The organism is Streptomyces sp. NPDC092045, assembly GCF_044756005.1.
Taxonomy (GTDB): domain Bacteria; phylum Actinomycetota; class Actinomycetes; order Streptomycetales; family Streptomycetaceae; genus Streptomyces.
On record NZ_JBIVSC010000010.1, the window covers coordinates 57,672 to 169,049 of the forward strand.

A 111,378-nucleotide genomic window follows, 5' to 3' on the forward strand; every position below is an offset into this window, starting at 1 on the left:
CTCACTCTTCCTCCCCCAACAAGAACTCCGCTGCCGTTACAGCGGCCATCAAAGGACCGGCCGCACTTCCTCACATGTCCTGCCGACTCGTAGAGTTCAAGCCACACATACGCCTGATCGTCCTGCCCGACTCTTCCGGAAACCCCGTATGCGAGCCGACCGCACAGCCGCCGCCCCCGTCATCGAGCACGTGCGGCACCTGATCACCCAGCGCCCGCACCTACCAGTGGCCGCGATCGCCCGCCACGCCGGCGTGGCCTCCTCCACCCTCAAATCCCTACTGGACGACACCCGTCACGACCAGCACCAAAGCCGTACCCTCCACCCGGCCATCGCCCAACGCCTGTTGTCGGTGAAGGCAGCCGACCTGCCATGCCGCGAGCGGGGATACGGCGGCCAATCCACCGACGCCGCCCCTGCCATACGCCACGTACAAGCGCTGCTGGCCACATACCCCGCTCTGTCTCAGGCCTCTGTCGCACGAGCGGCCGGCATGTCGCCCAGCACCCTGGCCGCCGCACTGCACGATGTCGCAGCCGGCCGCCCCCGACGTATCCAGCAGGCAGCCGCCCAACAGCTCCTCATTCTGGACCCGGACCTGCTCCTGAGCACCGCCCTCGCACGCCGCAGCGACACCACCGACTTGCAACAGGTCATCGACCACCTGCATGCCCTGCAACTGCGCTACGACCGTGCCAGCCGTGCTTTCATCGCCCACACCGCGGGCGTCAGACCCAGTACCCTGTCCTGTGCCCTCCTGGACCACACCCGCAACCCCCGACGCGGCATCCACACCGTCATAGCCCAGCGGATCCTCGCTCTCAAAGACCTCCCCGCGCCCGCTTGCCCACGTCGCACTCAGATCACCGACACCGGACTGCTACGACGCCTACGCGCCCTGTGCACGGCTGGCTGGACCTTGAAGAACATCGGTGCGGCAGGCGGCATCAGCACCAAGACACTCACCGCCTTCGCTGGCCGCCCGCGCAGCACACCTGCCTTGCGCGGGGCGATTCTGGCTGCCTGGGAAGAGCTCTCCCACCAGCCAGGCCCCTCCCCCACCGCCCGCCAGCGCGCTCAGGTCAAAGGCTGGGCGCCACCTTTGGCCTGGGACAACGAAACCATCGATGATCCCGCCGCCTTACCCAGCGGTATCCGCAATCCCTCCCACCAGTCTCCCTGGAACCCCGACCTCCTCCACCACGAGCTGACCTTCCTCACCCACCTCGGCCTCAGCAAGACCCAAGCCCTCAAACGTCTCGGCCTGGGTACCGGACGCGCCCGCCAGATCCTCGGCCACACCACCCTGACCGCGTGACACCTGCCCGGCTTCGTCCACAAGAACGGACGACTCCGACGCCGTGATCACACCAGCCACACCAAGATCATCCCGGCCGCTCTGTCATCCGGTCCATAAAGATGAGCACCGCTGGGGGCGAACAGGGATGACCGCGCGTATGGCAGCCGCCGTACTGGCCACATGGGCCACGCTGATCTTGCTCCTCCTCGCGCCGTCGCTCCTGCCGGAGCATTGGCGCTACTACATCTACTCCCCAGCGAGCGTGGGCCTGTGGCTGCTGGCCATGCTCGTCGCCCCTGTCGTGGTCTGCGTCGTGAAATGGCCATGGATCAAGTCGGGCGGCAGGTGAACCTCGACCTGCACACGAGCCCGCGCACGAACCATCAACTCCTGGCCATCAGGTACGGGACAGCTCTCAAGCCGTAGAAATCCGTTGTCGTGCGCATGGATGCGGTCACATGCTCAGACCATGACCACCAAAGACGACTCCACCGATGCCACCGTCTCCCTGTCTGTCACCGTGCGTGATCTACTGCCCCGTGACTTGCCGGCGTGCGCCTGGTCCGGCTCGGCCACCCACCTGCGCCACGTAGAGCGAGAGCTGGCACGAGCTGCGTCGGGAGAGGTGGACTACCTGGCGGTATGCACTCCGGCAGATCTGCCGGTGGCGATCGGCGGCATCGACTACCAGGTCTCTAACTGATCGTTTCAGAATGAGGTTCGTAGGCGTCGCAAGCAGATGATGCTGCAGGCGAGTTGAAGCAGGCCGAGGTGGAGATCTGCGCGTATCTCGTAGCGGATCCGCAGTCGTTTGAACTGGTGCAGCCAGGCGAAGGTCCGCTCCACCACCCAGCGCGTCTTGCCCAGCCCCGAGCCGTGCGGGACACCTCGGCGGGCGATCTTCGGGGTGATACCGCGAGCCCGCAGGACGCGCCGGTACTTGTCGTAGTCGTAGCCGCGGTCGGCGAACAGCCGGCCCGGCCGGTGTCTCGGTCTCCCGCGAAGTCCTCGGATGCGGGGGATCGCGTCCAGCAGTGGTGTCAGCTGGGTGACATCGTGCCGGTTTCCGCCGGTCAGCGACACGGCGAGAGATGTTCCGTGCCGGTCGACGATCAGGTGGTGCTTGCTGCCCGGCCGCGCGCGGTCGACCGGCGAAGGTCCGGTGTGAGCCCCCTTTCAAGGCCCGGACGTGCGAGCCGTCGATCGCGGCGTCGTTCATGTCCAGCAGCCCTGCCTTGCGCAGCTCGGCCAAGAGGACTTCATGCAGGCGGGGCCAGACACCGGCCTCGGTCCAGTCCCGCAGCCGCCGCCAGGCCGTCACCCCACTGCAGCCGGTTCGCTCCGCGGGAACATCCCTCCAGCTCACGTTCTTGCGCAGCACGTAAACGATGCCCCGCAGAGCCGCCCGATCGTCCACCGGCAGACGTCCGGGGTAGCGATGACGCCTCGGCGGACGGGGCGGCAGCAGTGGAGCGATGCGTTCCCACAGGTCATCAGGCACAAGATCATCCGACACCCACACCACTCTGCCGCCACCAGACCCAACCGCCAAGCCCTCACACCGAACTCATTCTGAAACGATCAGTAAGGAAGCGGGAACGCTATGGCAGCTTGCCGTGCTGCCACCCCTACAGTCCTGCGGTTTGGGAACGCTGCTCGTCCGCGCCGCGGAACAGCGGATCCGCCACCACGGGCTGCGCAGGGCCGAACTTGCGGTGGAGGAGAACAACCCCCGGGCGCGCGCCCTGTACGAGCGCTTGGGCTATGTCGCATACGGCCGTGAACCGGATGCCTGGGACGCAGAAGGGCCCGACGGGTCGATCCGCCGTTACGAGACGATGTGCGTTCTCATGCGAAAGGACCTCTGAGAAGATCGAGAAGAACTGCTGCAAGTACCCGGTGCATCTGGCGAGGGGGAAGGCCGACAAGTACGCACAGTTGGGGGGATGATCCACGTCATGCGGATCGTGATGCAGCCGGCCCGCCGGTCGGAGAAGGACGTCGAGCAGCACTACCAGGACACCATCGTCCACCCCGTGGTCCTCGACGACCACGCCGACATCCTCGACGCATCGACCATCGACCAGCTCAAGCAGCTCTTTCCCGACGGCCAGGCCCAGATGTGGGGCGTCGTGCCGGGGAAGAAGAACGTCAACCTCTCCCGGATCAAGAAGATGCGCCCAGGAGACTGGGTGTTCTTCAGCGGCGACAAGCGCGTCTACTTCGGCGGCACCATCGCCCTGATGTAGCACAACAAGGACCTGGCGACCCGACTGTGGGGCACCGATCCGGCGGCCGGCAGCACCTGGGAGTACATGTATGCCCTCTCCGGCACCCGCGGCTTCGACATCCCCATCACCGAGATCCGCTCCCTGCTCGACCGGAATTCCAACCGCAACATCATGGGCATCTCCGTTCTTGGCGAGGAGGAGAGCGACACCCTCCAGACCCTGCTGACCCTCGACGCTGCCGTAGCGGCACTCGAACCGGTCGACACAGCCGAGGAGGAGGCCGCCGTTGCGGCCTTCGACGGGGCACTGGAGCGCACGGCCCGGCGCGCCCAACGCGGGGAGCAGGCTGCGCTGAAAAGACGTCTCCTGCAGGAAGGGCAGGGCCAGTGCGCCCTGTGCGGCCGGGCGCAGTCCGGCTCCTTCCTGATCGCCGCGCACATCAAGAAGCGCCCGATGTGCAGTGACGACGAAAAACGCGACCTGGTCAACGTCGCCATGCTCGCCTGCACCCTCGGATGCGACGCCGTGTACGAGCACGGCTACGTCGGCGTCGCCATCGACGGTGCGATTCAGGTCAGCCCCCTTGCCACGGAGGTGCCCGAGGTCAAGGCCTACATCCAGGACAGGCTTGTCGGCCGGACCGTGACCTGGTGGACGCCCAGCCGCGAGCCGTACTACGCCTGGCACCGCGCCACACCTTCAAGGACGTTCCCCCGGCATGACCACTGCTCCTCTCGACGCAGTGGACGGCGCCGGCAAAAGCCCCCGAAGCCTGGGGCGCCAGAGGTACGGCCTTGAAGACAGCGAATCGAAGACCTCTACCTCGCGTGTCAGGAGGCACTGCACGGCCTGACAGCAGATGCCTCCGCACTCGCCCACTGGCAGGAACGCCGCAACCGCTTCGCCTACCAGGTCCGACGAGCCCTGCCGGCCGCTTCGTTCGCCGGAACAGGTGGTGGAGCGGGGCCCGTCATCTACGGCATCTATACGGCTGCGGGGCTTTGCTGCATCGGCCAGACGCGCGAGGCTCAACGATGGCTGGGTGATCTGCCCGCGGGTGAAAGCCACCACGCGGGCAACGCCTTGCCCCGGAACTATGGGACCGAGCAGTGATGCTGCGCTGGCCAGCTCTCCTTCCGGCTCTCCCAGGCGACGAACGTGCCACGATCGAGGAGACAGGCCCTGAGAAGTCGTGGGCCTTCTCTGCCGGGCCTCGAGCTTGTCGGCGAGTGGGATCCCCGGTCTGGCAGGGTCGGTCGCATGGATTGCATCTTCTGCGGGCTCATCCGTGAAGGAACTGCGAGTTGGGTGGATCGTGGCTCGGTTGCCTGTGCCTTCGCTCCGCTGAACCCGCTGGCACCGGGTCACACTCTGGTGGTTCCGACACTGCATTACACGGACGTGTTCGAGACCCCGCCCGAGGTCCTCGCCGCGACGACGGCGCTGGTTCAGCGCGTGGCCGAAGCTGCGCGGATCGCCTTGAACGCCTCGGGCGTGAACATCCTCAGTGCCAGTGGTCCGGGATCGGAGCAGTCGGTGCCCCATCTGCACTTCCACGTCGTTCCGCGATGGGCGGACGACGGAATCTCGACCTGGCCGGCCGGACGCTCCACACACCGCATCACCGGCGATCCGGTGGCGCAGCTCGCCGACGCCCTGGCTTCCGGCCGGCACCGCAGAAGTTGAGCCGGAACCCGCTCTCGGGCTCCGGCACAACTTCTGCGGACCTGCGGCAACGGTTGCCGGCACCCTGAAAAGGGTTCATCCGCAAAAAGCGGTGCCTCTGCGCTTGGTCGGAGCGCGAGTGCGCGCGTCTTGGCAGGTCGCGGTGGTGTGGCAGAGCGCTCTATCGCGATCGCCGTGGTCGAGGTCTCTCCTACGGCGACTGACGGGGATGGAGCAGTGGTCCATGCCCAGGTCGTCCGGGCTTCGCGAAGATCGGCTATGGCCTTGTCGTCCCATGCTTGCAGGCGCCGGCGCCACCCTCTCCATGGACGAGCGAGACGCGAGCGCAGCGAGATCGGTGAAACCGTGCCCGGAGTGGCTGTGCCGGTAGGGCTGTTGTCCGCACCGGGTTCGGTGATGTGGGGTGCGGTCACGTGAGCCTTCTCGTGCTGGGGGGCCGTGTGCGCCATGCCGCACGGGCCCCGTCGGCATCCCTGAGGGCGTTACAGAAGGGCGATAGCCGGCTGGTCTCAGGTCGGGTTGACCGGTGTGACCTGGACGTCTCGGTGGGCGCCGGGCTGTGGGCGTGGAAAGGCGCCGGCCAAAGGTGTGGCACGGGTGTAACCGGTGGTTTTACTGGTGAGATGCCAGACCCGGTCGTCGGCTTCGCAGCGGTAGTAGCGGGCCTCGGGTGCGCGGGTGCTGTCTTGCGTCGCCCGGATGGCACCCACTTCTTGCAGGACGGCCGCAGCGCGGGCTTGCGTGGGGTACCGCATCTTCTTGCAGTGACATTTACTCTCGTGCCTGCCGAGGATGTGTTCGGGTGCGCCGGTCGGCAGGCTGATGTGCTGGGCGAGATGCTCCACATCGCACGTACGCAGTCGTCTCCACGGACCGAGGCCGGGTGGGCGTAGGTAGTAGACCCGGGCTTTGCCGTTCGCGGCGCTTCGGACATCTGAGGTGATCATGACGACGGCGCCGCAGGAGTGGAAGGCCTCGAGTCTGACGCGTGCCGGGTGGGTGCTTGTCTCGATCCGCCATCCTGCTTTTGCCAGTACTGTGCCGAGCTGGGCGATGCTGTCGCGTGCGGTCTCTCGGGGCGATCTCGGAGAGGGCACGCTGTCGCGCGCGGAGCGTTCGGCAGCGGTGAGCTGATCCTCGCGGATCAGGGCGCGGGAGACGAGGAAGGCCCTGCTCGGTGGTGCGGGGCGTGGAGGTATGACGCTCATCAAGGGCTCCCGGAACTGGTTCAGATCAGTGCTGGGCTGTCTGCTTTTGTAGCATTCCCACGCGCCGGCGACGGGGGAATGGTTCTTCCTGGGCCTGGCGGAGAAGGCGTCGACGTGGAGGCAGACGCGGGCGCGACCGGCAACCTTGCTGGTCAGGAGCGGGACATGGTTGCCAGGGTCGTTTCAGTGGGGACGGGACTTCCGTCCGGTAGGTATCGACCTGGCCTAGCTGTACCGGGTGCGGCTGACCGAATCGGGAGTGGGCGAGTACCTGAAGCGGTGGGTCTGTCCTTCCAACGGCCGGAGAAGCGTGCCGTTGAGCAGGACCCGCGGGCGGTGCGTCGTCGGCATGAGGAGACCTGGCCGGCGATCCGGCGAAGGTGAGGAATGACGGCGGTGAGGTCATCTTCGCCGACCAGGTCGGCATCCGCTCCGACCAGGTGATCGGCAGCACCTGGGGCGAGAAGGGCAGGGCGCCCGTGGTGCGTAGGAGCGGAAACCAGTTCTCGGTCAACGCGATGTCGGTGATCAGCACCAAGGTCCGGATGCACTTCATGCTCTTCACCGGGCACTTCACCGCCGAGGTGATGTGCTGCCTGCTTCAGCGGCTCGCTGGCCACTTCGGCCGTAAGGTCCACCTCGTGGTCGACGGGCACCCCGCTCATCGCTCCAGGGAGGTCCACAACCGGCTCTTCGCCCGCCTCGACGACATCGAGCTGTACTTCCCTGCCCTCGTACTCGCTCGAGCTGAATCCCGACGAGTTGGCAGGCGCCGACCTCAAGCACAGCCTGCCCGGGCAGCACCGGGCCCGTGGTCAGATTGAACTCGCCACCGGGCCCCGTCGCTTCTTCCGCGAATGCCAGCGTTAGCCACATATTGTCCGCGGCTGCTTCGGCGGCCCGCACGTCCGTTGCGTCCTGGACGAGAACCTCATGAGTTTCTGATCGATACGGCTGTGGCCTACGGCCACCGGCTGATCTTCGTTTTCCAACACAACTTACGATGATCAGCGGTGGCTGTCCTCATCGGAGACCGACCTCACTCGATGCGATCAAGGCCGGCGTCAGACCGGCTGTCCGCTGTCAGAGGGTGACGGCACGCAGCACGATCATGGCGACGGAGGCCATGGTGAGGACCACTGCCGGAGACGCACCCTTGCGGTCACCGACGCGCAGGTGGAAGGCGACCGCCCCGGCGAAATAGAGCGTCAGGCCGATCGCGGCGGCGATTCCGACGGGTCCCCACCAGAGTCCGGCGATCACACCGGTCGCGCCCGCTATCTGAGCGCCGATCAGGAAAGCCATCATGCTCTGCGGCACTCCGAGGGTGGACATCTGCTCGGTGATGTGCCGCGTGCGCAGAGACTTGGCCCCGGCCGATACCAGGAGAAGCGCCGACATGAACACGGTGACGACGGCAAGGGAGACGAACATGCCTGAGAAACCTCAATCGTGTGAGATGCGAGTAAGGGGGCGTGCGCACCTCGACGACGATAGGCGGCCATCAGGTACCTCTAGGTAACCTTCGGGGTATGAGCCTGCGGCCCGGAGTTGCCTTCCTCGTCGACTGTCCCGCTCTCCTGGCCATGGAGATCATCGCCAGTAAGTGGTCCATGGTCACGCTCTTCGCGCTGACCGACGGTCCGTTGCGTCATGGCGAGCTGGTCGAGCTGAGTGGTGGCATTTCGCGCAAGGTACTGACCCAGACGTTGCGCCGGCTCCAGGCCAATGGGCTCGTCGAGCGGCACGCGTACGCCGAGGCGCCGCCGCGCGTGGAGTACGCCCTGACCGATCTCGGGCGAACCCTGGAGGAGCCCATCAGGATGCTCACCGCATGGGCGCGGGAGAACGGCGAGGCGGTCGTCACCTTCCGGGAAGCAGCCCAGGCGGCCAGGACCATCGAGGCGGATCAGGCGACCTTGGTGAAGCCCTCTCGTGTCGATGAGAACCCGAGCCGTTTCTGATCGATGGATGTTGCGGGTCATGACGTTGTTGACGCTCCTGGCCGGGCATATCCGTGCGGCCAGGGTGCGCCGGGGCTCGTCGCTGCATGGCCGGCGCACCGTACCTGAGAAGGTCGCTTCAGGTGGTTGGGTCCCACAGTCCGTCGGCTGCGCCGCGGGCGAGGTGCTCGGTGTAGACGGCGACCTTCCAGGTGATGACGGATCGGCACTCCTCCAACGCCTGGATCTGTGCGTCGACGCGCTGGCGATGGGTGTCGAGCAGGTGCAGGCGTTCCGCTTCGTTGCCCGGTCCGTGGCGTACCAGTTCGGCGAAGTGCTTGAGGTCGGCGAGCGGCATGCCGGATTCGCGGAGTTTGACACAGATCAGCAGCCATTCGACGTCAACGGAGGTGTAGCGCCGTCGGCCGCCCGATGTGCGCTGGACGGGCCCGATGAGCAGGCCCTCGCGCTCGTAGAAGCGCAGCGCGTGCACACTCAGCCCGGTGCGTTCGGCCACTTCGCCGATGCTCAATGACTGCGCGGCATCCTTGCTGGTCGCCATCTGGCTCGTCCCTCGGCTTGATCTAGACCTCGCTCTAGATCGTAGCGTCCGCAGCATGACCATCACCGATCAGCAACCGCTCGGCTCGCCCTTCTCTGCCTCCACCACCGCCGAGGACGTCATGGCCGGCCTCGATCTCTCCGGAAGAACGGCCGTGGTGACAGGGGGCTATTCCGGGCTCGGCCTGGCCACCACACTGGCGCTGACGGCCGTCAGAGCCAGGGTCATCGTTCCCGCCCGCCGCCCCGACGCTGCCCGTGCCGCTCTGCGAGGGGTGAAGAACTGCGAGGTCATCCCCATGGACCTGACCGACCTCGCCAGTGTCCGCTCAGCTGCCGCGCACCTGAGCGACCAACTCGACCGGATCGATGTCCTGATGGCCATCGCCGGCGTCATGGCCACCCCGGAGCGGCGCATCGGGCCCGGCTGGGAAGGCCAGCTCACCGCCAACCACTTCGGGCACTTCACCCTCGCCTGCGAGCTCTATCCCCTCCTGGCCGCCGCGGACGGCGCACGTGTCGTCGTCAACAGCTCCGCCGGACACACCCTGAGCGGCATCCGCTGGCACGACCCGCACTTTCGTACCGGCTACGACAAGTGGCTGGCCTACGGCCAGACCAAGACCGCCAACGCCCTGTTTGCCGTACACCTGGACGCTATGGGACAAGGCGACGGCGTCCGGGCCTTCGCCCTCCACCCCGGCAAAATCATCACCGGCCTCCAGCGCGAGATGGCCTTGAAGGAACAGATCGACCGCGGCTGGGTGGACGAGCACGGCAATGTCATCGGCGAGGGCTTCAAGACGCCCTCTCAGGGCGCCGCCACCGGCCTCCTGGCCGCCACCTCCCCACTCCTCGACAACCGCGGCGGCCTCTACCTGGAGGACTGCGACATCGCACGCGTCTCCGCCCCCGGCACCCCCATGGATGACGGCGGCGTCCGCGCCTACGCCATCGATCCCAATGAGGCCGACCGGCTCTGGTCGATGTCTCTTGCCGCCACCGGCGCCCCACCGATCATCCGATGAAGCCGTGCTCTGCATCTGCCCTGCTGCCCGCTGCTGCGGCGGGCAGCAGGGTGCAGACCGATCCGGCCCGGACCGCGGCCGCGGGCACCAGTACCTCCAGTTCCTTACGCCACGCCATCGGCCACCATCTGATCGGTCACTGTCTTGGTGGCATGAGCCGGCCGATCGGCCATCGGCCATCGGCCAGTCGGTCACGGCCCCGACGCCATCGGCCAGCCGGTCGGCCACCAGCCACTCGGCCACTCGGCCACCAGCAACTCGGGCAGCGGGGTCGGAGTACAGCGCCGACTACTCCGCATCCAGGCGGAGAAAGATCTCGCCGGCTATGTGGGCGGGGTGCTGTACATCGAGCACGGCACGTCTCCTTTCGGATCTCGTGCCGTGAACTCTCCTCACCCAGGCTTGCCGGAAGGCTTGCCCATCTGCTGGACAAGCCTTCCGTAGCCGATCAGGCAAGCCCACCTGCGTGCGGGGCGAGCCTGTCCTATCCGGGCCGTGCAACCGTGGGCAAGCCTGCCCGGGTGCCGGGCAAGCCTGCGGTAGCCAATCGGGCAAGCCTGCCCCGTCCGAACCGTGCAATTGTTGACACGCTGGCCTCCTCAGGCGGGTCGAGCGGGACTCGGCAGGGGCAGATCGGTCACTGCACCGCGTGGCCGATGACCGAGAGATCGGCCATGGCCGATGGCCGATGGCCGATGAGAAGGCGACCAGCCATCGGCCACATATCCTGCGGACCGGCCATGAAGGAGCATCGGCCACATGCCGACGAGCTCCTGCAGACCCTTGGGCATGACAGTGGCCGATGACCCCGATCGGTCATCGGCCACTGTCGGATGCGGAATTGGTCAGCTCTTCACCGACCGCAGGTGCGCACGCCCCTGCTGCCGGCGCTGCTCCGCCAGGTACTCGGCGGCCTTGTCCAGACGCCGCTGACCGGTCCGAGGAGACAGGCCAAGGCGGCGGCCGACCTCGGCGCCCGAGAGCTTCTCCCCCCTCTCCTCAGCCTCGACGAGCCACTCGCTGACCATCACAATCTGTTGCTCCACCGGCTCCAGCGCCAGCTCTGCAGTCTGCTGCTCGGGCAGCCGCGCGGTGGCCTCTCCGGTATCGGCCACCGTGGCCTCCCACAGCATCGAGTCCCCTGCCGGTTCCGCCGGCCGCGCGGAAGGGAGGTCGAGAGAGATCTGCTCCGGCACTCCCCCGCCGGCCCGACTCTCCTCGATCACAGTGGCGGTCGGCGCCCCGGCCGGCTCGCGCACGTGCGGCTCGTCGGCGTCAGGAGCTGGCTCTGTGACGACGGTCCGGGGCGCGGCCGGCTCGAAGAATGGGTGCGGGCTGCTGTCGGCTTCGTCATTCCCGGCGCTTTCGTCGACCGTCGTGGTCGGCTCGTCGACCACGACGGGAGCGACGGCGGGCTGCGACTTGGCCGGCTGGAAGAACGGGTGGCGCGCGTTGGCCTCGGCCGAGACCGAGACGTCGGTCGCCGGAGCCGGCACAGGAGCAGACGGCTCGAAGTCCTGCTCCGCGCCTCTCTGGCCGGCCGCCGTCTCCTCCTTCAGCAAGGACACCAGCACGGTCGGCAGACCTTCGGCTGTGTCCTCCTCTTTGCTCCTGGCCGTCTGGCCCGCACCGGCTTCCAGGGCCCGCTGGTGATCGTCGAATGCCGTCGGCTCATCGGCACGGACCACGGACACTGTGGTGCTCAGGTCGACGCCGGCTCCCTCCAGAACGTGCCCGGCGGTCTCGGCGAGGGGCACGCCGTAGCGGGCCAGACGCAGCGGCATGATCTCTTCAACCGGCGCCTTGCGCCGCCAGCGCCGCCCGTACTGGGACCGCAGCTGGGACTCGTAGATGAGCCGGTGCTGCTCGAGCGTCACGGCCTGCTCGTAGGAGCGGATCTCCCACAGCTTCATACGCCGCCACAGCAAGAACGTCGGCACGGGGGAGAGCAGCCAGCGAGTCAGGCGCACGCCCTCCATGTGCTTGTCGGCGGTGATGTCCGCGATACGGCCCACCGCATGCCGGGCTGCTTCGACCGTGACGACGAAGAGAACGGGGATGACACTGTGCATGCCGACGCCGAGCGGGTCGGGCCAGGAGGCCGCACCGTTGAAAGCGATCGTCGCCGCGGTCAGCAGCCACGCGGTCTGCCGCAGCAGCGGGAAGGGAATCCGCAACCAGGTCAGCAGCAGATCCAGGGCGAGGAGTACGCAGATTCCTGCATCGACACCGATAGGGAAGAAGTACGAGAAATTACCGAACCCCTTCTGCTCCGCAAGCTCGCGAACAGCGGTGTAGGACCCCGCGAATCCGATGCCGGCGATCACCACGGCGCCCGCGATGATGACCCCGATCAGGATCCTGTGCGTGCGGGTCAGCAGGATCGGTGAGGTGCGTATCGTCATGCCCGCCTCTCCTGTATCTGCAGCAAGTTCGTTCACACTCTCACGATCAGCCACCCGGGCAACCAGTCCGACGAAGTGCGCCATGGTTCGTCAGCACTCTTGATCACCGGGTGAAGCGGGCAGGAAGTTCAACAGACGCCCCGACGGCAGGGGCGGCCTTTACTGACCGGCTCGACCCCAGCTGGCAGGGATGCCCTTTGCGCTCGAAGAGACCAGGAGTTCCTGGTGCTCTGTGGAAAGGACTCATCAGCCGCAGGCCGGTTGTTGTCCGCGGACAACAACCGGCAAAGACGGTTCGACGGCTCTGCGGCGGCCCGTCCTCAGCGTCCCGTCACATCAGCAGGGAACTGAGCCAAGGCCTTCTGGATCTGCTCACGAAGAGCGGCGAGCAGCTTGTCCGCCACCTCGCGATCCGCCTCGGCAGCCTCACGGTGGAGCGCAGCAATGCTCTGCAGGCGCGCGGCAAATTCGGCTGCGTCTCGCGTGTGCCGTTTGAGCGCGGCCAGGGCCGCATTCTTGTCTTTGACCGCAGTGACGTCGCGAGGTTCGGCAATGTTCTGACCCGTAGCTTGCGAAGGCACAGAAGGCTCCGGCTGGACGCCATCTGCACGCCTGCGGCTCGCTTCTTCCGGGGCGGACAGCGCTGCTTCTTCGTTGTCCGCGGACAACAAAGCATCGTTGCTCCTCTCGTCCTCATCTGCGCCCGCAGGAGGGAGGACGGTGGGAGAGAGGTTGTTGTCCGCGGACAACGAACCTCCGGCAGCAGTTCGGCTCTCCACCGGCGCAGCGGGGAGAACCGGAGGAAGGGGAATGTTGTTGTCCGCGGACAACAACGCGTCATCGGACGTCCCGTGCGGCTTTGCACCGGCCGGGGCGGGAGCGGCGGGGGAAGGCTTGTTGTCCGCGGACAACAAGCTGTCAGCGCTGCTTTGCTGCAGGACCTGTCGGCCGGCATCGATCAGTCGCTGCTGGGTCTCGCGCTGCTGACTCGCCGCTTCCTTGACAGACGCGAGATGCTCCAGCAGAGCCGCCGTGTCCAGACCGGGGTTCTTGCTGAGATGCCGTGCCAGGAAGCGACCGTCGCGTTCGGACACTGCTCCCGAGCTGAGCTGCTCCTGGAGAGGAGCAGGCAGCGTCAGCAGAGCCAGCTGGTTGGTCACCCAGGAACGGTCCTTGCCCAGCCTCTCCGCAGCCCGGCTGCGGGCCCCTCGCTCGCCTTCGCCCTCCGCGCACACGTCGACCAGCTGCTGGACACCGCGGGCGCGCTCGATCACGTCGAAGTCCTCGCGCTCGAGGTTCTCCGCGAGCAGATGGTCGACGAACTCCTCCCTCGAGGAGGCCAGATCATCACGGACAACGAAGTCGAGCTGCTCGACACCCACATGCAGGGCGCTACGGTAACGGCGCTCCCCGTTGATCAGTACGTGTTCGCAGCCGTCGCCGATCAGGTCCTCGTGCGAGGGCCACAACTTCAGGTAGGCGGCGCGGCTCACAGCGACACAGGCGGCGAGCTGCACCTGGCGCAGCTCTTCGCCGAACCGGGTCATCTCCTCCTTCGTGCCGAAGTTCCGGCGCGGGTTCAACGGGGTGGGAGAGACCTTGGCAAGGTCGAGCCGCACCAGCTCGTAAGAGGGAATCGCACCTTCGGTGATCGCTTTGGCCCGCCCGCGGTCACTGCGCCGGGAGCGACCGAACGAAGAGCTCTGCCCGACCTTGTCGGCGATGCTCATCCCTTGATCCTCCTTGCGATCTTGCGCATGACCTGGGCCTGCTCGCAGTTGGGCTCGTAGGCGAGCAGAGGTTCCTTACGGCGCACCGCCTCGCGCTGCTCCTTCAGCTCCGGCACGACACCGAGGACGGGTTCGTCCATGTTCTGCCAGGACTCCAGGGAAGAGGTGGCAATGAACCCGTTGCGTGCGTCGTAGAGGTTGACGACGAACCCGAGGATGTTGATCTCCACCTTCAGGTCCTCGCAGAGGTCGTCCACCTGATCGGCGAGCATGTCGTAGGCATCGCCGGAGGTGTCCTCGGCCTGGACCGGGACCACAAGTCCGGAGTGGCCGGCCTCTTCGCCCTCACGGGTCCGGCCGTAGTACAAGGCCGTGTCCATGGTGTATCCGAGGCTCGGGGGGCAGTCGATGAGGATGAAGTCGAACTCCTCCTCGACTTCGGTCAGGACCCGCTCCAGCGCGATCTCCTTGATACGCACGGCGCGAGTAGTGGCCAGCTTCGCGTCCAGGAGGAAGGCGTCCTTGCAGGACGGGAGCAGCCACAGCTGCTCCTCGAAGTCGCCGCCCTTTATCGGGACGAAGAGCTCCCGCAGGTCGCCTTCGGTGTCACCGAGCATGTGCTTGGCGAGACTGGGGGCGTCGATCCCCAGCATCGGGTAGCCGAGCTGCTTGGTCAGGTGGCCCTGCGGGTCGAAGTCGACCAAGAGGACCTTCAAGCCCATCTCGGCCAGGGCCTGGGCGACACCGGCGGACACGGAAGTCTTGCCCACACCGCCCTTCTGGTTGCCGAAGACGAGCCGTCGCGCTCCTGTGGTGCTGGGCGCCGAACGACGAGAGGAGGGGTGGGTGTCCAGCCAGTGGCGGATCGACTGGGCCACGCCCTGGTTGTAGGAGATGCCTCGCGACGAACTGGCGGACTTCAGCTTCTCGTACAAACCGGCAGGGAGGTACGTCGAGAAGGAGGATCCGCCGCTGGTGTCGACGGCGGGGTGGCTCTTCAGCTTGATCCAGGAGGTCACGCCGGCGGTCACGGCGTCCTGGATGTCTTCACTCAATTCCGCGGCGCGTACCTTGAGTTCGCGTCGCAGGTCGGTCGGCAGCTTGGCAACTACCTTTTCCCGATCATCAGGGCTGTAGGGAGCGGTCATGGCGCTACCTTAGTAGCGTCCGGGGGCAGAGTCAGCCACCACACGCGGATTACATCCACAGATCCTCTGAAGAGACCCGTAGCTGAGCTGTGCAGCCCCTCAGCAACGCCAGTGCATCCTGTCGAAACAGCTACGCGAGGGAGAGGCCATCGGCATCTTGTTGTCCGCGGACAACAAGATGCTCAGCACTGCCAGCCAGGCAGGCGCCGTATGCGTCTGACGCGCGACCCCAGCCAGGCCTGACGCCAGGCGGAGGAGGTCAGCCCGTGGAAGACAACCTGTGCCACCAATGAGCGCAACCGTTCGAGCAGTACCGCTCGCGACGTCGTTCGTCGGTGATAGCAAGTACCGCAATCAGCAACCGGAACGCCTTCCGGCGCTCGTCGAGGGGCTTGAGAGAAGCGATCTTCCCCAGCTGCTCGTCGATCCGACCACGCGTGATCAGTACTGCCGGCGTGTGCGTCAGGCGCAGTCCAGCACGGCGAATGCTCTCCGGCCCGTCTTCGGCAACGGCGCGTGCCTGAACACAGTGGTGACACAGGAACAGCAGGACCCTGGACTGTTCCTCCGGGCTCAGGGTGTCGAACCATGTGATGCCCCGGGACATGGGGCGGAGCCCTTGGGCGAGTGAACCGCTCCGGGTCTGATGGAGGCTCGATTCCCTGAGAGGATCGAGTCATGGCACGTCCGTCCCCTTACCCTCCCGAGCTTCGCGAGCGCGCGGTGCGCATGGTTGCGGAGATCCGCCCGAACTACCCCACCGAGTGGGCCGCGATGAAGGCGGTCGCGGCCAAGCTGGGGATCGGTGCCGCCGAGACGGTGAGGACCTGGGTCCGCAAGACCGAGGTCGACGCAGGCCAGCGGCCCGGAGTCACGTCGGAAGAGGCCGCGGAGATCAAGCGGCTGCGGGCCGAGAACGCCGAACTGCGACGGGCGAACGAGATCCTCAAGGCGGCCTCGGCTTTCTTCGCGGCCGAGCTCGACCGGCCGTCGAAGCGCTCGTAGCGTTCATCGACGCACACCGCCAGGTGTTAGGGGTCGAGCCGATCTGCCGAGTCCTGACCAGCCACGGACTGAAGATCGCGACGAGCACCTACTACGCCGCCAGGAACCGCACCCCCAGCGACCGGTCGATCCGCGACAGGGAGCTGAAGACGCGGATCATCCGCGTCCACGCCGACAATTTCGGCGTCTACGGGGTCCGGAAGGTCTGGCGTCAGCTGCACCGCGAGGGCATACCGGTGGCCCGCTGCACCGTCGCCCGGCTGATGCGCGACCTCGGCCTCGAAGGCGCCCGGCGCGGGAAGAAGATCCGCACCACCGTCCGGGACGATGGCCATGAGCGGTCCGCTGACCTGCCGCAACGCGACTTCACCGCGTCCAGGCCGAACGAGCGGTGGGTGGCTGACTTCACCTATGTCGCCACCTGGTCGGGGATCGTCTACGTCGCGTTCGTCGTGGACGTGTTCTCCCGGGCGATCGTGGGCTGGTCCGCCGCCACCAGCAAGCGGGCCAAGCTCGTCCTCGACGCACTCGACATGGCCTTGTGGCGTCGCGATCGCGCCGGAACTCCCGTCGGTCCGGGGCTGGTTCATCATTCGGACGCGGGCAGTCAGTACACGTCTTTCGCGTTCACCGCGCACCTAATCGAGGCCGGCGTCGACGCCTCGATCGGCACCGTCGGCGACGCCTTGGACAACGCGCTCATGGAATCCCAGATCGGCCTCTACAAGACGGAGTTGATCAAGCCGCGCAGGCCCTGGCACGGCCTGGCCGACGTTGAACTCGCCACCGCGGAATGGGTCGACTGGTTCAACAACCAGCGCCTGCACACAGCGATCGGCGACATCCCGCCCCACGAGCACGAGACCAACCACTACGCTCAACACCAGCCCCAACCGGCGGCTGGAGTCAACGCATAGAGCCTCCACCGATCCCGGAGCGGTTCAAGCTTCATCTGATCCTGGACAACTACGCGACGCACAAGACGCCCGACATCAAGAAGTGGCTGCTGGCCCATCCGCGGTTCCTCCTGCACTTCACGCCGACCAGCGCGTCCTGGCTGAACCTGGTCGAGCGGTGGTTCGCCGAACTCACGCAGAAGAAGCTCAAGCGCGGCGTCCACCGCTCCGTCCAGGCCCTCGAACGCGACATCCGGGCCTGGCTCGCCAACTGGAACGAGCACCCCAGACCGTTCGTCTGGACGAAGACCGCCGACGAGATCCTCGACAAAGTCGCCGCCTACTGCCGACGAATCTCTGACTCAGATCACTAACGAGCTGGTGCGTGATTGCGGGTGAGATGCACGCTCCTGAGCTGATGGTCTTGTCAGGTGATGGTGTTGCGGTCGGAGACGAGGCCGGCGATGGCCCGGTAGGTATCGGACAGGGCATCTCGCCGGTGGGTCCAGCGGGTCGGCTGCTTCCGGCGCTTGTGATCGGCAAGAGCGTGTTCCGCCGGTATGCGTCGGGAGGAGTGGTGGTGGCGGGCCTGTTCTTGTGCTGCGTGGATCTCGGGCGGGCAGATCTTGTTCACTTTCCGCGGTGGTGTGATCGCCTGGCCGGGGTGATCACGCCGCGGTCCCGGGTAGTCCTTGTCGAGCAGGACGTGGACTTCGGGGAAGTGGCGGAACGGCTCATCGATACCTTCGCCGCGGATGGCGGTCGTATCGTGCATGCGTCCCGGGCGCGGGTTGCCGGCCCACAGGGTGTGACCGTGCCGGTCGGCGATGACGGTGGCTTTCATCGTGTTCTGTTTCTTCTTGCCCGACACCAATGCCCGCCGTCCGCCGCGGCCGGCGGTGGGCCTGCGGACCTGGACCTCGGTGGCGTCCGGGCGCAGCTCGACACCCTCGGCCTGAGCGTAGGCGAAGACATCTGCCAGGGTTCGAAGCCGGATATCAGGACGGTCGGGGACTGCGCATCCGCGTTCGGCCAGGAGTCCGTGTATCTCGCCGACGGCCCGGGTGACGGTGGAACGGTCGACACCGAACAGCAGGGCAAGGACTGAGTGCGGCAGATCGTGCCGCAGGTGGATCAGCGTGGCCGCCGGCCGGTCGACGAAGACCAACCGGTGGCGGGCGCCGGCTCCCGCGGCCCGTTTCCTGGCTCCACCTCGCGCGGCATGACGACGCCCCTCGGCTCCGGCCTGCCACGGCACCGCCAGCTCTTCGATCAGACAAGCGAGATGACGCGAAGAGAGCCCTGTGAACAGCCGATGCGACAACACTGCCCGATTGACCATGATCGCCACAGGCAGATCATGCCACCGACCAGGCACGACACCTCACCCGCTATCACGCACCAGCTCGTAAGTCACTTCTTCTGCTTCTCGGCGTTCTTGGAGTCGATCTCGGCGATGAGGCCCTCGATGAGCGTCTTGATCTCGTCGCGGATGGGTCGGACGGCGTCGACTCCCTGGCCGGCGGGGTCTTCAAGAACCCAGTCGAGGTAGGTCTTGCCGGGGAAGTAGGGGCAGGCGTCGCCGCAGCCCATGGTGATGATGTAGTCCGACGCCTGCGCGGCCTCGACAGTTAGGACCTTGGGCTGCTGGTCGGAGATGTCGATGCCGAGCTCGGCCATGGCGGCCACGGCGGCCGGGTTGACCTGGTCGCCGGGCAGGGAGCCGGCGGAGCGGACCTCCACGCGGCTGCCCGCGAGGTGGCGCAGGAATCCGGCGGCCATCTGGGAGCGCCCGGCGTTGTGGACGCAGACGAACAGCACGGAGGCCAGGGGGGACTCGGACATCGGTTCTTCTTTCGTGACAGACGGGCATCAGCCCGGACTGGCATCACCCCTCACTGATGTGACAGTATCAGTCCATGCTGACGTCAGTCGACACTGAGCTGTTGAAGGTCCTCGCCGACCCCCTGCGGCTCCAGATCGTGACCCTGCTCGCCCACGAGACCCTGTGCACCACGCACCTGGTCGAGGAGACCGGAGCCAGACAGACCAACCTCTCCAACCATCTCAAGGTGCTGCGGGAGGCCGGCGTGGTGGAGACCGAGCCGTGCGGCCGGTTCACGTACTACCGACTGAAGCCCGACGTCCTCGACGCACTCGCCGGCCAGTTCGCCGCACTCGCCGACACCGCCCGCACCCACGCCGACTCCAAGAGGTCCTGTTGAGCCCCACCGCCCCCCCGACCGCCGCCCCGGAGGCATCCGTGGTCGCGAAGCTGTCGACGCTCGACCGCTTCCTCGCCGTCTGGATCCTGCTGGCGATGGCCCTCGGCCTGGGTCTGGGCCGCCTGATCCCCGGCCTGAACGACGCGCTGGCGAAGGTCGAGATCGGCGGCATCTCCCTGCCCATCGCCGCCAGCCTGCTGATCATGATGTACCCGGTGCTGGCCAAGGTCCGCTACGACCGGCTGGAGGCGGTGACCGGCGACAAGAAACTCATGGTCTCCTCCCTGGTCATCAACTGGGTGCTGGGACCGGCGGTGATGTTCGCGCTCGCCTGGATCTTCCTGCCGGACCTGCCCGAATACCGCACCGGCCTGATCATCGTCGGCCTCGCCCGCTGCATCGCCATGGTCATCATCTGGAACGACCTGGCCTGCGGCGACCGCGAAGCCGCCGCCGTTCTGGTCGCCCTCAACAGCGTCTTCCAGGTCATCGCCTTCGGCCTGCTGGGCTGGTTCTACCTCGACCTGCTGCCCGGCTGGCTCGGCCTGGGCGAAGGCGAGACGCTGGACATCTCCATGTGGAAGATCGCCCTCAACGTCGTCATCTTCCTCGGCGTCCCCCTCCTCGCCGGCTTCCTCACCCGCCGCATCGGCGAGAAGAAGCTGGGACGCGAGACCTACGAGACCAAGTTCCTGCCGAAGATCGGCCCCTGGGCCCTCTATGGCCTGCTGTTCACGATCGTCATCCTCTTCGCCCTGCAGGGCAAGACCATCACCTCCCAGCCGCTCGACGTCGCCCGGATCGCACTGCCGCTGCTGGTTTACTTCGCCCTCATGTGGTTCGGCACCTTCGCGCTCGGCAAGGCCATCGGCCTGCACTACGACCGCACCGCCACCCTCGCGTTCACCGCGGCGGGCAACAACTTCGAGCTCGCCATCGCGGTCGCCATCGCCACCTTCGGCGTCACCTCCGGACAGGCCCTCTCCGGCGTTGTCGGCCCCCTCATCGAGGTCCCCGTCCTCGTCGCCCTGGTCTACGTCTCGCTGGCCTGGCGCAAGAAGTTCACCCCCGCCCAGCGGTAGGCACGCGTTCCGCGTCACCCGCCAGGTGCCCCGCCCCGCCGTGCGGGGCGGGGCACCGCCGTCGAGAAGGGAAAGCTGGCTATGACCCAGCACCGCACCGCCGACGTGGTCGTTATCGGCGGCGGACAGGCCGGTCTCGCCGCCGGCTACTACCTGCGCCGCGCCGGGCTCGACTTCGTCATCCTCGACGCCGACGCTGCCCCGGGCGGAGCGTGGCAGCACACCTGGGACTCCCTCCACCTCTTCTCCCCCGCCGCCTACTCCTCCCTGCCCGGCCGCCTCATGCCACCGCAGCCGGGCCAGACCTACCCCGGCGCAGCCCACGTCGTCGACTACCTCACCGACTACGAGCAGCGCTACGACCTTCCCCTCCACCGCCCCGTACGAGTGAGCGGCGTCCACCGCGACGGTGAACTCCTGCGCGTGGAGACCGACACCGGGACATGGCGGGCCCGCGCGGTCATCAGCGCCACCGGTACCTGGTCCCGCCCCTTCGTCCCCGCCGTTCCCGGACGCACAGAGTTCCAGGGCGCCCAGCTGCACACCATGGAATACCGGCGGCCCGAGGGCTTCACTGGGCAGAAGGTGATCGTGGTCGGTGGCGGGAACTCCGGCGCCCAGATCGCCGCCGACCTCGCGCACAGCACCGAACTGACCTGGGTCACCCTGCGCGAACCGCGCTACCTCGCCGACGACATCGACGGCCGCGCCCTGTTCGACCACGCCACCGCCCGCCGCCGCGCCCTGGACGAAGGCCGCACCGATACCGGCGGCGTCGCCTCGCTGGGCGACATCGTCGCCGTCCCGCCCGTCCGCGCGGCCCGCGACGCAGGCCTGCTCAAGGCCCAGCCGATGTTCACCCGCCTCACAACGACCGGCGTGCAGTGGCCCGACGGCACCACGACGGATGCCGACGCGGTCATCTGGTGCACCGGCTTCCGCCCCGCCCTCTCCCACCTCGCCCCGCTGGGCCTGCGCGGCCCCCGCGGCCACATCCCCACCACCGGCACCCAGGCCATCGGCGAACCGCGCCTGCACCTCCTTGGTTATGGCGACTGGACCGGCCCTGCCTCCGCCACCCTCATCGGCGTCGGCCGCCCCGCCCGCGACGCCGTCCGGGCCGTCACCGATCTCCTGCGCTGACCGCAGGAGTGGCCACGGCGGTCAGTGGTACCGGGCGACCTTGACGGCAGAGACGAGCAGGATCACGGCCAAGGCGGGAATCAGCACTACGTCCGGGACCACTCCGAGCAGCAGCCCGCCAGCAACGGATCTGCCGATTATGGTCACTGCGAAGCGGGCGTTGGCGCCGGGCATAAGTAAATGACACTTTCCCTGTGGGGCTGAGGAGCATAGAGGGGGCTGGCCGTGTCCTCGGGCGCGGCCGGCCCTCTTTCTCAGCTCTGGTTGTCCAGCGGCATACCGGCAGCTGTCCGGTGGATGCGGATCGCGGCTGCCTGGGCTTTGCGGGCCCGGTCGGCGGCCTCACCGCACACATGGGCAGGCACCGGCAGCGGGATGCCGCGCGCGTCCAGGAGGAAGCTGGCCTTGTGCGGCAGGGGCCGTATCTGGGCCGCGTCGTAGCAGTCCTGCCAGGACACGGTGTGACCGGCCGGCGGGCAGCAGAAGTCGGCGAAGACGGCGGCCAGGAGGTCGTGGAGGGCTTCGGGGTCCACTCCGCCGAGCAGAGTCTCGTACGGGTCGGGGAGCACGCGGGCGATGAACCGCGCGGCGGGGACAGGGGGGCAATTCATGAGGGGACTCCCTATTTGTTGTCGGCCCCGCGCCGTCCCTATAGCTTACGGCGCGGCGCCGACACCGGTCCCCCAGCCGGAAAGCTGATCACGTTACCGGCCGGAACTAGTTCTCAATTCGCCTGTGACAGTTCGGCCTTGTCCACCCAGCGGGCCAGGACACTCAACGCCGCGAGTTGTTCCAGCGCCTCGTGCTCGGGCAGCTCCGGCAGGCCGTCCTCGTGGCTGTTGGGATTGCGGATGCCCGCGTAACAACCTTCGGCGAAGGCCATGGCACCGCGATGGATGCTGCGGAAGGTGTCTCCGCCGTCATCCTTCATCAGGCGAAGACGGTGCTCGCCCTCCTTGGGCGGAGTCAGCGAGAAGGCGTTCTGGAAAAGCTTCGTCTCGCTGAGGTCTCGCCGCTGCACCTTGTTCTGCGTCTCGGCGTTGACCTTTCTCGCCGCAGCGGTGACGGCCTCGCGGAAGTGACCGCTCTGCCACAGTGCCCGCGCGCCCTGCCAGACCCACGGGTGCATGGTCGCGGCACTGAGCTGAGGAGCGTTGTCCCCCAGACGTTCACGGATCTCCGCATCCCGCTGGAGTGCCGCTTCGGCCCGCTGGGCGGCCTCCCGGTGCTGGCACCAGCGGTTGACCTCCTCGTTGCGGTCGGAGGGAACCTCGGTCTTCCAGCGCGGCAGTACCCGGTCGAGGATCTTCTCCACCACGTGGGCGCTCGCGATGATGTCGCTCTGTGATCCCCTGTTGGACAGGCTGCTGCCGAAGAGCATCACGCCGGGCGGGTCAGGCGGCCGGTACAGCTCGGTCAGTTCCAGGAAACGGGCGAGCTCACCACGTGCCCAGTCGATGTCGAGAGTCATCACGCCATCATCCACACATCCACTGACAGTGGAACCCGCCCGGCATGGTGGTCAGGAGACGGCAGGGCTGCGCCGCTCGACGAACATGACGTTCCGCCATACGCCATGGTGGCGGCCAATGCGCTCTCGAGTGCCGATGACCCGAAAGCCGGCCCGTTCATGGACGGCGAGGCTGGCGGTGTTCTCGGGAAAGATCCCGGCCTGGATCGTCCAAATTCCCGCCGCCTCTGTAGAAGCGACCAGCGCCTTCAGTAGGGCGGAGGCGACGCCCTGGCCGCGGGCACCGGGATGGACGTACACCGAGTGCTCGATGACGCCGGCGTATGCGCTTCGCTCCGATACGCGTGAGGCGGCGACCCAGCCCAGGAGGCGTCCGGCCTCGTCGACGGCGGCGAAGCGGTGCTCGGGCAGCTTGCCCGCGTCGAACTGCTCCCAGGTGGGGGCGGTGGTCTCGAAGGTGGCGTTGCCTTCGTCGATGCCGGCCTGGTAGATCGCGATGACCTGATCGGCGTGGTCGGCGGTCAGCGGGATGACGAGGGTGGACAGGGAGGCGGTCATGCGCCGGAGGCCTTGGTGAGCAGGGCGCCCATGGCGGCCAGGACGGCCGGTTCGACGCGGTAGTAGACCCAGGTGCCGCGCCGCTCGGAGGTGAGCAGCCCGGCTTCCTTGAGCTTCTTCAGGTGGTGGGAGACAGTGGGCTGGGAGACACCGACGTCAGAGATGTCGCACACGCAGGCTTCTCCGCCCTCGTGCGAGGCGACGGCGGAGAACAGGCGCAGCCGGACAGGGTCGCCCAGTGCCTTGAACATCTTCGCCGCCGGCTCGGCCTCCTCGGCGGTCAGGGGCCGCTCGTTCAGAGGCGGGCAGCACGGTTCGACGGCGGGCTCGAGGAGCGGCAACGCCTTCACATTCGACATACGTCTATGTTGACACATGTCGAAGCAAGTCCCCAGGGTTACCGGCTGCGCAGTTCCCGGGCGATCCTGCGGGCCACCCGCCGTGCATCGCGGCCGACGCCGCGCAGGGACGCCGACGATAGGCTGCGCTGCCATTCCAGCCCGACGTGCGCCAGGCGGGGATGGGCAAGGGAGGAGCCGTCCCGGTGCCGGGGCCTGCCTGTACCGTCGAGGGCTCCGAGCAGTGGGGCAAGGCAGTCGAGGTCGGGCCGATAGCCGGTGGCCAGGATGATGGCGTCCACTTCCTCCACCGTGCCGTCGGCCCACGTGACGACGAGTCCGTCGATACGGGTGAACATCGGGCGCCGCTCCGGCCGGCCGGCGGCGAGGGCGGCGCGGTAGCGGCCGTCGTCGATGACCGCCATTGTGGCCGGCCGCTGCTGGAAGCGGCCCAGCGGTGCCGTGTCCAGGCCCGTGACGCTCAGCCAGAAGTGCAGGTCCCGCCCCAGCGGGCGCTGCGGGAACCAGCGCACCGGCGCCCGGCTCGCCAGAGTTACACGCGCCACCCGGCCCAGCTCGGTGGCAACTTGCACGGCTGAGTTCCCCGCGCCGACGACTACGACCCGTTGCCCGGCGAACAGGCCCGGGGTTCGGTACTGCGAGACGTGCAGCAGCGTGCCGGTGAAGGTGTCGAGTCCGGGCAGGGCGGGCCGGTTCGGGCGACCGAAGCCCCCGGTGGCCGTGATCACTGCCCGAGCCCCCAGCCGCTGTTCGCCTTCGAGGTCCAGCGTGAAGCCGTCCCCGGCCGTACGGACAGACGTGACCCTGCTGCGGGTGCGGATGTCGGCGTCCAGGCGTTCGGCATACCGCAGCAGGTAAGCCACCACCTCGTCCCGGTGCGGGTAACGGCCCGCCTCGCCACCGAAGGGCAACCCCGGCAGCGCGCTGTAGCGAGCGGGTGAGAAGAGGGTGAGGCTGTCGTAGTACCGGGTCCAGGACCCGGCCGTCTGGTCCGAGGCCTCCAGGATCACCGGCTTGAGTCCTTCGCGCAGAAGGCTGTGCGCGGCGGCGAGGCCGGACTGACCGCCTCGGATGACGGCGACGTCGGCGTGCTTCATGAACAACCACCCAGGTTCGACGAATGTCTATGTTGACACCTATCGATACAGGTGTCATGCTGGCGGCGCAAGAGATCGACACATGTCGAAACACAAGGGGACTCGTCATGAACGCCACCACCACCGAGCAGCTGCCCGTTGTGGTCATCGGGGCCGGCCCGGCCGGCCTGGCCGCCGCCGCCCACCTCACCGGCCGCGGCATCGAACCCCTGGTCCTGGAAACCGGAGCGCAGGCGGGCGCGGCGGTACGCGAGTGGGCACACGTGCGGCTGTTCTCCACCTGGAGCGAGCTGACCGACCCGGCCGCCGAGAAGCTCCTGGCCCCCACCGGCTGGACCAAGCCCGACGCGAAGACCTACCCCACCGGTGGCGACTGGGCCGAGCAGTACCTGCGGCCGCTCGCCGACACCCTTGGTGAGCGTGTGCGGTTCGGGGCCCGGGTCACCGGCGTCTCCCGCGCCGGCCGGGACCGGATCGTCGACGCCGACCGCGCCACCCAGCCCTTCACCGTCCACGTCACCCACGCCGACGGCCGCGAGGAGCGGCTCTTCGCCCGCGCGGTGATCGACGCCTCCGGTACCTGGGCCACCCCGAGCCCGGCCGGCGCCTCCGGCCTGCCGGCCCTCGGCGAGAAGGCCGCCGCCGACCGCATCACCTACCGCGTCCCCGACCTCACCGACCCCGCCGCCCGCGCCCGCTACGCCGGCAAGCGCACCGCCGTCATCGGCTCGGGCGCCTCTGCCTTCACCGCGCTCGCCTTCCTCGCCGACCTGGCCAAGGCCGAGGGCGGTGCGGGGACGAAGGCGGTGTGGATCTTGCGCCGGGGTATCTCCGGCTCCACCTTCGGCGGCGGGAGCGCCGATCAGCTGCCCGCCCGCGGCGCCCTGGGACTTGCCGCCAAGGCCGCCGTGGATGAGGGCCACGCGGATGCCGTCACCGGCTTCCGCACCGAAGCCATCGAACGCGAAGGTAACCAGCTCGTCCTGGTGGCGGAGGACGGCCGGCGCCTCGACCCGGTCGACGAGGTCATCGTCCTCACCGGTCTCCGCCCCGACCTGACCTTCCTCGACGAGCTCCGCCTCGGCCTGGACGAGCGCCTCCAGGCACCCGTCGACCTCGCCCCGCTGATCGACCCCAACCAGCACTCCTGCGGCACGGTCTACCCGCACGGCGTCAAGGAGCTCTCCCACCCCGAGCAGGGCATCTACCTGGTCGGCATGAAGTCCTACGGCCGCGCCCCGACTTTCCTCGCCCTCACCGGATACGAGCAGGTCCGCTCGGTCGTCGCCGACATCGCCGGCGACCACGAGGCAGCCGAGCGCGTCGAACTGGTCCTGCCGGAGACCGGAGTCTGCGGCGGTGCGGGCCTGTTCGACCAGCCCCAGAGCGACGAGACCACTACCGACGGCGGCGGCTGCTGCGCCCCGGCGCCGGCCCTCATCCCGCTCGAGACCACGGCTCCGGCGCCTTCCTGCTGCTCGTGACCGAACTGAGCACCGCGACCAGCGGGGCTGTGACCGGGACGGGGGTCCGGTCGCGGCCCCGCGCCGTGCTGCCCGCCCTGTGCGCCACCCAGATCACCAGCTGGGGCATCGTCTACTACGCCTTCCCCGTCCTGAACCCCCAGATCACCGCCACCACCGGCTGGCCCGCAGCCAGCACCATGGCTGCCTTCTCCCTCGCCCTGGTCGTCTCCGGTCTCGCCGGCATCCGCGTCGGCCGGATCATCGACCAGCGCGGACCGCGCACCGTCATGACCGCAGGCTCCATCGCGGCACCGTGAGCATGGTGATCGTGGCGACGGTGCCGAACCTGCCGGTGTTCTTCGCCGGCTGGATCCTGGCCGGACTGTCCATGTCCGCCACCTTCTACCAGCCCGCGTTTGCCGCTCTGACCCGCTGGTGGGCCCCCGACCACGTCCGCGCGCTCACGATCGTCACCCTCGCCGGCGGCCTGGCCTCCACCGTCTTCGCCCCCCTCACCGCCGCCCTCGCAAGCCAGCTGACGTGGCGCGCCACCTACCTCGTCCTCGCCGTGATCCTGGCCGTGATCACGATTCCGGCCCATGCCCTGGCCCTGCGGGCCCTCTGGCCACCGGCACCACCCGCACTGGCCCACACCCACGACGCCCCGCGCGCGATCATCCGCAGCCGGCCCTTCCTGCTGCTCGCACTCGCCTTCACCTTGTCGGCGTTTGCGATGTACGCGGCCGTCGTCACCCTCGTCCCCCTCGTCACCGACCGCGGCTACACCACCAGCCAGGCCGCCTGGGTCCTGGGTCTGGGCGGCGCCGGCCAGACCCTCGGCCGCATCCTCTACGCCCCCCTCGCCCGCCACACCACCCCCGCCTCCCGCACCGTCACCCTCCTCACCCTGGGCGCCGTGACCAGTGCCGCCTTCGCCGTCGCCTCCGGCCCCTACCCTGTGCTGATCGCGGTCTCAGTCGCGGCAGGCGCGGTCCGCGGCAACCTCACCCTGCTCCAGACCACCGCCGTCACCGACCGCTGGGGAACCACCCACTACGGAAGCCTCTCCGGCATCCTCAGCGCCCCCGCCATGACCGCATCCGCCCCCTTCGCCGCCGCCCTCCTCGCACCACCCCTGGGCGGCACCCCCCACCTCTTCGCCCTCCTGGCCACCCTTGCTCTCGCAGGCGCGTTCGTGGCAGCCGGAACATCGCCCCGCAACCCGGCATAGACCCCGGCCCACGCCCACACCATCGCGACCGGCACAGCCTCGCCTACACCGATCCGCACCAACGCTCTTCATGGCAGGCGCGCCAGCAAACACACAGAACGCCGAATGGGTATGAGCGCTTCGGCAGTACTCGGCGCATCGTTGCCGAGGCCCGTCGGCGTTGCAGAGCAACACTGTGACGGCCCTCCGAGCCTCCAGGCCTCTGACCGGCCAGGACCGCGCCGTACCCGCAGCAGCCCCCTGCGCAACACGGCCCGCGTGCTGCCTCATTTCCGGATCGTGGATCGCAACACTGCTGGGGTCGTCCATTCTAGTTTCTCCCTTCGGCAAGCGGCCGAACGGGTGACAACACCTGCCCGACACAAGCGGGTTGGGAGAATGGAGAGCACGGTGGAGCGTCCTCTGCTGTCGCTGAGATCGACTCTGGTGTTTCTGCTCGCTGTGCTTGCGGGCGCGGTGGCAGGCGGGCTGACTGCCCTGGCCGGGGAGGGCACCGCGCGGAGTCTGCTCGCGGGCTTTGCTGCTGCGGGACTGGCTGTGCCCTTCTTCAACAGCTTGATCTCTTGTGAGGACAGGTCGGCTCAGCCTTCCTGCCCCGCACCGGTGAGTACGGCCCGGGAGAAGAGCAATGGGTGAGCTACGGCCTCTGGGGGAGGATCTCAACGATGCCTCGAGGGCGCTCGCCGAGGCGCTGCGTGAGCTGTTCGAGGGGCTGAAGGTGTCGGTGCGGCGGTACGCGGCCCGGCGCCGGCTGGACCCGGGGACGGTCTCGCGTTACCTGAACGGCACCCGGTTACCTCCCTGGCAGGTGATCAGTGACCTCTTCGCGGATGTTGCCGAGCACCGTGGCACCGCGGTCACCACCGAGGCCATCGAGTTCGTACGCGGCCTGTACGGCTCGGCCGTGGACGCCTCCTCCTCCCCCAAACATGCGGTGGAGATCCTGGAGCAGCAGCTGGCCGACGCCGACCGCGTCTCCCGGCGCTCTAGCGTCCGCGGGGATGTGCTGGGGGATGCGCTGCTGGACCGGACAGAACGCATCGCCGACCTAGAAACCCGGCTCAACCAGCTCGAGCTCGACCGTGTCACCGAACGCAAGCGTGCCGATGAGCTTGCGGCAGCGCACCCGGAGGTCTCCGGGCTCATTCAGGAGCGCAACGAGCTCCAAAGAGAGGTCGAGCGACTCGGCGCAGCCCTGCAGGAAGCGCAGGCTCAGCGCGCGGCGGCGGAAGGCCGCTGCGATCTCCTCGAACGGCAACTGGACGCCGTCGAACAGGCCGCAACGGCGGCGCTGCCCGCCGCTCCGCAGAGCATGCCCAAGATTCTCGTCGTCGACGATCAGCCCGATAACCTGCTCGCCATGACCGCGGTCCTGGCGACGCTTGACCAGGAACTCGTCACCGTCTCTTCCGGCCGGGAAGCCCTGAAAGCCCTGCTCGACCACGACGACTTCGCCGTCATCATCATGGACGTGCAGATGCCGGAGATGGACGGCTACGAGACCTGCGCACACATCAAACGCCGCCCGAGAACCCGTGACGTCCCCATCATCTTCCTGACCGCCATGGGCGTGGACTCCGCGCACTCCGCACGCGGCTACTCCGCCGGTGCCGTCGACTACATCAGCAAGCCCTTCGACCCCTGGGCCCTGCGCGCCAAAGTCGCCGTGTTCACCTCCATCTACCTGGAGCGGCATACCCCGTAGTCCGGGCGCTGCCACGCCGTGGGGTCGAGCGGGACGATACCGGTGGCCGCGTACCTAGCCGTGCCCGTTGACTGAGGGCTACGGGTTGTCAGAAGCAGTGCCTTATCCATCGGCCGGATGTGGTCGAGGCGCTCTTGCGGACCGGTCCTACGCTGGAGATATGGCCACCGATCCCTTGTTGAGGCAAGGCCCCGGCTCGACGGATCTGGTCCTGCGCGCGGGGCCGACCGGTCGGGTGTGGAACGCGCTGATGTCGGTGGGGCCGGCGTTGTTCGTTCCGCTCGCCCTGGGTGTGCCGACCCTGGTTGTCGCCCTCTGGATGGCGCTGGCCGGGGCACGGGCGTCGACCGTGTTCGTGGTGGTGGGGGTGATCGTCGGGTTGGAGTACCTGATCGGCTGGCCGGTGCTGGCGTTTTCCCGGGCCCGGGACATCCTGCGGGTGGAGTTCGCGCCAGCCGGGGTGCCCGCGTCCCTGCGGTTGGTCCGGGCCGCCGGGCCGGACGCCTGGCTGCCCGTTGCGACCCTGCGCGAGGTGTGGCTGACGCACAAGGTGGTGGAGCCTTACCAGGGGGACTACAAGCCGGCCGTCTCCACGTTCGCGCTGGAACTCGTCCTGGGGGGCGCCCGGGAGCGGATCGAGCTCCCGTTCGTCGGCGACCCGCGGCGGCTCGCCGACGCCTTGAAGGCTCTGCTCGGCCCGGCTGGGGTTGTGGTGTTGCTGCGCATCGAGCGCAGCACGCGCGAACGGCCGCAGTCCAGCTCCCGCTGGACATCAGGTGGTTCGGTCTCGGCCAACTCGGGTGGCGGCTGACCCCGGGCTGCCCGTGGCGCTCCCCGGCAGGGAGCGCCAGTCGATGCAACCGGCGGGTGGTGCGGGGCAGTCTGCCGTGGCCGCGCGTTGAGCCGCCGGGTCGACCATTGCGGGCTTTCGCCGGCTTCGGGGCGGCGGCTACTGGACGGCTACGTTGGCGCCCTCCTGTTTGAGGATTCATCCCCGTGGGGCGCGGCTGTGGCAGCGATCAGCCGCTGGCGTTGTAGGAGTAGAACCGCGCGTCTCATTCCGGGCTGAGTACGGCGTCCAGTATCGCGAGCCCTCGGCAATGGGTGCGCAGTTCCTCTATACCGGGCAGCGCTCGGGCCACATCATGTACGGTCACGCGGCCATTTCATCGCACCTGGCTGGCAGCCCGGAGGGCGCCCCGCTGCGGCGTCCTCCCAGCGCGAACCCGGCCCGCAGCCAGAACACTTACGGGCCGACTGCAGTGCTCAGTCACACCCGGGACGTCGTGTCTGGCCGCCTTCGTGACAACTATCGCGCCTTGGCACATTGATGTGGTTCGGCCTTTTGGGCGAGGAGCCGGACTACAGTTCGAACTCGAGGTACTCGATGTCCGTGAAGCGCACCTCGTCCAGAGAGTCGGCGCGGCGGCCGCCGTCCTGGAAGTAGACGTCCTTGAGCGCTTCGACGACGATCTGCTCGAGCTCGCGTTCGTTCTCACCGGTGTCAGTGTCGCTGAGGTTGCCGTCCTTGATGTACCGGGCGAGGTTGAGCTCCGGCACGTCGAACTGTTCGCAGCCGCCTTGCCCCCCAGTACCGGCCGGGTGTCTTCCCGTGCCTTCGGTTCACGGTGTCCGGGCGGCGCGCAGAGGGCTGCGGCGAGGTAGAGGAAGGCCAGGCAGTTACGCGGGCGGCTTTCGTAGCGTTGGTTGAGCCGGTGGTAGCCGGTGGTAGCCGGTCAGCCAGAACACAGCCTGCTCGATGACCCGCCTGCGGCGTCTACGCCATTTTGATGACCCGATGTCCTTGCGGGCGATGTGGACAGCCATGCATTTCCAGCGGCGGGGTGAGAAGCGGAAGCAGCAACATGAAGCGTATTACGGCTTAGTAGCGAAGCGTTAGTCAACCAGCAGCATAACGTTAGCTCTTGGTGTTCATACTTCAAGAGTCATGCGCTGCAGCACTGGAGGCGATCCGCCTGTTCTTCGGATCGCTCGTCTCGATCTCACGGTCGGGAGGCCTATGGTGAATCGGCGAGAAAACAAATCTTTAGTGAACTCGGGGAAGGTTTCTGTATGAGTAAGCGAGGTGTTCTTTCAGGGCTGACAGCAGCCCTGGGAGCGGGTGTCATGGTGCTGGCCGGCATGACGGGCAGCGCCGGCGCTGCCGAGGTGGGCACCATGGCCGTCGGGACCCAGATCAAGAACGTCGCCACCGGCCGCTGTCTCGACTCCAACTACTATGGCAATGTCTACACAAGCCCGTGCGCCGGCGACCACAACAATCCCTACCAGCAGTGGATAGGCGAGTGGAGCGGCGCAACGTACTACCTGAAGAACGTGCAAACCGGGCTTTACCTTGGGCACTACGGGTCGGGGAATACTGGTGTCAGAACTGTCGGATCTGACTCTGTCTATAGAGGTTGGCATGCCATAGCTGTCAGTGAGATCCAGCGGTATAACTTCCGGCCTTGGGGCAATAGCCCGCTGAACCTGGATTCGGATGCCAAAGGCAATGTGTACCTGAAGGAAATGAACAAGCCGAAGAACGACAACCCCTACCAGATGTGGTGGTACTGGTAAAAGACCGAACCAGCACGCGGTTGTAAAAAAATCGGCGAGAAAGCAAATCTTCAGTGAATTAATGAGAGGCTTCTGTATGAGTAAGCGAGGTGTTCTTTCAGGGCTGACAGCAGCCCTGGGAGCGGGTGTCATGGTGCTGGCCGGCATGACGGGCAGCGCCGGCGCTGCCGAGGTGGGCACCATGGCCGTCGGGACCCAGATCAAGAACGTCGCCACCGGGCGCTGTCTCGACTCCAACTACTCTGGCGATGTCTACACAAGCCCGTGCGCCGGCGACCACAACAATCCCTACCAGCAGTGGGTAGGCGAGACGATAGCCGGCAAGTACTACCTGCGAAACGTGCAGACCCTGCTCTTTCTCGAGCACAACGGAACCAGCGTCAGAACCGCAGGCTGGTACTCCGACAATCGCGCCTGGTCGACTGCGACCGGCTCCCAGCAGCAGTACAACTTCCGGCCCTACGGTGTCTCGTTGAACCTGGATTCGGACGCCAAAGGCAATGTGTATCTGAAGGAACTGAACCAGCCGACGAACAACAATCCCTACCAGCAGTGGTGGTTCTGGTAGACCGCCGCCCCGGGGCACGGTGAGTGGCACCCTGCCACATCCGCGTCCACTCGGCGATCACGGCATGGGCCCGGGAGCAGCATCGGCGTAGCGCCGACTCCCGGGCTTGTGGCTGCCCTCACACCACCCAGCGCGCTCCACGCCGCAGCCCTGCGTCACTACAAGCGACTCGCCCGTCTCACCACGTAGGACAAAGCCTCAGTAGATCTGCACGCCGCTCGCGGTATGGCCGCTACAGCTCGGACTCGAGGTGCTCGATGTCCGTGAAGCGCACCTTGTCCAGAGAGCAGGCGCGACGGCCGCCGTTCTGGAAGTAGACGTCCTTGAGTGCTTCGGTGGCGATCTGCTGGAGCTCGTGCTCGTTGGCGCCGGCGTCCTGGGCGTCGAAGGAGCGGGCGGCGTAGGTCGGGGCAGGGCGATGGTCAGGTGCCGGATGCAGTCCTGGCCGGTTGGCTTTTGTCCTCTGGCACTGAACATGGATCGATTGCCAGGGAGGTTGAACAGCCACTACGGTCCGGCCACTGATGCCACCCGAGACTCAGAACTGTTGTGGCTGTCACCGACCCGCACCCGAGGGTGGTGCCGCACGCGAAGCGAGCTCAGCCGGGGAGGCAGGCTCCCCCGAGCAAGACGGCCGTACAGCGCCGGAGGGATCGTGTAGGCGGCGCGGACGACCGGTCGACGAACAGATCACGGACCTCGGGTCGGTACGGGGCTGGTCAGTGCTGCGTCCTCCCGACCGTGAACGGGCCGGTCGCGGGGGCCACGCACTTGTCCACGACGGGCTCCTCGCCCCCCACCGAACCCTCCAGGCAGAGCCGTCCGCCGTTCTCGCGCAGGTCGAGGAAGAACTGCGTGGTCACACCGGACTGCTTGAGGTCGTGGATGCGCTCGTCGGGGTAGCCGAGGCCGTTCAGGGCCGCCCTGACCTTGGCCGGGGTGGGCTCCGTCAGCTCTTGGACGGCCACGTAGATGCGCTGCTCGTGGTGGTTGCTCGCGCACCAGTCGCGCGCGTTCAGCTCCACCTCCGGTCCCGACGTGGGCATCACCGGCTCGACCATGCCGGCTGGAGCCTCTTCACCGGGAGGAGCCGGCTGCGGGTTCGGCGGCCCCTCCAGGGGGGTCCCCGGAGCTGGGCAGGTCTGTGCGATGTACTCCTGTATCTCGGCGAGGGACGGAGAGGACAGGCTTTCCATGGGCTTCGCGGGCGCGGCTGCCGTGGCCACCGCGGTCGAGGCCGGCTCGTTGTTGCCGGTGGCCTTCGCTGTGCCGCAGGCGCCGAGTACCAGCACCGCAAGGACCGTGAGGGCCGGGGTGAGTCGCGGTCGGCGCGAGGAGCGGGCAAACGTGCTGGTGGAGCGGCGGGTTCGGGTCATGCGCCCAGTCTCCGATCATGCCGAGCCCGGCGCGTGAGTACACATACTCACCTGGCCAGGTGGCAGTTGCTCAAACCCGGTCCGCCTCCGTATCCCCCGTCCGCTGGCACAGGGCCGTGGGCGTGACATCGGTTGTCACGCCCCTTCCCGAGAAGTGTCACGCGGCCTCAAAATATGCCCATTTATATCCGCTTTGTGAAGTCCGTAGGTGTCCTCTCCCATCGGATCTTGCTCGTTTGCCATCGAAGCGTGATGGCTACCGGTTTCGGGACATCGAACCTTAACCGCGCAGGTCAGGAGCTTTCCCTGCCCGAGGGCCGGAGTCACGGCGGATGGGACTGACCTGCTTGGATTCCGGCATGACGGATTGGGCGCAACTCAGCCATGCCTACGGCTCGGCGGAAGACATACCGGTGCTGCTGGATCAGATCGCTTCGGAACCGATCCCCGAGTACTGGAGCAATCTGTGGTCGGCGCTCTGTCATCAAGGCAGTGTCTACTCGGCCAGCTTCGCGGCCTTGCCATGGCTGGCCGACGTAGCCGGCCGCGATGACCGGGAGCAGGCGGTGAGCGCCTTGAACCTGGTGGGTGCGATCTTGGCGGGCTCTGACCAGCCGCACGGGGCCGGCGACGTCCGCGCCCAGCACGCTGCGGAGATCGAGCCCCTGCTGGTAGTGGCGAACGAACACCTCCGGGCATCGTCCGATCGGAACGAGTACGCCTATCTCCTGGAGTCCATGCTGAGCTTCGAAGGCGTCGTGGGCTGGGGTGAAGACCTCGCCTGGGGCCTCGTGAACGAGGAGTACGAGTCTCCTGCCCTGGCTGCGAAGCCGCCCTGTTCATCGTCATCGGCGAGCGCGGATTCTTCTCCACGAGCGGTGACTACGCGCTGTCGGAGGATGACGTCGAGACCACGCCCCTGTATCCCGCCAGCCCCGCGGCCATGGATGCCTTCGGCCGCCGGCTCCGCGACATCGCCCTCGTCGACGGGCACCAAGACGTCGCCAGCGCGATGACCTACGTCTTCGGCCATGCGACGTGCCCGGACTGCGAAACCGGCTTCTCCGTAGCGGATCAGGTCAGTGCCGATTGGTCCGCAACTCACTGAGCGGGTCCAGCGAAGCGCAGGCTTCTTCGTCAAACCGGGCGCTAGTGCCTCAGTTCGCTCGGTTCTGACGGGCGAGAGCTGTCGCCGGGAGCTCACCGAGTTTCCGTGCTCGGTAGGCGGCCTGTCGGCAGGCATGCGAGCACCAGCGTCGGGCTGCTGAGGTCGGCTGCATGGGGGTGCGGCAGAAGCCGCATATCAGGCCCGTGGGGAGGCTGTGGCCAGCGAGGGGTTGAGCGGGGTTCTGCTGGCGTTGGAGGTAGTCCTGGTCTCGGCATCGCTGGCTGTAGTCGGCCGGGCAGTGGCGGCCTCGGTCGCTGTGAGTGGGCGCCGCCCAGGACGCTTGCCGCTGCTGCGGCAAGCAGCGCGGACAACCGGTAGCAGCAGTCGCAGACGCCCCCAGAGCACTATCACGCAACCCTGCGCATCCCTCCAGGACCTCCACGCTCGTACCCAGCCGAAGATCTCAACGGTCGAGCGCCTGGTCCGGATCGGTGCACGGGCGCAGTCCTGTCGTCGCCGGATCAGTTCAGTTCGGTGGTGTCCAGATCGAGGCCGAAGGGCTCTGGAAGTGTGATGGGCGTGCCAAAGGGGTGCGGACCGTCGACGCGGGTGTAGCCGAGCTTCCCGGGCTCGGAGAACAGCGTGACGCTTCGCTCCTGGCGGTCGATGACGAGGTAGAGCGGAGCGTTGTACTCGGCGTAGCGCCTGCGCTTGACGACGCGATCGGTATCTCCGTTGGACTCCGAGGTCACCTCGACGATGAGAAGAGTGTCCTCGGGCAGGAGAGCAGCAGCCCCCTTGGCCTGGGCTGCCGGGACGACCGCAATGTCGGGAACGAACCAGTTGGAGGAGCCGGGCAGATCAAGATTGCCCGATCCGGTGAGACACCCCAGCTGTCGCGCGCGGAGCCGGATCTGGTCGCGGATGGTTTCCGCTGCCGCTTCGTGGTCCCAGGTAGGAGACACGGGCTCGATGATTCCTTCGATGATCTGGGCGCGGTCACCTCTGATGTGCTGGACGGCGTACTTCAAGGCCCGTTCCGGATCGACGTTGCTGTAGTCAGCCGCTGTGCTCATCACGCTTCCCGTGTCCAAGGCCGGCAGGAAGAGTACGGGCGGTTGCCCCGGAGAAACCAGCAATCGCCACGTACGAAGCACTCACGTGAGTACCCATCCCTGAACGTTAAAGGGTGCAGCCCCCTGCTGAAAGCAGATCGCACGGAGCAACGGAGCCACGCCTCGAACACGGCAGGCGCACAAGGATCATCTTCACTCAGGTGGGGAGGGCGTTGGCGTTGTGTGGTCAGAACAGTCCCAGATCTTCGCCGCTGGTGTCTGGGATGACGGGTCGGAATTGGGTGGGGAGGTCGTCCACGCGGTCGGGGCCGGCCGCGGCGGCCACGGTAGGTGCAGTCTCCGCTAGCCAGATGCGGAATTGTTCGGCGGCTTGGCGGTAGGGGAGGTGTGCCAGGTCCCGGTGTTCGCCGGAGGGGCAGAAGTCGACGGTGACGGTGAGCCGGCAGGTGTGTGGGGTGTGGTGGCTGCCGGTCCAGGCTACGCGGAGGGTGCCGCATGGTTTGCGTCCGCGGGAGCTGTGGGTGTCGCGGTGGGTGGGGCGCAGGGGGCGGCAGGCGATATGGGCGGTCCACGCGGCGAGGTGGGGCAGGGGCAGGGTGGTGCGGGTGCGGCAGCCGGGGCAGCGGTGCCAGTGGCTCAGCCATTCGGTGGCGTGGGTGGTGAACAGGCGTGTGTAACGGTCGGTGACTCGGATGTCGTTGGGGTAGAGATGGTCGGGGCGTTCTTGGGTGTTGCAGGACTGGCACAGGGGTGCGCGGACGTAGCCGTGCTCGTGGCAGTGGTCCAGGACGGTGGCGGGTGCCGTGCGGCAGACGGCGCATGCCCATCCAGCCACTTTGCGAGGGATGTCGGGTTTCCTGCTGAGCACTGAATACAGCAGGCCCCTCAGTTCCTCGTTATAGGGGCGCAGGGAACTGACCGGTCGATCGGGCCTTCTTACTTGCCGACTACCAGTGGCGGGAGTCTGCCTGAGTGAGGAGGCCGGTTCGATGGGTTCTGTGGTCTCCTGGCCGGTTCGTGCGGTCTGCAGCCATCGTCTTTCGGCATGCTCTGCCGCATCCAGCAGCTTGACCACGGCACGTGGCAGCCACCACGTGCGCCCTGTCCGGTCGCAGTCCTGTTCTACGAGTATTCGCTGCCAGTCGATAGCCGCCAGATGAACCGCCCGGCCACTCTCGTCTCGCACCGCCGGCTCAGACCGGTCCCGTCCCTGCAGTTCACGGGCGATGCGTCGGCGCCATCCCAGCAACATCCCTGCACTGTGTTCTTGCTTCGGCACACCGCCGAAGGGACCGACACGGACCAGATCATCAAGGTCTACCTGCACCGCGCACAGCTCTGCCGCGGCCTGGCGCACGTCGCTCTCCGAAACGCTCCACCGGCCGTCACCTGCCCTCACCGTCATCACCACATGGCTGCCGAGCAGGACATAGCCCACCCGAACACTGGAGGGCGGACTGACATGCACTATGGAGGCCGGCGGTACAGCGCTGCTGGCGGTGAGGCCGGCCCACAGAGCATCCGCAGCCTGCACAGTGATCAGATCGCTCATACGACCTGCAACGACACGTCCCGACATACTCATAGGCTAATGACGCGCCCCCCGCACTTGCCGACGCGCGGACCAGGGACTGAGCTTGTTCTGCTCTGACGGACATATGTGGGGTAGTGGTCACGCCCCGAGGGCGGTCGCGTACTCGACGGCGCTACCGTTACCAAGGACAGGGAAAGGGCTCAGTGCCTCGGGATAGTGTCCACCTGCGCGTGGTTGGCTGCTCTCACTTGCCAAGCACCTGTGGGAAGGGACATAGCTCCATGGGTGCGTCCGGTTGATCGGCCCAATGCCACCAAAGCTGCCGGCCTGGGCACCGCCACGGAGCGCGGCATGTCCGCTTGCCGTCCTCCTGCCGCTGCATGAGCACAAAGCCGCCCGACTTCATCGGCTGAGCACACTCGGGACAGACAGGAGGTCCACTAGACATGCCGCGCACCATACTCAAGAGATCACGAGCTTGGGAATCATCCGGCACTCAGGCGGGCACGCGCCCTCTGACCTGCGGGAACGGTTATGGGCGGCCTCGCGGCGGTTGACTCGTCGAAGCCTCTGGTGACCGCTGTTCACCGTTCCTACTGGCAGGTTTGGCACGGTTCCGGTCAGGGTCCGGTGGAGGTGGGGCCCTCTTTCGAAGGGTGACGCCGGGCTTTCCAGCGTCGTCTGGTCCAGTCGCCGGCTTCGCCGATGGCGGTGAGGAGGGCGGAGGCTGCGGCACTCGGCGCCAGGCCGGTCGGGTGGCTCATCGCGTGTCCCAGGAGCCAGAAGGCCAGGGTGAGCACGGCCCACCAGGCGGTGAGCGAGAGGGCCTCCCGTCGCGCGCGGCCGGCCCGAGGTGATGTTGCGGGCATGGAGTCAGGAGCCTTCGCGCGGGGCCACGACCGGGCGGCGCTGACGCGTACGGGTGGTGAGACCCAGAGTCAGGCACCCGGCGACGGCCAGTACACCGCCACCTGCCGTGCAGGCGAGCGCGATGTCGGGTGAGGCGTCGGTTATGCGGGGCAGCGCGTTGAAGTGCACGGTGGCGTAGATCAGCAGGAGGGCACAGCCACGCGGTCGTACAGGAGCCAGTCGGTGGCGCAGCCGCTCGGGGACTCGGTTCGTGGCCATGGCCAGGCCCGTCGGCAGCACCGTGAGGGAGAAGAACGTGAGGCCGATCCACTGCCATGTCATGGGGGACGACTCCTGGGGTGCGGGCACAGCTCGTCCGTGTGGCCAGCTGTGTCGGGTCGGTGCCGGCACAGCGGACTCCGGCGTGAAGGCCGACTCTAGTAAGGCTGCGGAGGGCCGCATCAGGGACCGCGCTGTCTGTCTGCGTGCGTCGATGTTGCCGGAACCCGGCAATATATTCCTCGGTGTGGGATGGCAGGCTCGGTCCTGTACCGAGGCGAGGCCGCAAAGGCCCAGGACGGTCTCGTGCCTCCTCGTTCACCGACTCGCGGCATTCACGCCTGCTGCGGCTTCACCGCTGGGGGTGTCGGGTCTCTTCCCGGGGGTCGGGCAAGGCGACAAGGGGCCCGTGGCATGCGTCTCGGAGCCAGGCGCGACCAAAGGAGGGGAACGTGGACCGGCTGTGGGACGTGTTCGGCGATGTCGCTCTGCTGCTCTTCGGGCCGCTGATGGCGTGGCTTGCCGGAGAGTGGTGGCGTCGTCCCGATCGGGCTCCCGCGTGGGTGGTTCGTGGCCCGCGGTGGGCGGTGCGCTGCTGGACGGTGGGTTTCGTTCTCCTGGGGATCGGCACGGGGAGCAGCGGTGTGTACGGCTTGGCCGGACTGCCGGAGCCCTGGGTGATCGGCTTCTGCCGTGCCGCCGGCCCGATGCTCTACCTCCTCGTCTTCTGGCTCCCTTTTGTATGTGGGACGAGACGGCGTGGTGAGACGCGGTCGCCGGCTTCCGGCGCGGCCGGAGGGACGACGGAAGGGGGCCGGGACGATGTCGGTTCGCCGAAGGGTCGCGTGGCGTGAGGCGGAGTGGGTGCTCGCGGGGTGTTGGATGGTGTACGGACCGGGTGGGGCACTGCTGTCCTTCGTCGGCCGGTCGTCACCCGCGGTCGCCTTCGCGGTGATGACGGTGCTCACGCGCTGATTCTGGCGGAGCCGGGACTGGGTTGCGGGTGTGTTCGCCGGTTGCGCGGGTTCCGTCGTCGTCCTCGGCGCTGTAGAGCTCCTGCGGCCGGTGACGGGCCGGGAGGTGGCGGTCCCGCTCCCCACCGGACTCGGGGCTTCGGTGGCCGTCGTCGTCTTCACGGTGGCCGTGCAGGTACGAGCGGCTCTGGAGGGGGCACCGCATGCTTGACGGTCCACCGCGCCTCGCCCTGCCCAGGGCTTCGGTTTCCGTACGTCGGCGCACGCTCTGGCACCGGACCTGAGGTTTGTGCGCGGCTCTTTTGGGGTTCGCGACGACCCCGCTGGCGGGAGCGGTCCTCCTGGGCGTGGTGCCGGAGCTGATCGACGACGAACGGGCGTATGCGGCTGCCTCTCTGTGTCCCGCTTCCGCGGGCGTGGCCGAAGACTGTCTCCGTGATGTGACAGCGACGGTCGTGAGCACGGTGATCAAGGACGAGACCAAGTACGACGAGTTCTCGGTACGCCTCAGGGTGGCATTACTGAGGTTGTAGGCGTGATGTCGTGAGTGTGAGGCCGGTCGCGGCGAGGCAGCCGTCGATGACATCGCTTCGGTACTGGATCTGGCGGAGACCGAGTCGTAGTCGGCGGATGAGGTCGTCGGGGTCGGCGAAGGCGGTGTTGGCCTGGCTGGTCCGGCGGAGCACTGACCAGATGCCCTCAACTGGGTTGAGGGCAGGTGCGTAGGGCGGCAGGTGGTAGGCCACGACCCAGTCGTGGGTGTCGATGAACTCGCGCATTCGCCGGTCCTTATGGACGTTCAAATTGTCCCAGACGAGGACGATCGGCCCTCCGAGCTGCTGGTGGGCTGCGATGAGGAGGTCGCGGTACTCGGTCCAGGCGAAGCTTTTGCGGCCGCCGTTCTTGTGATCGGTGTGCCGTTTGGGCCGGTAGATCAGGCGGGATCGCATCCCGGATTTGTAGCAGCACAGGGCTGCGATGGAGAAGCGCCGCTGGGACCGGCCCCGGACTCGGATGACCGGGGTGGACCCGCGTTTGCCCCAGGTGCGCGAGGTCGGCGGCGTCATCGAGAATCCGGCCTCGTCTTCGAAGACGAGCCAGGCCCCGAGCGCCGCCACGGTGGTTCCAGGTGCGGCCACACCTCCTTCACCCAGCCGGCCACCGCCGCCTCGTCACGCTCGACCGCCCGACGGGCAGGAACCTGATGGCTCCAGCCGTGCCTGCGCAGCATCTGGGAGATGCCCGACAACGTCATGCTCTTGTGGAACCGTCGGCCGATCAGCGTCTTGATCCGCGCGAGCGTCCACCGCTGATCCGGCCAGCCGTGAGCGACCGGGCCTTTGGCCAACTCCTCCTCGAGCGCGGCGAACAGCACATCACTCAGCTTCGGACGCGACGCCGGGCCACGGGAACGAACCGCGTCCCAGCCGGCCTCCAGCCAGGACCGCCGCCATCGCTGGACGGACCGGACGCTGACCCGTAACTCCTTCGCGATCTCCGTGCTGCCCCGCCCCTCGGCGAACATCCCGACTGCTTCCATCCGGACCCGCTCACGGAACGCTTGTCTCTCCGCGGTCAGACCCCCACCCTGCGGATACCTCATACATCCGGCATACCGCGACGATCAGCAACCGTCAGCCCCTACGACAAGACGACTTCAAGGTCAGTAACGGTCCGAACTGGCCCCACTTTTCCGGTTCCAGATAGCCCCATGTGGTCGTGCAGAGAGTCAGTGTTCCGGCTTGAGGCGGCCCCGGGTCCCGGTTTCGAGTGGCCCCAGTCGACCCTGATCAACCGAGAATCAGGAGTCGACCTCTGAGTAGCGCGCCCATTCCTCGCGCGGCCGTAGCTCCGCCAGGATCTGTTGGGCTTCGTTGCGGGCCCCGGCGTCTGGGTCCGTTGCCAGCTCTCGGTACTGCTTGATTAGCCGGTTCGTGCCTTGGGGCGTCATCCATTCGGGGTTGCAGTCCAAGGCGGCACCGAGATGGTCCACGGTGTCGTCGGTGCCCGCCTGGCTGTAAGCCAGCAGGACATAGCGCAGGCCGATGGTGTCTTTGCGTTCGAGCAATGCCTCGGCCGTTTCCTGGATGACCCAGGTGTCCTGGGCGTCCAGGAGAAGACGGTGGATGACGTCCGCCACTTCCTCGATCTTGCCCGAACCCGCGAGCTGCCGCCCAGCCACCCCGCGAACGGACCAGACCGGCGACTCGGCATTCTGGATCGCGGTGCTCAGTTCTTGATCGTCGAGGGGTGCCATGCCCCCCAGCCTGCCAGGAACCCCGGCGATCTCCGGATGATTTTCGTCAGCCTCGCTGCTGTTTGGCCCTGGTCTGGGCGAGGCGGTAGGACTCGGTACCGGTCTCGATGATGGTGCCGTTGAAGGTGAGCCGGTCGACGATCGCCGCGCAGAGGCGGGGGTCGGTGAAGGTCTTGGTCCAGCCTCCGAACGACTCGTTCGAGGCGATCGCAACACTGTTCTTCTCCTCCCTCTCCGTCAGAACCTGAAACAGCATCTCCGCGCCGCGGCAGTCCAGTTCGAGATAGCCCAGCTCATCGATGCAGAGGAGAGGTCAGCGCGGCCGTAGCGGGCGATCGTCTTGGTGAGCTGCTTCTCGTCGGCGGCTTCGACGAGCTCGTTGATCAGGCGGGCGGCGAGCGTGTAGCGGACCCGGCGGCCTGGACGAGTACGAGGTCCGCCGCTATCCGGGCTGGTATCGGCACATCACCCTGGCCATGCTCGCCCACGCGGTTCTGACGGCACTCGCCGCCCGGGCCGGCGCCGAGGTCGCAAAAGGGGCTGCAGAAACGGATCAGTCCTCGTCCCGCTCACGGTGGCAGATATCCGGCGGCTCCTGGACGCTCTCCTGCCCCGCCCACGAGCCGACCGTGACCCCTTCACCCACGCACTGAAGTGGTCGGCCTGGAGAAGACACCACCAGGCCGTCGCCCGCCGCTGCCACTAACGAAAACGCAGCTCAGAACACGATCCGCTGCTGGAGTACTTAACCCGCGCACACCATATCGGCGGGGGCTGCCAGCGATCCCAGCGACTCACTCCCAGACTTGACACAGGACCGTGGGCCGCAGGTGGCCTGCAGGACTGTGCTGGTCAGAGCCGACCGTTACGGTGTCGGAGCGATGAGCTCGATCTCGAAGCCGTCACGCGATTCGAGGTAGGCGGCGTGCTGATGGGCGCCGCCGGCGTGGGGGTGGCGGTCGGGGAAGAGGAGCGTCCAGCCGTTCTCGCGGGCCTTGGCGGTGAGGAGGTCGACGTGATCGGCGGTGTCGATGTGGAACGCGAGATGGTTGAGGCCGGGGGCGCACCGGTCGTGGCGTTCTGCGGTAAGTGCGGGGGACTGTTCGAAGACGAGGTAGGTGGTGCCGAGTTTCCAGCTGCGGCCGTTGGCCCATTGCTGGTAGAGGGTGTAGCCGAGGTCTTCGAGGAGCCATTGCCAGTCGCTGACGGCGCGGTTGAGGTCGGGGACCCAGATCTCGACGTGGTGGAGGGTGCCGGATGCCGGTGCGCTCTGGTCGGTCACAGTGTGTTCTCTCGTTGGGCTGCGGGGGCGGCAGCCTATACCAGATGAGCCGTTTTTCCTCTACGTGGCTCATTCAGTCGCATGCCGTTGCGATTACGGACAGTTGACGGTCTTATGCATTCATCTCTGTGCTGCTGACAGTACGACAGGTGTACGGCGTTGTGGGCCGGCTCGGTCCGGTTGGCTGCGCTCGCAGGCAAGGAGGCTGGCTTGTGGCCGTGCTGCTGTGCTCGGCGGATACCGCTGCCGGGCAGGCGTCTTTCATCCTGAAAACCGGGCCGTCGGCCTACGGGCCGACGCGGGTTGTCCGCACGGGCCGGGGACCTTTGGCGGCGGTGCAGTGTGCTGACGGGCTGCTCTACCTCGCGGTGTCCGTCTCCGACAAGGTTCTCGTTCTGGGCCTGGATGGTGCAGCGGTGAGCCCGGTGCGGGTGGGGTGGGCGCCTCGGTGTTTGGCTCTGGTGCCGGGCACGCCGTACCTGCTGGTGGCGAACGCGGGTTCCGACAGTGTCTCCGTCGTCGACACCGCCGAGGCGCGGGAGGTGGCCCGGACGGCGGTGGGGCGCGAGCCGGGGGCGATTGCGGTGTCGCCTGACGGTCTTTGGGCGGTGGTGTGCGAGCGCGGTGCGGGCTCCGTGGCCGTTGTGGATCTGTCCGGTCTCGGCGTGGGCCGGTGCCCGGCGGTCGTGGCCCGGGTTGAGGTCGGCGCCGCGTACGCGCAGCCGCGGGCGGTGGCGGTGTGTGATGGCCAGGCGGTGGTCGCCTGCGCCCGGCTTGATGTTCTGCCTGTCGTGGATGTGGCAGGCGGGCGGGTGAAGAGCTGGGTTCCGATCCCGGTCAGGGATGCGGCGCCGGCCGGTGTCGCGCTGACGGGCGAGGGCGGATACGCGCTGGTGACGCTGGAACGTGCGGGTGCGCTCGCGGTAGTGGACCTGCTGGACGAGACGGTGACCCGGCTCATCACGCTGGGCTCCAGGCCTCGGGGCGTCACAGTCGACCCCGTCGATGCCACCGTGTACTGCGCACTCGCCGGCCAGCGGTCGCTGGCCGTGGTGCACCTGGACGGCGTGGACCTGTCCAACACGGACGGCACCCCTCAGTTCGAGGAGATACCCGTGGGCGCGGGCCCAAGTTCCGTCGCGCTCGCCGAAGCCGACGCGCCGCCCTTCCCGCCCCTGGCTGACCGCTCCCGTCTTCGCATCCCGGCTCCGCCAGGACGGAGCGACGGCCTGCACGACGACTCGGAAAGCAGTACTCATATGCCTTCACCGCGACATTCCCTCGGGGAGGGACGCCCGAAGCCTGCCCGGGGCGGGGCGCTGGCCGCGCTTCTGGGGGCTACGCGGGCCCGCATTCTGATGCGGATCGCTGCTGTGGAAGCGGCGACGACCAATGAGCTGGTGCGGCAGCTGTCGGTGTCCGCGGCGACGGTCTCGCATCACACAGGGGTCCTGCGGGCTTCGGCGCTGATCACTACAGAGCGGGACGGAGTGAGCGTTCATCATGCTCTGACTCCGCTCGGACAGGATCTGCTGGGGGCGCACGGAGTCCCGTGCGGGACGCGGCCTCGCAGCGGCCCGAAGTGAGTACGCGCCCCCTGACGGCAAGTGGTCTGCGCCGTCCAGAGGTGCTCGAGTCACGGGTGGGGCACGGTTTTACCTTCGCAGAGGGCAGTATCGGCGCGCTCTCGCCATTTCAGCGGGACTGCTGGTGCGGGGTGGCGCACGGAAACGACTGTGCGCCCTTTTCGAGCAGGATCGAAAAGCTTGCGGCTTCCACGGAAGCGGGCACAGACTGGTGACCGCTCAATAGCACCGCTCTCTCTTCGGGCCGGTGAAAGCCGCTGAATTTTCGCGGGGGGTTCTCTGTTTCATGCCTGTTTCCGAGAAATTCCAGAATGCGGGGCCCGGAACGGGAACTGCGACCCGGGCGACCGTCCTGCAACTGTTCGCGACGCCGGTCGCCCGCACACCCTGCCCATTCGCCGGCGAAATCGGCGACCGCCTGTCGAAGGTACTGTCCGAACGCGCCGGAGCGGGAGTGAAGGACTTCGGCTACAAGCTGGAGACCTCCGGGGAGTTCACCCGGTGGGGCGGCCCTGACGCGGTCCGACTCAGCCGCTGGGTGTGCGCGGTGGCAGGGAAGTTTACCGAGTCCCTCACCGGTATGCCGCTCGCCGAGGCGTTCGGCCGTTCGCTGGAGCGCGAGGCGGAACAGGCCGCAGGCGATGTGCGGGCAGTGTCGGTGGGTGTGACCCGCAGCTGGGCCTCTCTCTACCGGTCCGGTGACCGGCATGAGCCGCACTTCCACCCCAATACCGCTCTGTCGGCGGTCTACTACGTGGCCGCACCCGGCACGTGCGAGATCGACCTGCTCGATCCCCGGCCGAATGCCGACTACTACGACCCGGGGATCTCACTGGCCGGGGAGAGCCACCGTGTCCGCCTTGCCTGCACGCCGGGCGAGCTCCTGATATTTCCCGGCTGGCTCAAGCACGCCGTACCGCCTTTCCAGGACGCCACTCCGCGGATGTCCGTCGCCTGGAACCTGAACTACATCCTCGGCTGACCGCACATTTCCATCAGTCGGCCATCCCGGCCGGAATTAAATCCGACTCCGGCCTGCCGTCCCGCACAGAAGAAAAGGGATCACCGCCATGCGCAATATCCAGTTCTTCTCCACCGACACCGACGACGGGGTCGTCTCTGTCGTCGCCAAGACCGGGTCGGGCGAGCACCGCACCATCGCCCAGATCCCCATCGGCAACGCACCCCGCGGAGGCGTGAAGTTCACCAAGGGCGGGCGCGGATTCGTCTGCAACACCAGCCAGAACACGGTCTCCGAGATCGACGCCGTCGCGCTGACCGAGGTCCGCCGCATCGAGGTCGGTCACGGACCCCGCGGCCAAGGCCTCCTGCCCGGTGACAAGTACCTCCTGGTCTCCAACTCCGGCTCCAACACCGTCTCCGTCGTGGACCTCGACCTCAACGTGGAAGTCCATCAGATCCCCACCGGCCGCGACCCCCGCCACATGGGCATCAGCCAGGACGGCACCATCGCCTACGTCTGCGTCTGGGGCGACGGCTACATCAGCAAGCTCGACATCAGCCCGCTCGCCGACGGCCACCCGGAGCAGGTCACCGAGATCGCGCAGATCCCCGTCGACCGCGAGGCCCATCCCTACAGCCTCGGCATCGACCCCTCCGGCCGCCGCGTGTTCGTCGCCAACACCCAGGCCCCCTACGTGACCGTCATCGACGTGGCCACCGACACCGCCCAGCACATCGACGTCGCCTCCACCGGCGGCCGTGGCGTCGCGTTCACCCCCGACGGCCAGTACGCCCTGGTCACCGTCGAGAACTCCTCCACCATCGCCGTCATCGACGTCGACACCCTCCGTGTCACCCGGCACATCCCCACCGGCTCCGGTCCCCGCGGCCTGGTCATCGACCACGGCGACAAGACCGCCTACATCACCAACTTCTCCCGCGCCGGCATGATGTCCGCCGCCCACCCCCAGTTCGCACCCAACAGCCTGACCATGGTCGACCTCACCTCCGCGCCCCTGGACCGCGACGAGGGCGTCTTCTCCTACGAGGAGATCTCCGTCGGCTACGGCCCCTGCTCCGTGGTCATGTTCGACCTCGACACCCTCCCCGAGGACGAGCGCCTGCGGCGCCTGGACCGCACCGACGCCCCGGCCTGACCACAGGGGCAGGCAGGTGGGGCCGGACACCAGCCGTCCGGCCCCACCGTCCCGGCCAGCCGACCGGCAAGGCAGCCGGTCCGGGGATCTGGCCGGTGTCCGAGCAAGCAGGAAACTACCCCCTCAACGGGGTTCGAGGCGGAAGTGCCACCCCGTCCCGGGCCCCGGCCCAGCCGCCCGGAGCCACCACCGGGCCACGCGGTATCTAAAGCCCCCGGCCCCGTTCCCTTACCTGAGAACAAGGCCGGGGGCGCCGGCCCCTTCGACAGAGAGCAGAGCGCATGGCCGAGGTCGCTTTCCGCCCGCTCCAGCCCTGGGCGCTCCTGCCCGAAAAGCCGCGCATCGACCGCGCGCAGGCCCGGGCCGAGCGCGACACCTACGAGGCGTCGTTCCGCTACCTGCGTATCCCGCGTCTGCCCGCCGACTGCCCGCCCTGGCTCCTTGGCCAGGAAATCGGCTGGAACGTACGGTCCCCGCTGACGATCACGATGAGACCGCTCGACGACATCGGCTTCGCTGTCCCTGACGGTGAGGACCCCCATCACACAGGGCGGCGCCTGGGCGGCGCGGGCATGTGGCAGCGAGACAAGCACTGGATCGCCGTGAGAGACGCAGACTGGCTCCATCTCGGCGACCACCGAGGCCCCGGCGGAGGGTGGGAGGGCATGTTCGTGCCCAACGGGCAGGGCACCGTCGAGTGGCGCCTCGGTTGGGCAGCCACCATCCCCACCGGGACGTTCCTCATGGTCATGCCGCTCCCGGACCGGGCACCAGACGGGCTACGGGTGCCGCTCGGCGTGATCTCCGCCAAGGCCGTCAACGCCATGGCAGCGCGCGGCGGGATGAGCATCGCCGTCCAGCCGGAACACCCCGTCACCCTCCACCGCGGACAGAACGTCGCCCGCATTGTGCTCCTGCACCCTGACTCCCTGCGCACCGCTACCCGAACAGAGGCCGCCGAAGCCGACACAGCCGGCGCTCACAACGCTGATCCTTTCCCCGAGACCCCACCAGCGGCCGAGAAGCAGAGAATCATGGCCGAGCCGGAGGCACAGCGGTGACCACCTCCGACACATCCAGCCCCCGCAAGAGCTCCGCGGGCACGCTCCAGCTACTGGCCCGCCCTCCCATCCGGGGCCTCCTCGCGCTCGCGTTCCTCGCACGGACCACCGCCGCCGTCCTGCCGATCACCCTGCTCCTGGCCCTCGCCCAGTCCCACGGCTACGCGCGCGCCGCCCTGGTGGGCGGCGGTTACACCTTCGTCCTCGCCTTCTGCGCCCCGCTCCGCGGCCGCCTCCTCGACCGATACGGCGCCCATCGCATGCTCACGCTGATGAGCGCGACGACCGCTGTGTTCCTGGGACTGGTCGCCTGCAGCGTCGAGTTCCTCTGGCCGTGGTGGACGACACTGCCCCTGGTTATCGCCGCCACCCTGACCAGCCCACCCCTGAACGCCGCCCTGCGGTCCTCCTGGCGCCGCCTCGCCAGCGACGACGCCCAGCTGAAAGCGGTCCACAGCGCCGACTCGATGCTCGAGGAGGCCGGCTTCGTCCTGGCACCGCTGACCGCCGGCGCCACGATCGCCGTGCTGGGTCCCCGCCACGCCTACGAGATGACAGCGATCTGCTTCATCGCGGTCACCGCCCTCTACCTCACGGCAGCCCGCCGCCACCAGCTCGGCACCACCCTGCCCACCGCCACTCCCCCGCCAACAGACACAGTCCGCCCACCCGGGCGAACATGGCTCGGCCCACTCACCACACCGGGGATACCGGCGATCCTGCTACCACTGCTCGTCATGGGCTGCATCTTCGGCGGCACCGGCATCCTCATCCCCGCCTACGCCCAGCACCAGGGCACCACCGCCTGGCTCGGCCCTCTCCTCGCCGCCACCAGCACCGGAGGCGTCATCGGCGGACTCCTCTACGCCACCATCGACTGGAAGACCAGCCTGTGGCGCAAGTACCGGCTCCTCACCCTCGGCTTCACCCTCCCCTGCACCGCACTCTTCCTCGCACGCCCCCTCTGGCTCCTTGCCACCCTGCTGCTCCTGGCCGGCCTGTTCGTCACCCCGCTGTTCATCAACGCCTTCCTCCTCATCGACGCCACCGCCAGCGACGACACCCGCGTCGAGGCGAACACCTGGGTCGGCGCCTCCACCGACATCACCAACGGCATCATGGCCATCGCCATCGGCACCCTCGCCGAACACCACAGATGGGACCTGGCCCTGCTCACCCTCACCTGCTGCGCCGCCGCCGGAGCCGGAAGCACAATCCTGGCCCCCGGCCGCCGCACTCCCCCACCACCGGACCACCCCCACACGGCGACCCCGATGGACACCGGCCTGCCCCCAGCTAGAACACCCAGCCTTCCCGAGCCGCGATCCGACGAAGCCACCCAGCCCGAAACCAGCACAGCAGCCGTGTCAGAGCCACACCGATGAACGCTCCAGCGCCGCCACCCAGGCTGGAACTGTCCCTGGCCGAGGCCCGGTCCATCGCCGTTGCCGCAGCCCTGCCCGCAGGCGGCTTTCCCGACACGGCCACGGCCCTCGCCCACCTGCGCATCGTCCAAATCGACAGCATCAACGTCCTCGCCCCAGCCCACCACCTCACCCTCACCACCCGGATCCCCGGCACCACCACCAAAGCCATCGACAGCGCTCTCAACAGCAACGGCCCACCGATCGCATTCGACTACCCCGCCCACGCCCTCGCGCTCGTCCCGCTCGCCGACTGGCCCCTGTGGGCCTTCCGCCGCCGCGCGAGCCGCTGCCACCCCCACTACCCCGACCAGCGCACCCGGACCGCACTCATAGACCGCATCACCCTCGACGGACCACTCCCCCTGCGCCACTTACGCACATCCGCCGACACAACGGGCACCGGCTGGAACTGGAACCCGGTCAAAACCGCAGTAGAACTACTCGTCTGGTCCGGAGAACTGACCTCCACCCAGCGCACACACGGACAGCGCCTCTTCGACCTCCCCGACCGCTGCATCCCATCCCCCTACCTGACCGACCAGGCATCCGACGACGAATGTCTCACCCAGCTCCTCACCCACGCCGGAGCCGTACTCGGGGTAGGCACCACAAAGGACCTCGCCGACTATCTACGCATCCCCACCTCGCTCGCAGCACGCCTCCTGCCCACCACACCGCTCACCACCGTGCAGGTCGAAGACTGGGGACCTGCCTGGGCCGACCCCTGCGCACTCACCCGGCCCGCCAAGCCGCATCCGGAACCGGTCTTCCTCAACCCGTTCGACAACCTCATCTGGCACCGACCCCGCGTCCAACGCCTCTTCGACTTCACCCACGTCTTCGAGGCATACAAACCAGCCGCCCGGCGCACGCACGGCTACTACGTGTGCCCCCTCCTCGCGGACGGCCGCCTGATCGGCCGCGCCGACTTCGCACGCCACAACGGCGCACTCACCATCCAGCAGGCCAGCCTCGAACCCCACGCCGGACCAGATGCAGCCGCCACCCTGGCCCGCAGCTGCCAAAGCCTCGCAGCAGCTATCGGACATGACCGCATCGAACTCGCCGAAGGCGCCGCGAACCCCACCGTGACAGCGGCACTCCGCTCCACCTGCCTTCAGACGGAGCGCACAGTTCACCCATGAGGTATCCAAACGGTTCCCCACCCACGCGAAGGGGTGCTCCTCGTCGACCTCAGCGTGGGAGGGTGAGGCCCGGTCGGCGGCGGAGGGACGGGAACCGACCGGGACGGCCTGATCCTGCTTGCGCGAGCAGGAGATCAGCGGGCCTGTCGTTGGGCGGCCTCGCAGTCCGTACGGCTCCGGTGCATGTACAGCGTCGGTCGAGCAGCGGAGTCCGAGTCCGAGGTTACCTCGCGGGCCTCGCTGGTGATCGGACATCCGCAGGCCTGACACTTCATCGAACCTCCTTGTGGCAAGGGCAGTCACAGCGCTCTGGCGGGAAGACCTCGGTGGCGTCGGGAGCGTCGGCCGGGACACGGCCGGTGCGGTTGACGTAGACCCCGTTCGTCTTGCACCACGTGTGCTCGTCGTACTCGCAGTCCGGCCGGACCACCCGGCCCCTCGTCGTCGCGGCGGTCAATGAGCCGGCCCCGGGAGGAGCCGATACAGCCACTTCACTCCCCGGACCGCTGCGCAGACCCGGTGGGCGTAGACGTGCAAGCCGCCCTGGGGGGACGGGTGTACGCGGATGCAGCAGTCGGCCCCGGGATGCGGACACCAGTTGCAGGCGCATGAGCTGGGGATTGAAGTCACCATGGGCTGACCGTAGGTCGCAAAATTTTATGTGCGCCGGATGATTGCACCAGATTGCACAGGCCTGGCCCGGGGTTTTGCGGAGTCGCTCAGGCCCGCGCAATCGCGGCGCGGACACGGCCGATGAGGTGCTGCGCCTGGAGCCGGCGGGCGGCGTGCTCGGAGAGCTGATCCCAGACCCGGGCGTAGAGGGCGAGATCGTCCCCGCCGTTGTACTGGAGCTCGGTATTGATGGTCTCGACGACGACCCGCTGTTCGTCGAAGATCCAGAACCCGTGCTTCGGGGTGAGCGGCATGGGCGCCCGGAGGGGCACGATGCCGAGGTCGACGGTCGACATGCCGATGAGGCCGACGAGCCGGTCGAGCTGCCCGGTCATCGTGTCGACAGTGCCCACCTGGGCGTAGAGGGCGGCCTCCCAGATCAGGACGCGGAACAGGCGCTCGGGCTCATACAGCACCCCTTGGCGGCGCATGCGGGACTGCACGGCGGCCTCGGTGTCCCGGGGCGAACGCATCAGCGCGGCGTTCTGGGTGAGGAGGTGGCGAGCATAGTCCGCGGTCTGGAAGAGGCCCGGGATGACGCTGGTCTCGTAGCCGCGGGCCGTAGCCGCGCGCCGGTACTCGACGACGTACCGGTCCTGGACGGGGGCATGGCCGGCAGCGAGCTGGCGACGCCAGTGCGCGGGCTGTGACTCCACTCCTCGCAGACGAGCGAGAAGCTCGTCAAGGAGATCGGGCCGCCCGGCGGCCACGGCCCACTCGGCGAGGTCCTCCGCGCTCGGCTTCTGCTTACCGGACTGGAGCCGGGAGACCTTCGACTCCTGCCAGCCGAGCCGTGCGGCGAACCCTTTGCCGGACAGGCCGGTCTCGGCACGGAGCTCACGGAGCCGCGCGCCAAGGGCTTCCCGGCTGCTGTCGGGGTCGGTCACGCCGTGGACCGTACCGCCGCCCATGCCTCGGCTGTAGGGATGGCGGCGGCTTGGGCTGTATCGCGGACCTGGCACGCGGCGAGGACCTGCGCCTGGTCCTCGACGAGCTCGACGCCGACGGTGATGTCCGTGTCGTCGATGTGCATCCGTACGAGGACGCGGGAGTCGAAGAGCCAGAAGTCGTGAGGGAGGTCGACCCCGAGGCGCTCGGCCGTAGCCCGGTGCAGGACGCGGATGTCCTCGCCGGCCGCGGTGTTCCCGGCGGCGGTCGCCATGAGGAACCGCTGCCCGTCCGTAGGCGGCTCGTCGATGATCCGGACCCGGGAAAACCGCGCGCCCCGCCGGGCCTTCTCGCGCACATTCACGTTCCACGGATGATCCGGCTCCGTGGCCGGAAGGGTACCTCGCATGAACGCCTGGAAGCGGGCGCCGTCCCGGTCGGTGGCGTAACCGCGGCGGGTCTCCAGCCGGAACGCGCTGTGCTGGAACTCGGCGAACAGGTGGGTGATCTCCTCGAAGGGGACCAGCGGGGGCACGGTTACTCCTTGGGGGTGAAGCGGGTGAGGAGCTCGCGGGGGATGACGACGGCGGTCTCGGCAACGCCGAGGTCGCGGAGCTGGGCCCGCTGTTCGGTGTCGATCTCGTCGCCCTGGACGACGAGGTCGCCGGTCTCGATGACCTCGTACAGGGTGGGACAGTTGCCGTGCTCGCTGGTGGTGCCGATGAACCTGAGTGTCATGGTGGCTCCGTCCTCGTCGAGTGGGGTCCCAGCATGGTCGACGAGCAGACCGGGCGCAGGAAGGTTGCCCGAAATTGCGCGACTCGGGCTGGGGATCGGCAGTGACCGTTCTCAGCCCGGCTCGTTGCCCGGGTGCGTCCGATCTGCTCGTTGGCTGGCTCGACCTCCTCGGGGACATCGCCGTCCTCGAAGCCACCAGCAGCGCCGGCTGGTCGCACTCCCAGAGTCGCCCCCATGTCCGCAGTGGTTACTCGCGTTCAAGGCGTGGGCCGAAGAGATGCAGCCCGTTGTCGGGACCATCCCCGCATGCGCGGGGACGACACCAGGGCCTGGCGTTCCTTCACCCACTCTTGGGGACGACCCCCCGCAGGCGCGAGGACGACTTCTCGTCCGTCACGTAGACGAACGTAGCCAGTGGACAACCCCCGCGGGCGCGGGGACGACGGTGTCGGTCATGGGGTTCTCCTCGGCGTGTGGGGACAACCCCCGCGGGCGCGGGGACGACCACTGGCCGCACCAGGCGGGCAGGGTGGGCCGGGGACAACCCCCGCGGGCGCGGGGACGACTACTCGCGCGGCTGGAAGAGCGGCACCAGCCGGGGACAACCCCCGCGGGCGCGGGGACGACCGTGCGGCGGACGACGACCGCGTCGGGCACGGAGGACAACCCCCGCGGGCGCGGGGACGACCCCCCGGGACGCGGACGGCGCGAAGCTGTGCGCGGACAACCCCCGCGGGCGCGGGGACGACCTCCAGGGAGGACGCGCCGTCCTCATGCGGGTCGGACAACCCCCGCGGGCGCGGGGACGACATACCGCCGGCCTCGTCGACGACGATCAGGAGCGGACAACCCCCGCGGGCACGGGGACGACCTGCTCGCCCGCCACCCGGACGTGCTGGTGATCGGACAACCCCCGCGGGCGCGGGGACGACCTGTGGTGCGACCGCGACAGCAGCTCCTCCGGAGGACAACCCCCGCGGGCGCGGGGACGACTCCCGTGCGGCCTCGGCCTCGTCGAGCGCGCTGGGACAACCCCCGCGGGCGCGGGGACGACACGAGGGACGGCGCGGCGTCGTGGATGGCGTGCGGACAACCCCCGCGGGCGCGGGGACGACTGTCAGGAGAGTGGGGGTGGTGGCCGCCAGGGAGGACAACCCCCGCGGGCGCGGGGACGACTCGCCAGGCGGTTGGGTGTGGCGTCCAAGACGGGGACAACCCCCGCGGGCGCGGGGACGATGCCACCGGCGTCCTGGCCGCCATCAAGGACGTCGGACAACCCCCGCGGGCGCGGGGACGACCCCAACGTCAGTTTGAACAGCGGCGACATCGTGGGACAACCCCCGCGGGCGCGGGGACGACTCGACTTCCACTTCACAGATGAAGACACCGCACGGACAACCCCCGCGGGCGCGGGGACGACGACGCGACCTTGTCCCACGTGGCCTTGATCCCCGGACAACCCCCGCGGGCGCGGGGACGACACGCGGGCGCGCCCGAGTCCCATATTGGCGATCGGACAACCCCCGCGGGCGCGGGGACGACTCGGAGGGCGCGATCGGTCCGGAGCACACGCACGGACAACCCCCGCGGGCGCGGGGACGACGTCTGGCCGTGCCTGAGAGGCGAGTACGCCGGGGGACAACCCCCGCGGGCGCGGGGACGACACGACCACGCACATAAAGATCGCGATGGCCAGGGGACAACCCCCGCGGGCGCGGGGACGACGACAAGCCGAGGGCGATGAAGTTCGCCCGGGAGGGACAACCCCCGCGGGCGCGGGGACGACGACCTTGCCGTTCGGCATGTAAAGGCGGACCTTCGGACAACCCCCGCGGGCGCGGGGACGACGCCGGTACGCCGAGGCCGGAGAGCTCGCCGCGAGGACAACCCCCGCGGGCGCGGGGACGACGCCCTTGCCCGCATCGCACTGACGAAGATGCGGGGACAACCCCCGCGGGCGCGGGGACGACCTCTCGGGGCGGGGATGCAAACGGGCCCGCCTCGGACAACCCCCGCGGGCGCGGGGACGACCGGGAGACCGGAGTGGCCGGGGCGGGGAGCGGCGGACAACCCCCGCGGGCGCGGGGACGACTCGTAGCCGAGTTGGGTCAGGGCCCGGCCGAGCGGACAACCCCCGCGGGCGCGGGGACGACCCCACGCCTTCCTCGCAGGCCGCGAGAGTCTCCGGACAACCCCCGCGGGCGCGGGGACGACCCGCCGGACGACGTACGGAAGGAGGACTCCTTCGGACAACCCCCGCGGGCGCGGGGACGACGAGAAGTGAAACCGTGGCTAAGTGGTATGACCGAGGACAACCCCCGCGGGCGCGGGGACGACTCGACCTGTGCGAGCGCTGCTGATGCCGCGTACGGACAACCCCCGCGGGCGCGGGGACGACCTGAGCAGCAGTGCCGGGCGGCGGTTGGTGTGCGGACAACCCCCGTGGGCGCGGGGACGACGGGATGTCAGCTCGGCCGGCACGCGGGCCGCCTGGGACAACCCCCGTGGGCGCGGGGACGACCGCCACGTACGCCGCCACCTCCTCGTCCGTCGGTGGACAACCCCCGTGGGCGCGGGGACGACAACCGGCGGAACTTCGTGGTGCTGCCGGAGGTCGGACAACCCCCGTGGGCGCGGGGACGACACTTGGTGACCTGTGGTGTTGTCACGCGATCATGCTGTTTTGCTTTACGTGGTTTGGGGGCGCCACGCCTGTCCGCCTTGGCGTGGGCGGGCGATGAGGGTGAGGCCGTCGAAGTCGACGGGAGTCCAGCGGTCGCGGCCAGTGGTGCGGGTGGTCCAGCCCTGTTCGGTTGTCGCGGGTTCGATCATGACGGCTTGTCCGTCGTGGATGCGGTCGGTGAGGGTGGCCCAGAGGCAGTCACGGATGCGCGGGTTGGGGTTGCCGACGAAGATGCCGACGGCGACTTCGACGAACCACCGGGTGAGGTGGCCGCGGAGCCCGGGCGGGGCTGCGATGAGGACGATCACAGTGGTGCCGGTGCTCATGAGGCTGGCTTTCCTGAGGTGGTGTCGTCCGGGTCGGGCCGCTCCGAGGGCTCGGGGGCCTCTGGGATGATGTCAAGGTGGTCTGTGGCACTCCAGTTGCGGCCGCTGCTGACAACAGTGTCGCCGTCGTCCCAGAGAGCGCCGAGGTCCTCGTCAACGAGGTCGGTTTCTTCGGGGACGAGGAGCCGTTTGATGTCGTCGACGATGCGGGGCAGGAGTTTGCCTCGGACGATGGCGTCCCGCAGGGCGGTGCGTGCGTCGCGTTCCGTGGTCAGGCCTTGGGCTGCGAGGTCGAAGGCGAGTGGGATGGTGAACTCGGCCTTGTAGAGGTCGGCGATATCCAGTGCGAACGAGAGAGCGTTGCCGGTGTGGACGAAGCCGAGGGCGGGACTGGCGCCAAGCCCGGTAATTGCAGCGTGACAGATGCCGTAGAGGGCAGAGTTGGCGGCGGACAGGAGGCGGTTGACGTCGTCGCCGGCGGCGAAGGCGTCGCCGGGCTTGTAGTTGCGTTTCGTCCAGGGGACGCCGGTGCGCTGCGCGTGCTGGGAGTAGAGGCGGCGGATGCGGGTGCCTTCTCTGCCTCTCAGTTGTTGGAGGGTCAGGCCGGTGGTGTCCTCGCCGGGGAATCGCATGTCGTACATACGGCGAGCTACAGCGACGCGTTCCTTGGGACGGGTGACCAGCCATGCCTGCCGTAACTGAAGCTGTGACCCTCTGGCTGTGCTGGTGCCGGTGGCGTAGAGGCGCACGCCCTGCTCGCCGACCCAGCACACGGCGGTGCCGGAGTCGGCGAGCAGGGTGACGGCAGGGTGAGTGATGCGGCTACCAGGGCCGATGAGGAGGACGGCGAGCCAGGCGGCCGGGACGTGGACGGTGCGTGCCTTGTTGACCAGGACGATGGCGTTGTCATCCCGGTCGATGTGGCAGCGTTCGGCGTAGAGGCTGCTGATGCGGTCCTCGAGCCGGTGGACGTCCTGTGGCCCGGTCCGCCACCACGGATCAGCCATGGTCGGCCTTTTCCACGGGGCGCAGTGGTGCCAGCGTGAGGAGGCCCTGTCCATAGCCCTTGGCGGGTCCGATGCCACCGAGGAGGGCGGAGCGCAGCGCGTCTGGATCGGTGACGCGCAGGCGTCCTTCAAAGGTGGCGGTGGACAGGGTGATACGGGGACCGGCGTTGTGCTTGGTGAAGCGCAGGATGTCACGGCTGATGATGGCGACCGCCGGCCCTGCCGACGATGCCGAGGCTTCTGGTTGACCACCGCCTTCCTGCAGGCCGGGTGCGGGAGGCGTGCTTGTCGCGTCGGGGATGGTGAAGCCGTGGCGTTCGCTTCGACTGAGCAGCCATTTGAGCTGCTGTTCCACGGTGCGATGGGCTACGCGGAATCCGCGGTGTCGGCTGCCGTGGTCGGCTTCTTCCTTAAGGCGGGCCGCTTGTTCCTCACTCGGCCGGGTAGGTCGGGGGACGCTCTGGACGGGGTTGGCGGTGAGGCGGAAGCCGAACTCCCGGCCGCGGGCGATGCGCTCGAGCAGTGGTGTGTAGTCGGCGATGAGCGGGGTGCCTCCGTCGGCTCCGGGCCAGCCGGCGTCGTCGACAAGGTGCGCCCAGGAAGGGCGGCTCTCGGTGAGGACGAGGACTTCGGCCCGGTGGGGAGTGTTGTTCTCCAGCCGCCACAGCACCCGCTCGGTGACGGGTTGTACAGCCAGTCCGGCGAGAATGGCGGCGTGCAGACGGTGTGGGCTGGCCAGTAGAGACACGGCCGTGCAACGGCGCGGGTTCAGTGCGATCTTTGACAGGTAGGGCATGTAGGTCACCAGCCCAGGAGAGCGAACGGGTCGTGGTCGGACTGTCCGGCGGTGCCGGTGTCCGGTGAGGTGGTATCCGGCTGGGCGCGGCCGGTGGGCAGGGTTACCCAGAAGTGGCGTACGGCGCGGCGGCCGAAGCGGGTTCCGGTCTTCAGGTCGAAGGTGTCGGGGACGTCGATGGCGAGCTGGTCGCCGGCCGGGTCGTCGACGGTGGCCTCCAAGGACACGGTGGCGCCTTTGGTCTGGGCGCGCCGGTGGCTGCCTGCCTGCCATGGCACGTTCTTCAGCGCGTCCTCCAGCTCCGTGTCGGAATGCAGACCGAGGCTGACGGGGCCGACCGGCGGGCAGGAGCGGCGGCCGAGGGAGAGGGGGTACACGGGGTTTCGTACGGCCTTCTCCAGGCTCTCGAGCAACGGCTTGGGTCCGTGCAGGGCGGCGACGAAGACGGCGTCCTGGAGGTAGAAGCGCTGGGTGACGCCGGTGTACTTGGGCGGGCTGGTGCGGGTTTGCTGTCCCTTGGCGTTGGTCTTGGCCGAGAGCAGCGGGATTCCTCGGTAGTCGCTGTAGGTGTGGTAGTCGCGCAGCAAGGTGCCGGGTTGATCGACCCGGACGCCGAGTTGCAGGCCGACCAGGTCGGTGAGGGACGCCTCACGGTCGCGTCCTTCGGCGGCAGCCAGAAGGCCGAGGACCCCGGACTTTGTAGGCTGGGGGCGGGTTTCGCGCCGGTTGTAGCGGGAGGGGCCGCCCCAGGACTGCAGGGGGGCGGCCAGCCGCAGCACCAGGACGCAGTGGTCCGTGGCGGTTGTCACGCGCTGGCCTCCGAGGCTTCGGAGGGGGCGATTTCGCCGTCGAGCCACTCGCCGACCAAGGTGTTGACCGAGTCGAGGAGGGCGGGGAAAGGCAGGGAGGAGCCGAACACCTCGGTGACCTTGTCGCCTTCGGCGGCATAGGTGGCCAGGGTCCGCAGCGGCTTGTTGCCCCAGGTGTCACCGACGGCCCGAAGCTCGTCGGCGAGCCGCACCATGGATTCGCCGGCCAGGCCGGTGACACCGGTGACGGGCTCCTCGTAGGCGGAGACGAGGTTCACCGGCTGGTCGGTGCGAACCGTTAGCAGCACCAGGTGGGGCAGGGTGCGGTGGGCGAAAGAGTTTTGGTGGCCGGTCGGCATGGAGCGGGCGAACGCGTCGATGAAGCGGACCGCTGTTTCGCGGGTCTCGTCGGCGTCGGAGAGGTTGTCACGGAGCTGGTGCACGCCGAGGACGGCGTAGCGGTACAGCGTGGAGGAGTTGAATTCGACGGTGCCGATCATCCCGGCACCGTGGTCCTCGGTGTTCTCGTCATCGACCGCGGTGTAGTAGTCGAATTCGGTGCGTACGGCATGGGTGGACAGGGCGTGTGCGACTTGGACGGAGGCGTCCACGTTCAGCGTGGGCAGGTCGGCGACCATGCGGCCGAAGAGGGCGACCTCCGCGGGGTGGCCGGTGGACAGTGTCTGGACGACGGCCAGCTTCTTGACTTCGTTCTTCAGCTCTTCATCGGTCAGGGCGGACAGCTCGGCGGCGCGGCCGCCGAGGAGCTTTACCAAAGCGTCGAGTTGCTTCTTGCCGAAGAACAGCAGGTAGGCGGACTGGTCGTCCTTCTTGGCGGACTTGGTGATGCCCAGGGGCTCGAGCAGAGCGGCGGCCAAGCGATCGGCCTGCTCCTGGGTGAGGCCGGCGCCGCCCTGGTCGGCGGGCTGGACGAGCCGCTGGGCGAGCAGGGTAGCGATCCGCTTGGTGCGGGTGGCCCGGTCGGCTTCAGGTACTTGCCGGGCGTACTCGGTTCGGGTCGCCCGCTTCCATGCCTGCGAGGAAACGCGGGCCCGGCGGGCCCCGCCGTAGATGGCCTGCTTCGGGGTCCCGGAGTCGTCCCGGTTGACGTTGGACGGGGGAAGGCTCTGCAGAATGTGGACCTCGACGAACAGATGCTTGCGGCTCATGGCATGACTCCTTGGGGGCAGGGGGCGCCGCGAAGAAGGGCGCGCGAACAATGCGGATGCGGAAACGGGTGGGTGGCATGAGGCCGTGTGGCCGGCGTCCGGAGAATCCGGACGCCGGCGGCCCTGCCTCGCGCCGGCGAGGCAGGCGGAACTGCTTTTAAGCGGTGGTGTCAGGAAGTCGCGGCGCGGTGGAAGTCGTGGTCCCACCGTTGCCGAAGTCTGCCGGCGGCGTGCGGCCGACGGGGATCGTCCCAGACCCGCAGAGCGGAGCGGAGCAGGTCGTAGTCAAGCTCGATGCTCGCTCGGTTCAGCAGCGGGACGAGGGATCGCAGATGCGCGGCGAGTTCTTCGGCGTCGCCGGAGGTCAGCAGGGCCCCGAAGCGCTTTTCCAGCGATGCGGTCGCGCTCTTTCCCTCGCCGCCGCCGGCAGCTTTCCGCGCGAGCAGGCCGACAGCCGTGCCAGGGCTAGCTCCCGGAAGGTGCATCCGGTGTGCGTGCGTCTGCTGGTGCCGGGCAAACAGGGTGAGGGCCGTGTGCTCGGCTGCCAGGTCCCAGGTGAGGGAACCCCGGTCACGCCACTCTGACGCCATGCGGGTGCGATAAAACGGCCACATCGCGGCGACCGTCCCCGCCTCCCGCCCGGCACCGGAGCGCAGCGCGGCCAGCTCGGCGCCGGCATCCCGGCTGCCGGGGACGAATGTCGCCCAGTACGGCGCCGGCGCCTCTTTAGCGCGGTCGCCTTCCTCCTCGCCCGGGTCGGTGTACTGCAGGCCCCAGGCCCGCAGCACTCGGTTGCGCCCCGACCCGTCCCACTGGGCCATCTCATGGAACAGACGCGTGTAATCCACACCGATGTCCGCCTGCCGCAGAAGCGGCACAAGCCGCTGCAGGTGCTGCGCCAGTTCGTGCAGATCCTGCGCGGTGGCCGCCGCGATCAGCCGCCGTTGCACCGAGGGCCCGGTCAGTGCCTGGCTTTGCTGCAGCCGCAGGCACGTGGTCCCCAGCCCGACGCCTGCCTGGTGGACCGGGCTGGACGCGGCATGCTGGTGCAGACCGAACAGGGTGAGCGTGTAGTGCTCGGCAAGGTAGGAATCAGGAAGACGCTCCGGCTCACCGTCCGGAAGGAAGACCCGGTGGATCGTCCGCATCGACGCGACGGTGCCGGCCTCACGGCCGACGCCTTCCCGCACAGCCCTGAGTTTGCGCGTCACATACTCCGGAAACTCCGCGCTCCGCCCCTCACTCCGTGCCGCATGCCACTCCTCGGTAGCCTCTTCCCAGAAGAACGGCCGTGCACGGCCCGCCGTGCCGCGTGCTGCCCGTGACCTGTCGAGAGTCGTCATGCCGCGGCCACCTCCTGCGCCGCCGTGTCACGTTCCTCGGCGGCACGCTCCAGGATCTCTGCCAGTTTCTTCCGGAAGACGCCGATGGCCTTGCCGCTGCGGTACACGAATTCCTTGTCGCCGTTCTTGACCGTGCGGCCCACGATGGCGCGCGGCGGGGTAGCGGCGAGCAGAATGTCGACCTCCCTGCCTGCGGCGATCCACACGGTCTGCTCCCACGCCAGCTGGGCGCGCTCCAGAAGCTCGTCGTCATCCGCACGGATGGTCCGCATCCCGACGAGCAGGCGGCGCATTGTCCGGTCGAGGGAGTGCAGGAACTGCGCGGAGGGCCGGCTGCCCTTGTCCCGGGGCAGCGGATCGCCGCCCGAGGCGCGCCGCATGTCGTTGTTCAGGCCGTCGAGAGCCCGGGCGACCAGGTCGGCCTGGTCCACGCACTCCAGCAGCGCCTCGCGCAACCACTTGTCCTGGGCGAGCAGAGCGTTCACGGGAAGGGGCAGGTCGTCACCGATGGCGTTTTCCACTACAGCGGACTGGTTGCCGTACTCCAGGCCCGAGATTTCCACGCCGAACGGATACCGTCCGGCAAGTACCTGGTCGGACTGCAGGTCGCCGATCTGGCGCAGCAACTGTGACGTGTATGGGCCGTCGCCCTCCTTCGGCAGGGCCATTGCCAGCAGGCTGCTCAGTCCCTGCCAGGCCGCCCGGCCGGAAACATGCCGGCGAGGTCGCCGGTGGGGCTGGTCCTTCTTCGGCTTGGCCGTGTGATGCCAGGCGGTGTGCGGGTCGTAATCGGGCGTCCGGGCCAGCCGGTCGCCGGCGGACACGATCACCCTGTTCACCCGTAGGCCTTGCTCTGTCTCACAGGTGAACAGCCGGACCCGGCGGGCCTGGAAGGTCAGCAGGTCCAGCAGGCCACTCGCCGGGCGCTCCGACCATGCCGGGGAGGTCGGCGACTTGCAGCCGAAGCCTGCCGGACGCTCGTCCCACGCCCACTGCGGGCGGTCGCCGGCCGCCAGACCGTCGGGCAGCACCGGTGTGTTCAGCAGCAGCGTCTCGTAAAGCGTCTCGCCGACGGGGACGACGATGCCGAGCTGACCGAGCGGCCCGACGGGGTTGCCGGTCGTCTTGCCGTTCTTCGCCTGCGGGTCGCCTTCGGCACCGGTCTTGATCGATGCCGTGTCCCAGCAGTGCACGTGCAGCAACCAGAGCAGGGCCTCCCCGGGCGTCAGCAACAGCTCATCGGCCTCGCTCAGAGCGCTGAACAGCGGCACATTGTTGCCCGACGCCACCGACGGCACCAGCTGCGCGGCCGATTTCGTCTCCCCGTTCAACGCCTTCAGGTCAGCGACCTGTGCGAACGGACGCTCGACAGCGAACAGCCGGAAACGGTCCCCGTAGCGCTCGGGCCCCAGATAGTGCGTGAGCCGTTCCAGCTCCTGGCCGGAGAACTTCCCGCGCCCGAACCGCTCACCCCACTCCTGCCGGCTCCGCGGCACACCCAGGGCGTCGAACATAACCGGCAGCAACAGCTGGCGGATTACCACCGGCAGCATCGTGTGCACCGGAAGCTCAAGACGCCGGATGCTGTGCGCTTGGGTCAAGATGTTCAACAGACCGACGGGCTTCGTGGCACCGTCCAAGCCGACCGCGGTCAGCGCCGCGCCGTGGACCAGGTCTCCATCGACGTCCATGGCGGCTTCCCCCTCCATGATGCAACCCATGTCCTCCTGGACACAGGGACGGCGGCTCGATGCGGTTCTCCCCAGGCTCGCATCGCCTTGCCACTTCCCACGCTTGCACACAACGTTCGCTGCTTACAAGCTAGTTGGATAATCCCCCCACGGCGACATTCAGCCATCCACAAGCCATGGCCAAAGGTTCGATAGGCTCTGCTTGGTGTGGCGTGTGGAGCGCTTCCCGTTTCCCCGCAAAGCCGGGGGTGTTCCCGTTCGGTGCTTCACGTGGTCCCCGCACAAGCGGGGGTAACGGAACCACGGGGAGGCTCCACACGCACCGCCACTCACTGACGCTCGACAACCAGACCGAGAACGTCGTCATACGCCACCCGGTCCTTCCCCAGCAGCCGCGTACCGTCCTCCTCCAGCACCAGCGCCAACTGGTACTGCAGCCACGGCCGATCCACCCACCCCGGAAGCGGACGCAGCTCGGCCCGGGCGGCGGTCGCGAGCCTGGACGGCAGGCGAACAATGCCGCCCAGCAGCCGGTCCGTCACCTCGTCGTCGTCCACCTCACCGTGCACTCCGAGCCAGGCACCGTCATAAGCCCGATAACCGCCTGACACCCGGCGGACGATCACCGCCTCGACGGCGGGATCACCGTCCCGGACAACGGCGTCGAGCTGCTCCTCTGTAGCAGCCCGGCTGCCCGCATAGTGAAGACCTTCAAGCGTGGGGAAAGCCCACTCCCGCTGACGGCACAGGAGAAAACCCTCAGCCCTCCCCGCCCGCTTCAGTTCCTTGACCTGCCATTCCTCCCGAGCCTCGGCCTCGGACCAGTCTTCCGGGCAGACCGCCTCACTCCCGTAGGCCCGCGCCACCAGACCCGGCACATCGGCCGGAATACTCCACCCCACACCCTCCCGCTCCGCCCGCAACGGCTCTCCACCATCCGGAGCCGGCAAAGGACCGGCGGCTTCCATGACGAGAGCCGCCGCTCGCAGCAACGACCACCGGCCGTAGATCGCCTCCGAAGCCCTCAAAAACTGCGGACTCCCGTCCCGCGCACTAGCCACCCCGGTGACCAGCACCCGCGGCTCCCGGTGGGCATCCGGCCGGCGGGTGCCACCATGGCGATGCAACCTGCCGATCCGCTGCAAAAGCAGGTCGGTGGGAGCCAGATCGGTGATCAGCACGTCGGCGTCCACGTCGAAGGACTGCTCCGCAAGCTGCGTGGCGATCACCACCATGTGATGGGGCCGATCCTTCCCAGCCTCCGGCCCCATCAGACGCAGGCACTCCTCGGTCCGGCCCCCACGGTGCGCGGCGCACAGCCGGGCATGCAGCAGATGCAACTCGCCGTCAAACCCGCCGCTCCGCAGCTCGTCATAGACCGCCTGCGCCCGGGCAACCTCATTGACCACCACCAGCGCAACCCCACCGTCGGCCACGGACACCCGCACCGCTTCGGACACCCGCACACCGGCAGCCCCGGTATCGGGCAGCCAGGCGAGTTCCACAGCCACCGACTCACGCCACGGCGGCACCACCTCACGCGAGGACTCGGCAACCGACCGGCCTTCCACACCGTACGCGACCGTCACACACGGATACCCAGCCGGCTCAGGGACCGGCTGGTGCACATCCGCCTTCCCCAGGACACCCGACAGATAAGCGTCCACGAACAGCTGCCGCTGCGCGGGCGGCAGCGTCGCCGACAGCAGTACTACCGGAACTCCGACCTGTCCAAGCCACCGAAGCGCCTCGACGAGAAACTGCCGCATGTACACATCTGCGGCATGCACCTCATCAACGACCACGACCTTCCCCACCAGCCCCGCGAACCGGAGCATGACGTGCCGCGTGCGGGTCGCCGCATACAGCAAATGATCCACCGTACCCACCGCGAACGCGGTGAGCAGCCCCCGCTTATTACCGAGAAACCAATGCGTCGGGCCATCCGCCCCCACGCCCGTACTGCCCGCGAGCGCCGGTTCCACCGGCGGCATGCCGTACTCGGCGTCCTCACCAATAGCACCGAAGTCGTCTCCCGCGGACGCCACCCCGGCACCGTCACAGCCGCACGCCTCACCGTCGGGCCGCGGCTTGCCCTCCCAAATAGCCCGCCACCAAGCATTGAAACGCCGACGCCCATGCAAAAGCGCCACCTGAGACTCGAGCTCCGGATCGAAGGTGCGCACCCACTGCAGCACCTGCTCATACATCGGATCACTGGTCGCCTGAGACGGCATCGCCACGAACACACCCTCGAGACCGAACCGCGCCGCCAATACTTCGGCGGCCGCAAGCGCCGCCTTCGTCTTGCCCTCCCCCATCGGAGCCTCGACGAGCATGAGCCCCGGCACCGGCATCGACCATGCCCGCTCCAGCAACTCCCGCTGCGACGCCCGCGGCGTCACACCCAGCCGCCCGGTCAGCGGATCCAACCGCCCCCGCGGCAGCGGCAGGCTCCGCCAGCCACCCCGCAGCCCCAGCCGCTCCCACGCCGCCTCCGCACGAACCTGAGCTCCCTCGAACGAAACCAACTCCGCGTCCGCCAGGCCCGTGAACTGGCGGCCGTCGCTCGCAATCCAGTCCGCCATCACGATCAGCCCCGACAGCGCAAGCTGCTCCGCCTTCCGCAAGGCACCCACCGGCCGCACGTCCGCCAAGTCGTCGAAGCCGACCGCGCGGGTGAACACATCCACCACCGCACGCTGCGCCTCCTCCCAGGCGACTCCCCGGCCCTGGACCTCCCGGTGCGGTGGGTCAATGTCAGAGACCGACGGAAACGTCCCATGGTGCCCGGCCACCAGCGGCCACACCCACCCAGCAGCCTCCTCACTCCCCCATGCGGCGACCAGCCGCGGCTTCAACAACGCGGCCCCGGCAACATCGTGACGCCACATCTTCCGCCGATTCGTCGGCAGCCGCCCCCATTTCAGACCTGCCGCTAATACCGGCGCGGCCTCTGCTGCGTCCATCGCCTGAAATGCTGGACAAGCCTTCCCACAGTCGTGAATGCCGCATATCCACATAAACCACATTCGACCCCGGGCACCACTGACCTCGTCCAGTCGCCGCCGAAACCCCGCCGACAAGTACCGGTCCCACACCACTCCGGCCACGGCCGCTGTATCCAGCAGATGCCCCAACAGCAGATGCGTCCGACCACCGTTCCTCGCCGCCGACTTGCCCCACAACCGCGACACCCGCTCCACGGCCTCCGGCGACAGCCCCATCGCCTTCATCAACGCGACGACCGAACTCCCATGGTCTGCCATTGCTACCCCCAGTGCCAAAGTCCTGACACCCTAGGCTCTAGCACTGACAATGCTTCCAAGCTGGCCGCCGGAGCGAAATGCATGTAAAGGAAAACCGTAGCCGCTGCTAGCATCACCGCAGCTCAAGAAGTGTCGTCCCCGCGCCCGCGGGGGTTGTCCGATCTGTGGCATAGCCGACCTCGGGCCCGGAACGTCGTCCCCGCGCCCGCGGGGGTTGTCCCCTCCCTGACGGCGTCGAGCCTGTCCTGGCTGCGTCGTCCCCGCGCCCGCGGGGGTTGTCCGCCCACCCCCTGCCCCACAACCGCACCGACCACGTCGTCCCCGCGCCCGCGGGGGTTGTCCGCGCATGGGCACCGAGTTCTACAACGCGGCCTGGTCGTCCCCGCGCCCGCGGGGGTTGTCCCGGTTCCGGCGGGGGCGCCGTCGACCGTGACGGGTCGTCCCCGCGCCCGCGGGGGTTGTCCGTGCCGGGTGTACGTGGTGCCGGTGCGCACGGAAGTCGTCCCCGCGCCCGCGGGGGTTGTCCGCTCCTCCGGCGCGCCGTCGCCGACCCGCGCACGTCGTCCCCGCGCCCGCGGGGGTTGTCCGCGGGTGTGCCACCAGCACAGCCGCCCGAGCGCGTCGTCCCCGCGCCCGCGGGGGTTGTCCCGACGAGGCCCTGATCGAGTACCTGACCAAGGCGTCGTCCCCGCGCCCGCGGGGGTTGTCCGAAGAACGGCGACCCGAAACGCTCCGTCGTCGCGTCGTCCCCGCGCCCGCGGGGGTTGTCCCGCAGCGTTGGGCCTGCCCCGATCTGCTGGACAGTCGTCCCCGCGCCCGCGGGGGTTGTCCGCGGGCCCTGTCCGACGCCGCGCAGATCCGCACGTCGTCCCCGCGCCCGCGGGGGTTGTCCTTTACGAGTCTTTCGATATCTCGCCTTGCGTAAGTCGTCCCCGCGCCCGCGGGGGTTGTCCCGGACCGGCGGAGACGGCGCAGGTGAGCCAGCCGTCGTCCCCGCGCCCGCGGGGGTTGTCCGAGCGACCGGGACAAGGAAGCCGAGACCCGTACGTCGTCCCCGCGCCCGCGGGGGTTGCTCGACGGCCTGAGGTCGAAATTCTTGATCCGGTACGTCATTCCTGCGCCCGCGGGGGTTGCTCCGAGCGCCTCGTGCAGGGATCACGCCCTGAGGGGTCGTCCCCACGCCCGCGAGGGTTGCTCCGAGTGGGTGAAGGCCGGCTGCCCGCTGGAGCCGTCGTCCCCGCGCCCGCGGGCGTTGTCCGCTGCCGCCCGACACCATCGAGCACGGCACGGTCGTCCCCGTGCTCGCGGGGGTTGCTCGAGCGACAAGAGCGCTGGTCGCGTCGCCCCGGAGTTGTCCCCACACTCGCAGGGTTTGCTCCTGAAGTGCTGCTCGTGGGCGGCCTCGGGCATGGTCGTCCCCGCGCCCGTGGGGGTTGCTCCGTGCTCGACATGGAGTCGTATGCCAGCCTGGCCGTCGTCCCTGCGCCTGCGGGGGTTGTCCCGTGAAGCCGCTCCCGTACGACAGGAGCATCACGTCGTCCCCGCGCCTGCGGGGATTGACCCCGCAGGTCACGACTTCCGTCCTGACGTGTGCCATCGTCCCCGCGCCTGAGGGGGTTGTCCCGGTAGGAGGACCCGATGCCCCGTATCCGTCCCGTCGTCCCCGCGCCTGCGGGGGTTGTCCGCTCCCGGTCAGCGGTGTACTGGACCGGGCCACATCGTCCCCGCGCCCGCGGGGGTTGTCCCGAGGGTGTTCAGTCCCTCATGCAGGGGCTCCGCGTCGTCCTCGCGCCTGCGGGGGTTGCCCCACGCTCAGCGCCCGGTCGTCCTGTTCGTGCTCGTCGTCCCCGCGCCCGCGGGGAGCAGTTGACGATCATCTTCCACTGGTTGGCGTTGAAGGGTCCATCCCCGCGTGTGCGGGGAGCAGCTCGGGTGGGCTGGTCAGCTGTTGCCGCACGCGTTGCACGGCCATGCGGTCTGGCGGATGCAGACGCCGTTGTCGTCGTACTCGTAGATGACGCTCTTTTGACCCGAGCATGTCTGGGTGTTGCCGGGATTACCTGGTAGTGGTGCGGGGATCTGCCGTCCGCACGGGATCCGCTGATCTTGCTGGTGTCCCATAGGGGTACTCCTCCACATGCTTCGCGGTGGGCCTCCAGCTCCCCTGGCAGCCGGTGCAGTACCAGCTCCATGAGTCCGGGACGTCTGAACGCATGCGAGTGACGTCCTTCCACAACATCGGCTTGTCGGGGCACTTGGGGCATGGCGGTGGCGTAAGCGGCATGTGAATCTCCTTGGTGGGATGTCATCACCGTGGCGCCTATGCCGTGGTGTGTGGTGCGTGGAACACCCGTCCTCACTCGAACGAGGGACGGGGGCCGCCTTGCGCGGGGCAGGGCGGGAGTTCAGCGGGTGGTGCCGTAGACGATGACAGCGAGCAGCCCAAAGACGGCCAGGCAGTAGAGCGTCTGCCGCTGCCACTCCTTCATCGCAAGCTCGGTGCCAGCGGCGGCAGGTTCGGCCGGCCGATGTACGGGGCCCGGGCCACGATTGCCGCGCGGTGGTCTTCGAGCGCCTGGAGCAAGCTGCGGACGACGAACGCGAGCTGCCGGGCGTGTGACCAGGGGCCGAGGGGCCCGTTGCCGGGGCCGTCGGCCTGGAGCTGTGCCCAGTCTCGGAGGGCGCCATCGCCGCACACCGGGCGCTTCTCCACGGGGATGGCTTCCACGCTGGCGGCGAGGCTCGCGCAGTGCGTCAGAAGCGCGTCGGTAAGGTGCGCGAGCTCCTGGACGTCGGGGTTCTGCCGTATGGCGAGTGCCTGGTGGATGAGGCTGAGGGACATCGATTCGACGTGCTCCTCGATGGCCGTGGCGGCCTGGAGGAGGAGGGCCGTGCCGAGATCTACCTCAGCTGCGGTGACTGTGCCCGTACCGAGTGGCGCCTCGGACGTGTGTGGGGACTGGACTGTATTCACAGTGGCGCCCTTCCTACTACGCTGGGGTTGCCCGATCTGCTGTGCTTGTGAATGTAGGAGCAACAGGGCGCCGCCTGAAGTGACCACTGGTACGGGTAGGCAGACACTGTCGGTAGGCAGAGGGGACGCCATGGCCAGGCAGCAGCAGGAAACCCTGACCGGCAGTCAGGGAAGGACGTCCCGGACACGGGGCGGGGCCATCTCCGGCTACACCTTCCGGATAATCCGCGAGCAGCTGGGCCACAGCCAGGAGTCGATCGCCGAGGAGGTTCGCGTATCGGCTGACACGATCGCGGGGTGGGAGTCCGGACGCCGCACGCTTACCTCCGTGCCCGTCGGACAGATGCTGGTCCACCGCCACCGGCTCATGAGGCTCGGCGCCCCACCTGCTCTCCTCCTCGCCCTCGAACGCGCCTTAGAAGCCGACGTACTGCTCACCGGAGCCCTCGACGACGACATGCCCCATGAAGCGCACCCGCTCGGCGCATGGGTCATGCAGCGCGACCTGGTGGAGATGCTCACCTGGCCACTGAACGGCATGGCCCCCACCCCTCTGCGCAACCTGCCCGCGCCGCGCCGCGCCCGTCGAGGACCCGTATCCGACGGCCCGGAGCTCACCCCGGGCGACCGGACCCGGTTCTTCTCCCGGATGCGCGAGACGGTCGACCAAGCCCGGGCCCCCGGGCTCTTCCTCCTCCGCCGACAGGCCCTCTATCTTGCCGGGTACGACGACGCACCAGACACCACGGGCTGGCTGGCCGCTCACCAGGGCGACGCACGGCCCGCCGACTGGCTCACCCGCTGGCTCACCGCCCGGTCCGTGGCCGCCGTCGCCGCCCGCCAGGGCGACCGCGACAGGATGGACCACTTCATCGACACGACCCTCGACGGGGATGACGCCGGCGAGGCCGCGAACCTCGCGTACTGGGCTTACTGGATCGGCGAGACGCCGCACCCCCAGCTCTCGGACGACTTCATCACCTCCACACCGCCCGGTGCCTGGGGCGGTCCCAAGCTGCTCGACCACCTGGTGCGCGGGCTCACCCCGGACCACGGGTTCTTCGATCTGAACGTCCATAGCCTCTGGGCGCTCCTGGCCGTCCGGCCCGCGCTGCTGCGGGCATCGACCGAAGCGGGCACCGTCCTGCGTCAGCGGCTCCCCGTGATGTTGGATAGCCGAGAGCTGTCGCGGCGTGCACGTCGTGAGCTCGAAGGTATTCGGTACGCGATCCGCCTCGCCGAGGCGTGAGAGGAGACGGACGGTGGCAGACGACCTGTCCGCAGTGGCTCACTTCCTGTATGAGGCGGGCACGCTGAAGGCGTCCCGCCGCACCGGGTGGTGGATGGCCGGCGTCCGGGACCCCGAAAGCGTCGCTGAGCACTCCTGGCGTACCTCGCTCATCGCGTCGGTGATCGCCAGACTCGAAGGGGCGGACCCGGCGCGTGCGGCCCTGCTTGCGGTATGGCACGACACCCAGGAGACGCGCACGGGGGACGTCAACCACCTGGGCAAGAAGTACTCAGGCAGCGCGGACCCGAGAAAGGTGACGGCCGACCAGACAGCCGGGATGCCCGAGGTCCTCGCATCGGCAGTGCGCGAGCTGGTCGGTGAGTACGAGGACAAGGGATCGCCCGAGGCCATCTGTGCCCGGGACGCCGACAAGCTGGAGTGCATGCTTCAGGGCCTGGAGTACCGGGCCCAGGGCTACCAGAGCGCCCAGCGATGGATCGACAACAGCATGCGGCGGCTGACCACGGCGACCGGCCAGCGGCTGGCGGAGGAACTCCTGTCGCACGACCCGCTGGACTGGCTCCGGTCGACCCTCGGCGAGAGCTGACCCACACCGGGCATGGCGAAATGCCCCTTTCGCCCGAAGGTGGAGGGGGTGGGTCCATTCCCGCGTGCGCGGGGAGCAGCGCAGCAGATCGACGCACTTGCGGCGGATCTCGGATCCATCCCCGCGCCCGCGGGGGTTGTCCCGGCCTCGCCCTGGCCCTCGCCATCATCGGCGCCCCGTCCCCGCGCCTACGGGGGTTTCTCCCATGGTGCGCGGCCTGGTTCTCGCCGGACGGTCATCCCCGCGTCTGGCGGGGATTACTCGACGTCCGGGTCGTACGCGCTGCACACTAGGCAGTCGTCCTCGCGTCTGCGGGGGTTGCTTGCCGCGTCGGCCCGGATACGTCCTGGATCAGCCCTCGTCCCCGCATCCACGGGGGTTGTCACCAAGCCCGCCTCTCCAAGGCGCTCCGGGCCTTGGCGCTGATAACGCCCTCGGACCAGCCGCCGAGGCGAAATGTATGTAAAGGAAAACCGTAGCCGTTGCTAGCATCACCGCAGGTCACGAAGCGTCGTCCCCGCGCCTGCGGGGGTTGTCCCGGCAAGGAGGACATGCCGGACCTCACCCCCGATGTCGTCCCCGCGCCTGCGGGGGTTGTCCGGTGTGTGGGTATGAGTTCGTCACTGACTAGCGGTCGTCCCCGCGCCTGCGGGGGTTGTCCACGTCCTCGGTTCTCCCGGTGTTGTACGCCTCTAGTCGTCCCCGCGCCTGCGGGGGTTGTCCCGGCATGCGGAGACCCTGCGGGATCTGCCGATCGTCGTCCCCGCGCCTGCGGGGGTTGTCCCCGGGGCCAACCGGGGACTGGGCGGCCGACCTGGTCGTCCCCGCGCCTGCGGGGGTTGTCCCAAGCGGGGCGTCCCGCTGCTGTACAGGGCGATGGTCGTCCCCGCGCCTGCGGGGGTTGTCCCGGACGGCACGTCGTCCACCCAGGCCGGGACCAGTCGTCCCCGCGCCTGCGGGGGTTGTCCGACCGCGACCAGGGCCTGACGGTTGCCGATCTCGTCGTCCCCGCGCCTGCGGGGGTTGTCCCGGGGCCACACCCCCGGACCGAAGAGGGCCGAGGTCGTCCCCGCGCCTGCGGGGGTTGTCCCTCGCGGTCGGGGTGGATGTAGTCGGCGGCCTAGTCGTCCCCGCGCCTGCGGGGGTTGTCCGCCCGGCACCGCCTACCTTCACGCCCTCGACCAGTCGTCCCCGCGCCTGCGGGGGTTGTCCGGTTGTCGGGATGGTGCCGATGACCGAGTCGCCGTCGTCCCCGCGCCTGCGGGGGTTGTCCGCCCCCATGACCCTGCGGCTCGCCACCGCGCAGGTCGTCCCCGCGCCTACGGGGGTTGTCCCGCGGTCCTGCCCCTGTTCAAGACCGCCCTGGGGTCGTCCCTGCGCCCGCAGGGGTTGTCCCCCGACCCAGTCCCGCCGATCCTGAGGAACGCGTCGTCCCCGCGCCTGCGGGGGTTGTCCGGACGTGCACGCGGCGATGGTCTCCCACCTGGCGTCGTCCTCGCGCCTGCGGGGGTTGTCCCCGGTCACGCAACAGCAACCTGGGTGGAGACCCGTCGTCCCCGCGCCTGCGGGGGTTGTCCCCAGGTGATGTCCACGATGTCATCGGCGTCCGCGTCGGCCGGAGGACGACGCGGACCCCCTCGTCTTCACCGGCCCCGTTGGTGCGACCGGACGTGGTGCAGAGTCGCCGGGAACGCAGTCGCCGTAGTGGCGGTGTGGGCGGCGGAGATCAGGACGTTGACCGTCTGGACGTTCGCCTCAGGCACCATGCTATTCACGGCCGCGAGCAGCTTCGGCGCGCACCAGCGGGCCTGCGTGGCGTACGCGTCCGCGTCAAGGATGAGGTCCAGGCGGTCGGACTCCTCGTCGAACACGACGGCTCGGACGTGTCTGGCGAGTTCGGGTACGGCCGTGGTGAGGACGGTGTCCCACTGGGCCAGGACGCTGTCGCCGGCGGCCCGGTGCGACCGGGCCCCGCTCGGTCATTATCATGCCGATTACCGCACCCAGCCCGAGCGGCTGGCGGCCGTCCCGCCGCAGAGCCGTGCCGGTGCGACGCTTCGGCTTCTTCGTCTGGGCGCCGTTCTTCTTCGCCGCCTCCCGGGCGGCGAGCAGGGCCTGGCGGGCGAGGTCGACGCCGGACAGCTCCGGGACGGCGTTCACGCGGTCACCTCCAGGGCCTCGCCGTCCAGCGGGCGGGCGGCGAGCTCGGGCAGGCGCTGGGTCCACGGAGCGGGCCGGATCGACTCGGGCCGGGCGAGGGTGTGCAGCTGCTCCAGCCGCGCGGCGAGCAGGTGCTCGGCGGTACGGGTCTGCGCGGTTGCGGCGGCCTCGGTCGCGGCGCGCTGGGCGTCGTCGCTGTCGGGTACGGCCCGGAACCACGGCTTACTGAGCTCGGTCGCGTACGCCTTGCGGGCCTCGGCCTGGGCCTCCTCGCTGCGGCCGAGCATCACCAGGGCCTCGTGCCGGTACTCCGCGGCCGCGCTCTCGGCGGTCAGCATGGCGTTGTGCGCGACGGCATCCTCGACGGCGTCCGGGCCGGCTGCTTCCAGGGCGGCCGGGTCGGTGATCTGCTGGAACTGGGCCCACGAGGCGGCGATGGCGTCCTCGATGGCCGTACGGACCTCGGCGGCGACGGCCGCGACAGCGACCTGGTCGCTCGGGTCGGCCGACCAGGTCGCGGCGAGGAGACCGGCCTCGCCGATCAGGGCCTCGGTCTGGCACCGGTGGTCGCACGCCTCGCACAGCCCGGCCGAACGTGCCCGGCCGCAGTCCTCGCACGCCACGGCCTGCCTCGCCACCGCCTCGGCCGCCGCCCGCTCCCGCTCGACCGCCGTCTGCGCCTCGGCCTCGGCACGGGCCGCCGCACGCCGCTCCGCCTGCTCCCGGGCCTCGGCCTGACGGGCCACGAAGTCGGCGGCCTCGGCCTCGGCGTGACGGCGCATCCGGGCCTCAATCTCCCGGTACCGCGCATCCTGATCCAGGCCGGGCAGCTCCTGGTCGACCTCGGCCGCGATCCACACCCGCCACGCCCGGCGCGAGTGCAGGATGTTGGCGCAGTTGTCGCAGTCGGCGCCGGTGTCGAGCCGGACGCCGTCATCGCACCGCACGTCCGAGCACGACGGCCGGCGCACCAGCCCGCGGTGGGTGATCCACCCGTACGGGCGGGCAATCAGGGCCTCGCCGCCGGTCTGCTCGAGCCGGGACGTCAGCCGGGAGGCCAGCACCGACGGGGCCCGCCCCGCCCACTCCAGCACCTGGCGCAGCTGGGCGAGCTCTGCCTTCGCGGCCTTCACGACGTGGTCCTGCTGCCAGCGGTTCAGCCCCTGCCACAGCCAGGACACCGGCGCCAGAGCCACCCGCAGATCAAGATCACCTGGAAGCTCCGACCGCCCCTGCTGCTGCGTCTTCCGCGCACCCACGTGCGTCGGCCGGGCATCAGCACCAGTGGCGACGCCACCTGCCTGCTCCTGCCCGTCGACCGGTGACTTGATGGGCTTTTCACCGCGAAGCGGGTCGACCCCAGCTACCGGGCTCCCGGACTCGGCAACGGCGCTCTTGCCGTCGACGGCCTGGTCCTCGCGCACGAACGCGCGGTCCGGCTGACGGCCCTGACGCCCACGGCCTTCGCCGGAAAAGCCACCAGAGAGCTGCGGGAAAGCGACGGGAGTAACCAGGTGAGGGTGGTCAGTGTGAAGGGCTGCCGCAACATCGGGCTCTGAAACATCCGCCCCATCCGTCACCGCCACCCCGCTGACCTGGTGCTCCGTTGCCAGGGCGGGCGCCTCACTAGGCTCTGCCGCAACGTCGGGGTCTGAAAACTCGGGCTTCAGAGCCTCCGTACGGTCCTCTTGGACGTCGTCGTCGACCGTGCGGCCGTGCGCGGCGGCGACCGCCGGCACCATCAGCCGCGTCCGGTGCGCCATCTTCGACGCCGTCTTCAGACGTACCCGCAGCACCAGCTCCTGGTCCTCCAGGCGCTCCAGCACCCGCTCCCCCGCCGACGCCGAGCAGCCCAGCAGCCGGGCCACCGTCGCCGCCGCGCGGCCGCGCTTGGTGTCCACCGTGCCGCCGCACTGTCGCACCCGCCCGGACTTCCGCGCCTCCAGCACCAGCATCAGCAGCGCCAGACGGTCCGTCGCCGCGCCCCGACCGGTACGCGTACCGATCAGCCCGGCCGGAGTGACCCGGCCGTCCTTGTGCTTCCAGCCCGGCGCCATCACGGCCTCGAACAGCCGCTGCAGCGTCGCGTACTCCTTCTTCGCCAGATTCAGCGGGTGCCCGATGACGTCCTGCGCCGCCCATAGAGGTAGCACCTTGCACTCCAGGCCGATGTCCTCGCGGTACTCGCCCTTCTCGGTCTCCACCGACACCACGCCCGAGCTGCGCAGCCCCGGCACCACGTCGGAGGCCGTGTACGACGCCGAAAGCCCGAGCCACCGGCCCAACTCCGAGGTATGGATCCTCACCACACCGGTCTCCGACGGCGTCCGCGACGCCAGCACCAGTACCGCCAGACGCACCGCGTCCGTCGCACCGTCCAAACCGTCCAGATCCAGCAGCGTGCGCACCGCGCCACCCAGACGGGCGCGAGCATCCCGCCCGAGCGACAGCGGATGGCCAGCAGCCCGCTCCGGGACCGGCCCGGCCGGGACGAACAGCTCCGTACGGGGGCGCGCGAACGCAGCGGCCCGTACCGCCACGGCGCTCATCGACCCACCACTGGGACACGAGCGGCGGACACCGCGAGGACCGAGGTCATCTTCGTCACCGAGCCGGTGTACACGCCAAAGCGGACACCTTCCTGAGCAGGCAGAACGCGCGATTCTTCATCCACTTGCCGAGCCTGCATGAGTCGGCCTGTGGGCAAAGTCCGCCGAGCCCCGATTGACCCCAGTCCTCCCGCACGGCGGGCAGAAACCTCGGATCGCGTCCCGTCACACGGGACGCCGCCCTCCAGGACGCTCCCGTCGACAGAGTTGCGAACGACGTCGACGAGCGGGTGCACGAGTCGGACGGCCGACGCCACGGTCGGGGTCGACGAGACCGCCTCGAAGGCCCCGCTCTTATAGCTTCCTACCGGAAGTCCCTCTTCCTGTCTGAACCGGAAAAGAGGGGAGAAACCGTACGTCGATTCCATCACACGGGACGACCGCCGCGCCTGAACCGGGGTGAAACGGACAAGGCCAAGCTGACAGGGGGACACCACTTCAGGCACTATGAGAACGACCTGCCTTCCATATGGCTGGACGGACCAGAACCCCTCGGGGCTGGACGGACCTTCCTTATGGATGTGTCAGGGACCGCCCTCTTCGTGAGAAGCGGGCGGGCCTGGATCGGATGGGGGGAGATTTCTCCTCTCCTCTTGATCTTGGTGATCCGTAGGACCCCTAACGGGGCCCTGCGGATCAGCGGGACGTGGCCGTTGTCAGCGGCCGGGTCTTGCAGGTAGGGCACCGACCGTTGTCCGCGGTCGGGGTACTGCTGGTGGCCCTTGTCGAAGGGGCCGACCCGCTTGTCGAAGGCGGGGTTTTGCTAGGTGAACTGGCTCGATGAGCCGAAGCTCAGGACCGGCGTCAACCGGGACTGAGCAGCCGAACTGAGGTGTCATGCCCAGTCGGTGCGAAGGGCCGCGCTGGCCGAAGCGGATTGTCAGTCCGCAAGGTGGCCGCGCGGCCGGTGGCGGCTACGTCACCCCGACCCCCTTGAATCCGAGGTTGGCGTCGGCTTGCCCTCATCCGCTTTTGCGGCCTCGGGGAAGCGTTCTGCGAGGCCCTTGAGGAGGCGCAGGTAGTTCTCGCGGTGCGGGCGCCGAGGGCTGGTCTGGCCCAACTCCCAACGGGTGACTGCGACCCTCTTCACGCCTACGGCGTCCGCGACGTCCTGCTGGGTGAGGCCGGCCGCGAGGCGTAGCTTCGAGCGCACATGCGGAGGCGGCAGCACCTCAGGCAGGCCGTTCAGCAGGGCGTCGACCCGCTGTGAGTGGTCCGAGTCGGACATAGCCAAACCTTCCACGATCGTCGTAACCATGAAAGATACACGATTTGATCTCCGTGTGGGAGAAGCGGCCACCGCGAACCGAGGTGTCTGGGTCGAAGTCCGGCCCGGCTGCGGGAAGGTCAGCTGTCGCACAGGCACCGTCCAGCTGCCTTCCAGGTCGGGCACTCCTGCTCCACTCGCTCGTACGCGCTGGGCGGATCATCGGGAAACCAGGCGATGACCTCTGGTGTTAGCGGACCTGACGTAGCGACGTCGTGCACCGGCTGGCGGCGTCCTGTGCGCTCGTCTTCCTCCACCTGCGCGACCTTCACGAACGGACTCACGACCGCCACTGGGTCCGACCCCAGGTCAAACCACTCGCCGTGACGACGCTTGTCGGCGAATTGGCGGTGAAGCGCGGTCTCCATGACGGCGCCGCTCTCGAACAGCGCGAGCAACTGGAGAGGTACAGGTGAGCCGGTCTGGAGGTGTCGAAGACGCCGCTCGGGGTTGTCGGACCACCTGATCTTCACGAGTGGAGATTCGGGAGAGCCGATCAGATAGACCCGGTCCGTAGCCACGTCACACCCGCTCAAGCGCGGTGGAGTAGTAGTAGGCCAAGGCCGCTTCAGCACCTGAGCCCTGCGCCGTGGTAATCCGCTGGAACCGACCGGACCGCAGGTCCCCGGCGGTGAAGATCCGAGGGTGCTGCATTTCGGGTGGGCAGTATCCGCCCTCGTCCACCGCGAGCCCTTCGAGAGCCGCCGGCCGATTTCCGAGATTGCTCAGTACTGCCGTTGCGACGTAGGTGCTGCGCTCTCCGCCGCGGTTCTCGACGTCCACGATGAAGTCGGTGCCGTGACGGGCCTGCGAAACGGAGACGTGAGAAACCGGAACTACCCGAACTCGTTCGTCTCCTGACACCTCCGCCAACTTGTAGTCGTCCGTTGCCGGGGCGAGGACATGGAGTGTGGCAGTGGACTGAGGGTGAGCCCGCAGCCAGGTGCCTAGTGGCCTGTCACCCCCAAGAACGTACGTCCGGGGCCCGACCTGCTCGGACTTCGCACGCCACAGCGGAGCCATGGACAGCGAAGGGGCGGTGCTGATCCAGTCGGTGTCGGCGGGCGTCAGCGCGGACACGCCCGTGCCGACCACGACTGCCTGCGCGGTGAGTACCTGGCCGTCCGTGAGGAGGACTTCCGCGCGGTCGGAGTGCCCCTTGACCCCCACCGCGCGGGATCGGACCAGCGAGCACCGACCGGCTTGCTCGAGGCGGGACAGATCCGCGGCCAGGGCCTCGGCCAGCTGTGGGCCGGTCGTCCAGTTGCCGGAGACGTTCTCCAGCGCGCCGATGGTCTGGAGCTTGCCGCCGATGCTGTCGGCCTCCACGACGAGGACCTTCATGTTGAGGCTGGTGGCCATGAGGGCGGCCGCCACGCCAGCGGGGCCGGCCCCGACGACCAGGACGTCGGCGTCGAACGAAAGTGTGCTCACTGGATCCCCCCAGTTTCGCTGATACGAGATAGAGCGACTTCGCTGGTAATGAGCTGATCGGAGCCAAGGTTCCGTGCCGCGAGCAGCAGAGCGGCCTCGTGGTACTGGGAGCCGCCGCTGGAGGCGCAGGCGTCGGTGATGACCCAGGGCCGGTAGCCCCGTTGGTAGGCAGCGGTGGCCGAGTCGTACACGCAGGCGTCGGTGTCGATGCCACACAGCACCAGGTCACTCCAGCCGGCGTCCCGGATGAGCTGTGATCCCTCGGGCGTGAAGACCGACGCTTGGCCCTTGTCGATGATTAGGGCCGAGGCGTCGATGAAGGGCAGCAACTCCTCCACGAACGCCTGCTCCTCCGCGGTGCGCAGCCGCTTCCAACCGGAAATCGTTTCGTACGGCGAGCCCGGGGCGTTGTGGAACCGGGTGAAGACCACCGGAGCGCCGGCTGCTCGCCAGCCGTTCACCAGCCGTACGACCGTCGGGACGACGTCGCGGCTGTGCTGGTTGACGAAGCCCTGCTGCACGTCGATAACCAGCAGCGCTGTCGATCGCGGGTCCAACCCGTCCACCTTTCCCATGGCCATCAAGGGGTGCTGTCTCGGAGGGCGTCCTGAGCGGCGCGGAGCCGATCGGGGAGTTCGCTCGTGGTCAAGATCGCTTCGCGCATCACACGGTGCTGTGCCGTTTCGGTGGGGCGCGCGGTTGTGAGCCGGTAGTAGGCACTCCGCAGAAACCGCCAGCCGTACTCGGGCGGCATCACTGGGTCCTGGCCGTCCTCGACGGTGTGCAGGACGTGGGAGGAGAGAGCCCACAACGCCTGGACGTCTAGCTCCAGTGCGACGATCTGGCTCGTCGTGAGGGCGCGCTCATCCAGCTGAGGGTGGTAGGAGACCCCGGACCAGCCGGCGACACCTTGCGAGACGCCGCCTCCGAAGGGGACAGCGTCGGCGTGAGACCAGCCCTCGCGGAACTTGGTGGCCTCGACGTCCGGCCCCAGGGGGACGACGTTCTCTGGGTCCTGGCGGTTGACCAGGACAGAGGGTGTGGCCAGGAGCTGCAGCGCGGTGTCCAGACCAGCGCCCGCCCAGGAGTTCTCGCGGAGTTCGTAGACCGACAGCACGTACTGCGGTGGGGGCACTTCGTGAGTGGGTGTTCCCTCGGCAGCGTGGAGCCTCATGAGCTGCGTGATCTGCTTGCCCGCCCACTCGGGTTCCTGCAGATAGGTCCGGTATCGCCACACTGCCAGGTCGGTCAGCGATTCGACGCGGTGATGCTCTTCCAGGTGCACGACGGCGACGCCGCACCTGTAGACGTGGACCGCCGACGACTGGGCCGAGCGGTGTCCGGCCGGAAGCGTCCGTCGCTCTAAGCCCCCCGGGCCAGGCGGCGCGGGAGCGCCGACGGCGTGCAGGGTGGCGATCTGCTCGCCCATGTAGGCCGGCAGGAACTTATGGGAGACGACGGTACAAGGCGTCGGCTGCGGAGTATCGCCGCCCGCAGCCGTGACGGCAGTGCCGTGAAGGTCTGCCAGGCGCAGGCGGAACGCCTCCTGCTCCTCGGGGGTGCACTGGTTCAGCGCCGTATCGAGGATCTGCGCCATCTGCGGACGGCACACGCTGGTCCTGTTCTTCTGCCAGTGCGAGACCGTCCGTGGGCTGATGCCGAGATGATCGGCGAACCCCCGCACCGACGCGCGCATTACCGATCGCAACAGCAGTGCCTCCTCGCCTGTCCACTGCTCAACTGCGATCACTACACACCCCTATGACGGTTTGTTGCCAGGCAGGAAGAGCCCTGTTGCGACGCTATTGCTACACCCCTTCCACGCCGGGACATCTCGCCGAGACGCCCGCGACCCCGAAGCTGATCTCCGTCGAAGTGAATGCCGATGACGAACGGGGAAGCCGTGCTTGCCGCTACAGGAGAACGAGGCAGTGAGGCGAGCTCAGGACTCTGCCGACCTGCTGCCCTGGTTCTGCTCGACGCGTTCGAGTCGCGCAATCAGATCGGCGACCTGTTCCTCGAGGCGTCTGATGGCCTGCGCGGTCGGGTCAGCAAGCGCGTCCAAGGCGTTCTCGCGAACGAAACTCCCGCGACCCGTGTGGGAGTAGATGACTCCATCCCGTCGAAGCTCGGCGAAGGCGCGTTGCACCGTGCCGGCCGCGACGGCGTACTTGCTCGCCAACTCCCGGGTGCTCGGCAGTTTGTCGCTGGGCTTGAGCTGCCCGAGTCGAACCTGTTCGCGCACGTCCTGCGCGATGCGTTCGTAGGGCTGCATGGCTTCGTCCGTCATGAGCCACATCGTAGAGCCACCTCACTCGAATAGATAGCCTACCCAACCTGGTTGACACGGTAGTATGTGTACTGATTAGGTTATCCACGTCGATACAGTTGGTTGCCTGTGAGGCGTCAACAGCGGAGACGTAGGACCGCAATACGGCAAGACCGCAGGAAGCCCCTTCCCCTTACGGGGAGGGCCGGGGTTGATAGCTCCACCAAATCCCCCGGACCAGTCCCCTGGCTGGTGTGGCTCCCGCGTTGCACGTCGCAGCGCAGATGCGCTGTCCGTCCATCAGGACGCCGGGATCGACCCGTGCGGCCTGACGGGCGGAGAGAGCACCGCGACGCGCCCCGTCCCTCCGACCATGAGGAGTCCCCGTGATCACGACGCCCGTGGCGCCGCAGGCCAGCAAGCGCCGCCGCAAGACCCGCACCTCGAACGTCAACCACCGCCCGCCGGTTATCGCCTCCAAGCTGAAGGTCAACGAGATCGACCTGACCCCTGGCAAGGAGCACCTGGTCTGCCCCGACTGCTCCACCTGGGTCCCGATCACCGGCGTGCTGGGCACGCCGAAGCTGGTGCCCCACCACACCGGCCGCGCCAAGACTGCCGAGCCGCGCCGCTGTACGGCCGGAAGTAACCGCCAGGTCACCATCGACGTCGCGGCCGACGCCTGGCGCACTCAGCTGACCGAGCTGATTGAGGTGACCCCGACCCTCGCCTCCCGGCGCGCCACCAAGGTGTTGCCGAAGCCGAAGGTGAAGCCGGCCCCGGCCGCCAGCCAGGTCAAGCCCGCCCCGCTCAGCGCGGAGCAGGTCCGTCGGGTGTTCCGTCAGCACGAGCAGCAGTGCCTGGCCTGCAAGGGCGAGGTCAAGAACCGAGACGGGCAGCTGCTGCCCTGCCCCGACGGTGAGCGCCTGGCCGTCACCTTCCTCCGGCTGCTCCGCCAGGAGCCCAAGCGCCAGGCCGTCCGCGAGTTCTTCGCCCGGGAGCGTCGGCGCTTCGACCGCCAGTACGCCGCGGCGGCCCCGGTGAAGCGGGCCTCCGAGTGGGCGGCGGTTCAGGTGAGGGTCAGCGACGCGGATGCCACGCGGAAGGTGCTGCCGCGCGGTGACCGTCCGGCTGATGGCCCGAGCCTTCCCCAGGAGCCGCAGGACGTGGAGGCATACGACCGGCGGCAGGCCGAGCTGGGCAGGCACGCCCATACCGGCCGTCCTGCGGAAGAGGCTCCTGTGCAGCCCGAGTGCGCGAACTGCGGGACCACCGAGCTGAACTTCGTCCGCGCAGCCGCTGCCGGATGGCGCCAGGTCCTCCATCGGACCCACTGCGGTCGGTGCGCCGGCCGCTTCCCGAACTGGATGCGCACCCAGTTCTGACTCACACCGGGACGAACGACCACGGCCCCGGCCGCCCCGTAGTAGAGGGGGCGGCCGGGGCCGCGGCTGCTCGTCCGGCAGTCACCCGAAAAACAGATCGGCCCCCGGATGCACCCGCGGGCCGATCGAAGGACCCGGTAGGAGGCCCCGTTGAACCCCATCAGCATCCCACACACCCTCCCGCGAATCACCGGCAACTGCCCTCGCTGTAAGGGCACGTTCGAGACCTGCCGCTGTGACCAGCGGTCCGTCGCCCGGACCGGCAGGCCCGTCCGGGCCTGGGTCGGCGAGGACATCCACGACGAGGACGAGGCCCAGGGCTACGAGCCCGAGGATCTGCACCGGCCCCACGACCTCGTGGAACTGACCGGCCCGGCGCGGGTCACTGAGGACTCCTGCGGGATCTGCGGGTTCTGGCGGTGCCGGTGCGCCACCTCGCTCACCCCCGTCCCGGCCCTGACCGGCACCGGGTCGGCATGGGGGTGGGCGGCATGACCGCGCGCCTGATCAGGCTCACCGCAGTACTGCGTCACATGTGGCAGTGCGGCACGTGTGGCTGCTGGTCACAGACCGAGCAGTGCCAGTTTTGCGAGAAATGACCGGGCGTCCCGGTGACCTGTACCGCCGGTACATGGCCGCCGACACCGCCTACCGCGCACACGCCGCCACCTGTACCTCCTGCGCCCGCACCACACCCGACCCGGACTGCTGGGAGGGAGGGCAGTTGTACGAGTCCTTCTCAAGGCTGCAGGAGGCCTACCTCAACACCCTGTAGTGCCACCCGGCATTGCCCATCGGTCCCGCGCCCCTTCGGGCGGGTCCGGTGGAGAGCGCCGGGAAACCACCTCGCTCCGGCCGGTACGGCCGTCGACACAGCAACAGCCCCGGGGACGCCACCCCGGGGCTGCTTCTTGCACAGGACCTGATCTGGAGGCCCCTGATGAAGTTCATCGTACCCACCCGCCACTACGCGCCCACCTCGACGAAGGCGGCGCCCGCCGACACCCGCCCGGCCTGCGAGAGCACGGCCGACCCGGACCTGTTCTTCCCCAACGGCAACACCGGGCCCGCGCTCCTGCAGATCGCCGAGGCCAAGCGCCTGTGCGCCTTGTGTCCGCAGTTGATCCAGTGCGGCAACGACGCCTTGGAGCGCGGCGAGGAGTACGGGGTGTGGGGCGGGCTGTCCGAGGACGAGCGCCGCGCCCTGCGCCGCCGCACGGCCCGTGCCCAGAGCACGGACGCCGTGGAGGCCGGCACCGAAGACAGCGCCCCGCGCTTTGCCGACGCCGCGTGACCTCGCCCGCCTGACGGGCTGCCGGCCTTGTCGCACACCACGCAGCCGGGCATCGGCTCGGGCCGATGTCCTTCACCCAGGAGGTAGCAGCATGCGCACCATCCGCCGCGACGGCTGGACCGCCGCCGACTACGACTCCCAGGAGATCCTCCACGAGTTCGGGCACCGCGACGCCGCCGCCCGGGTGGACCGGGCCCGCCGCCCCACCTCGACGCCGAAGACCGACACCGCCGGCCTCCGCCGCCGCGGCGCGCAGCTCCCCATGGGCTGACTTCGCGCCCGCCCGGCGGGAGCCGCACCTAGTTTCGAGCCCGCCCCGCGACGTTTCGCGAGCACGGCCGCCCGCCCCGCGGACCGCCAGCCCTTTCGCGTGCGCGGAGCGGGTAGAGCCGGTGCCAGCTTCGTGATCAGCCGACCGCATTGACCGCTGTTTCGGGAACGCCTCGCCGCGTTTCGGGAGCAGCCCCCGCCGTTTCGTACGCACCTTGAACGACCCCTCTCGGAGGCCCTCATGACGATCACCGACTGGCCGCGAACCGCGGCTGAACCCGACCCCTACACGGCTTCGCCGGCCGCCGTTTCGGGAACGTCTACGCCGGTTTCGCGGACGGCCGACGTCGTTTCGGAGACGGCCGACGTCGTTTCGGAGACGGAAAGCGGAACCGGAGCGAAGCCCTCCCCGGGGAAGCTGACCGGTACCCAGAAGTGGGCGGCCGGGGCGATCGTGATCGCCGCGCTCGTCCTCGCGGGCATCGGCCTGTACCTCAGCTTCGAGCACGTTGCGATCTTCGCCTTCGAGCGGCTCCGCTTCGGCTCGCTGGGCAAGGGCCAGATGTTCGCGGTCGGCGTCGATGTCGGCATCATGGTGATGATCGCTGTCGACTTGCTGATGGCCTGGCTCAAGCGCCCCATCACCTGGATCCGCTACCCGGTGTGGCTGCTGACGGCCGTCACGGTCGTCCTCAACGCCGCGTCCGGCGCTCCCCGGGACCGGGCCTGGGCGCTGATGGACTACGTCGCGGCCGGCGCCCACGGCGTCGTCCCGGTCCTGTTCATCACGGTGGTGGAGCTCGGCCGCGATGCGATCGACCGTGTTGTCCGGCCTGACCAGGCCGAACGGGACTCGATCCCGTGGCTGCGGTGGGTCCTCGCCCCGGTGGCGACGTCTCGGATCTTCCGCCGGATGCGGCTGTGGGGCGTCACCTCCTACCCGGAGATGATCCGCCGGGACCAGGAGCTCATCGCCTACGAGCAGTGGCTCAAGCGCAAGTACGGGGGCGACATCTCCCAGGCCACCGAGGACGAGCTGCTGCCGATGAAGATGGCGCCCTACGGCTACACCGTCGCCCAGGCCCTGGCCATGCCCGACGAGCAGGAGCAGGCAGCTCAGGGGCGTGAGGAGGACGCGGAGCGCCGCCGCCTGGCCGCGGAGACGCGCAGCGAGGTCGCCAAGGCGGAGTCCGCGGCCGAGAAGCTGCGCGCCAAGGGCAAGGTGGAGCTGGTCCAGGCGGAGGTCGACGGCCAGACCGGCCAGGCCCGCGCGCACGCCCGAGCTCAGGTCAGTGCCGCAGAGCGGGCCGCCGAGCTGGAGCAGAAGGCCCTCGACAACGCCGTGGTCGCCGAGGCCCGCGCCCGCGAGGCCGAGGCGGAGCGCCAGGCCGCCGAGGAGCGCAAGGCGGCGGCCGCCGCGGACCTGGCGAAGGCCGAGCTCGAGCGCCAGGCTGCCGAGCAGCGCAGGGCGGCGGCCGAGGCGGACAAGGTCGCGGCGGCCGAGGCCGGCGCGATCGAGACCGAGCGGATCGCCCAGGCACGCAAGGCAGTGGCCGCCGCCGACCTGGACGCGGCTGAGCTGGAGCGCCAGGCGGCGCAGAAGCGGAAGGAAGCGGCGGAGGCCGACCGGGTCGCCGCGGCGGAGGCTCAGGCCATCGAGACCCAGGCCGTCGCCGAAGCCCGCCAGGCCGCTGCCGAAGCGGACCGGCGTGCTGCCGAAACGGAGAAGGCCGCCGCCGAAACGCGGCGGGCCGCTGCCGAAGCCGACCGCAAGAAGGCGGAGGAGGACCGCCGCCAGGCGGCCGCTCTCGCCGACATCGCGCGCTCCCGGAAGGAGGCCGCCGAAGCCGAGAAGGCCGCTGCCGAAACGCGGCGGGCCGCCGCCGAAATCGAGCGGCGTGCGGTCGAAGCCGAGGACGCCGCGAAGCTCAAGCCGCGCGAGCGGGCGGTCCGCAAGGTCGCCCGAATGATCCTCGCCGTCGGCGGCGACGCCGACCGGCTGCCGCTCGCCGAAATCCAGCACGAGCTAGCGGTCACCTCGCCCGGCACGGCCTCTGAGTACCGCCAGGAGGCGGCCGAGCTGCTTGCCAACGGCTACCGCCCCTGACCCATCGTCCGGCACACACCAAGGAGGGCCAGCCCGCGGCATTCGGGCTGGCCCTCCTTGCGACTGCCGGAAGCAGTCCGCCCCGATTACACCAGCTCAACTCCCCTTTGGAGGACGAACCGTGAACCCCGAGCACCGCCCCGACGCGGCCCCGCAGGGCCGGCCGCCCGGGCACAGCGCCCCCAACCCGCTCCAGGACGTGGCCGCCAACGCGGCCGCCACCGCCCGCTACCTCGCCGATATCCAGCGGGTGGTGCGCGACACCGAGCGCCACCTGGCCACGCTGACGGACGAGACCAGCGTCCACCTGCGCGGCACTCACCTGGAAGGCGACCGTTTCTGGCACGCCAAAGGCCGCGCGAGGCCGGTGGAAAAGGCGCTGCGGAAGGTTTTGAAGGACGCCAAGAACCTTGCCGCCGACCTCGAATCCGCCGCCTACAGCCGCCGCGCGTTCGACGAGAACTGCGCGAACACGGTAAAAGACCGGAAGGAAAAGGCGCTGGAAAAGCAGCGGAAGAAGAACCCGCAGCAGATCCCGCCCATGCCCGCCACCCCGCCCGGACTTCGCAGCAAGCCGGAAAGCGGCTACGCTGCCCCCGTGTCCAACATTCACGACCTGCGAGGACGTGAATCGGCGTGAGTAGCGCAAACCGCCCGCTGACCCGGCACGAAGTGAAAGCGCAGAACTCCCGCACATATCTGCTGGAGCAGCGGGACGAATACATTCGCCGCTACGGCGAAGACCTTGGTGCTTTCCACTTCCTGATGATGCTGCTGAAGACGCAGGGTGCCAAGGCCCACCGGCGCGGCGACGTCCAGGCGCTGCGGCTGCTGGCCAACGACCTGCTCGCCGTCTACGAGAGGCACACCCCGCAGTAGCACCACCCGCGAGGCCCGAAGGGGGCCGGCTATCACGGCCGGCCCCCTTCGGCTTGCCCCCCAACGCCCGCACGCCCGCCCGCTGGCACGCCCGCCCGCGTGCACGCGTGTACGCGAGGCACCCCGACCTTGTCAAGGAAGGAGCCCCACCCGGTGTCCAGCACCTCCGACGGTCCCGGCGACGGCCCCGGCCGGCTCATCCCCTTTCCCCCGGGAAGCGATGTCACCGACCGGCCCGTACCGCTCGCCGATATCGACCGCCTCATCCCCCCGGCCCGTGAAGCCCCTCCGGAAAGCGCCATGGAGCGGACCATCGAACTGCCGCCCGTCCGGGAACCCATTTCCCCGGAAAGTGTGCTGCGCGCCGAATCCACCCCTGCCCATTCCCCGGTCGAAGAGGAATACGGCGAGGCGGAAGAGGAAGGCGAATACGAATACGAGCCGCCCCGCAGCTTTATGGAAATAGTCGGCGATTGGCTCGAATATCGGATCGCCCGGGGTCATGCCGGCCTTGAGGCCGAGGGTCCCTACCGGGAAGCGGTCATCGAGGCGAAAGTCGCCCGCCTGAAAGCGGAAAGCGACCGCGAAATCGCTCTGCTGGAGGCGCACAACAAGCTGCGCCAGGCCGGTATCCAGGCGGCGGCCGACAAGAAGACCGCCCTGGGAAAGGGTGACGCGGCAGCACTGAAGGCTGGCTCCGGCGCCTCCGGCTCCGGCGGTGGCCGGGGCGGGGCGGGCGGCGGGCGCGGTGGCGGTGTGGGCGGCGGTCCGGCCGGAGGCGGCAGGAACCCCGCCGGGCCGGGCGGCGGGCGGGGCGGCGCTGGGGCGGGCACAGATAAGGGCGGTCGCAAGGACAGCAAGTCCTCCGCCGCACACTCGCCGTCGGCGGGAAGGGTGGACGACAAGGCCCGCGAGCACAAGGCGCGGGCGCAGGCGGACCGGCAGGCCGCGGCCGCGAAGGCGAACGAGGACAAGCGCCGCCACAAGGACCAGCTCCGCCAGGAACGCCAGCGGGCTAAGGAGCAGTCCCCTGCTGGTGGCGGCCGGGGCGGAGCCGGTGACGGCCGGGACGGCGCCAGGAGCTCCAGCGGCGCGTCACCCCGGCAGGAACGTATCCCTGCCCGGCAGTCGGCCCGCGTCGAGCGGCGGGCCGAGCGGAACAAGGCCCGGGACCAGCGCCGGGCAGCCGAACAGAGCGCCGGCCTGAGGGACCGCACCAAGGACCGCGACCAGGCGCGCGCCGACCGGCAGCGGGCCCGGGACAAGAAGTGGGCCGATCGCGAGGCTCGCCAGGAGGAGGAGAGGAAGGACCGGGCCGACCGCGGCGCCGCCCGCCGGGCCCGGCGCGAGAAGCGCAAGGTGCGGCGGGAGGAGAAGAGGGCCGCCGCGGTCGGGCGTACGACGCTGGGCAAGGCGGTCGGGGACGAGGCGCAGCGGCGGTTCGACGAGCGCCGCAAAGCCGCCGAGGACGCCCACGCCGCCAAGGACGGCAAGACCGGTGAGGAGAAGACCAAGGCTGAGACGGCCAAGGAGAAGACCGGGGATGTCAAGAAGGACGATGCCAAGAAGGTGGAGGAGCCCAAGGCCGCCGAGGAGCCGGAGAAGGACGGCGCCGAGAAGGCGGCGGAGCCCGGCACGGCCAAGGCCCCCAAGGGCCCGGAGAAGGAGCCCGGCGGCGCCGACGGCGAGACCGGGAAGCCTGCCGGGTCTGAGGAGTCCACGACCGCCGCCAAGGGCCCTGAAAGCCCTTCAGTGCCCCCGGCAGGGGAGCCTGCGGGCACGGAGCCGGAAGAGGCCGAGATCGTTGAGGAGAAGCCCTCTGACGGCTCCGAAACGGCAAGCGACAGCGCGCATGACCGGCCTGCAGGGAAGCGGTCGTTCGGCGGCCGGATCAAAGACCGGCTCACCAAGAACAAGCTTCCCGAGGAGGGACCGCGGCCCCCGCTGTGGATGGAGGCCGAGGGTGAGCGTGCTCGTCCTCCGATCCGGCCGAAGGCGGAGGACGACATCGTCGAGGCTCACATCATCGAGCCCGACGACGCCGAGCCCCACAAGCCCGGCGGAGCCGAAACGCCCGTTGGCGAACCGGAGATCGCGCAGATCTACAACCAGGTCTGTAAGTTCCCCAAAGAGCCCTGGGTCTGGGAGACCTACATTCCGTCCGGGAAGAAGGTCCCGAAGTCCCCCTCCGCAACAGGTCCGGCGGCCGCCTCCACGAAGCCTTCCGGCTCTCGGGAGATGGACGAGGAGAGCGTCGAGCCCTGGGACCTGCACTACCCGGACCCGCCCAAGGCGGGGTCCGGGAAGCCCGCGACCAAGGCGGATACGGCTGCTCCCGGCCCCGGTACGCCAGCCGCCGGGGCCGTCAAGCCCGTCAAGGTGAGCGAGCCGGCCGAGGGGGACAGGCCCCACGCCCCCGGTGAGACGCCGGTGAACAAGACCGATCCGCTGGCGGACCTCACCGACGCCCAGATCGTGGGGTTCCTCGTTCCGGGGCACTCCCGCCCGCCCGAGCCCTCGACGCCCGTCTGGGACGACACCGCTACCCCGGCCGCCGGCGGCCGGGGGGCGGGAATCCCGGCGCAGTCCGCCCCACCCGACACCACCCCCAAGGAGGCCCCGCCGATGAGCACGACCCCGGCCGGTTCGCAGCTGGCCGCGAAGCACCAGACGGACATCACCTTCGACCAGTACCTGGTCGAGATGACGAACATCGCCCTGGCCGCGCTCGGCGACAAGGAGACGGCCGAAGACCTGGTCAAGCGTCTCCTGGCCACGGCCAAGGCGCTCCTGGAGATCGCTGAGGACCTGGCGGACGACCACAACGTCGACAAGCGGATCGTCGCGCAGATCAGCGCGCTGTCCGAGGCGCTTCAGCGGATGACTGCCCAGGCCACGCGGTGTGCCCAGGAGTGCGCGGACGCCGCCGAGGCGGCCGTACAGGCCGCCGCCGGCGTCGCCCGCGTCTACGGCCAGGACATGGACGCCAAGCGGGAGGCGGGCCTGGTCCACGCCTCGGCCGCCGCCCACCACAACTGACCCGCCCAGCACACCGAGAAGGAAGAGACCGCCCCGATGAGCGGCACCGAGATTAAGAGCGACGACAACAGCTACAAGGACGTCCAGGCCAAGCTGAAGAAGCTGACGAAGGCGCTGGAGGACAAGGCCGTCGAGCTGGAGGACCTGCGGCGCGGCATGCAGTCCAACGCCACGCGGGCCGAGGACGTCGCCAAAGCCATCGAGAACGCCGAGCTGGACCCGCGGTTCGTGGACTTGACCTACGTGGTTGCCACCGCGCTGGGCGGCACGGCCGCCCAGCTCCGGCACCTGATCGAGGACGCCGCCGAGGGTGCGTCGCACTCCCAGGTGGTCCAGCGCGCCCACGCCCGCCTCTACGGACGGCTCGACGAGGTCCGCTCGGGCCGCCGGGAGAAGACCCCCAAGCCCGGCTTCCTCGCCGACTAACCCCCTGCCCCACCCTCCCTGTCCTGGTCAGGGGCCGGACCGCCGCCGCGGCCCGGCCCCTGACCCTCTTCCCTCTGGAGAGCCTGATGTTTCTGCCGCGCAGTGTGGCGCTCGAACGCCTCGCCTACACCCTGGCCGCCCCCGCCCTGGCCCTGGCCCCGAACCTGTCTCCCGACGGCCTGGCGAACATCGCCCTCCTTCTGCCGGGCGTCGTCGGTGCCGGGAACATGATCCACGCCGCCACCAGCCGCGTGCCCGGCTCCGGACAGCGCATCATCCGCTCCCTCCCCTTCGCCCTGGCCGCCGGAGTGGACCTGGCGGCAGTCTGGACGCCCGGCTACGGACCCGCGCAGACCGACGTCCTGCTCGCCGCCGGCTGGGCCCTGCTCTGCGGCGTACTCGCCCCGCTGTCCCGTACCGGACGGCGCGGTCACCGGCCCGCCGCAGTCACCAAGCTCCCTGCCGCCCCGGCCGCGCCCGCCCTGGTCGCGGCCCTGCCCGCCCCGACCACACCGGTGAAGGAGCCGCTGCACCCCGAGGACGGCGCCACGCTCTACACCCGCAGTGCCCGCGAGCTGTGGGAGCGGGCCGGCCTGCCGGGCGGCACGCTGCTGGTCAAGGCGATCCCCCACCCGGACACGCAGCGGGACCTGACGATCCTGCTGCGCTCCAAGGAGGCCGGCCGCCCGATCCGCTCGCTCTCGGCCGCCGATGTCGCGGCCGCGTTCGCAGTGTTCGAGCAGGAGGTCACGCTGGCGCCGGTGGAGCAGCAGAAGGACGGCCGGCAGGGCGGGCCGGGATGGCTGCAGGCCCACATCACCCCCGACGCCACCGCCCGCCGCACCAAGACCCCCACCCTGGAGGAGCGGTGGGCCGACAAGGTTGCCGGGCCCAAGGGCGGCGCCCCCGGCACCGAGCTCGTCGCTCGTATCCGGGACGAGGAGCGCGGGGTGACCTTCTACCGGGGCCGGATGCTCGACGAGACCGAGATCCCGCAGATCGACCTCGCCAAGGTCGCCCGCGGCCTGGGCATCCCGGCCGACGACTCCTGCCAGTTCGTCATCATCGACGGCCACGAGTTCCTGATCAGCATCTTCGACACCCCGCCGCTCAGCCAGATGTTCCCCGCCACCCGCGAACTGCTCACCCCCGACGCCAAGGGCATGTACGTCTGCGGGTACACCACCACCGGCCAGCCGGTGCGGAACATGATTTACCAGAGCGACAAGAACGCGGCGCGCCACGGCCTGATCCTGGGCGTCTCGCGTTCGGGCAAGACACAGTTCTTCGCGATCGACATGGCGGCCATGTCACTGGCCGGCCAGGTGGTGTGGCTGGGCACCGTCCGCAAGGACGAGAAGACGAGCACCCTGGGCCGGTACATCGACCGGCAGGGCTCCAACGCCCTGTGGATGGCCCGCTCGCTGCGCGCGGCCAGGGCCCTGTGTGACATCCGGGCGGAGATGCCCTGGTCACACGACGGACAGCCCCACGACTACAAGCCCGGCGACCCGCGCTGCCCCTACCGGCAGCTCAACGTCTTTGGGGACGAGTTCATGACCTGCACCAAGGACGAGGAGTACGGCGACTTCATCCAGACCATCGCCGACGACCTCACCGTCACCGGCCTGAAGTACGGCATCGGCTTCAACCCTGCAGGCCAGAGCCCGTTCGCGCACGACGGGTTCTCCTCCGGCATGAAGGCCAACCTGCGCCAGAACAGCAGGGCCGTCGTGTTCAACATGGGCAACCCCTCCTCGACCCGCAAGGCCGTCGAGGGAACCATGGAAAACGCCCACGATGTGCCCACGATCCCCACCCGCTACTCCCAGCAGGAGGGCTCGGTGATCGAGCGGGCCATGCGCGGCGAGGCCGACCCCGAAAACGGCGTCTCCACCGGCGGCGTCGCCGTCATCGTCCTGGACAACGGCCGCGCCGTCCTCATGCGCAGCCTGTACGCCGACTTCGACACCGACCTCAAAAGCATCTTCCCCGACGAGGTCGTCCACCTCACCGACCACGAGATCAGCGAGCTGGACAAGCGCGGCCTGTGGTTCGACTGGAACGAGCCCGAGCGTCCGGGCGAGTTCCACCCCGTTCCCGACGACGACGGTGACGGCGACGGTCCCCGCCGCCGCGGCGGGGGCGGGAGTAAGCCCGGCGGCGGCAAGCCCGGCCACAAGCGCCGCGAGGAAGTCGTCTCCGCCCGCCAGGCCCTCGAAGCCATCAAGACCCTCGTCCCCTGACCCCACTCTCCTCCTGTGGGCCCGGCCGCGTGCTGCGCGGCCGGGCCCACGCCATCCCCGATTGGACACCACCATGGACTTCCGCCCCGCCTCCGACCGTTCGATGTCTGATGCCGAGGCCGCCGCCGAGGCCGAGCAGATCCTGCGCACCGCGTTCCACGACCAGCCGCAGCCGGCCCCGGCCTCGACGTCGTTCCGGGACGACACCCCGCTCCCGACCTTCGGGTCCACGCCGCCGGTGCTCCAGCCCGAGACCCGCATCGTCCCGGCCTGGGCGGCCGGCACCGCGGTCGCCTCCATCGGGATCGGCGCCGGGATCACCGGCGCGGGCTGCGGCGTCTGGCTGGCCCTTCAGGGTCTGGCCGCCGTCACCCTCACCTCCGTGCTGATGGTCACCCTGCCGCTCGCCGTGCTCGCCGCCCTGGCCACCGCGATCGGCAGCGCCGTCCAGCACGCCCGCGTCACCGTCACCCACACCGAGCACCACTACACCGGCCCGGTCACCCAGAACATGCAGCACACCGAGCAGACCGCCCGCGGCTTCTTCGGCCGCATCACCAGCCGCTGACTCCGGTCGTTCCGCCCGGCTCCCCCCCCGCCCCTTCGGCGGCCGGCAGGACGAGAGCGGGACAGGCCGCCCGGCCCCAGCGCCACCCCCGATCACCCCACGAAGGAGTACTTCGGCCATGTCGTCGAACGGACCGAACCACACCCCCGAACTGCCGACCTCGAAGCCGTCTCCGAAGAAGAGCGCCGCGCGGGAGCGGCTGGATGCCGCCAACGTCTGGTGGAACCGTGCCTGGGAGAAGGACGGTGTCCTGCACACCATGTGGGAGGACATCCGCCGTGCCCCGAAGGCCGACTGGCACGGCCTCGCCCACTGGATCAAGGCCTTTGCCCTGCTGGTCGCGGCCGTGGTGGTGGTGATGCTGATCGGCGCGGCCGCCGGCGTGCTGGGCGCCCTCGTCGACGCGGTCACCGGCAGCGTGCCGCGTCCGAACGTGGACCTGGAGCACGACACCAGCGGCATCTGGACCACCCTCACTGAGCCCATCAAGGCCTTCCTCGACGCCCAGGCCGCTTACCTGCCCGCCTTGTCCGGCGCCACCGTCTACACCCTGTGGCAGGCCATCGGCCTGATCGGCTTGATCGGAGGGTTCCTGCGCATCAGCGGCGCCCGCATCGTCTGGACCTTGTGGGGTGCCGGGAGCATCTGGGTCGTGTGGGCCGTCTCCCCGGCCGGCGGGCGGATCCTGGCCGCCGCCCTCGCCACCGTCGTCTGGGCGCTCGCGAGCATTCTCGCCCTGCGCGGCCTCACGTTCCGCCCCGTCATCCACAACCATCAGGCGGCCCCGGCCGCGGCGGTGTTCAGCCCGGAGTTCCGCCCCGAGCTCCACCTGCACGCCACGCTGCCCGCACCCACCTCGCCCGGCGACGACACCCCGCCCCCGACGGTGATCCGCTTCCCCAACCGCTGACCCGGTCACTCCGCCTGGCTCTCGCCCGCCCCCGGGGTGCGCGAGGACCGGACAGACACCTCAGGGTCTTAACTCGTCAAGTCGCCTGGGTATAGCCGCTGTGTAGCCTGTCGATCTGTTCGAACGAGTAAGGGGGACGCCGGGTGGACATCGAAGGAGCTCATGCTGCGATCCAGCTCCCTGAAGGGAACTGGTGGGACTGGGACGTGGTCGCCTGGGACGGCGGACAGCTGAGGCTTGCTGCCGGCTACGACCTGGCTTACCACCATGGCCTGGAACTGGTCTTCGGCGATCCGTTCTTCGTCTGCTGCCCGGCGGTGTTTCACGATCCGATCTTCCGTGCACCGACCGCGGACGAGGTCCTCAAAGTCACGCGTCAGGTCGGCGAAAGGCCGCCCGTCGTGGTCGCCTTCGAGGCCGACGCGGGCGGGCAGGAGCAGGTCTCGTGCCTGATCGCATCCGAGCGGTTCGATGTTGTCCAAGAATCCGTCCTGCGGTACTGGCGCGAGGATGCCGGCCCGGAGCAGCGCTTCGCTCCCTGGGTGCGGTCCCCGGACCAGCATGCGGCCTCTGGCTAGGCGGCCGCTGTGCTCATCTCGGTAGGTGAGGCTGGGAAGGCCAGCTCCTCGTCATATTGCTGGTCCTGCTGGAGGCAGTGGTAGAGCTGACCGATCATGCGGTTGAAGAGGTTGCGCTGGGCGGCGGCGTGCCGGTCTGCATGACTGTCGCGTCGCCGCCGGTAGTGGGCCTTGGCGCCGGGTGAGAAAGCGATCACGGAGAACACCCAGAGGTAGCCGGCGTGGTTGAGACGGTCGTTCTTTACCCGCGTCGGGTGATGCCCGGCATCTTGCCGGAAGCCCGTACGACGGGGGACGCGCTGGTGTATGCCTTCGGACCGCGGGCGTCGGTGAACCGCTGTCGGTCGTCACCGATTTCGGCGGGCACTTGGGCGCCGAGCCGGATGCCGAGTCTGGGAATGTTAAGGATGGTCCCGGCGTCCGGGTGCCGTGTGGCGCAGCTTCCCGTGAGGAGTACGACCGCAGTGCGTTCTCCGAGGGTTTGGCCACCCGCCGTCAGCCGCGGGACATGGGCCTGAGATCCGGTGCCCATCCGGGACCGGTGACGAGCCCGCGGTACAGGCCGCAACGACGCTCGTATTGCGCTCGCCACAGATCTACCGGCGTCCGTCTTCACCGGCGCCAGCGTCAGCGACGCCACCCGCCAGACCAGGTACGCCGGACGCGACCGGCTCGACTACCTCGCGTCCCGCACACAAATCTGACCGCTCCCCCGGACGGCGATCACAGCCCAGAGAGACCATCGGGAGAAGGGGCCGGTCATCGCGCCTCGGCGCATTCATCGATGAACGCGCAGAGCCGACGAATGAGGCTCAAGGAGGAGGGTGTGGGGTCCGAGTCGCCCTGCATGTGCGGTGCATCCTGGAGCCACTGCTGCCACAGGCCCCCCGGTTGCCGGAAGCGGTCGGCTTGACCACCTCCGAGGTTCAGGTCGATGAACTGGAGAGCGCCCATGACGACAGTCTGGTCGTATCCGAGGTCAGGACGACGGAGGTAGCGATCTAGGTAGGCGGCGAGCAGATCGGCGTCGCGTGCCGTTCCGAAACTGGCCAGGGCCACGCTGTATGCCAGCCCGGCGCAGCAGACCTCGCTGGCCAGCAGGAGTTCCCCGAGGCGCTCACGGAACTCGGTCCGGCGGGAGACAGCTATGAGCCAAGCCGCAGTTCTCCGCTCTCGCCAGCCGCCTTCGAGCAGCTTGGCGATCTCATCGGCGGTGATGAGTCCTGCGTCCTCACGGAGATCTCGCATGAATCGGTCGCACTCAGGACTTTGCATGTGCAGCAAGCCGCCGCCGAGCTTCAGGTAGCGCCGCTCGGGCGTGACATAGCGGCGAACCAAGGTCAGCAACTCGGCATCGTCGTGCGGATTGCGTATCACACAGTCGATCTTGCCTTGTCACCGCAGAACAGAGCCAGCCCCCTCCCTTGCCCTGCTGTTACCTGAGCAGAGGTAAACCCAGTTCCAAGGCCCGCGAGTCAGCCGCCATGGAGGCCCCACTCGTCGAGACCCCCGTAGATGTGGGCTTCGAGGCATTGCGGGGCGCCAAGGCCCACGGCCTCACCCCGGTACACGGCGATGAGGGAGTCCTTGCCCCGCCACCAAGAGTCCGTCACACCCTGCACTTCGGGGACCGGCTCGAATTCGCCGAGATCCAGTGCGTCGACGGCATTGCGCGTGACCCTTGTGAAGGTCGTGGCCCAGCGGCGGGCATGAGCGGCGAGCGCCAGGGATTCCACCCATCCGTCAGTGCTGGCATGCAGGGGCGTCCAGCGGTAGGCGTCGATGCCGAACGCACCGTCGGGGCCGATCATGAAGCTGTAGGCCATGGACACCCGGCAGTCTCCTGCCGGGAATGACCAGCCTTCTGCGGGCGTCTCTTCGGGGCAGTCAGCGTCCAGGATGCGCGGACCACCCTCGTAGAAAGGGGCTGGCGGCAGGGCGAGGCCGCCCCAGCGGTCCTGGAAAGCAGTGGCCCGTTCGATCTCCGCCGCGGGGATCCCGTGCTCGATCCACGCGTCGTGGTGTCGCCGGATGTCCTGTTGGCGAACGCCGATGCCTTCCGTCTCGATGAACCGCTGGGCCCTGCGGCTCAGGCCGGCAGGTGCGACCGGGACGGGCCATACGGGCTGATCGGCCATTACCGCGGCTCACCGTTACCGGCGTGGAGCACGGCCGATGCAATCTCCCGCACGCGCTCCGGGCTGATCCCCGTGCGCTGCTCGACGGCGAGGGGATGGTCAGTGGGTTCCAGCTCGACGAAAGGGCGCTCGCCGACCGGGCGGGTATGGACGCGCGTTTTCAAACTGAGCGTCGTCGCCGGGTACACCGGAAGATCGGTGGTGAGCCAGCCGAAGTAGGGCTTCTCCGTTTCGCGGCCGGGTCTGTCCCACAGATCCGAGGCTCGGGAGAAGCTCTCTCGGCTGAGCGAGACCCAGACGCCCCAGGAGAACACCTCGGCACTGCCGATGACCGGTATCTCGATCAGCCCCTTGACGAAATAGTGCTGCCCGCGGACCACGCACTGGTCCGTAGAGAGCAAGCAGTCCTCGGCATCGGCGAAGGCCGGATCCCACACGGCAGGGGCCTCGGCCGTGTAGTTCATCGGCAGCTCAGGGTGGCGGGCCCCGCAGCACGTGCAGGTGAACCCCAAATCACTGGTCATGGGCCCGGAGCCTAGCGACGGACTCCAGCCGTACCCGAAGGGTGCTTGCCCGGCACAACTCCGCGCGACCAACTACCCCACTCAGTCACAGCTGGCTACCCCGAGGACAAGCGATGGCAAGCGGCTTCCGTGACGCCTTGGCACTGGAATACCGCAGCTACGGAACAAGTGCACTCCGCCAACACCTCTGCGCTCCCTGGGCTCCTACCTGGAGTGCTCCGACGGAACGCCCGCCGACCCCACCTCCTACATCGCTCCCCCGGCCAAGCACCTGCCGGCCGCCTGATCCGAGAGGACCACCGTTCATGAGCACCTCCACTCTGCGCGTCTCCGCCTTCACCGAGCCCGAGCGCCCGAGGTACCTCCAGATCTGCTACAGCAACCTCGCCGGTGCCGCCGTCGACGTCACCGGCGGCGGCGAGCACACCAAGGACAACCGCTGGACGTGCCGCGACTGCAAGGACAGCTCCGACTGCCCGCAGGCAGACTGACTCTGGCGGAGCCGGGAGGCGGCCAGCACCCACGCCACCACCTGCCGCGCGATCCCGCTGACGTGACCGGCCGCCGTCTGCGCGCCGCCCTGCTGCTCGCCGCCTTTCCGGAAGCCGCGGCCGGGGCCGTCGCCCTCGCGCCCAGGACCGGGCATCGGCGGCTGCACGTCCACCGGCACCGCATCGAGCTGACACCTCTGCCCCGCCGCTCCTGCCCCGACTGCCGGGGCTACGGCGGCTGGTGGGTCGACGGCGTGAACCCGGAGATGGAGGCGTGCGGCTAGTGGGCGAACCGGCCCACCTGGCGCATCCGGCTCCTGCCCGTCCCGGCCTAGCCGGACGAGCCCCCGTTCTGAAGCGACCCGACCCCGGCCGGTGCGGCCGGGTCGGACCTCGGGCGGCCGCGCATCGGCAAAGGGCCAGCCACCCGCTCCCTCACCCAGATCCGAGATCAGGAGACCTCCAGCATGCCCCGACACCTCACCACCGAGCGCCTCGCCCTCTTCGGCACCCTGCTGGCCACCTTCGGCGAGCTGCATCCCGCATGTGACCACTGGGTCCAGGGGTCGAAGACGGCTTCGCGGAAGCGGCTGTACGGCAAGGACCTGGTCCACGCCGACGGCTCCCCCGCCACGGCGGACTCCACCCGCCCGACCATGACCACCAGCACGCTCGGCAGGCGCGCGGTGGCCTGCCACGTCGCGTCGTACACGGCCGTGCAGCTCGGGGCGACCATCGCGATCACCCGCGCGTTCGGCTACCGCGTCACCCCGACCGCGCTGCTCGCCGGCGCGGCCATCAACGCCGGAACGCACGCCGCGATCGACCGCGGAGCCGTACTGCTGTGGCTCGCGAAGAAGACCAAGAAGACCGGCTACATCGAGCACTGCCAGGCGGTCCGCCTCGACGACGAAGGCGCGGTCACCAAGGAGCTCACCGGGCCGGGCAGCGCGTGGATGGAGCTGGACGCGGCACTCCACCGCGCCATAGGCATCGGCGCCGCCGCCGTCACCACCTGGCTCACCACCCGCCCCGGCGGCCGCCGGTGAGCCGCACCCGCCTTGACCGCGTCCGCGCCTCGATCGGGATCGCCCAGCTCGCCCTCCAGCAGATCCAGGACGACCTGAGCGCCGGCGACCTCGACGCCCCCGAGCTCGCCGCGATCCTGCGCGAGCTCCAGAAGGACATCGACGTCCCCGGCGGCCTCTTCCCCACGCTCGCCCAGCTCGTCAGCACCGCCGCCCGCCGGGCGGAGCAATTCGAGCCCTACCGCGACGGCGTCGCCTCCCGCTCTCTGTACGAGGCCGCCGCCCTGATCACCGACAACGCCGGGCAGCGCATGACCTGGGCCGCCCGCGCCCTTGAACCGCAAGGAGATGACACGTGAGCCAGACCCAGCCGCAGCTTCCGGAGAACGCGCTCGTCGTACTGATCGGCGCAAGCGGCGCCGGCAAGTCGACCCTGGCCCGCACCTGGCCGGCCTCCCAGGTCCTCTCCCTCGACGCTCTGAGGGGCACCGTCAGCGACGACCCGGGCAACCAGGCTGCCACCGACGACGTCGCCGACGTCCTCAAGGTCATCCTGGAACGCCGGATGGCCCGCCGCCTGAACACGGTCGTGGACGCGACGAACGTGGAGGAGGCCATCAGAGTCGAGCTGGTGATGACGGCGAAGAAGTACGGCGTGCCGACAGTCGCGGTCGTCGTCTCCACGCCGCTGTCGCTGTGCCTCCAGCGGCAGCAGCCGCGCCCGGCCAACCGGCGCGTGCCCGACGACGTCGTCCGGCGACAGCACGAGGCGATGGCCTTCTCCCACCAGAGCCTCGCCCGGGAGGGCTTCACCCAGGTCCTCTTCGCCCACGACCTGAACCGGCTGGAGCCGTACCTGCGGCACCTGAGCGCGGCCCGCCAGGCCGACCTCGGCCTGGACGGCGGCGACGGCCTGGGCCACCTGCTCCTCGTACGCCGGTTCTTCGGTGAGGAGATCCTGCCGATGTGGCGGTGGAAGGACGGCTCCGACATCGCCGGCGGTGACCGTGTCGGCGAGGTCCGCCTCGGCCAGCAGTCCCTGACCCTCGCGCTGCGCCTGGACGTCGACGGCGAGGGCGACATCGGGTTCGACATCGCCGTGCCGTGCTCGTTCGACCCCGAGTGCAGCGCCACCGCCTGGACGCCGGCCTACAGCGTCACCTGCCTGCACCGCGCGCTCACCGGCGACCTGGACCACCGCGACGACATTGTCTGCACCGTCCACGGCCCGAACAACGACGACGACCAGGGCGACGAGGACGACCCGGACATCGAGGCGCAGGACCTCGCAGCGATCCACGGCTGACGGACCTCCGTGCCGCCCCGACCCCGGCCCACCGCCGGGGCCGGGGCGGTCGCGGTGGCCCCTCACCCACCGCGATCACGAGAGGAGATGGATGTCATGACCCAGCCCCCGTACTACGAGGTCGACGTCCCCATACGGAGCACCGAGACGCCCACCCTGCGCGGGGTGCACGTCTTCACCGGCTGGGCGAGCAGCCGCGCCGCCGCCGTGCAGGCCGCGCACAAGGTCTACGACGCGGCCCGTGCCGCTGCGGAGGCCGGACGCGAGATTCCCCACGGAAGCCCGGATGGATGGTCGGCTTGCGGATACCGGCCCGGCTGGGAGCTCGACTGGCCCGCTGCGACGGCCGGCCCCTGGAGGAGCCCGTACAGCTGGCTCAACTCCACGCCCTTCGAGATGTAGCTCTGCCCCGGGACAGCCGCTCTGCTTGACCGGCTTCGACGGCTGTCCCGGGCCCACCCAACCCGTACGAGACGAGAGGGAGATTCTCAGTATGGACTCCGTCCTGCACACCACAGGCCGGTTCGGCCCGCGCACCCTCCTGATCACCACCGCCGCCCTGCCGCTCACCGGTTGGGCGCTCCACGCCGTCGCGCTGCACAAGCAGCTCGCCGCCACGCGGAAGGACCCGCTGACCGGCCTGATGCGCCGCGACGCCTACACCGCCCGCGCCCGCCGGCTCCTGGCCCGCCACGGCGATGACACGACCGTGGTCATGGTCGACGCCGACCGGTTCAAGGAGATCAACGACGGCCTCGGGCACGCGGCGGGCGACACCGTCCTCGCGTCGATCGCGGCCCGCCTCACCGCCTGGGCGGGCCCGCGCGCTGCGGTCGGCCGACTCGGGGGCGACGAGTTCGCCGTAGTCCTCCAACTGCCCGCCGACCGTCGCGAGCAGCGCCTCGCGCAGCTGGTCCGGATGCTGCACACCTCGGTCACCCTGGACGACGGACGCACTGTCGACGTCGCCGCCTCGGTCGGCGCCGCGACCCCGGTCGTAGTCGGCTCCCGTGACCTGAGCATGCTTCAGCGGGCCGCCGACGCGGCGCTGTACGACGGCAAGCACACCGGACGCGCGGTCCTGGCCACCGCAGCGCATGCCACCGTCCCGTCCCTCAACGGCCGCCGCGCTGGGCGCCCGGGCACGGCCGTGTGGGGGAAGGCCGCGTGAGCACCGACACCCTTCCCGCAGGCGACTGGATCCGGGGCATCACCATCAAGCAGCCCTGGACGGCCGCCATCCTCGCCGGGCACAAGACGATCGAGAACCGACCCCGGCCTGTCTGGCGGCCGGGCTGGGTCCTGCTGCACGCCGGCGGGCAGATCGACCGGCGCGCACGACGGGACCCGCTTGTCGCCCACGCGGTGCGCGGACGTGATCTGGTGACCGGCGCCGTCCTCGGCGTCGCCCGCATCACCGCCCTGCACCAGGACCCCGACGGATCCGAGCCGTGTACGCCGTGGTCGCTCCCCGGCATGTGGCACCTCGAGCTCACCGACGTCCAAGAGCTCGCCCTGCCGGTCCCCGCGACCGGACAGCTCGGCCCCTGGCGCCCGACACCGCAGCTCCTGGAGCGCGTCTTCACCCAGCTCCCCCGCTTCCGGCCATGAGTACCCGCCGCCCGGCTCCCGCACCGACCGGGCCGCCCACCGCGCCGGTCCGCCTCCTGGACTGGCGCGACGCACGGCATTACGCCCGGCCCGAACGGTACGTGCTGTGCCAGAGGACGACTCCGCTGCGCTCCCACGACGGCGAACCCGTGCACAACACCTGCGCGGAGAACTGGAACGCGGAGCACGCCGGAGAGGCCCAGTTCATCTCCGACTTGCCCAAGAGCGGCAAGGGCAACGACCACGCCTGACTCCCTCCCCTGGAGGCACTCATGAGCGACACCGACCGCACCCTGGCCTACCCCGAGCCGCCGGCCTCCCCGTTGTGGCACCGCGACGGTCCCCGCACGCGGCCTCTCACCCCCGAGCAGCAGCGCCGCAACCGCGAGACCCTCCTCGCCGCCCAGCGCTGCCCGCGCCAGAACCTCCCGACCCGGAAGGCACGCTGATGACCGCGATACCCCTGGTCCTCGACGGCTACCTCGACGACCTCCCGGTCCCCGACGATGGCGGCCTGATCGTCCGCTTCCGGGTGGTCTCCTCACCGACGGACGATGTCACCGACGAGACGGTCTGGGCTTGCCGCACAGCCGACCCGCACCTCGCCCACGAGCTGCTCACCCTCATGAGGCCCGGGGACCTGCTGCGCATCGGCGGTCACCTCGCCCTGCCCGGCCCCGGTGACGAAGGCGGACCGCGCCTCGATGTCGACGCCCTGGGCCTCCTGTCCCCCGCGCCCGCCATGGACCTGGCCGAGACGGCCCTCGACCGCTACGGCCCCTACCTCGTCGTCCTCGACCCTGAGATCGACACCGTGCCCGTGTTCACCGAGGCCGGCGCCTGGGTCGGCCTCGCCGAGCACTCGGACGCGATCACCGACCTGATCCACACCTACGAGACCGGCACCCGATCCACCCCCAACCCGGACTGGAAGGGCTGATCACCATGAGCGACACCAATGAGAACCACGCCGTCATCCGCTACACCGCCGACGTCATCGCTGTAACCGACGACGGCCGCGTCCTGCTCATCAAGCGCGGCTGGCCGCCCTTCGAGAACCACTGGGCGCTGCCCGGAGGTCACGTCGACGACGGAGAATCCTCCCGCCAAGCCGCTGTTCGCGAGCTGGAGGAGGAGACCGGCATCCGCGTCGCCGAGGACGACCTGGGCCTGGTCGGCGTCTGGGACCAGCCCGACCGCGACCCGCGCGGCCGGTACGTCACCGTCACCTACCTCGCCACCGTTCCCGCCGACACCCAGGCCATCGCCGGAGACGACGCCTGCGACGCCCGCTGGTGGCCCCTGACCGACCTGCCCGAGCGGCTCGCGTTCGACCACGCCGACATCCTCGCCACAGTCCTGCCGTCGACCCCCTGACATCACCGCCATTGTCCGACGTGTGTCAGGCATGACAGCACCTGTTGCCGCGAGCGGGGCTGGCTGGTGCGGGTCCCGTCAGCATCCTGGCGCCTTCGCTCCTCGTATGTCTGCCATGAGGTCGACGGATCGTTGTCTGCTGCTCAGGCCCGGGGATCTCCGCGAGCTCGTGGAGATCCCCGGGCCTTCTTGCATTCGCGGGCGACCCTCCCCTGGCACTCCCGTCAAAACCCGGTTTTGAAGAGCCTGAGCACGAAGCAGCTCCAGCGAGGCACAAGCAGCCGCCATAGTTTCTGAGGAGCTGCCCCTCCCCCGAGACCTACAGCGAGCAGCTCAAAACCGGGTTTTGAAGGCGAAGGACAGCAGCGGAAGTGAGCCGGCCGTAGGTGGGAACACCAAAACCCGGTTTTGAAAGCCCGTCGCAGTACCTACACACGGGGCGATACGTGGCATCCTGTCCCGGTCCGCTAGTACCAGCCAGTCCGGCTGGGAAGCATACGGAGCATCAGGAGTACCACCCATGGCACGGATCACCGCGCTCATCAACCGCAAGGGTGGAGTCGGAAAGTCGACTCTCACCGTCAACACCGCGGCTATCACCGCTCACGTTCTGGGCGCAGCCCCCGAAGGCGACCCCCACTACGTAGCAGCCGTCTCCGCCGACCCCCAGGGCTCGACCACCTGGTGGTCAGAGCGAGTCGGCCAGGAGCTCCCCTTCTCCTTCGAGCAGATCAACTCCAAGGACGACCTGGAGCTGTTCTCCGCCCTGAAGAAGTCCCGCAAGATCAAGCACGCCTTCATCGACACCCCTGGATGGATGGACCTTCCCGAGGACGAGAAGGAAGAGGCCGGCGACCCGTTCGGCAAGAGCACCGCCGCCGACGCCATGCGCGCCGTCCTGGCCAACGCCGACGACATCATCGTCCCCGTCGAACCCGAGCCGCTCGGGTTCATGCCGACCCGCGACACCATCGAGGAAGTGGTCAAGCCACTCGGCATCCCCTACCTCGTCGTCATCAACAACTGGGACCCCCGAGACGGCGAAGCCGACCTCGACCAGACCAAGGACTTCGTCCGCGCCCAAGGCTGGAACCTGGCCAACACCGTCGTCCGCCACTACAAGGTCCACACTCGGGCAGCACTCGAAGGCACCGTCGTCACCCAGTACAAGAAGAACCGGGTCGCGATGGAAGCCCGCGAGGACTTCTACCAGCTCGCCCTCGAGCTCGGCGCCGGCAAGAAGGGCTCCCGCTGATGGCGACGAAGAAGCCCTGGGCCGACCTCCTCGACGGACCGGGCAAGCCCGGCAGCAAGCGAGCCTCCGCCGACGAGCCGGCCAAGCCGGAGACGCCGCCGACCACCGCTTACATGCACATGCTCGTCGGCAACCCGGAGAACCCCCGCACCGACGCCGACTACTCCGACGACGACCCTGACTTCCGGGAACTCAAAGAGTCGATGCAGTCCGTCGGACAACTCCAGCCCGCCGTCGCCATGTCCCGCGAGGCCTTCCTCCGTGTCAAGCCCGAGCATGGCTCCAAGCTCGGCGACGCCCAGTGGGTCATCATCCTCGGCAACCGGCGCTTCCACGCAGCCAAGCAGCTCGGCTGGACGAAGCTCGAGATCCGCGTTCGTGACCGCCTCGGCAACGAAGACGACGACAAACTCGACGAAGCCGTTGTCATCGAGAACATCCACCGCAAGAACATCCCTCCCTACAAGGAGGCCGAGTTCCTGCAGCGGATGATCGAACGACACGGATCTCAAGAGAAGGTCGCGGAGCGCATCGGCAAGTCCCAGATGTACGTCTCCAACCGCCTTGCCTTGCTCAACCTGCCGCCCGAGCTTCAAGAAGCTGTCGACACTAAACAGCTCAAGGTCAAGACAGCCGAGAAGATCGCCCGGATCCAGGACCCGGAACAGCAGAAGGCCATCGCTGCCGAGGAGCTGAGCAAGGCCCATGCGCCGAAGGCCACACGCAAGCGCACGGCCGCTCCGGTGACCTCGCCGGTTCAAAACCCGGTTTTGAGCCCTGTATCGGAAGCCGCGCTGAACGGCGGGGGAGCGACGGCAGTAACGTCCCCCGGCATCAGCGAACCCACCCGCCTCGTTCCAGAACCTCGGATCACCACGCTCCCGCAGGCGCCAGCAGGTACCGAAGCGCTCTGGCATGACGGCTCCGCCCTCATGGACGCCGCATTCGCCCATCTGGACCCGGCACAACGGAGCGCGTTCATCCTGCGCTACTTCCGACGCAGCCGAGGCGTAGAGGCCGTCATCGCCGACATGCGAGGAGACCTCTCCCCACAGGACCGCGCCTCGCTCGCAGACATCCTCGAAGAGGTCACTGCCGGCCTCCGAGACGCATAGCTCAGCCAGAAGCTCCTGCTCTCCAGAGTGACGAGCAGGGGCTTCTATACGTATGAGCGCCTGCGGCTACGGATGGATGCCCGGGACGCCTCCAGCTCGCCACCATCTTTGAAGAGACATCCCGACGACTCAAGCAGCTCTAATAACTCACCATGCAAGAGGGGCCAACCTACGGGCTGGCCCCTCTTGCATTACATCCCTTCCGACCGACCCTCAAGAGCAATTCGGCCGACCTGTTTCTTGCTCCAGTGGACGAGGTTGTTGTCGGCCACGAGGGTGTTGGGGTGGTCGGGGCCGAGGATGCGCAGGTAGTCGGTGAGGAGTTCGGCGTAGGCGTCGGATGCGCCTTGTGCGTCTCCGGCTCTGCCGCGGCAGGAGGCGAGGTTGTTGCGGGCCATGAGAGTGTCAGAGTGGTCGGGCCCCAGGATGCGCAGCATGTCTTCGAGGAGTTCGGTGTAGCCGTCGACGGCGCTTTGTGCGTCTCCTGCTTCTACTCGCCAGTGGGCGAGGTTGCCTCGGGTGGTGAGGGTGTGGGGGTGGTCGGGCCCCAGGATCCGCAGCTGGTCATCGAGGAGTTCGGCGGTGGCGTCGGCGGCGCCTTGTGCGTCTCCTGCTTTCCCGCGCCAGTGGGCGAGGTTGCCTCGGGTGGTGAGGGTGTGGGGGTGGTCGGGCCCCAGGATCCGGAGCTGGTCATCGAGGAGTTCGGCGGTGGCGTCGGCGGCGCCTTGTGCGTCTCCTGCTTTCCCGCGCCAGTGGGCGAGGTCGCCTCGGGTGGTGAGGGTGTGGGGGTGGTCGGGCCCCAGGATGCGCAGCATGTCTTCGAGGAGTTCGGTGTAGGCGTCGGCGGCGCCTTGCGGGTCTCCTGCCTCCCCGTGCCAGCGGGCGAGGTTGCCCCGGGTGCTGAGGGTGTTGGGATTGTCAGGCCCCAGGATGCGTAAACAGTCATCGAGAAGTTCGGCGTTAGCGTCGACGGCGCCTTGTGTATCTCCTGCTTTCCCGCGCCAGTGGGCGAGGTTGCTTCGGCTGGTGAGGGTGTGGGGGTGGTCGGGCCCCAGGATCCGGAGCTGGTCATCGAGGAGTTCGGTGTAGGTGTCGGCGGCGCCTTGTGCGTCTCCTGCTTTCCCGCGCCAGCGGGCGAGGTTGCCTCGACTGGCCAGGGTGTGGGGGTGGTCGGGCCCCAGGATGCGCAGCTGGTCATCGAGGAGTTCGGTGTAGGCGTCGGCGGCGCCTTGCGGGTCTCCTGCTTCCCCGCGACAGGCGGCGAGATTGCCTCGGGTGGTGAGGGTGTGGGGATTGTCGGGCCCCAGGATGCGCAGCTGGTCATCGAGAAGTTCGGCGTTAGCGTCGGCGGCGCCTTGTGTGTCTCCTGTTTCTCCCCGCCAGGCGGCGAGGTTGTTACGGACGGCGAAGGTGTCAGAATGATCGGGTCCCAAGAGGTCATGAGCAGTGATATATAGCTGATCAAAGTAGGTGTGTGCTGCGGTGACCTGCCCGGTTTCTCCGAGGGTTTGCCCTGCCGTGAAGAGGACGGCGTGAAGTCCGCCGTCTTCTTTGGGTGGGCCAGCGGCGTGTAGCGCGCTGACGTTGGCGATGAGCAGGGGCAGAGCCTCATGGTCGAGGCGCTTGGGCCAAGCATCGAGGAGCGCATCAGCTGCAACTAGTGCGGCGGTGGTCTGTTGCTCGTCAGTGAGGGTGTCGCGGGTGGTGTGCTGGACCAGCGCGTGGACGCGGATGGCGTCAGGGGTGCGATCGATGAGGCTGAGGCGGTGCAGCACGCTGAGAGCCCGCATGACCTGCCGATCCTTAACCTGTTCCCTGTCCTTCGCAGCCTTGGTAGCAGGAGCTGCATCTATGGCATTTCGACTGAGGTAGACACGGGCTGCTTCAGTGGTGGTCAGTACTGTGGGAATGCCGTCGGGAGACAGAACCGACAGCAGGGCCAGCAGGGGGCGGGCCAGGCCGGCCGGTGGGAGGGTGTCGGCATATTGGACGCTGAGCTCCCAGACAGCCGCGACGGGCAGTTCTTGGTCGTCGGGTAGGGCGTCGGGGGTGAGTTCGGCCAGGCGTGCGGTGCGTTCGGTCAGCATCCGCTGGTAGGCGGCCGCGGTGTGGCCGGTGTCGGCGAGGTAGGCGGCAGCCTGGGCGAGAGCGAGCGGCAGATACCCCAGAGCGTGAGCCAGGGTGCGCAGGTCGTCTTCGGGTTCGGTGTGGTCGTAGTCGGCCAGGCGTCGGGTGAGGAAGGCCAGGGCTTCGGCAGAAGTGAAGACATCGACGGCGATCTGAGTGCCGCGGTCCCGCAGGGCGGCGTCGCGGCGCCGGGTGGTCGCCAGGGTCTGCCCGAGGGGTGAGGTGGGGGGCCACAGGCCGGTCAGGTGGTTGGGGTCGGTGATGTTGTCCAGCACGATCAGCCACCGCACCGCCCGCGTCCCCGCCGCGACCGGGCGAGGCTGGAGCCAGGCCAGGAAGACGGCTGCACTTTGCGCATCGTCCTCACCAGCGCCCGCAGGAGTGAGACCGAGGGCGCGGGCGGCTTGGGCGTAGGCGGACAGGATGCCGGAGCGGTCGGTGGCCGTGGCCCACACGACCACATCCACCCGCCCGTCGGCTATCTGGGTACGCGCGTGATGGGCGGCGATCTGGGTCTTGCCGACCCCGCCCAACCCTGACAACACCCACCGCGCATCACCCGACCCGCCCTCGTCCTGGCCGGTGCCGTCGTGATTGTCGGTGCCCTGCACAAAGGTGCCGGTGAGGACGACTGTTTCGCCGTCCTCCAGTGCTGTGCGCAGCAGCCCGCTCTGGGACCGTGCCTGATACCGGCTTGCCGCCGCCGGCACAGTGCCCACCACAACCGGGAACGACACCATCCGCTCCGACGGTCCCGGCGCACCCATATTGATCGTCACGTCTTGCACGGAGATGTGATCTCCGCTGATCCCCAGCCCAAGATTACCTCTCACGTCCAGCGCGCGTTCCCCTATATCGGCTGTTGTCTGCGGCGGAACAGTCGCTGCCGGTGGTGCCGATGCCGGCACATCGTCGGAGATTTCCTTTGGCGCTTCGGAGCCAGGGTTCTCGGTGTTGTTTTTCTTCGCCCGCTTGGGCCACAGGGGACTCACGGCTGGTTCTGCTGCCCGTCCTGCTTGGGTGCGTCGCCGGTGATGGCTTCGCCGATCGAACCCCCGGCCTCGACTCCCCGCTCACCAGGCACCCCCGGCACCGCGCCACCCGCACCACCGGGCGCCGGAGCGCTGCCGGGAGGGATAGCGGGGGAGGGGTGAGTGAGGGTGTGGCCGTCTCCGGTGACCGCCCGGCCGATCGAATCTCCTGCCCGCACCGACCGCGGCCCGCTCACCGGCGGTGCGGTGGGTGACGAGGGTGCGGGGGTTGTTCCCTGCCGGAGGGCGAGGGTCAGTCCCGCCAGGCCTGCGGCTGCACCGATGATGCTGGCCACCCGGTCACCGGTATCCAGGTCCACGAACACCGCCACCGCGATGAGACCCAGCATCACCATGGCGCACAATCCTGCGGTCACCCGCCACCACGCTTGAGACATCCCAGCCCACCCCTACAGGACGAACAGCTCGCGCCGGCACCGGGGCACCGGCCGTGTTGCCGAAGTGTTCATCGTAGGAGCAGAGCCGGACAGCCTGGAGCCGAACGCGTACATACACGGGCGCAGCGCAGAAGCGCTGGCCGCGCAGCTTCATGCCATCCGCGCTGCGCCGGGCACGGGAACGATGACCAGAGCCCTGGACATCCACAACCTGCTCGATCGCTACCTCTGCCCGGCTTCCGGCCGTAAGAGCAACCCACACCGGCCGATACGGACTACTCGAGACGCCGACGGTCGGTGCGGTCGCCGGGCAGATGCGTGGGTCACGCGATAGGTGCTGGGTCGCTGCACTCGTCATCGGCGAGATGAACGAAGAGCAGCTGACCGTGGCCCTCGAATGCCTCCTAGCTGTTCCCGGAGTCTGGGTATCCGTACTGCTTCGTGGCTTCGTCTCGCTGACTGCGGGCGGGGCCCCGTGTGTTTTACGGCCGTAAAACTGGTGGCAGGTCCGTGCTGGCGCGACGTGGTGCTGTGCGTAGAGCGCGCTGTGGGTGGGGAGCTGTAGCTGGCTGAGGTGATGCAGGAGGGGAGTGAGGCATGGGAACGGTCATGGTGCTGCTGGTGTTAGCCGTCTTGAGTACGGGAGGCTTGATCGGCTTCCTGGTGCGGGGTGGGCGTCGCGAGGCCGAGGCGGAGAAGGCACGGTTGGCAGAGCAGGCGAGGATCCAGGCCGTACGGTCGATGGAGGCGGTCTGGGTGCTGGACCCGTTGCAGTTCGAGGAGTACGTCGCGGAACTGTGCCGCCGGGACGGTTGCACAGATGTACGCCGTGTGGGGGCGGCGAACGACCTGGGCGCCGACGTGATCGGCCGGCTGCCGGACGGCCGGAAACTCGTCGTGCAGTGCAAGCGCTACGCCAAGCACCGCACCGTCGGCAGCCCGGACCTGCAGAAGTTCAACGGCACCGCACGCAGCGAACACGGAGCAGATGTTCCGCTCTTCGTCGCCTCGTGCAAGTTCACCAAGCAGGCCCGGGCCTTCGCCGCCCGCCACGGCCTGGTCCTCGTCGACGTCGACCTGCTCGGCTTCTGGAACAGCGGCACAGCCCTTACTTCGCTCCTCGACCTGGACATCGGCCGGTCCGGCACCAACCGGAAACTGGCCCCGGACACCTGAGCTCTCCTGGCACTCAGCGCCAGAGTCTTGCTCCGACCCCTACTACCGGTTGCTCGTCCTATAGGGCCAGCGCCCATATACCAGGTCAGTCCGTAGATACCGAGGGGGATGCCAGAGGGTGCTAGACGCGCTTGTCACGCAGGCTGGCGCGGAAGCGTCCTCCGGTGCGCAGGTCCTCGACGAAGGCCGCCACGGTCTGACGGAACTTGCGGCGTTGTTCCGGGGTGAGGCGGTGAAGGTCGGCGGTAAAGCGCGGCAGGGTCTCGTAGGTGGGCACGGCGAACTCCTCCAGGACGCACGAAGCCCCCGGCCGGTCGGCCGGGGGCGGTGGTGGCTGTTCGTGCTGGGTGGTGTTGATGAGGTCGTGGCGCAGCATTCGCACGGTCCGGGTCAGCTCTCGTCGCGGGCGTTCATCGCGTCGTACCACTTCTGCGAGTTGAACGGGTCGCTGGTGCAGCTGTCGCAGTGCGGCAGGTAGACGGTCCGGGTGGGGTACGGCACGCCGGCCGAGCGGACGACGGTGGTCGGACGCGGCCTGAGAGGACGGCGGCACAGCGGGCAGAGGTCTCCGTGGAGCAGGTTCGTATTCATGCGGCGGACTGTGCACACACCGGTGGCTTACTGTCGCGTGCTCATGCGGCGGCCCGTCTGGCGGGCGCTGCTGTGAAGATCCGGTGATGCCTTCCCGCCCGGCGGGACCGACCCCGGATCACACTTCTGCGCAGGTCAGCGGCGGGGTTTCATGGGCTGATGATCAGCATGTCGCCAGTTCGCCCGGGGGCCGGGGTGCGCTACCTGTTCCGTGGCGTGATGGTCGGTGACGGCCACCGCCGGGCGGCCACGTCGCTGCGCGCCGCCCAGGACGAGGCCGGTGTCCCGCCCGGCGTGTGGAAGGGCCGCGGCCTGACCGTGCTCGGCCTGACGGCCGGGGACGTGGTGAGCGAGCGGCAGGCCGAGCTGCTCCTGGGGGAGGGCCGGCACCCGGACGCCGACCGGATCGAGCGCGAGCTCCTGGCGCAGGGGGAGAGCCCGGACCGCGCCCGGCGGGCGACCGTGCTGGGCAGGCCCATCGAGCACAACTATTCCCCCGAGACTGAAAGCGCGAAGGAGCGGACGGCCTGGCTGGGGATGGACCTGGTCTTCCGGGCGCCGCCGACGGTGCACATCGCGTGGGGGCTCATGGACGACGAGACCCGCCGGGTACTGGAGCTGTGCCAGGACATCGCCCGGGACAAGACACTGGCCTGGCTCGAGGACGCGGTCGCGGAGATCCGCTGGAAGAGCGGCGGCAAGAAGCGCGCCCGGGTTCGCGACGGGCTGATCGTCGCGGTGTTCCGGCACTACGAGTCCCGCGCCACCGATTCTCGTCCCTTGCTCCACGACCACGCCGTCGTGTCGATCCGGGCCCGGCGGCCGGACGGGACATGGGGCAACCAGACAGCCGACGCCCTGATGAA

108 protein-coding genes, 10 pseudogenes and 3 CRISPR repeat arrays (1 of these 121 cut by a window edge) are annotated in these 111,378 nt (G+C 68.8%); of the genes and pseudogenes, 61 read left to right on the forward strand and 57 right to left on the reverse strand.

The features are described from left to right. Positions 1-190: 190 nt before the first annotated feature. The 3 genes from ACIQKA_RS22595 (at position 191) to ACIQKA_RS22605 (ending at position 2,003) form a co-directional block, all read left to right on the forward strand. On the forward strand, positions 191-1,318 hold the full coding sequence (locus ACIQKA_RS22595; protein ID WP_402542137.1) for a hypothetical protein: 1,128 nt from the start codon (positions 191-193) through the stop codon (positions 1,316-1,318). 139 nt (positions 1,319-1,457) lie between these two features. After that, positions 1,458-1,649: a hypothetical protein gene (locus tag ACIQKA_RS22600; RefSeq protein ID WP_391096259.1), complete on the forward strand. Its 192-nt coding sequence runs from the start codon at positions 1,458-1,460 to the stop codon at positions 1,647-1,649. 120 nt (positions 1,650-1,769) lie between these two features. Further along, positions 1,770-2,003, forward strand: a complete 234-nt coding sequence (locus tag ACIQKA_RS22605) for a hypothetical protein (RefSeq protein WP_402542139.1) — start codon at positions 1,770-1,772, stop codon at positions 2,001-2,003. A 5-nt stretch (positions 2,004-2,008) separates the two neighbouring features. On the opposite strand, the gene ACIQKA_RS22610 is transcribed toward ACIQKA_RS22605, so the two are convergent. Next, a protein-coding gene (locus ACIQKA_RS22610) for an IS5 family transposase (RefSeq protein WP_402542141.1) occupies positions 2,009-2,816 on the reverse strand; the annotation gives its coding sequence in 2 pieces (ribosomal slippage) (positions 2,009-2,465 and positions 2,464-2,816; 810 coding nt in all). Between the two features lie 64 nt (positions 2,817-2,880). Between ACIQKA_RS22610 and ACIQKA_RS22615 the strand changes: the two are divergent. The 4 genes and pseudogenes from ACIQKA_RS22615 to ACIQKA_RS22630 all read left to right on the forward strand — a co-directional run. After that, positions 2,881-3,168 (forward strand): annotated as a pseudogene (locus ACIQKA_RS22615) (GNAT family N-acetyltransferase); the annotation flags it as partial. A gap of 78 nt (positions 3,169-3,246) precedes the next feature. Beyond that, positions 3,247-3,549 (forward strand): hypothetical protein, encoded by a 303-nt coding sequence (locus ACIQKA_RS22620; RefSeq protein ID WP_402542143.1) that lies wholly within the window; start codon positions 3,247-3,249, stop codon positions 3,547-3,549. Between the two features lie 66 nt (positions 3,550-3,615). Further along, a complete protein-coding gene (locus tag ACIQKA_RS22625) occupies positions 3,616-4,329 on the forward strand; it encodes a hypothetical protein (protein ID WP_402542144.1) in 714 nt (237 codons plus the stop codon). A gap of 462 nt (positions 4,330-4,791) precedes the next feature. Continuing rightward, complete coding sequence (locus tag ACIQKA_RS22630; protein WP_402542146.1) at positions 4,792-5,217, forward strand: HIT family protein; 426 nt, start codon at positions 4,792-4,794, stop codon at positions 5,215-5,217. A gap of 509 nt (positions 5,218-5,726) precedes the next feature. Here ACIQKA_RS22630 and ACIQKA_RS22635 read toward each other — a convergent pair. After that, on the reverse strand, positions 5,727-6,425 hold the full coding sequence (locus ACIQKA_RS22635; protein WP_402542147.1) for a hypothetical protein: 699 nt from the start codon (positions 6,423-6,425) through the stop codon (positions 5,727-5,729). 229 nt (positions 6,426-6,654) lie between these two features. Between ACIQKA_RS22635 and ACIQKA_RS22640 the strand changes: the two are divergent. Beyond that, positions 6,655-7,370 (forward strand): annotated as a pseudogene (locus tag ACIQKA_RS22640) (IS630 family transposase); the annotation flags it as partial. Positions 7,371-7,508: 138 nt separating this feature from the next. Here ACIQKA_RS22640 and ACIQKA_RS22645 read toward each other — a convergent pair. Then, positions 7,509-7,859: a DoxX family protein gene (locus ACIQKA_RS22645; protein ID WP_402542148.1), complete on the reverse strand. Its 351-nt coding sequence runs from the start codon at positions 7,857-7,859 to the stop codon at positions 7,509-7,511. Between the two features lie 98 nt (positions 7,860-7,957). Between ACIQKA_RS22645 and ACIQKA_RS22650 the strand changes: the two genes are divergently transcribed. Next, positions 7,958-8,389, forward strand: a complete 432-nt coding sequence (locus ACIQKA_RS22650; RefSeq protein ID WP_402542149.1) for a winged helix-turn-helix transcriptional regulator — start codon at positions 7,958-7,960, stop codon at positions 8,387-8,389. A gap of 118 nt (positions 8,390-8,507) precedes the next feature. Here the strand turns inward: ACIQKA_RS22650 and ACIQKA_RS22655 are convergent, their stop codons facing one another. Next, positions 8,508-8,930 (reverse strand): MerR family transcriptional regulator, encoded by a 423-nt coding sequence (locus ACIQKA_RS22655; protein ID WP_402542151.1) that lies wholly within the window; start codon positions 8,928-8,930, stop codon positions 8,508-8,510. Between the two features lie 55 nt (positions 8,931-8,985). Here ACIQKA_RS22655 and ACIQKA_RS22660 point away from each other — a divergent pair, with 55 nt between their 5' ends. Continuing rightward, positions 8,986-9,957: an oxidoreductase gene (locus tag ACIQKA_RS22660; protein ID WP_402542152.1), complete on the forward strand. Its 972-nt coding sequence runs from the start codon at positions 8,986-8,988 to the stop codon at positions 9,955-9,957. Here ACIQKA_RS22660 and ACIQKA_RS22665 read toward each other — a convergent pair. From ACIQKA_RS22665 to ACIQKA_RS22685, 5 genes and pseudogenes are all read right to left on the reverse strand, one after another. Continuing rightward, positions 9,947-10,075: a hypothetical protein gene (locus ACIQKA_RS22665; protein ID WP_402542153.1), complete on the reverse strand. Its 129-nt coding sequence runs from the start codon at positions 10,073-10,075 to the stop codon at positions 9,947-9,949. The two genes, ACIQKA_RS22660 and ACIQKA_RS22665, sit on opposite strands and share 11 nt — an antisense overlap. A gap of 727 nt (positions 10,076-10,802) precedes the next feature. Then, on the reverse strand, positions 10,803-12,362 hold the full coding sequence (locus ACIQKA_RS22670; protein ID WP_402542154.1) for a DUF2637 domain-containing protein: 1,560 nt from the start codon (positions 12,360-12,362) through the stop codon (positions 10,803-10,805). 320 nt (positions 12,363-12,682) lie between these two features. Continuing rightward, complete coding sequence (locus tag ACIQKA_RS22675; RefSeq protein ID WP_402542156.1) at positions 12,683-14,092, reverse strand: ParB/RepB/Spo0J family partition protein; 1,410 nt, start codon at positions 14,090-14,092, stop codon at positions 12,683-12,685. Beyond that, positions 14,089-15,240 (reverse strand): ParA family protein, encoded by a 1,152-nt coding sequence (locus ACIQKA_RS22680; RefSeq protein WP_402542157.1) that lies wholly within the window; start codon positions 15,238-15,240, stop codon positions 14,089-14,091. The genes ACIQKA_RS22675 and ACIQKA_RS22680 overlap by 4 nt, the downstream gene beginning before the upstream one ends. A 259-nt stretch (positions 15,241-15,499) precedes the next feature. Then, positions 15,500-15,859, reverse strand: a pseudogene (locus ACIQKA_RS22685) (DUF5958 family protein); the annotation flags it as partial. A gap of 59 nt (positions 15,860-15,918) precedes the next feature. On the opposite strand from ACIQKA_RS22685, the gene ACIQKA_RS22690 reads away from it, so the two are divergent. Continuing rightward, a protein-coding gene (locus tag ACIQKA_RS22690) for an IS3 family transposase (RefSeq protein WP_402542158.1) occupies positions 15,919-17,162 on the forward strand; the annotation gives its coding sequence in 2 pieces (ribosomal slippage) (positions 15,919-16,201 and positions 16,201-17,162; 1,245 coding nt in all). 14 nt (positions 17,163-17,176) lie between these two features. After that, a pseudogene (locus ACIQKA_RS22695) lies at positions 17,177-17,515 on the forward strand (transposase); the annotation flags it as partial. A 53-nt stretch (positions 17,516-17,568) separates the two neighbouring features. On the opposite strand, the gene ACIQKA_RS22700 reads toward ACIQKA_RS22695, so the two are convergent. Together ACIQKA_RS22700 and ACIQKA_RS22705 are read right to left on the reverse strand one after the other, a co-directional pair. Continuing rightward, the gene (locus tag ACIQKA_RS22700) at positions 17,569-18,483 is read right to left on the reverse strand and encodes a transposase family protein (RefSeq protein WP_402542292.1); all 915 of its coding nucleotides are present in this window, start codon (positions 18,481-18,483) and stop codon (positions 17,569-17,571) included. Positions 18,484-18,554: 71 nt separating this feature from the next. Continuing rightward, a complete protein-coding gene (locus tag ACIQKA_RS22705; RefSeq protein ID WP_402542160.1) occupies positions 18,555-18,986 on the reverse strand; it encodes an arsenate reductase ArsC in 432 nt (143 codons plus the stop codon). A 74-nt stretch (positions 18,987-19,060) separates the two neighbouring features. On the opposite strand from ACIQKA_RS22705, the gene ACIQKA_RS22710 reads away from it, so the two are divergent. The 3 genes from ACIQKA_RS22710 (at position 19,061) to ACIQKA_RS22720 (ending at position 21,591) form a co-directional block, all read left to right on the forward strand. Then, the gene (locus ACIQKA_RS22710) at positions 19,061-19,366 is read left to right on the forward strand and encodes an ArsR/SmtB family transcription factor (RefSeq protein ID WP_383326820.1); all 306 of its coding nucleotides are present in this window, start codon (positions 19,061-19,063) and stop codon (positions 19,364-19,366) included. Then, positions 19,363-20,448, forward strand: a complete 1,086-nt coding sequence (gene arsB / locus ACIQKA_RS22715) for an ACR3 family arsenite efflux transporter (RefSeq protein WP_402542161.1) — start codon at positions 19,363-19,365, stop codon at positions 20,446-20,448. Before ACIQKA_RS22710 ends, arsB begins: the two co-directional genes overlap by 4 nt. Before the next feature lie 81 nt (positions 20,449-20,529). Beyond that, positions 20,530-21,591 (forward strand): ArsO family NAD(P)H-dependent flavin-containing monooxygenase, encoded by a 1,062-nt coding sequence (locus ACIQKA_RS22720; RefSeq protein ID WP_402542163.1) that lies wholly within the window; start codon positions 20,530-20,532, stop codon positions 21,589-21,591. 254 nt (positions 21,592-21,845) lie between these two features. Here ACIQKA_RS22720 and ACIQKA_RS22725 read toward each other — a convergent pair whose 3' ends face one another. From ACIQKA_RS22725 to ACIQKA_RS22745, 5 genes are all read right to left on the reverse strand, one after another. Further along, complete coding sequence (locus tag ACIQKA_RS22725; RefSeq protein WP_402542164.1) at positions 21,846-22,202, reverse strand: hypothetical protein; 357 nt, start codon at positions 22,200-22,202, stop codon at positions 21,846-21,848. Positions 22,203-22,315: 113 nt separating this feature from the next. Further along, entirely contained in the window at positions 22,316-23,062 is a 747-nt protein-coding gene (locus tag ACIQKA_RS22730; protein ID WP_402542166.1) for a TIGR02391 family protein, read from the reverse strand. A gap of 51 nt (positions 23,063-23,113) precedes the next feature. Further along, complete coding sequence (locus ACIQKA_RS22735) at positions 23,114-23,620, reverse strand: GNAT family N-acetyltransferase (RefSeq protein ID WP_402542168.1); 507 nt, start codon at positions 23,618-23,620, stop codon at positions 23,114-23,116. Continuing rightward, positions 23,617-23,979: an ArsR/SmtB family transcription factor gene (locus ACIQKA_RS22740; protein WP_402542170.1), complete on the reverse strand. Its 363-nt coding sequence runs from the start codon at positions 23,977-23,979 to the stop codon at positions 23,617-23,619. Before ACIQKA_RS22740 ends, ACIQKA_RS22735 begins: the two co-directional genes overlap by 4 nt. Before the next feature lie 38 nt (positions 23,980-24,017). Next, the gene (locus ACIQKA_RS22745; protein ID WP_402542171.1) at positions 24,018-25,076 is read right to left on the reverse strand and encodes a flavin-containing monooxygenase; all 1,059 of its coding nucleotides are present in this window, start codon (positions 25,074-25,076) and stop codon (positions 24,018-24,020) included. A 107-nt stretch (positions 25,077-25,183) separates the two neighbouring features. On the opposite strand from ACIQKA_RS22745, the gene ACIQKA_RS22750 reads away from it, so the two are divergent. From ACIQKA_RS22750 to ACIQKA_RS22765, 4 genes and pseudogenes are all read left to right on the forward strand, one after another. Next, positions 25,184-26,560, forward strand: coding sequence for an NAD(P)-binding domain-containing protein (locus ACIQKA_RS22750; protein WP_402542172.1), 1,377 nt, complete (start codon positions 25,184-25,186; stop codon positions 26,558-26,560). Then, positions 26,557-27,773, forward strand: a pseudogene (locus ACIQKA_RS22755) (MFS transporter). The gene ACIQKA_RS22750 and the pseudogene ACIQKA_RS22755 overlap by 4 nt, the downstream one beginning before the upstream one ends. A 628-nt stretch (positions 27,774-28,401) precedes the next feature. Further along, the gene (locus ACIQKA_RS22760; RefSeq protein WP_383157282.1) at positions 28,402-29,478 is read left to right on the forward strand and encodes a response regulator; all 1,077 of its coding nucleotides are present in this window, start codon (positions 28,402-28,404) and stop codon (positions 29,476-29,478) included. A gap of 160 nt (positions 29,479-29,638) precedes the next feature. Continuing rightward, a complete protein-coding gene (locus ACIQKA_RS22765) occupies positions 29,639-30,289 on the forward strand; it encodes a hypothetical protein (RefSeq protein ID WP_402542173.1) in 651 nt (216 codons plus the stop codon). Between the two features lie 551 nt (positions 30,290-30,840). Here the strand turns inward: ACIQKA_RS22765 and ACIQKA_RS22770 are convergent. Beyond that, a pseudogene (locus ACIQKA_RS22770) lies at positions 30,841-30,951 on the reverse strand (XRE family transcriptional regulator); the annotation flags it as partial. 170 nt (positions 30,952-31,121) lie between these two features. After that, a pseudogene (locus ACIQKA_RS22775) lies at positions 31,122-31,320 on the reverse strand (IS5/IS1182 family transposase); the annotation flags it as partial. Between the two features lie 231 nt (positions 31,321-31,551). Between ACIQKA_RS22775 and ACIQKA_RS22780 the strand changes: the two are divergent. Further along, a complete protein-coding gene (locus tag ACIQKA_RS22780) occupies positions 31,552-32,058 on the forward strand; it encodes an RICIN domain-containing protein (RefSeq protein ID WP_402542174.1) in 507 nt (168 codons plus the stop codon). Positions 32,059-32,188: 130 nt separating this feature from the next. Beyond that, complete coding sequence (locus tag ACIQKA_RS22785) at positions 32,189-32,626, forward strand: ricin-type beta-trefoil lectin domain protein (protein ID WP_402542176.1); 438 nt, start codon at positions 32,189-32,191, stop codon at positions 32,624-32,626. Positions 32,627-32,858: 232 nt separating this feature from the next. Here ACIQKA_RS22785 and ACIQKA_RS22790 read toward each other — a convergent pair. Further along, positions 32,859-33,076, reverse strand: a pseudogene (locus ACIQKA_RS22790) (XRE family transcriptional regulator); the annotation flags it as partial. A 269-nt stretch (positions 33,077-33,345) separates the two neighbouring features. Next, the gene (locus tag ACIQKA_RS22795) at positions 33,346-34,002 is read right to left on the reverse strand and encodes a hypothetical protein (RefSeq protein WP_402542177.1); all 657 of its coding nucleotides are present in this window, start codon (positions 34,000-34,002) and stop codon (positions 33,346-33,348) included. Between the two features lie 359 nt (positions 34,003-34,361). On the opposite strand from ACIQKA_RS22795, the gene ACIQKA_RS22800 reads away from it, so the two are divergent. Next, positions 34,362-35,018, forward strand: a complete 657-nt coding sequence (locus ACIQKA_RS22800; RefSeq protein ID WP_402542178.1) for a hypothetical protein — start codon at positions 34,362-34,364, stop codon at positions 35,016-35,018. A 613-nt stretch (positions 35,019-35,631) separates the two neighbouring features. Here ACIQKA_RS22800 and ACIQKA_RS22805 read toward each other — a convergent pair. The 7 genes and pseudogenes from ACIQKA_RS22805 to ACIQKA_RS22835 all read right to left on the reverse strand — a co-directional run. After that, the gene (locus tag ACIQKA_RS22805) at positions 35,632-36,186 is read right to left on the reverse strand and encodes a Uma2 family endonuclease (RefSeq protein ID WP_391096239.1); all 555 of its coding nucleotides are present in this window, start codon (positions 36,184-36,186) and stop codon (positions 35,632-35,634) included. Between the two features lie 226 nt (positions 36,187-36,412). Then, complete coding sequence (locus tag ACIQKA_RS22810) at positions 36,413-37,738, reverse strand: endonuclease domain-containing protein (RefSeq protein ID WP_402542180.1); 1,326 nt, start codon at positions 37,736-37,738, stop codon at positions 36,413-36,415. Between the two features lie 855 nt (positions 37,739-38,593). Beyond that, on the reverse strand, positions 38,594-38,911 hold the full coding sequence (locus tag ACIQKA_RS22815) for a hypothetical protein (RefSeq protein WP_402542181.1): 318 nt from the start codon (positions 38,909-38,911) through the stop codon (positions 38,594-38,596). 1,429 nt (positions 38,912-40,340) lie between these two features. Then, positions 40,341-40,889, reverse strand: a complete 549-nt coding sequence (locus ACIQKA_RS22820) for a transposase (protein WP_402542294.1) — start codon at positions 40,887-40,889, stop codon at positions 40,341-40,343. Beyond that, complete coding sequence (locus ACIQKA_RS22825; protein ID WP_402542182.1) at positions 40,886-41,425, reverse strand: winged helix-turn-helix domain-containing protein; 540 nt, start codon at positions 41,423-41,425, stop codon at positions 40,886-40,888. The genes ACIQKA_RS22820 and ACIQKA_RS22825 overlap by 4 nt, the downstream gene beginning before the upstream one ends. 198 nt (positions 41,426-41,623) lie before the next feature. After that, positions 41,624-42,079: a hypothetical protein gene (locus tag ACIQKA_RS22830; protein WP_402542183.1), complete on the reverse strand. Its 456-nt coding sequence runs from the start codon at positions 42,077-42,079 to the stop codon at positions 41,624-41,626. 46 nt (positions 42,080-42,125) lie between these two features. Then, positions 42,126-42,499, reverse strand: a pseudogene (locus ACIQKA_RS22835) (ATP-binding protein); the annotation flags it as partial. Here ACIQKA_RS22835 and ACIQKA_RS22840 point away from each other — a divergent pair. Next, positions 42,487-42,732 (forward strand): annotated as a pseudogene (locus ACIQKA_RS22840) (IS701 family transposase); the annotation flags it as partial. The pseudogenes ACIQKA_RS22835 and ACIQKA_RS22840 overlap by 13 nt on opposite strands. A 212-nt stretch (positions 42,733-42,944) precedes the next feature. Here ACIQKA_RS22840 and ACIQKA_RS22845 read toward each other — a convergent pair. Next, a complete protein-coding gene (locus tag ACIQKA_RS22845) occupies positions 42,945-43,361 on the reverse strand; it encodes a VOC family protein (protein WP_383437951.1) in 417 nt (138 codons plus the stop codon). Positions 43,362-43,573: 212 nt separating this feature from the next. On the opposite strand from ACIQKA_RS22845, the gene ACIQKA_RS22850 reads away from it, so the two are divergent. The 6 genes from ACIQKA_RS22850 (at position 43,574) to ACIQKA_RS22875 (ending at position 50,700) form a co-directional block, all read left to right on the forward strand. After that, complete coding sequence (locus ACIQKA_RS22850; protein ID WP_402542184.1) at positions 43,574-44,947, forward strand: hypothetical protein; 1,374 nt, start codon at positions 43,574-43,576, stop codon at positions 44,945-44,947. Positions 44,948-45,233: 286 nt separating this feature from the next. Beyond that, positions 45,234-45,929 carry a TIGR02466 family protein gene (locus tag ACIQKA_RS22855; protein WP_402542185.1) on the forward strand — a complete coding sequence of 232 codons (696 nt, stop codon included), beginning with the start codon at positions 45,234-45,236 and terminating at the stop codon, positions 45,927-45,929. A gap of 88 nt (positions 45,930-46,017) precedes the next feature. Then, entirely contained in the window at positions 46,018-47,067 is a 1,050-nt protein-coding gene (locus ACIQKA_RS22860) for a beta-propeller fold lactonase family protein (protein WP_383447135.1), read from the forward strand. A gap of 281 nt (positions 47,068-47,348) precedes the next feature. Continuing rightward, positions 47,349-48,128, forward strand: coding sequence for a hypothetical protein (locus tag ACIQKA_RS22865; RefSeq protein ID WP_402542186.1), 780 nt, complete (start codon positions 47,349-47,351; stop codon positions 48,126-48,128). Continuing rightward, positions 48,125-49,513, forward strand: a complete 1,389-nt coding sequence (locus tag ACIQKA_RS22870; RefSeq protein ID WP_402542187.1) for an MFS transporter — start codon at positions 48,125-48,127, stop codon at positions 49,511-49,513. The genes ACIQKA_RS22865 and ACIQKA_RS22870 overlap by 4 nt, the downstream gene beginning before the upstream one ends. Beyond that, positions 49,510-50,700: a DNA glycosylase AlkZ-like family protein gene (locus tag ACIQKA_RS22875; RefSeq protein ID WP_402542188.1), complete on the forward strand. Its 1,191-nt coding sequence runs from the start codon at positions 49,510-49,512 to the stop codon at positions 50,698-50,700. Before ACIQKA_RS22870 ends, ACIQKA_RS22875 begins: the two co-directional genes overlap by 4 nt. Before the next feature lie 719 nt (positions 50,701-51,419). On the opposite strand, the gene ACIQKA_RS22880 is transcribed toward ACIQKA_RS22875, so the two are convergent. The 12 genes from ACIQKA_RS22880 to ACIQKA_RS22935 form a co-directional block, all read right to left on the reverse strand. Further along, positions 51,420-52,259: a helix-turn-helix domain-containing protein gene (locus ACIQKA_RS22880; RefSeq protein WP_402542190.1), complete on the reverse strand. Its 840-nt coding sequence runs from the start codon at positions 52,257-52,259 to the stop codon at positions 51,420-51,422. After that, entirely contained in the window at positions 52,256-52,795 is a 540-nt protein-coding gene (locus tag ACIQKA_RS22885) for a DUF6879 family protein (RefSeq protein WP_402542192.1), read from the reverse strand. Before ACIQKA_RS22885 ends, ACIQKA_RS22880 begins: the two co-directional genes overlap by 4 nt. Before the next feature lie 2 nt (positions 52,796-52,797). Then, positions 52,798-52,998, reverse strand: coding sequence for a hypothetical protein (locus ACIQKA_RS22890; RefSeq protein WP_402542193.1), 201 nt, complete (start codon positions 52,996-52,998; stop codon positions 52,798-52,800). A gap of 293 nt (positions 52,999-53,291) precedes the next feature. Beyond that, a CRISPR array of direct repeats spans positions 53,292-55,642; the repeat unit is 28 nt; unit sequence GGACAACCCCCGCGGGCGCGGGGACGAC. A gap of 44 nt (positions 55,643-55,686) precedes the next feature. Beyond that, positions 55,687-56,007: a type I-E CRISPR-associated endoribonuclease Cas2e gene (cas2e, locus tag ACIQKA_RS22895; RefSeq protein ID WP_402542194.1), complete on the reverse strand. Its 321-nt coding sequence runs from the start codon at positions 56,005-56,007 to the stop codon at positions 55,687-55,689. Further along, positions 56,004-57,014, reverse strand: coding sequence for a type I-E CRISPR-associated endonuclease Cas1e (cas1e, locus tag ACIQKA_RS22900; protein ID WP_402542195.1), 1,011 nt, complete (start codon positions 57,012-57,014; stop codon positions 56,004-56,006). The genes cas2e and cas1e overlap by 4 nt, the downstream gene beginning before the upstream one ends. After that, positions 57,007-57,810: a type I-E CRISPR-associated protein Cas6/Cse3/CasE gene (gene cas6e / locus ACIQKA_RS22905; RefSeq protein ID WP_402542295.1), complete on the reverse strand. Its 804-nt coding sequence runs from the start codon at positions 57,808-57,810 to the stop codon at positions 57,007-57,009. The genes cas1e and cas6e overlap by 8 nt, the downstream gene beginning before the upstream one ends. A 5-nt stretch (positions 57,811-57,815) precedes the next feature. Then, positions 57,816-58,619 carry a type I-E CRISPR-associated protein Cas5/CasD gene (cas5e, locus tag ACIQKA_RS22910; protein ID WP_402542196.1) on the reverse strand — a complete coding sequence of 268 codons (804 nt, stop codon included), beginning with the start codon at positions 58,617-58,619 and terminating at the stop codon, positions 57,816-57,818. Further along, entirely contained in the window at positions 58,616-59,788 is a 1,173-nt protein-coding gene (cas7e, locus tag ACIQKA_RS22915) for a type I-E CRISPR-associated protein Cas7/Cse4/CasC (protein WP_402542197.1), read from the reverse strand. Before cas7e ends, cas5e begins: the two co-directional genes overlap by 4 nt. 170 nt (positions 59,789-59,958) lie before the next feature. Next, entirely contained in the window at positions 59,959-61,131 is a 1,173-nt protein-coding gene (gene casB, locus ACIQKA_RS22920) for a type I-E CRISPR-associated protein Cse2/CasB (protein WP_402542198.1), read from the reverse strand. After that, the gene (gene casA, locus ACIQKA_RS22925; RefSeq protein ID WP_402542200.1) at positions 61,128-62,822 is read right to left on the reverse strand and encodes a type I-E CRISPR-associated protein Cse1/CasA; all 1,695 of its coding nucleotides are present in this window, start codon (positions 62,820-62,822) and stop codon (positions 61,128-61,130) included. Before casA ends, casB begins: the two co-directional genes overlap by 4 nt. A 329-nt stretch (positions 62,823-63,151) precedes the next feature. Further along, positions 63,152-66,091 carry a CRISPR-associated helicase Cas3' gene (gene cas3, locus ACIQKA_RS22930; protein WP_402542201.1) on the reverse strand — a complete coding sequence of 980 codons (2,940 nt, stop codon included), beginning with the start codon at positions 66,089-66,091 and terminating at the stop codon, positions 63,152-63,154. Between the two features lie 131 nt (positions 66,092-66,222). Then, a CRISPR array of direct repeats spans positions 66,223-68,020; the repeat unit is 28 nt; unit sequence GTCGTCCCCGCGCCCGCGGGGGTTGTCC. A gap of 556 nt (positions 68,021-68,576) precedes the next feature. Beyond that, positions 68,577-68,933: a DUF6415 family natural product biosynthesis protein gene (locus ACIQKA_RS22935; protein WP_402542202.1), complete on the reverse strand. Its 357-nt coding sequence runs from the start codon at positions 68,931-68,933 to the stop codon at positions 68,577-68,579. 262 nt (positions 68,934-69,195) lie between these two features. Between ACIQKA_RS22935 and ACIQKA_RS22940 the strand changes: the two genes are divergently transcribed. Both ACIQKA_RS22940 and ACIQKA_RS22945 read left to right on the forward strand, forming a co-directional pair. Further along, entirely contained in the window at positions 69,196-70,314 is a 1,119-nt protein-coding gene (locus ACIQKA_RS22940; protein ID WP_402542203.1) for a helix-turn-helix domain-containing protein, read from the forward strand. A gap of 13 nt (positions 70,315-70,327) precedes the next feature. Next, positions 70,328-70,903 (forward strand): HD family hydrolase, encoded by a 576-nt coding sequence (locus ACIQKA_RS22945; protein ID WP_402542205.1) that lies wholly within the window; start codon positions 70,328-70,330, stop codon positions 70,901-70,903. A 510-nt stretch (positions 70,904-71,413) separates the two neighbouring features. Then, a CRISPR array of direct repeats spans positions 71,414-72,480; the repeat unit is 28 nt; unit sequence GTCGTCCCCGCGCCTGCGGGGGTTGTCC. Between the two features lie 66 nt (positions 72,481-72,546). Here the strand turns inward: ACIQKA_RS22945 and ACIQKA_RS22950 are convergent. The 8 genes from ACIQKA_RS22950 to ACIQKA_RS22985 all read right to left on the reverse strand — a co-directional run bounded on the left by ACIQKA_RS22950 (position 72,547) and on the right by ACIQKA_RS22985 (position 80,663). After that, positions 72,547-72,774: a hypothetical protein gene (locus ACIQKA_RS22950; protein WP_402542207.1), complete on the reverse strand. Its 228-nt coding sequence runs from the start codon at positions 72,772-72,774 to the stop codon at positions 72,547-72,549. 285 nt (positions 72,775-73,059) lie between these two features. Then, positions 73,060-75,612, reverse strand: a complete 2,553-nt coding sequence (locus tag ACIQKA_RS22955) for a hypothetical protein (protein WP_402542208.1) — start codon at positions 75,610-75,612, stop codon at positions 73,060-73,062. A gap of 979 nt (positions 75,613-76,591) precedes the next feature. Further along, a complete protein-coding gene (locus tag ACIQKA_RS22960) occupies positions 76,592-76,930 on the reverse strand; it encodes a helix-turn-helix transcriptional regulator (protein WP_402542210.1) in 339 nt (112 codons plus the stop codon). A gap of 89 nt (positions 76,931-77,019) precedes the next feature. After that, positions 77,020-77,514: a GIY-YIG nuclease family protein gene (locus ACIQKA_RS22965; RefSeq protein ID WP_402542212.1), complete on the reverse strand. Its 495-nt coding sequence runs from the start codon at positions 77,512-77,514 to the stop codon at positions 77,020-77,022. Beyond that, a complete protein-coding gene (locus tag ACIQKA_RS22970; RefSeq protein WP_402542214.1) occupies positions 77,462-78,373 on the reverse strand; it encodes an FAD-dependent oxidoreductase in 912 nt (303 codons plus the stop codon). The genes ACIQKA_RS22965 and ACIQKA_RS22970 overlap by 53 nt, the downstream gene beginning before the upstream one ends. Then, positions 78,370-78,954: an isochorismatase family cysteine hydrolase gene (locus ACIQKA_RS22975; protein ID WP_402542215.1), complete on the reverse strand. Its 585-nt coding sequence runs from the start codon at positions 78,952-78,954 to the stop codon at positions 78,370-78,372. Before ACIQKA_RS22975 ends, ACIQKA_RS22970 begins: the two co-directional genes overlap by 4 nt. Continuing rightward, a complete protein-coding gene (locus ACIQKA_RS22980; RefSeq protein ID WP_402542216.1) occupies positions 78,954-80,123 on the reverse strand; it encodes an XRE family transcriptional regulator in 1,170 nt (389 codons plus the stop codon). The genes ACIQKA_RS22975 and ACIQKA_RS22980 overlap by 1 nt, the downstream gene beginning before the upstream one ends. A 192-nt stretch (positions 80,124-80,315) precedes the next feature. Further along, entirely contained in the window at positions 80,316-80,663 is a 348-nt protein-coding gene (locus ACIQKA_RS22985; protein WP_402542217.1) for a GntR family transcriptional regulator, read from the reverse strand. Positions 80,664-81,028: 365 nt separating this feature from the next. On the opposite strand from ACIQKA_RS22985, the gene ACIQKA_RS22990 reads away from it, so the two are divergent. From ACIQKA_RS22990 to ACIQKA_RS23055, 14 genes are all read left to right on the forward strand, one after another. Further along, complete coding sequence (locus ACIQKA_RS22990) at positions 81,029-82,027, forward strand: hypothetical protein (RefSeq protein ID WP_402542218.1); 999 nt, start codon at positions 81,029-81,031, stop codon at positions 82,025-82,027. A gap of 150 nt (positions 82,028-82,177) precedes the next feature. Beyond that, the gene (locus ACIQKA_RS22995) at positions 82,178-82,522 is read left to right on the forward strand and encodes a hypothetical protein (RefSeq protein ID WP_402542219.1); all 345 of its coding nucleotides are present in this window, start codon (positions 82,178-82,180) and stop codon (positions 82,520-82,522) included. Positions 82,523-82,622: 100 nt separating this feature from the next. Beyond that, on the forward strand, positions 82,623-82,802 hold the full coding sequence (locus tag ACIQKA_RS23000) for a hypothetical protein (protein WP_402542221.1): 180 nt from the start codon (positions 82,623-82,625) through the stop codon (positions 82,800-82,802). Between the two features lie 165 nt (positions 82,803-82,967). Continuing rightward, a complete protein-coding gene (locus ACIQKA_RS23005) occupies positions 82,968-83,321 on the forward strand; it encodes a WhiB family transcriptional regulator (RefSeq protein WP_402542223.1) in 354 nt (117 codons plus the stop codon). A gap of 91 nt (positions 83,322-83,412) precedes the next feature. After that, entirely contained in the window at positions 83,413-83,592 is a 180-nt protein-coding gene (locus ACIQKA_RS23010; protein WP_402542225.1) for a hypothetical protein, read from the forward strand. Positions 83,593-83,832: 240 nt separating this feature from the next. Then, positions 83,833-85,698, forward strand: a complete 1,866-nt coding sequence (locus ACIQKA_RS23015; RefSeq protein ID WP_402542226.1) for a DUF2637 domain-containing protein — start codon at positions 83,833-83,835, stop codon at positions 85,696-85,698. A gap of 121 nt (positions 85,699-85,819) precedes the next feature. After that, on the forward strand, positions 85,820-86,338 hold the full coding sequence (locus ACIQKA_RS23020) for a hypothetical protein (RefSeq protein WP_402542228.1): 519 nt from the start codon (positions 85,820-85,822) through the stop codon (positions 86,336-86,338). Continuing rightward, the gene (locus ACIQKA_RS23025; protein ID WP_402542229.1) at positions 86,335-86,577 is read left to right on the forward strand and encodes a carbohydrate ABC transporter; all 243 of its coding nucleotides are present in this window, start codon (positions 86,335-86,337) and stop codon (positions 86,575-86,577) included. Before ACIQKA_RS23020 ends, ACIQKA_RS23025 begins: the two co-directional genes overlap by 4 nt. A gap of 153 nt (positions 86,578-86,730) precedes the next feature. Next, positions 86,731-89,616: a hypothetical protein gene (locus tag ACIQKA_RS23030; RefSeq protein WP_402542230.1), complete on the forward strand. Its 2,886-nt coding sequence runs from the start codon at positions 86,731-86,733 to the stop codon at positions 89,614-89,616. A 36-nt stretch (positions 89,617-89,652) separates the two neighbouring features. Continuing rightward, entirely contained in the window at positions 89,653-90,042 is a 390-nt protein-coding gene (locus ACIQKA_RS23035) for a conjugal transfer protein TraB (RefSeq protein ID WP_402542232.1), read from the forward strand. An 86-nt stretch (positions 90,043-90,128) separates the two neighbouring features. Next, a complete protein-coding gene (locus ACIQKA_RS23040) occupies positions 90,129-92,288 on the forward strand; it encodes a chromosome segregation protein ParM (protein WP_402542233.1) in 2,160 nt (719 codons plus the stop codon). Between the two features lie 103 nt (positions 92,289-92,391). Continuing rightward, a complete protein-coding gene (locus ACIQKA_RS23045) occupies positions 92,392-92,856 on the forward strand; it encodes a hypothetical protein (protein ID WP_402542234.1) in 465 nt (154 codons plus the stop codon). 118 nt (positions 92,857-92,974) lie between these two features. Next, on the forward strand, positions 92,975-93,766 hold the full coding sequence (locus ACIQKA_RS23050) for a hypothetical protein (RefSeq protein WP_402542235.1): 792 nt from the start codon (positions 92,975-92,977) through the stop codon (positions 93,764-93,766). Between the two features lie 143 nt (positions 93,767-93,909). Beyond that, positions 93,910-94,344 carry a hypothetical protein gene (locus ACIQKA_RS23055; protein WP_402542236.1) on the forward strand — a complete coding sequence of 145 codons (435 nt, stop codon included), beginning with the start codon at positions 93,910-93,912 and terminating at the stop codon, positions 94,342-94,344. On the opposite strand, the gene ACIQKA_RS23060 is transcribed toward ACIQKA_RS23055, so the two are convergent. The 5 genes from ACIQKA_RS23060 to ACIQKA_RS23080 all read right to left on the reverse strand — a co-directional run bounded on the left by ACIQKA_RS23060 (position 94,341) and on the right by ACIQKA_RS23080 (position 96,946). Next, complete coding sequence (locus tag ACIQKA_RS23060; protein WP_390113278.1) at positions 94,341-94,541, reverse strand: hypothetical protein; 201 nt, start codon at positions 94,539-94,541, stop codon at positions 94,341-94,343. The two genes, ACIQKA_RS23055 and ACIQKA_RS23060, sit on opposite strands and share 4 nt — an antisense overlap. Before the next feature lie 44 nt (positions 94,542-94,585). Then, positions 94,586-94,876: a transposase gene (locus ACIQKA_RS23065; RefSeq protein ID WP_402542237.1), complete on the reverse strand. Its 291-nt coding sequence runs from the start codon at positions 94,874-94,876 to the stop codon at positions 94,586-94,588. A gap of 227 nt (positions 94,877-95,103) precedes the next feature. After that, positions 95,104-95,721: a DUF6000 family protein gene (locus tag ACIQKA_RS23070; protein WP_402542239.1), complete on the reverse strand. Its 618-nt coding sequence runs from the start codon at positions 95,719-95,721 to the stop codon at positions 95,104-95,106. Positions 95,722-95,819: 98 nt separating this feature from the next. Next, positions 95,820-96,482: a hypothetical protein gene (locus ACIQKA_RS23075; RefSeq protein WP_402542240.1), complete on the reverse strand. Its 663-nt coding sequence runs from the start codon at positions 96,480-96,482 to the stop codon at positions 95,820-95,822. Beyond that, positions 96,482-96,946: a DUF2199 domain-containing protein gene (locus tag ACIQKA_RS23080; protein WP_402542296.1), complete on the reverse strand. Its 465-nt coding sequence runs from the start codon at positions 96,944-96,946 to the stop codon at positions 96,482-96,484. Before ACIQKA_RS23080 ends, ACIQKA_RS23075 begins: the two co-directional genes overlap by 1 nt. A 365-nt stretch (positions 96,947-97,311) precedes the next feature. On the opposite strand from ACIQKA_RS23080, the gene ACIQKA_RS23085 reads away from it, so the two are divergent. From ACIQKA_RS23085 to ACIQKA_RS23150, 14 genes are all read left to right on the forward strand, one after another. Continuing rightward, positions 97,312-97,497, forward strand: a complete 186-nt coding sequence (locus tag ACIQKA_RS23085) for a hypothetical protein (protein WP_402542242.1) — start codon at positions 97,312-97,314, stop codon at positions 97,495-97,497. Positions 97,498-97,559: 62 nt separating this feature from the next. Next, the gene (locus tag ACIQKA_RS23090; RefSeq protein WP_402542244.1) at positions 97,560-97,781 is read left to right on the forward strand and encodes a hypothetical protein; all 222 of its coding nucleotides are present in this window, start codon (positions 97,560-97,562) and stop codon (positions 97,779-97,781) included. Between the two features lie 183 nt (positions 97,782-97,964). After that, positions 97,965-98,546 (forward strand): hypothetical protein, encoded by a 582-nt coding sequence (locus ACIQKA_RS23095; protein WP_402542246.1) that lies wholly within the window; start codon positions 97,965-97,967, stop codon positions 98,544-98,546. Continuing rightward, positions 98,543-98,884, forward strand: coding sequence for a hypothetical protein (locus tag ACIQKA_RS23100; protein ID WP_402542248.1), 342 nt, complete (start codon positions 98,543-98,545; stop codon positions 98,882-98,884). The genes ACIQKA_RS23095 and ACIQKA_RS23100 overlap by 4 nt, the downstream gene beginning before the upstream one ends. Then, a complete protein-coding gene (locus ACIQKA_RS23105; protein WP_402542250.1) occupies positions 98,881-99,831 on the forward strand; it encodes an AAA family ATPase in 951 nt (316 codons plus the stop codon). The genes ACIQKA_RS23100 and ACIQKA_RS23105 overlap by 4 nt, the downstream gene beginning before the upstream one ends. 96 nt (positions 99,832-99,927) lie before the next feature. After that, on the forward strand, positions 99,928-100,233 hold the full coding sequence (locus ACIQKA_RS23110) for a hypothetical protein (protein WP_383146267.1): 306 nt from the start codon (positions 99,928-99,930) through the stop codon (positions 100,231-100,233). Between the two features lie 91 nt (positions 100,234-100,324). After that, entirely contained in the window at positions 100,325-101,002 is a 678-nt protein-coding gene (locus tag ACIQKA_RS23115; protein ID WP_402542252.1) for a GGDEF domain-containing protein, read from the forward strand. Next, positions 100,999-101,442 carry a hypothetical protein gene (locus ACIQKA_RS23120; protein WP_402542253.1) on the forward strand — a complete coding sequence of 148 codons (444 nt, stop codon included), beginning with the start codon at positions 100,999-101,001 and terminating at the stop codon, positions 101,440-101,442. The genes ACIQKA_RS23115 and ACIQKA_RS23120 overlap by 4 nt, the downstream gene beginning before the upstream one ends. Further along, on the forward strand, positions 101,439-101,693 hold the full coding sequence (locus ACIQKA_RS23125; RefSeq protein ID WP_402542255.1) for a hypothetical protein: 255 nt from the start codon (positions 101,439-101,441) through the stop codon (positions 101,691-101,693). The genes ACIQKA_RS23120 and ACIQKA_RS23125 overlap by 4 nt, the downstream gene beginning before the upstream one ends. A gap of 21 nt (positions 101,694-101,714) precedes the next feature. Continuing rightward, positions 101,715-101,891, forward strand: coding sequence for a hypothetical protein (locus tag ACIQKA_RS23130; RefSeq protein ID WP_402542256.1), 177 nt, complete (start codon positions 101,715-101,717; stop codon positions 101,889-101,891). Next, entirely contained in the window at positions 101,891-102,382 is a 492-nt protein-coding gene (locus ACIQKA_RS23135) for a hypothetical protein (RefSeq protein ID WP_402542257.1), read from the forward strand. The genes ACIQKA_RS23130 and ACIQKA_RS23135 overlap by 1 nt, the downstream gene beginning before the upstream one ends. A 5-nt stretch (positions 102,383-102,387) precedes the next feature. Next, positions 102,388-102,819, forward strand: coding sequence for an NUDIX domain-containing protein (locus ACIQKA_RS23140; RefSeq protein ID WP_402542258.1), 432 nt, complete (start codon positions 102,388-102,390; stop codon positions 102,817-102,819). 520 nt (positions 102,820-103,339) lie between these two features. Then, positions 103,340-104,074, forward strand: coding sequence for a ParA family protein (locus tag ACIQKA_RS23145; protein ID WP_381441097.1), 735 nt, complete (start codon positions 103,340-103,342; stop codon positions 104,072-104,074). Beyond that, complete coding sequence (locus tag ACIQKA_RS23150; RefSeq protein WP_402542259.1) at positions 104,074-105,189, forward strand: ParB/RepB/Spo0J family partition protein; 1,116 nt, start codon at positions 104,074-104,076, stop codon at positions 105,187-105,189. Before ACIQKA_RS23145 ends, ACIQKA_RS23150 begins: the two co-directional genes overlap by 1 nt. A 191-nt stretch (positions 105,190-105,380) precedes the next feature. Here the strand turns inward: ACIQKA_RS23150 and ACIQKA_RS23155 are convergent, their stop codons facing one another. After that, the gene (locus ACIQKA_RS23155; protein WP_402542260.1) at positions 105,381-108,308 is read right to left on the reverse strand and encodes a tetratricopeptide repeat protein; all 2,928 of its coding nucleotides are present in this window, start codon (positions 108,306-108,308) and stop codon (positions 105,381-105,383) included. After that, the gene (locus ACIQKA_RS23160) at positions 108,305-108,703 is read right to left on the reverse strand and encodes a hypothetical protein (RefSeq protein WP_402542261.1); all 399 of its coding nucleotides are present in this window, start codon (positions 108,701-108,703) and stop codon (positions 108,305-108,307) included. Before ACIQKA_RS23160 ends, ACIQKA_RS23155 begins: the two co-directional genes overlap by 4 nt. A 639-nt stretch (positions 108,704-109,342) precedes the next feature. Between ACIQKA_RS23160 and ACIQKA_RS23165 the strand changes: the two genes are divergently transcribed. Beyond that, entirely contained in the window at positions 109,343-109,921 is a 579-nt protein-coding gene (locus tag ACIQKA_RS23165) for a restriction endonuclease (protein WP_402542262.1), read from the forward strand. Between the two features lie 121 nt (positions 109,922-110,042). Here the strand turns inward: ACIQKA_RS23165 and ACIQKA_RS23170 are convergent, their stop codons facing one another. Together ACIQKA_RS23170 and ACIQKA_RS23175 are read right to left on the reverse strand one after the other, a co-directional pair. Then, the gene (locus tag ACIQKA_RS23170) at positions 110,043-110,297 is read right to left on the reverse strand and encodes a hypothetical protein (RefSeq protein WP_402542264.1); all 255 of its coding nucleotides are present in this window, start codon (positions 110,295-110,297) and stop codon (positions 110,043-110,045) included. A 14-nt stretch (positions 110,298-110,311) separates the two neighbouring features. Beyond that, positions 110,312-110,512 (reverse strand): hypothetical protein, encoded by a 201-nt coding sequence (locus ACIQKA_RS23175; protein ID WP_402542266.1) that lies wholly within the window; start codon positions 110,510-110,512, stop codon positions 110,312-110,314. A 159-nt stretch (positions 110,513-110,671) separates the two neighbouring features. Here ACIQKA_RS23175 and mobF point away from each other — a divergent pair, with 159 nt between their 5' ends. Next, positions 110,672-111,378, forward strand: partial view of a MobF family relaxase gene (gene mobF / locus ACIQKA_RS23180; RefSeq protein WP_402542268.1) — the beginning only. The gene runs 1,105 nt beyond the window's last position; 707 of the gene's 1,812 nt are visible here — the first part of the coding sequence; its start codon is at positions 110,672-110,674; its stop codon lies off the right edge, out of view.

Bases quoted from the DNA above. Each gene is read 5' to 3' on its own strand.
- ACIQKA_RS22740 (WP_402542170.1), bottom strand. From the start codon at position 23,979: ATGTCGAATGTGAAGGCGTTGCCGCTCCTCGAGCCCGCCGTCGAACCG.
- ACIQKA_RS23135 (WP_402542257.1), top strand. From the start codon at position 101,891: ATGACCGCGATACCCCTGGTCCTCGACGGCTACCTCGACGACCTCCCG.
- ACIQKA_RS22955 (WP_402542208.1), bottom strand. From the start codon at position 75,612: ATGAGCGCCGTGGCGGTACGGGCCGCTGCGTTCGCGCGCCCCCGTACG.
- ACIQKA_RS22665 (WP_402542153.1), bottom strand. From the start codon at position 10,075: ATGGCGTGGCGTAAGGAACTGGAGGTACTGGTGCCCGCGGCCGCGGTC.
- ACIQKA_RS22865 (WP_402542186.1), top strand. From the start codon at position 47,349: ATGGCCGAGGTCGCTTTCCGCCCGCTCCAGCCCTGGGCGCTCCTGCCC.
- ACIQKA_RS22935 (WP_402542202.1), bottom strand. From the start codon at position 68,933: ATGTCCCTCAGCCTCATCCACCAGGCACTCGCCATACGGCAGAACCCC.
- ACIQKA_RS23065 (WP_402542237.1), bottom strand. From the start codon at position 94,876: ATGGGCACCGGATCTCAGGCCCATGTCCCGCGGCTGACGGCGGGTGGC.
- ACIQKA_RS22650 (WP_402542149.1), top strand. From the start codon at position 7,958: ATGAGCCTGCGGCCCGGAGTTGCCTTCCTCGTCGACTGTCCCGCTCTC.
- ACIQKA_RS22735 (WP_402542168.1), bottom strand. From the start codon at position 23,620: ATGACCGCCTCCCTGTCCACCCTCGTCATCCCGCTGACCGCCGACCAC.
- ACIQKA_RS22635 (WP_402542147.1), bottom strand. From the start codon at position 6,425: ATGAGCGTCATACCTCCACGCCCCGCACCACCGAGCAGGGCCTTCCTC.
- ACIQKA_RS22830 (WP_402542183.1), bottom strand. From the start codon at position 42,079: ATGGCACCCCTCGACGATCAAGAACTGAGCACCGCGATCCAGAATGCC.
- ACIQKA_RS23110 (WP_383146267.1), top strand. From the start codon at position 99,928: ATGACCCAGCCCCCGTACTACGAGGTCGACGTCCCCATACGGAGCACC.
- casA (WP_402542200.1), bottom strand. From the start codon at position 62,822: ATGGACGTCGATGGAGACCTGGTCCACGGCGCGGCGCTGACCGCGGTC.
- ACIQKA_RS23040 (WP_402542233.1), top strand. From the start codon at position 90,129: ATGTTTCTGCCGCGCAGTGTGGCGCTCGAACGCCTCGCCTACACCCTG.
- ACIQKA_RS23145 (WP_381441097.1), top strand. From the start codon at position 103,340: ATGGCACGGATCACCGCGCTCATCAACCGCAAGGGTGGAGTCGGAAAG.
- ACIQKA_RS22975 (WP_402542215.1), bottom strand. From the start codon at position 78,954: ATGGCCATGGGAAAGGTGGACGGGTTGGACCCGCGATCGACAGCGCTG.
- ACIQKA_RS22985 (WP_402542217.1), bottom strand. From the start codon at position 80,663: ATGACGGACGAAGCCATGCAGCCCTACGAACGCATCGCGCAGGACGTG.
- ACIQKA_RS23115 (WP_402542252.1), top strand. From the start codon at position 100,325: ATGGACTCCGTCCTGCACACCACAGGCCGGTTCGGCCCGCGCACCCTC.
- ACIQKA_RS22940 (WP_402542203.1), top strand. From the start codon at position 69,196: ATGGCCAGGCAGCAGCAGGAAACCCTGACCGGCAGTCAGGGAAGGACG.
- ACIQKA_RS22795 (WP_402542177.1), bottom strand. From the start codon at position 34,002: ATGACCCGAACCCGCCGCTCCACCAGCACGTTTGCCCGCTCCTCGCGC.
- ACIQKA_RS22680 (WP_402542157.1), bottom strand. From the start codon at position 15,240: ATGACCGCTCCCTACAGCCCTGATGATCGGGAAAAGGTAGTTGCCAAG.
- ACIQKA_RS23000 (WP_402542221.1), top strand. From the start codon at position 82,623: ATGACCGGGCGTCCCGGTGACCTGTACCGCCGGTACATGGCCGCCGAC.
- ACIQKA_RS23085 (WP_402542242.1), top strand. From the start codon at position 97,312: ATGAGCACCTCCACTCTGCGCGTCTCCGCCTTCACCGAGCCCGAGCGC.
- ACIQKA_RS23075 (WP_402542240.1), bottom strand. From the start codon at position 96,482: ATGGCCGATCAGCCCGTATGGCCCGTCCCGGTCGCACCTGCCGGCCTG.
- ACIQKA_RS22785 (WP_402542176.1), top strand. From the start codon at position 32,189: ATGGTGCTGGCCGGCATGACGGGCAGCGCCGGCGCTGCCGAGGTGGGC.
- ACIQKA_RS23175 (WP_402542266.1), bottom strand. From the start codon at position 110,512: ATGAATACGAACCTGCTCCACGGAGACCTCTGCCCGCTGTGCCGCCGT.
- cas7e (WP_402542197.1), bottom strand. From the start codon at position 59,788: ATGAGCCGCAAGCATCTGTTCGTCGAGGTCCACATTCTGCAGAGCCTT.
- ACIQKA_RS22620 (WP_402542143.1), top strand. From the start codon at position 3,247: ATGATCCACGTCATGCGGATCGTGATGCAGCCGGCCCGCCGGTCGGAG.
- ACIQKA_RS23035 (WP_402542232.1), top strand. From the start codon at position 89,653: ATGAGCGGCACCGAGATTAAGAGCGACGACAACAGCTACAAGGACGTC.
- ACIQKA_RS22765 (WP_402542173.1), top strand. From the start codon at position 29,639: ATGGCCACCGATCCCTTGTTGAGGCAAGGCCCCGGCTCGACGGATCTG.
- ACIQKA_RS23010 (WP_402542225.1), top strand. From the start codon at position 83,413: ATGCGCACCATCCGCCGCGACGGCTGGACCGCCGCCGACTACGACTCC.
- ACIQKA_RS22875 (WP_402542188.1), top strand. From the start codon at position 49,510: ATGAACGCTCCAGCGCCGCCACCCAGGCTGGAACTGTCCCTGGCCGAG.
- ACIQKA_RS22805 (WP_391096239.1), bottom strand. From the start codon at position 36,186: ATGAGCACAGCGGCTGACTACAGCAACGTCGATCCGGAACGGGCCTTG.
- ACIQKA_RS22605 (WP_402542139.1), top strand. From the start codon at position 1,770: ATGACCACCAAAGACGACTCCACCGATGCCACCGTCTCCCTGTCTGTC.
- ACIQKA_RS22860 (WP_383447135.1), top strand. From the start codon at position 46,018: ATGCGCAATATCCAGTTCTTCTCCACCGACACCGACGACGGGGTCGTC.
- ACIQKA_RS23015 (WP_402542226.1), top strand. From the start codon at position 83,833: ATGACGATCACCGACTGGCCGCGAACCGCGGCTGAACCCGACCCCTAC.
- ACIQKA_RS22600 (WP_391096259.1), top strand. From the start codon at position 1,458: ATGGCAGCCGCCGTACTGGCCACATGGGCCACGCTGATCTTGCTCCTC.
- ACIQKA_RS22710 (WP_383326820.1), top strand. From the start codon at position 19,061: ATGCTGACGTCAGTCGACACTGAGCTGTTGAAGGTCCTCGCCGACCCC.
- cas1e (WP_402542195.1), bottom strand. From the start codon at position 57,014: ATGGCTGATCCGTGGTGGCGGACCGGGCCACAGGACGTCCACCGGCTC.
- ACIQKA_RS23125 (WP_402542255.1), top strand. From the start codon at position 101,439: ATGAGTACCCGCCGCCCGGCTCCCGCACCGACCGGGCCGCCCACCGCG.
- ACIQKA_RS23080 (WP_402542296.1), bottom strand. From the start codon at position 96,946: ATGAACTACACGGCCGAGGCCCCTGCCGTGTGGGATCCGGCCTTCGCC.
- ACIQKA_RS22890 (WP_402542193.1), bottom strand. From the start codon at position 52,998: ATGACACTCAGGTTCATCGGCACCACCAGCGAGCACGGCAACTGTCCC.
- ACIQKA_RS22800 (WP_402542178.1), top strand. From the start codon at position 34,362: ATGACGGATTGGGCGCAACTCAGCCATGCCTACGGCTCGGCGGAAGAC.
- ACIQKA_RS22750 (WP_402542172.1), top strand. From the start codon at position 25,184: ATGAACGCCACCACCACCGAGCAGCTGCCCGTTGTGGTCATCGGGGCC.
- ACIQKA_RS22670 (WP_402542154.1), bottom strand. From the start codon at position 12,362: ATGACGATACGCACCTCACCGATCCTGCTGACCCGCACGCACAGGATC.
- ACIQKA_RS23170 (WP_402542264.1), bottom strand. From the start codon at position 110,297: ATGCTGCGCCACGACCTCATCAACACCACCCAGCACGAACAGCCACCA.
- ACIQKA_RS22815 (WP_402542181.1), bottom strand. From the start codon at position 38,911: ATGACATGGCAGTGGATCGGCCTCACGTTCTTCTCCCTCACGGTGCTG.
- ACIQKA_RS23165 (WP_402542262.1), top strand. From the start codon at position 109,343: ATGGGAACGGTCATGGTGCTGCTGGTGTTAGCCGTCTTGAGTACGGGA.
- ACIQKA_RS22625 (WP_402542144.1), top strand. From the start codon at position 3,616: ATGTATGCCCTCTCCGGCACCCGCGGCTTCGACATCCCCATCACCGAG.
- ACIQKA_RS22810 (WP_402542180.1), bottom strand. From the start codon at position 37,738: ATGAGCGATCTGATCACTGTGCAGGCTGCGGATGCTCTGTGGGCCGGC.
- ACIQKA_RS22660 (WP_402542152.1), top strand. From the start codon at position 8,986: ATGACCATCACCGATCAGCAACCGCTCGGCTCGCCCTTCTCTGCCTCC.
- ACIQKA_RS22820 (WP_402542294.1), bottom strand. From the start codon at position 40,889: ATGACGCCGCCGACCTCGCGCACCTGGGGCAAACGCGGGTCCACCCCG.
- ACIQKA_RS22645 (WP_402542148.1), bottom strand. From the start codon at position 7,859: ATGTTCGTCTCCCTTGCCGTCGTCACCGTGTTCATGTCGGCGCTTCTC.
- ACIQKA_RS22760 (WP_383157282.1), top strand. From the start codon at position 28,402: ATGGGTGAGCTACGGCCTCTGGGGGAGGATCTCAACGATGCCTCGAGG.
- ACIQKA_RS23140 (WP_402542258.1), top strand. From the start codon at position 102,388: ATGAGCGACACCAATGAGAACCACGCCGTCATCCGCTACACCGCCGAC.
- ACIQKA_RS22780 (WP_402542174.1), top strand. From the start codon at position 31,552: ATGAGTAAGCGAGGTGTTCTTTCAGGGCTGACAGCAGCCCTGGGAGCG.
- ACIQKA_RS22675 (WP_402542156.1), bottom strand. From the start codon at position 14,092: ATGAGCATCGCCGACAAGGTCGGGCAGAGCTCTTCGTTCGGTCGCTCC.
- ACIQKA_RS22720 (WP_402542163.1), top strand. From the start codon at position 20,530: ATGACCCAGCACCGCACCGCCGACGTGGTCGTTATCGGCGGCGGACAG.
- ACIQKA_RS22730 (WP_402542166.1), bottom strand. From the start codon at position 23,062: ATGACTCTCGACATCGACTGGGCACGTGGTGAGCTCGCCCGTTTCCTG.
- ACIQKA_RS23095 (WP_402542246.1), top strand. From the start codon at position 97,965: ATGCCCCGACACCTCACCACCGAGCGCCTCGCCCTCTTCGGCACCCTG.
- ACIQKA_RS23160 (WP_402542261.1), bottom strand. From the start codon at position 108,703: ATGGTGATGCTGGGTCTCATCGCGGTGGCGGTGTTCGTGGACCTGGAT.
- casB (WP_402542198.1), bottom strand. From the start codon at position 61,131: ATGACGACTCTCGACAGGTCACGGGCAGCACGCGGCACGGCGGGCCGT.
- ACIQKA_RS22655 (WP_402542151.1), bottom strand. From the start codon at position 8,930: ATGGCGACCAGCAAGGATGCCGCGCAGTCATTGAGCATCGGCGAAGTG.
- ACIQKA_RS23150 (WP_402542259.1), top strand. From the start codon at position 104,074: ATGGCGACGAAGAAGCCCTGGGCCGACCTCCTCGACGGACCGGGCAAG.
- ACIQKA_RS22855 (WP_402542185.1), top strand. From the start codon at position 45,234: ATGCCTGTTTCCGAGAAATTCCAGAATGCGGGGCCCGGAACGGGAACT.
- ACIQKA_RS22825 (WP_402542182.1), bottom strand. From the start codon at position 41,425: ATGAGGTATCCGCAGGGTGGGGGTCTGACCGCGGAGAGACAAGCGTTC.
- ACIQKA_RS22705 (WP_402542160.1), bottom strand. From the start codon at position 18,986: ATGTCCGAGTCCCCCCTGGCCTCCGTGCTGTTCGTCTGCGTCCACAAC.
- ACIQKA_RS23045 (WP_402542234.1), top strand. From the start codon at position 92,392: ATGTCTGATGCCGAGGCCGCCGCCGAGGCCGAGCAGATCCTGCGCACC.
- ACIQKA_RS22960 (WP_402542210.1), bottom strand. From the start codon at position 76,930: ATGGTTACGACGATCGTGGAAGGTTTGGCTATGTCCGACTCGGACCAC.
- ACIQKA_RS22745 (WP_402542171.1), bottom strand. From the start codon at position 25,076: ATGAAGCACGCCGACGTCGCCGTCATCCGAGGCGGTCAGTCCGGCCTC.
- cas6e (WP_402542295.1), bottom strand. From the start codon at position 57,810: ATGCCCTACCTGTCAAAGATCGCACTGAACCCGCGCCGTTGCACGGCC.
- ACIQKA_RS23130 (WP_402542256.1), top strand. From the start codon at position 101,715: ATGAGCGACACCGACCGCACCCTGGCCTACCCCGAGCCGCCGGCCTCC.
- ACIQKA_RS23005 (WP_402542223.1), top strand. From the start codon at position 82,968: ATGAAGTTCATCGTACCCACCCGCCACTACGCGCCCACCTCGACGAAG.
- ACIQKA_RS22700 (WP_402542292.1), bottom strand. From the start codon at position 18,483: ATGGTCAATCGGGCAGTGTTGTCGCATCGGCTGTTCACAGGGCTCTCT.
- cas2e (WP_402542194.1), bottom strand. From the start codon at position 56,007: ATGAGCACCGGCACCACTGTGATCGTCCTCATCGCAGCCCCGCCCGGG.
- ACIQKA_RS22725 (WP_402542164.1), bottom strand. From the start codon at position 22,202: ATGAATTGCCCCCCTGTCCCCGCCGCGCGGTTCATCGCCCGCGTGCTC.
- cas3 (WP_402542201.1), bottom strand. From the start codon at position 66,091: ATGGCAGACCATGGGAGTTCGGTCGTCGCGTTGATGAAGGCGATGGGG.
- ACIQKA_RS22630 (WP_402542146.1), top strand. From the start codon at position 4,792: ATGGATTGCATCTTCTGCGGGCTCATCCGTGAAGGAACTGCGAGTTGG.
- ACIQKA_RS23050 (WP_402542235.1), top strand. From the start codon at position 92,975: ATGTCGTCGAACGGACCGAACCACACCCCCGAACTGCCGACCTCGAAG.